Origin of the sequence: Campylobacter sp. W0014 (genome assembly GCF_020135975.1) — a bacterium.
Classification (GTDB): domain Bacteria; phylum Campylobacterota; class Campylobacteria; order Campylobacterales; family Campylobacteraceae; genus Campylobacter_D.
Genome location: NZ_JACHTR010000003.1, coordinates 1 through 110,482 on the forward strand (window position 1 = coordinate 1; position 110,482 = coordinate 110,482).

Below are 110,482 nucleotides of genomic sequence, written 5' to 3' on the forward strand. Positions count from 1 at the left end.
CGAGGATTTCTTGGATTTGCAGTGATTCTTGCAGTTAAATCTCCTTTTTCTACAACTTGAACAGTAGAAACTGATTCTTTTACAGCTTGGTTATCTTGTTCTAAACCTTGTTTAGTCATAAGGATGTTTTCATTGATGGCTTTACTCATTTGTCCTAATTCATCATAACTATCAATTTTTATAGTTTCAATATTTTTAGTTTCGTGATTTAAGAAATGGAAGAAATTTTGTAGATAATGTAAGGTAGAACTAATTCTATTGCTTACCAATTTTCTAACACAAATATAGATAACGCCTAAAACTACTATCAAAAAGATAATAGCAATGATAATGATTGAAAATTGTAATTTATATACAGGAGCTAAAACAGATGAACGAGGCGTTGTTACTAATATACTCCAATGGCTTGAATTATTAAGTGTGCTAAATGATACTACTGAAGCGTAAGACATAAGTCCAGTAGAGGTTAAAAAATCATTCATGAGCAAATCTTTATGACTTTTTATGGCTTCTAAAATTGGTCTAACTGAAGGAGAATGATTATAATCATTGATTTTTTGCAATAAAGCTTTAGGGTTTTCATGTATCACAAACTCTCCTTCGTCTGTCAATAGCAATCTTTGATCGCCGTCGTGAAAATTTAAAGAACGATCTAGTAAGGTTTTAGACATCTCTGAAAATTCTAAAGTGAAACCTACAACTCCCACATATTTTCCATTTTTATTAAATAAGGGCATTCCAAAATTAATACCTATAAATTCACCATCCCCATAATTTAATTTTTTTGGTATTCCAAATTCAATTTTTGGATTATTTATATCACTTTGTTTTTCTGCTTTTGATAAAACAGAAATTTGGTCAAATGCATTTTTTAAATGTGCTATTTTTATCCCTCCAGAATTTCCAGGGGTTGCATCATGAAATACTATAGATAAAGAACCATCTTCGTTTATAAATTTTTCTTTATCATTACTAACTAGTATTGAAGGATCTTTTAAATATAAAAAGGCATATGTGGTATGAATGCTGCCATCTAAAGTATCTTTGATTAAATTTTCTGCAACATTAGAGTAAATTTGTCCATCGTCTTTTATAATATCCTGAATAGCTGAATCTGTTATACTTGATAACACTATAGGCTCATTTAGTGCAGCTTCCATATAGTTTACATATCTTTTTGAGGCTATTTTTAGAGCTTCTTCTGCTTGATTTTCCATATTTGAAGAAACTTGAAAAGAAATAAAAAAGATCATTACTGCTAGTCCTATAATAGTGCTTATAGCAGTACATAATACTAACTTTGTACCAATGCTTAAAGATTTAAACATCTTTTAATCCTTTCGTAAAAATGATTTAAATTTTTTAAAATAGATATAATATCTATATTTATTTTAAAAAAAAATAATTGAAAAATAATAGTAAATACAATTTATTTTAAAAGCATTTAAAAGTATGATAAAATTCTACATTGTTAAAACTTGGCGGAAATGGTACCGAAGCTGAAAAATTTTTGTAAGTATTTCCAGGAAGATTATTTATAATTTCTATAGTATAAGAAACACTCATATTTTTCATTTTAGCGTTTCTAATATTTTTATCGTCAAAAATATCTCCGCTGACATGTTGTTTATTGAATATATTTAACATTAAATAGCATTTTTTAATATTAAATTTAGTTAAATTTTCCACCTTTCCATTGATAATAACGCTTTCATTTCTTAGATCTCTAGTATAAGATAAGTTATCAAGTTTAGCTTGAACCGTGAATTGACTGATTGTCAAAAAGATAGAATAAATTAATAGCGCAGAAAAGATAGTATTGATAGTATAGCCCATTAAGGCGATTTCTTTTTGTTTTATTTTTAAAAAAATTAAAGCACAAATTAAAATAAAACAAACAATTATAATAATAAAAGCGAGTAAGTGATAAAATGTAAGTTGCATTAAAAACACTCTGAAGATAAATGTATAGTGAAATTGTTTTCATATTGGAAATTTTCAAAGGTGACTCTTTGAAATTGGGTTGTATTTTTCTTTAAATTTTTTACTTCGGCACTTTTTTGTCTATAGGGTATCAATTTATCTTTATATCGATTGATAAAATTATCTTTTGGAGAGACATTTTTAAAAATTTTTGTTTTAATTTTGCAGTCTTTAAAATCATGTTTTGAAGTATTGCTTATGTTAAAATCAACAACTAAGTCTCCAGAAGTGTATAGTATTTTTTGAGATATAATTTCAAGAGTTCTACTTCTTGCTTCATAATCTATTATCTTGAATCCAAAGATATAAATTATAAAACAAAAAATTAAATTTAAAGCAATAATAAATAGTGCTATAACTGGTCTATGTCTTAAAAAAACGCATAAAAGCGAAACTCCAGTGAAAAGAAAGAAAATAAACAAAATGAGCATATAATCCACTAAATATAAATGAGTGGAATAAAAAAGCACAATTTCCCTTATTTTTTCTATCACTGTTTTTTCCTAAAAATTATTGAACAGAGCTTTGTTTTTTTGCATCTTTTGTATCAACCCAGATATTAGGCACAGCTCCACCAGGTGTCAAGAAAATTTTAGCATCTTTATTAATTTTTAAAGCTTCATTAAATTCTTTCTGCGTTTCTATTTGTTTTAAAGTCAATAAAGAATTATTTAAACTATTAGCGATTTCTTTATTGGAATAAGCTTGAGCATCAGCTTGAATTTTAACCGCTGTGGCTTTACCTTTAGCACTGATGATAGTTGCATTTGCTTCGCCCTCTGCTAAAGCTGCTTTTTTTAATGCTTCTTGATTGGCTCTTTCAACTTCATATTTTGCTCTTTCTGCCTCTTGTTTAGCGATTTGAACACGTTCTATTTGTTCTTTTACTTTAGAAGGTAAAATGATTTCTCTTAATTGAACTGCGCGAAGTTCAACGGGTTTATTTGGCTGAGCGGATATTGTTTTTCCTATTCCTTCCTCAATTTGAGTTGCTATAGTATTACGATTAGTAGGCAATTCCTCAGCTGTGTATTTTCCTACGACACTTCTTACAACATCACGTACTACAGGATCAATAATTTTATTTTCCCAATTTAATCCCCAAGTGGCAATAGTTTGCGGTACTTGAGAAGGGTTTAAGCGGTATTGAACCGTTACATCTATAAAGACAGGAAGCCCTCTTGAGTCTAAAACGGAAATGCTGTTTTTATTGATAACGCCTGATCCAGAACTTAAATTTTCATTAGCCCCTTCAAAAGATGCATAATTGATTTGTCTTATCCTTGTATCAATAATAGTGATTTTTTGAATAAAAGGCAAGAAAAAATGAAGCCCTGGAGCGATAGGATTAGGATCATATTTACCTGTATTTGATTTGATCCCCATTTCCCCAGAGTTAATTACTACAAAAGGTTTGATCAGTACAATAAATATGATTAATATTGCTATAGTATAGATAAAGGGTGAAATTTTCCCAAAAAAATTAAAATCAGACATCTTAAAATTGAAATTTTTTTGATTATTTTCATTGGAATTTTTATTTTTCTTATTAAAATAATCATTTAAATCGGCTGGCATTTTTTTCCTTAATTTTGATTTTTAAAAATTTAGGACTGAATTTTATCAAAAATAAACTAACAATAAACTTTTAATGAATATTTTAAATTATTTTTTATGTAGTTATGATATAAAATCAGAAAAATAAACTTGATTTTAATATTAACAATTTTTTAAAGTTAATATTTTAAAAATTTTTATATTAAAAATAAGGATTTAAAAAATTAAATTATTTGGTATTGTTTTATTTTATTAAATTTGAAATAATTACAAAAATTCAAAGGAGAAAAAATGCCAATTGTAAATATAAAATTAGCCAAACCTGCATTAAGCAAGGAACAAAAAGCTGAACTTATAGCTGATATTACCCATCTTTTAAGTGTAAAATATAATAAAAATAAAGAAAGAATAGTGGTGATGATAGAAGATATAGAAAATTATGATATAGGGTTTGGCGGAGAGAGTGTAGAGCAAATTAAAGCAAAGGCTGTAAAATGAGTGATTTAAAAATAGGAGATAAAGCTCCAGAATTTGAGCTTTTAAATCAAGATGGAATTAAAATAGCGCTCAAGGATTTTATCGGAAAAAAAGTGATTTTGTATTTTTATCCAAAAGATAATACTCCAGGTTGTACAACAGAAGCTTGCGATTTTAGCGAAAATTACGATCGTTTTAGCGATAAAAATGCTGTAATTTTGGGAATAAGTCCAGATAGCACCTTAAGTCATGAAAAATTTATTTCTAAATTTGATTTAAAACATATTTTATTAAGTGATAGTGAAAAAGAAGTAGCAAAACTTTACGGAGCTTGGGGGCTTAAAAAAAATTACGGCAAAGAATACGAAGGCATTATACGTTCTACTTTTGTGATTGATGAAAATGGGAAAATTATGCAAATTTATAGCAATGTTCGCGTAAAAGATCACGCTTTAAAAGTGCTTGAAAGTCTTTAATGCTTGTACATATTTGTTGTAGTGTAGATAGTCACTATTTTATAGAAGAACTAAGAAAGGCCTACCCTAAAGAAGAAATTATAGGTTATTTTTATGATCCTAATATTCATCCTTTAAGTGAATATGAATTGCGATTTTTAGATGTTAAAAGAAGTTGTGAGAAGCTTAAAATCAAGCTTTATAAAGGTGAATATGAGTATGAGAAATGGCTCAATGCTGTGCGTGGATTTGAATATGAGCCAGAAAAAGGCGCAAGATGTAAAATTTGTTTTGATTTAAGAATGGGATCTAGCGTAGAATTTGCTGCTAAATTGGGACAAAAAAAACTTACCACTACACTTTTAACAAGCCCAAAAAAAGATTTAGAGCAATTAAAAAATGCTTTGCAAAAAGAATGCGAACCTTATGGTATAGAATTTTTAGCTCCAGATTTTCGTAAAAATGGGGGTACGCAAAGACAATTTGCTTTGGCTAAAGAACAAAAACTTTATCATCAAAATTATTGTGGGTGTATTTATGGATTAAAAAAACAAAAGCAGGATAAAAGTTTTATTGATGAATTGATGTCTCCAATTAATCGACAAATTTTGCCTGCAAGTATAGAATCTAGAATAGCTTTTTATAAAAAAATTAAAACTCTTGAAAAAAAAGGAAAAAAATTTGAAATCAAAAGAGATAAATTTTTAAATTATCGACTTTTAAACGCTTTGATAAAATTGGACAAAAAACCAATTAAATCTTACATTTTATTTTATTCTCATTTTAAAAATTCTTATACAAAATTGAGTGTGGAGGGGAATAAAGTCGATTTTTATGTCAGTTTTAAAGATGAAATTAATTTTTGGAGTTTTAAATATTTTAATTCTTTATTAAAAAATAAATTTAAGACTTTTGAAGAATTTTTACATAAGCCTTTAAAAATTAAGCAAGAAATTAATTTACGCCATAAATTATTTAATTCTTATAATCTCTCTCCCGTGATTATTTTAGATCAAATTCATCAAGGTCGTTATGAAATTTGTGCTAAAAGTGAAATTTATTTTGATATAGAAGAAAAAATTCTTTTAATTTAAAAATAATTTTTATGCTTTTATTAGTATTTTTTTTGTAGAATTTTAATTTTGTATTAAAGAAACATGAAGGCTTTAAATGATAAATGTATCGCAAATTCAAGAAATTTTACCGCACCGATATCCTTTTTTATTGGTCGATAGAATTGTTGATTTAAAGAAAAATGAGATAGTTAGAGGATACAAAAATATCAGCATTAGTGATCCTGTTTTTTTAGGTCATTTTCCAGATCATCCTATTTATCCAGGTGTTTTAATTTTAGAAGGAATGGCGCAAACCGGTGGAGTATTGGCTTTTGAAAGTATGGATGATAAGGTAGATCCTAAAAGTAAAGTTGTATACTTTACTGGTATTGATGGTGCAAAATTTAGAAATCCAGTGCGTCCAGGAGATCGACTTGATTATGAAATGAAAGTGATGAAAAATCGTGGTAATATGTGGGTTTTTAAAGGTCAAGCTTTCGTGGATGGAAGTTTAGTTGCAGAAGCTGAACTTAAAGCGATGATTGTGGATAAGTAATGGTAAAAATTCATCCTAGTGCAGTTGTAGAAGAAGGTGCAATCCTCGGTGAAGATGTTATAGTTGAAGCCTATGCATATGTAAGCAAAGAAGCAAAAATAGGAAATAATGTTATTATAAAGCAGGGAGCTAGAATTCTTTCAGATACAACAATAGGGGATCATTCTAGAATTTTTTCTTATGCTATTGTAGGCGATATTCCTCAGGATATTTCTTATAAAGATGAACAAAAAAGTGGCGTTATTATAGGTAAAAATGCAACTATAAGAGAATTTGTAACTATTAATTCAGGTACAATAAAAGGAGATGGCTTTACGCGCATAGGTGATAATGCTTTTATCATGGCTTATTGTCATATTGCACATGATTGCATTTTGGGTCATAATATAATTTTAGCCAATAACGCGACTCTAGCAGGTCATGTAGAGCTTGGGGATTTTTGCGTCGTTGGAGGTTTAACACCCATTCATCAATTTGTAAAAGTAGGAGAAAGTTGTATGATCGCAGGTGCGAGTGCTTTATCTCAAGATATTGTTCCTTTTTGTTTGGCTGAAGGAAATCGCGCTAGTATTAGAAGTTTAAATTTAGTAGGTATACGCCGACGTTTCGATAAAAATGAAGTAGATGTTTTAAGTAAAGCTTTTAAATTTTTATTTAGAAAAGGAAATTTAAAAGATAATGCTCAAGAGCTTTTTCAAAGCACTCAAAGTGAGAATGTTAAAAAAATGTGTGATTTTATTTTGACAACAAAGCGTGGAATTCCAGTATATAAAGGTAAAAATAATGCCTAGAAAATGTAGTTTTTGTAATGAATTTGAAAATTCTCAAAGAAGAATTTTGGAAAATGGCGATCATAATTCTTTTATTTGCGAGTGTTGTGTCGAAGCAGCTTATAATATTATTTTTGGAGAAGAAAAAGAGGCTAAAGAAAGTGAGCAAGGGCACAATATTAATTTTAATGATATGACGCCAAAAATTTTAAAAGAGCATCTTGATCGTTATGTGATCGGACAAGAAAGAGCTAAAAAAGTTTTTAGCGTGAGTGTTTATAATCACTATAAAAGATTATTTAGATCAAAACTTGATGGAGATGATACAGAGCTTTTTAAATCGAATATTTTACTCGTAGGTCCAACTGGAAGTGGCAAAACTTTGCTTGCGCAAACTTTAGCCAAATTTTTAGATGTACCGATAGCAATTTGCGATGCAACGTCTTTAACTGAAGCGGGTTATGTTGGTGAAGATGTTGAAAATATACTTACACGTCTTTTACAGGCTGCTGATGGAGATGTTGAGCGTGCTCAAAAAGGTATTGTTTTTATTGATGAGATTGATAAAATTGCAAGAATGAGTGAAAATCGATCTATAACTAGAGATGTAAGCGGAGAAGGAGTTCAACAAGCCTTACTCAAAATCATAGAAGGTAGCCTTGTAAATATACCGCCAAAAGGTGGAAGAAAACATCCAAACCAAGATTTTATCCAAATAGATACATCAAATATTTTGTTTGTATGTGGTGGAGCTTTTGATGGTTTAGATCTTATATTAAAACGTAAGTTGGGCGATAAAGTTGTAGGTTTTTTTGATGATAATGCTCAAGAAAATAAAGCCTTGCTTGATAAAATTGAACCAGATGATTTGGTTCATTTTGGCCTTATACCTGAATTAATTGGGCGTTTGCATGTTATAGTATCTTTAAATGAACTTAATGAAGATGACATGGTAAGAATTTTGACAGAGCCAAAAAATGCTATTATTAAGCAATATCAAAAACTTTTTGCAATTGATAATGTGAAATTAAAATTTGAAGATGAAGCTTTAAGAGAAATTGCTAAATTGGCTTTAGAAAGAAAAACTGGTGCTAGAGGACTTAGGAGTATTATAGAAGAAATGATGGTAGATTTAATGTTTGAATTACCAGAATATAAAAATTATGATATTATTGTTACAAAAGAAGTTGTAAGAGATAATGCCAAGGCGTTATTGATTAAAAAGAAAATAAGTTAAAAAGGAATGTGATGATTTTAGATCAACTTATAGGATTTTTTTCAAGTGATATGGGTATAGATCTTGGAACGGCTAATACTCTCATTTTGGTTAAAGATAAAGGTATTGTTATCAATGAGCCTTCTGTTGTTGCGGTTGAGCGTGAAAAATACGGTGCTAAAGCTAAAATTTTAGCTGTAGGAAAAGAAGCTAAAGATATGGTGGGTAAAACCCCTGGTAATATAGAAGCAATTCGCCCAATGAAGGATGGAGTGATTGCTGATTTTGATATCACTGAAAAGATGATCCGATATTTTATTGAAAAAACACATAGAAGAAAATCTTTTTTACGTCCTAGAATTATTATTTCAGTTCCTTACGGTTTAACTCAAGTTGAAAGAAAAGCGGTTAGAGAAAGTGCTTTGAGTGCTGGAGCTAGAGAAGTATTTTTAATTGAAGAGCCTATGGCAGCGGCTATAGGAGCAAATTTGCCTATTGATGAGCCTAAGGGAAGTTTAGTTGTAGATATTGGTGGCGGAACGACAGAAATAGGGGTGATTTCTTTAGGCGGACTCGTGATTTCAAAATCAATCAGAACAGCTGGTGATAAATTAGATATGAGTATTGTAAATTATGTTAAAGAAAAATATAATTTGATTATTGGAGAAAGAACTGGTGAAGAAATAAAAATCACAATAGGCTCGGCCATTCAACTTCCAAAAGAGCTTTCTATGGTGGTTAAAGGTCGAGATCAGGTAAGCGGGCTTTTAAGTCGTATAGAGCTTACTAGCGAAGATATAAGAGAAGCAATGAGAGAACAGCTCAAAGAAATAGCGGATGCTTTAAAAATGGTTCTTGAAATGATGCCACCTGATTTGGCAAGTGATATTGTAGAAAATGGAGTTGTTTTAACTGGTGGAGGGGCTTTAATCCGTGGTCTTGATAAATATCTTTCAGAGATTGTTCGTTTGCCAGTATATATTGCCGATGAACCACTTTTAGCTGTAGCCAAAGGAACAGGTAAAGCGTTAGAAGAAATTTCAATTTTGCAACAATTAACTAATGAAGAATAAACTCATTTTTATTCTTATTTTATTTTTTTTAATATTTATATCTTTTTATTATGGAGGATTGATTAAAAAAAATGTTCTTTTTGTGAATGATATAGTTATAGAAAAATTTTATAGAATTGAGGATTTTATAGCTGAAGAATTTTCCAAACATTTTGATCAAGTAGAGCAAATTGAAAAACTAAAAGCCAAAAATCAAGAGTTGGAATATATGGCAGTTTTAACCACAAGCTTTGCTAATCAACTCAACCGAATTTTGGAGGATAAAAATTCTACCAAATATTTACCGCAAGTTTCTTTAACAAGAGCTATTTCTTATGTACGTTTAAATGATTATAAGAGATTGTGGCTTGATTTTGCTAGAGTTCCACCTGATAAAAATAAGGGTTTAATTTATCAAGGATATACAGCTGGTATTGCTATAAACAAAAATGATAGAGCTATGGCAATTTTACAAGGTGATGAGAAATGTGTTTTTGCAGTTTATATAGGAAAAGATAAAATTCCTGGACTTCTTCAAGGTGAAAATGGTAAGGTTGTGGTTAATTTTATTACAAAATCTGCTAAAATAAATATAGGCGATGAAATTTTAACCAGTGGTCTTGATAATATATTTTTTTCAGATGTTCCAGTGGGTAAAGTGATGGAAATTAATAATGGAGAAACTTATAAAAGTGTTGTAGTAAAACCTTATGTTCAAATCAATATCCCCGCTTATCTTTATATTGTTGATAGCGTATAATTAAAGATATTTTTTATTCGACAAATTTAAAAAAATTATATTAAAACTCAAAGTAAAATTTGTTATAATTAAGGCTAAATTACGCTACTTAGGAAGGATTTATGCCAAAAAGAACAGATATAAAAAATATTTTACTTATAGGAAGTGGACCTATTGTAATTGGTCAAGCTTGCGAATTTGATTATTCTGGAACTCAAGCAGCTAAAACTTTAAAAGAATTAGGTTATCGTATAGTACTTATTAATTCCAATCCTGCAACGATTATGACAGATCCAGAATTTGCAGATGCGACTTATATAGAACCCATTACAAAAGAAAATATTTTAAATATTATCAAAAAAGAAAAAATTGATGCCATTTTGCCTACAATGGGTGGACAAGTAGCGCTTAATGTCGCAATGGAAGTTTATGAAAGTGGACTTTTAGGGAATGTGAAATTTTTAGGGGCAAATCCTGAAGCGATTAAAAAAGGTGAGGATCGTCAAGTTTTCAAAGAGTGTATGAAAAGAATTGGTATGGATTTGCCAAAATCAATGTATGCTTATAATTATGATGAGGCTTTAAAAGCTGTTGATGAAATCGGTTTTCCTTTAATGATCCGTGCTTCTTATACTTTAGGTGGTGCTGGAAGTGGCGTTGTTTATAATATGGATGAATTTAAAGAGCTTGCTAATATGGCTTTAGCTTTATCTCCTATACATGAAATTCTTATAGAAGAAAGTTTGCTCGGATGGAAAGAATATGAGATGGAGGTTATACGCGATAAAAATGATAATTGTATTATTGTTTGCAGTATAGAAAATGTTGATCCCATGGGGGTGCATACGGGCGATAGTATCACTGTGGCACCTGCTCTTACTCTAACCGATAAAGAATATCAAGTTATGCGAAATGCTTCCTTTGCTATTTTACGTGAAATTGGAGTCGATACTGGCGGTTCAAATGTGCAATTTGCTGTCAATCCAAAAAATGGTAGAATGATAGTGATAGAAATGAATCCAAGAGTTTCAAGATCGAGCGCTTTGGCAAGTAAGGCAACGGGATATCCTATAGCAAAAGTAGCGACTCTTTTAGCCGTTGGTTTTACTTTAGATGAGATAGAAAATGACATCACAGGAACTCCAGCTAGCTTTGAACCTGTACTTGATTATATTGTTACGAAAATTCCTCGTTTTACTTTTGAAAAATTTCCAAACGCAGATACAACTTTAGGCACAGCAATGAAGAGTGTAGGTGAAGTGATGGCTATAGGTCGCACTTTTAAAGAGAGTATTCAAAAAGCACTTTGTTCTTTAGAGCGATCTTTAAGTGGATTTGATGAGGTTAAATTTGAAGATAAGAATGATCTTATATTTAAAATTCGCAATCCTAATGAAAAAAGATTACTTTATATTGCACAAGCTTTTAGAGAAGGATTTGATATAGAAGAGCTTTATGAGTTAAGCAGTATAGATCCTTGGTTTTTAGCTCAAATTAAAGAAATTGTAGATTTTGAAAAACAAATCGATATGGATATTTTAAATGATAAATTTCTCTTAAGAAAAGCAAAAACTATGGGATTTTCCGATAAGATGATCGCTTTGCAAGTTAATTTAAAAGATAATCTAGAACTCAGTCAAAATGATATTTATTATGCAAGAATGAAACATAAAATCATAGCAGAATTTAGCGAAGTGGATACTTGCGCAGGTGAATTTAAAGCCTTAACTCCTTATTTTTATTCTAGTATCAATGTGAGTGAGTTAACTCAAAGTAAGCAAGAATCAAGAGATAAAAAAGAAAAAAAAGTTATGATTATAGGGGGTGGGCCAAATCGTATAGGGCAAGGGATAGAATTTGATTATGCTTGCGTACATGCTTCTTTTGCCTTAAAAGATATGGGTGTAAAAACCATTATGTATAATTGTAATCCAGAAACTGTTTCAACTGATTATGATACGAGTGATATTTTGTATTTTGAATCTATTGATTTTGAACATTTAAGAGCTGTGATTGAGCGAGAAAAACCTGATGGAATTATTGTACATTTTGGTGGTCAAACCCCATTAAAATTCGCTAAGCGTCTGAGTGCTTTTGGCGCAAAAATTATAGGCACGAGCGCAAGAGTGATCGATATAGCTGAAGATAGGAAAAAATTTGCTGAATTTATTGAAAAAATAGGCATTAATCAGCCTAAAAATTCGACAGCAATTACCGTAGAAGAAGCCGTGTTAAAAGCGAGTGAAATTGGTTATCCGGTTTTAGTTCGCCCAAGTTATGTTTTGGGTGGTAGAGCTATGCGCGTAGTGAGCAATGAATCTGAACTTCGAATTTATATGCAAGAAGCAGTAAGTGTAAGTGATAAAAGTCCAGTTTTAATTGATCAATATTTAGACAATGCTACAGAAATTGATGTAGATGCAATTTGTGATGGAAAAGATGTTTATGTTGCTGGAATTATGGAGCATATCCAAGAAGCAGGAGTTCATTCTGGTGATAGTGCTTGTTCTTTACCGCCTTGCAATATAGATGAAAAAATACAAAATTTTATTGCAGAAAAAACAGCAGATATAGCTTTAAATTTGGGTGTTGTTGGACTTTTAAATATCCAATTTGCTATTTACAATAACGAGCTTTATATCATAGAAGTTAATCCTAGAGCGAGTCGAACTGTACCTTTTGTCAGTAAAGCTACAGGCCTTCCTTTAGCTAAAGTAGCAACGCGTGTGATGTGGCAAGGTGATCTAAAAGAAGCTTTAAAATTTTACGATCGTTTTAAAGTTGTTGATTTTGCACGTAAAATTTTACAACCTAAGGCTTTAAGATATGTTAGCGTAAAAGAAGCAGTTTTTCCATTTGCGAAGCTAAGTGGTAGTGATTTAGAGCTTGGACCTGAAATGCGTTCTACTGGTGAAGTAATGGGGATTAGTAAAGATTTTGCTAATTCTTTTGCAAAAAGTCAAATTGCGTCATTTAATCATTTGCCAGAAAGCGGAGTTGTATTTATTTCTTTAAAAGAAAAAGATAAAAAGTATGCCAAAAAAATGGCTGCAGAATATTCTAAATTAGGCTTTAAGTTAATGGCAACGAGTGGAACTTGTAAAGAAATACAAGCGAATGGCTTTGATTGTGAGCTTGTGCATAAAATTTCTGAAGGTCGCCCAAATGTTGAAGATAAATTAAAAAATGGTGAAATTAATCTAGTGATTAATACAAGTGATAGTCATAGTTTTCAAGGAGATACTAAAAAAATCCGTGAAAATATCATACGCTTTAAAATTCCATATTTTACCAATTTGCGCTCAGCTTTAGCGGGTGCTAAATCGATCAAAGCTATACAAGGAAAAACTTATTTAGAAATAAAAAGCTTACACGAGCATTTAAAAGTTTAAAATATTTATGATCTATTTGGCGCAAACAGATACAACGGCTGGTTTTTTAAGTAAAAATTTAGAAGAAATAAATACCTTAAAAGGCAGGGCTAAAAATAAGCCTTGTCTTATCACTTCGGCAAAATTTAGCGAGTTAAAAAATCTCACAAGAGTGCCAAAGGGTTTTAAAAATTTAGTGCGTCGTGCTAAAAAAACTACTTTTATTTATCCTAATCATCAAGCTATTCGCATTGTTAAAGATTGCAAGCATGCTGAATTTTTATTTCAAAATGGTTTTTTTTACTCGAGTTCTGCCAATAAACATGGAAAGAAATTTGATGAAATTTGGGCTAAAAGCGTAGCTGATGTGATTTTAGATAAAGTTTTTTTTGAAAGCACTCCCTCTAAAATATTAAAAATTAGAGGGAGTAAAAAGTTAAAAATCCGATAAAGCTTTTAAAATTTCTTCAAAAGCTATGCAAAATTGCTCTAAGCCTTCTTGCAATAAAACATCATAAGATTGCTTTAATTCATCTTCTGTGATTATTTGATCAAGTTGTGTTTTAATTTCTGTATTGTTTAGCGGATTTTTAAAATCAAATTTCCAATCAAAAGCTTTAATAGCATCAAGTGGAGCAGTATTTACGCTATTTTCAAAAAGAAGTTCTTTGATATAATAATCTTTTGGTAGGTCATCCCCTTTTACTCCAGTGCTAGCAAAAAGTGCGCGGATATTAGGTTCATTTTGGCTTGCAATGTAATTATAGGCTAAATTTGCATTTAAGATGCCTATGCGATTTTGTTCTTTTGCTTTTGCATTTAAGAGTCTATCAAAACGACTTACAAAGATACTGATTACAGCTTTTGGAGTGTTTAGATTTCCTTTTAAGTGAGCTTGAGATTTTCTAAAATCTATCAAGCCTTGGTTAAGAGCTTCAAAGCATTGTTTATTTTGTTCTTGTGAAAAAATCAGCGTTGCATTGACATTGATACCATTTTTCATGAGTTCATACATGACTTCATAAGAAGCTTTGGTTGCTGGAACTTTAATCATAACATTTTCTTTAGCAATGGCTGTATAAAGTTTTTTTGCTTCTTCTAAACTTAAGGCAGTATTATCATAAAGTCTTGGATCTATTTCTATACTGATAAAACCATCGTTTTTTTGATAAAATAAAGGAGCAAGTTTATCAGCAGCTTTTTTGATATCATAAATAGCAAGTTCTTCATAAATTTCTTTTGCCTTTTTTTCTTTTAATCCAGCGATTTTGCTTTGATAAATTGGAGAATTTAAAATAGCATTTTTAAAAATTACGGGATTGGAAGTTGCACCATTAATCCCAAGAGATAATAGGTTTAAAAAATCATAATCTAAAAAATTATTTTCAATAAAATCACACCATAAAGAAAAATTTTTCATTATATAGCCTTTATTATTTCTTTTAAATCTTTTTTGTTTATGCAAATATCGGCTTTAGATTGCAAAAGTTCATTGGCACAAAATGCAATTTTTAAGCCACTTTCTTCAAACATAGCAATATCATTAAAGCCATCTCCAACGCACATAACCTCTTCATTTTTTAAACGAAGTATTTTTTTGAGTTTTTGAAGCATTAAACCCTTAGAATTTAAAAACATCATTTCTCCACCTACATATCCAGTGAGAATATCGTTTTTATGATGCAAATGATTGGCAAAACCTGCATCAATATTTAATTTTTGCATTGCAGGGTTAATGCCTTCATAAAAACCACCGCTAAAAATAACTAAAAATATGTTTTTAGATTTTAAAAATTCGCAAAGTTCATAAGCTCCATTCATTAGAGGAAGCATTTGTCCTATTTTTAAAACTTCTGTATAAGACATGCCTTTAAGGTAAGATACTTTTTTAACAAGAATTTCAAAAAAATCAAATTGTTTGTCGGAATTAGTATAGGTGATATTTTTTACTTCATCACCTACACCATAAGAATCGGCTAAGATATCTATAGTTTCACCATCCATTAAAGTGGAATCAAAATCAAAAATACAAAGCTTTATCATTAAAATTCACGTTTAAGTAAAGCTTCAACCTTTAGAATAGTTAAAATATTTTCATCTCTTTTGCCTATTCCGTATATCATGCCTTTTTCTTTAAGTAAAGTTTCAGGTGGTGGATCAATGCGGCTTCTATGTATTTTAATAGCCTCTGTTAATCTATCTATAACAAAACCAGCGTTTCCAGACCCATTGCTACCGGCATCAGTCGAACCCCTTAAAACAATATAGCGAGTTTGAGGGGTCATTTTTGAACTACCTAAATGAAAACGTTGCGCTAAATCAATAAGTGGCATAACATTACCACGCATATTAAACACGCCTAGAACATAATCAGGTACACTTGGAACTCTTGTATATTCTATAGGTTTAATGATTTCTTGAATATTAAGGATCGGAATAGCATATTCTTCATCCCCAACCACAAATCCAACAAGTTGGATAATATCATCTTCTTTTTGATCGATATCAGGACCAGCTATCTGAGTTTGCTGTTTTTGCAATATTTGCTCTAATTTTTCATTACTCATATTCTTATCCTAGTTTTAAATTTTTTCTCACCACATTTTCCAAATATTCTGGAGAATAAGGTTTTGTAATATATTCAGTCATACCCACTTCTACTCCTCTTAAACGGTCTGTCTTGCTTGTTCTAGAGGTTACAGCTATAAGTGGCAGGTTGCGATATTTAGAATATTTCCTAATTTCAGCTGCTAAAGTATAACCATCCATTCTCGGCATTTCAATATCTATAAGCATAGCATCGATATCATGTTCGCCAGATTTTACAATATTAAGCGCTTCGGCTCCATTAGTTGCTTCGATTAAGCTTACCCCAAGTGGCTCTAATGCTTTTTGCATTAAAGTTCTATCCATCTTAGAATCATCCACAATTAAAACTTTATAATCACTTGGCTGTTCTTTTGCTTTTTTTGAACTTGCTTCAAGTTGAGCTTTAATGTCAACTTTGATTTCTTTAGCCATATCCATCATAGCACCCACATCAATAATTAATGTTACTCTACCATCGCCACGTATTGTAGCTCCGGCTATACCTTGGATATTTTGTAAATATTCTCCCATAGATTTAATAACAATTTCTTCTTGCCCTACGAGTGTATCTACTATAATACCAAGCTTACTTTCAGCCACACCAATAACTACAACATAGGTTTGATCGCCGCTTTCAAGAACCTGTTTTACGCCAAATACATCAGAAAGCCTTACAAGAGACAAGACCTCATCTCTTAAGCGCAATACATTTTTACCCTCAATGGTGTAAATATCGTTTACAGGCACTCTAACAGTTTCAAGAACGCTTGCTAAAGGAATAGCATAAAATTCTTCTTGGGTTCCTACAAGCAAGGATTGGATAATAGCCAAAGTAAGAGGAATTTTAAGTTTAAAGGTGCTTCCTTTGCCCAATTCGCTATCAATTTCAATTACACCGTTTAGTTTTTCAATATTGGTTTTAACAACATCCATTCCAACACCGCGCCCAGAAACATTGGTAACTTTAGCTGCAGTTGAGAAACCTGGTTTGAAAATAAGTGCAAAAGCTTCTTTATCTGTCATTTGATCCGCTTCTCTTTCTGTGATCAAATTCTTTTCCATAGCTTTTGCTTTTAGAGCATTTGGATCAAGTCCTTTACCATCATCAGTAATTTCAACAACTATGTGGTTTCCTTCATTGTAAGCTTTAAGTTGTACAATACCTTTTTCAGGTTTACCATTAGCTATACGAGTTGCTGGATCTTCTACTCCATGATCACAAGAATTTCTAATCATGTGCATGATTGGATCACCAATTTCTTCGACGATAGATTTATCAAGCTCTGTTTCTTCACCCGAAATTTCAAGTTCTATTTGTTTGCCAAGATCGCGACTTAAATCACGAACAACTCTTGGAAATTTATTGAAAACTTTTGCAATAGGTTGCATTCTAGTTTTCATAACCGCTAATTGAACATCTGTTGTGATTATGCTAAGTTGACTCACAACTTGATTAAGTTCTTCAAGAAATTTTTCACCCTCATAACGTTCTTCGACATCATCATAAATTTTAAGCAAACGGTTTTTGCCAAGAACAAGCTCTCCAATTAGATTCATCAAGTGATCTAATCTTTTAACTTCAACGCGGATAGTTTGATCCATACCACCTCCACTACTTGAAGCAGGAACTTTTTTGTCACTATTTTCTGTTTTTTGAGGAGTTGATGTTGCTAAATTTTGATTTTTTTTTGTACGACGTGCCTGGTCTTCAGCTTTTCTTACTTTTAGTAATCTTTCTATTTCAGCTTCTACTTCGGAATCGCTTAATTGATTAACATCCACTTCTGGTTCTTGCGCAGGTTCTTCTTTAGGAGTTTCTACCGGCTTTTCTTCCACTGGTGTTGAATTTCCAGCTGGGGTTTCTCCTTCGGAAATTGCAGTCAATCTTGTGCAAATTGGTTTTATATCCATACCTATAGCTGTATCATTTCCATTATCACGGATAGAATTAAGCAATGTTTTCATCCTATCGATGGATTCCAAAACTACATCCATAATATCTGGAGTAATTTTTAATTCCCCATGTCTTGCTTTATTTAAAACATCTTCCATGTGATGAGTTAATTTTGTTAAGACATCAAAATTTAAAAAGCTCGATGAACCTTTTACTGTGTGCGCAACACGGAAAATTCTATTAAGCAAATCCAAATCTTCTGGATTTGATTCAAGTTCTACCAAATCATGGTCGATTTGCTCAACTAGCTCAAAAGCTTCAACTAAAAAGTCTTCAAGTATTTCTTGCATATCTTCCATATTTTACCCCTGTTCTTGTGATTGGTGTTTTTTTAAAACTTTAGTTACTTCACTAAAGAAATCGCTAGCATTAAATTTAACTAAATAGCCTTCCCCTCCAGCTTCTTGGACGCCTTTTTCATTCATAAATTCATTGGACAATGATGAGTTAAAGACAATAGGAATATCTTTAAATCTTATATCATTTTTAAGACGTGCTGCAAAATGAAAACCATCCATTTGAGGCATTTCTACATCACTGATTATAATTTTTAAAGTATTGCATAAATTTTCTCCATAAACTTGACTAAGTTCTTCAAGTTTACTTAAACCTTCAATTCCATCTTTTGCTTCTATAACTTGTAAGCCAAGTTGTTGCATCATTTCTTTTACGCGTTTTCTAGCTGTTAAACTATCATCTAAGATAAGTGCTGTTCCGCTAAATTTCTCCAATTTGTAATCAACGTCAATTTTAGGTGAGTAAATTCCTAACTCTTCTATGACACTTTCTAGATCAAGTATTAGCAGTACTTCATCATTTTCTATACGCGTAACTCCAGTAATTTTGCCTTTATCCAGAGCGCCAGAACCTGCTGAAAAGCTTGCTGGTTCTATATCTCTCCAATTGATACGGCGAATCCTTTTAGCTTCATGCACAATAAAACCTATAAGAATATTGCTAAATTCAGTAATAATTACCCTAGGTTTTAGTAAAGTGCTTTCTGGCTCGGTGATTTGCATCCATTTAGCAAGATTAACCACGGGAATAACGATACCGCGAAGATCAAATATCCCTTCGATGTATTCAGGTACTCCTGGGAGTTCTGTAAGGGTTGGAATTTTGATAATTTCTCTAACCTTAGAGACATTTACTCCATAAATTCCTTCATAAATCTTATCTTGTCCTTGCTTAAAGATACGGAAATCGACAAGCTCCATTTCATTTGAACCCGTTTTCACGATATTTTCATCAAACATTTTGACCCCTCAATTTCTGTTCTCGAAATTCAATTTCTTGTTTGTATTCTACTAAAAAAAAACTTTCCTTATGTGCAAAACTATCAGGATTAAAATATTTAATGTCTTTTTTATCGATAATAAAATTTTGATGATAATGCCCTTCACACACCCAAGAGCCTAAATTTCTATATTTTAGATATCTTTCATTGGCTAAATTTTCAAAATTTTTTATCTTATAAAATAGATTTTTTCGATTTTGATTTTTTAAGATTTTTTTTGATATAGCGTTAAAACTGATTTGATTTATCCAGTTTAAAAATACAAGCAAATAATGATTTCTAAGGATTTTGAGTGCAAATTGAAGACATGGAGATAAAAAAATATCACCATGTGCTAAAAAAATATAGAAATTTTCATTTTTAACTTTACTTGTGTGCAATTTAAGTTTCAAAGGTTGTTTTTCTAGGGAAAAAATTTTTACCTTTTCAAAAAAGCAAGCAAGATTAAAATCATGATTTCCTTCAAGGTAGATTATTTCCATCTTTTGTGCTAATTCTTCAAGTAGATAAATATAAGGTTTTGCAAATTCATGAGTGGCAGAAATTTCTCCGATGAGCAGATCAAAAATATCACCCATTAATATGAGTTGAGGTGTGGAAATTTCATTATTTTTTAAAGCCTGTAAAAATTTCCAAAAACCTCTTCGTTGATTATTTTCATGTGCATCGGCAATTAAAATTGCCTTATTTTGTAAGATTAATTCTTGCATTCTTAGAATTTCAAAGGTTCATAGCTAATAGAAACGATCTCAAATTCGCTTTCACCTTTAGGTAAGCGAACTTTAAATTCATCGCCTTCTTTTTTTCCAAGCATAGCTTTTGCTATAGGTGAAGCAATGGAAATGTAACCTTTATCCAAATTTCCTTCACAAATTCCAACAAGAGTGTATTTGCTTTCTTTTTCAGTATCTAAATCCATAATCACAACACTAGATCCAAATTTTACGCTATCGTGTTCATAACTTGCAGGATCTATAACTTGCGCACGAGCTAGCAAATCGCTAAGTTCTGCTATGCGACTTTCGATTAAGGCTTGTTTTTCTCTAGCTGCGTGGTATTCTGCATTTTCTTTTAGATCCCCATGGCTTCTTGCAGTGTCGATTTCTATGACGACTGCTGGGCGTTGATTGTCTTTTAAGTCTTTTAATTCAGCAACTAATTTATCATATCCAAATTGACTCATTGGTTCTTTTTGCATAATTTATCCTTTTAATTTTCATCAAGTATTTTAGCTAAATTTTTTGCACTTCCAAATTTTAAATACTGTTTTAAAAAATTAACTTTAACAAAAAAACTCTTATAATCGTATTTAAGATAAGCTTGATATAAATTTTCTACATTGACTTCATTTTGTAAGAATTCAGGGTTTAACTCTTCTTTTCCTGCAAAATCGCAAAAAATATTTGCAAGGCCGATGTGTTTTAACTTCACAAAAAGCCTTGCTATAAAAATATCAATAGCCTTTGCTTTGTAAGCAAGAACAAAAGGAGTTCCGACCAAAGCTGCCTCCAAAGTTGCTGTGCCACTGCAAATAAAGGCAAAATCTGATTTTTTTAAAACTTTAGGTGTATTACTCTCTATTTTAAATTCGCTAATATCGCCATAAAGATCGAGTTTGTTAAGATTAAAAGGAGGGATACAAAGGATCTTTTCACCTTGAAAATTTTTAGAAAGCTCTTTAAAAATAGGCATTAAGCGTTTGATTTCACTTCTTCTTGATCCAGGTAAAAAAGCAACGATTTTTTCATGTTCTTTTTTTGAAAGTAGAACTTGTGTATCTTTTTCATCTTTAAATTCTTTGATTTCGTCCAAAAGTGGGTGCCCAACGTAAATACTTTTGCTAAAAAACTGATCATCAAAAGGCAAAATAGAGGCTAAAACATCAAAATGACTTTCTATGATAGGAATTCTTCCTTTTTTCCATGCCCAAACTTGAGGTAAGATATAATAAATTCTTTTTATCTTAGAATCGGCTTTTTTGAAAGCTTTTGCAAAAGGGATGTTAAAAGCGGGAGAATCTATACATAAAATCGCATTTATTTTTTGCGTAAAGCTTAAATGGACTAATTCTTTTATCGCGCGTTTTGCTTTAAAGATAAGAGGCAAGATCTCTACAAAACCCATAGCGCTAAATTCGTGTGAGCTATAGAGGGGTTTTGAGTTTAGATTAAATTCATCGCATAAGCTTTCATCATAAATTCCCACTAAATCAAATTCTTTACACTCATCTTTATAGGCTTTTAAAACTTCTTTTAAATGCAAATTTGCTGAAGGTTCTAAGGCGCAAACGAGAAAGGTTTTCATTTTTCCCTCTTTTAAATTTTTAGAAAAAGAATCATAGCTAATTTTCACTTAAAGAATTTGCTTGAAAATTAAAATCATATATTATTAATAATTATTGTCAATAAATAAATTCTTACTTAATATTTTTCTGATATAATCTTTATCATGGAATTTACAATAAATCAAATTTTAGCAGCGATGGTTTTGACTATTTTGGCAGGATTTTCAACAGCTATTGGTTCAGTGATAGCATTTTTCAGCAAAAATGATAATCTTAGAATCCTTTCTTTTGGACTTGGCTTTTCTGCTGGCGTGATGATATATATCTCTTTCATGGAAATTTTACCTTCATCTTTTATGGATTTTAAAAAACATTATAATTCAAATTATGGAGAGCTTTTAGCGCTTTTGTGTTTTTTTGGAGGAATTTTTTTATCGGCTATCATTGACAAATTTATCCCTGAAGATGTTAATCCGCACGAACCAAAAGAAGATTTAAGTGAGCTTAAAATTTGTCCTTTACCTAAGAAAAATGAAAAAGCTCCTGCTTTTCATGCAGGAGAACCTCTTAAAAAAATTAATACAAAGGCTTTAAAAAGAACGGGAATTTTTACCGCGCTTGCTATAGCAATACATAATTTTCCTGAAGGTTTTGCGACTTTTATTTCAAGCATTGATAATCTTAATTTTGGTATAGCTATTGCTGTGGCTGTAGCAATACATAATATCCCAGAAGGAATGGCAGTTTCTTTGCCGATATATCATGCTACAAATGATAAGAAAAAAGCCTTCATTTATTCGGCACTTTCTGGTGTAGCAGAGCCTATAGGAGCATTTGTTGGAGCATTTTTGATTTTACCCATTATGAATGAACTTACTTTGGCTATTACTTTTGCTATGGTGGCTGGGATTATGGTATTTATTTCTTTTGATGAGCTATTACCTGCTGCAAAAACTTATGATAAAGCCCATGATAGTCTTTATGGATTAGTTTTTGGTATGGCTGTGATGGCAATAAGTCTTATTTTATTAAATCCTTAAGTTAAATTAAGGATTTAAAAACATCTCGTTTTAATTTTTTGCTGATTTTTTAATTAAAAGGGTATCAATATCATCATTTTGTGTTCTAACAGGAATTTTGGATATTTTATCCTCAAGATTATCCAAAACAAGTCTTTGCATTTTATCGTTTAGTGCTTTAAACCATTTATAAAATTTATCCAATTCTTCACACTTGATAGAGCTAGGATATTTTTGTATGTCAAAATTATTTTTAACAATTATCTTAACTACCCCATCAACATCTACGAGAATATTTTTCTCTTATATCTCTATGTATAATGCTTTTTTCTTCTATATAAGCAAAGACCTCAATTAGCTGCATAACAATAGAATTTAAATTTTCTAAGTTATTTTCATCATTAAAATATTCTTTAATATTTTTTGCTTGTATATATTCCATTATAATATAAGCTGTATAAATATTTTCATAAGGATAATAATTAAAAATTCTAACAATATTTTTTATGATTTAACTTATATAGAATTTTTATCTCATCTAATTTTCATTAAGATATCTAAATTTAATTTGTCTTTTGTATTGGTAAATGGGTGGTTTTGTAAAAATTTTGCAGACATTGTTTTAAATTATCTTGTTTTTCAAAAATTATTTAATTCCCTGAAGGTTAAAATTATAGTAGCGAAATTTGACCTAAAATGCAGAGAAAATCTCTGCGTAAATTATTTTCTATATCCGTATTTTTTAAATATTTTATAAGCATCATCGCTTTTAAGATAAGTGATAAAATCTTGAATTTGTTTATCTGCATCATTTTTTGCGACTATGTTGAAAGTTCTATATACGACTAATTTTTTTTCGATATTGACAACGTCGCCATAGTCCGGATTTGCCTTAGCCCAATCGATCCAAGTGATCCACGCATCCGCTTTTTTTTCTAAAAATAATTTTTTAGCAGCACCGCTGTTAGGGGTGAAAGCAATGATATTGTTTCTAAAATCTTGAATCATTTTTATATTTTGAGTTCTTCCTATCATATCTTCCCAAACGCCTGTTCCTGAAGTATTGCTTTTTCCTGCACCTTCTGGGACAACGATTTTCACTCCTTTTTTAGCAAGATCTTCTAAGCCTTTGATTTTTAGAGGATTGCCTTTTTGAGTAAGAATGATCGCTTTTCTAAAATACAATGGTTCGATTTTTTTAACATCAAATTTTTTATCAAAATCTGTTGTAATGGCTAAAGCTGATTGATCTGAAGCACCAAATAATATATCCGCATCTTTTTTTGCTTTTTCGATCCAACTAGCTTGAGGACCAAAGGTAAGATTGACTTTTACGCCGGTTTTTTTCTCGTATTTTTTTGCTATTTCTTGTAAAGCAAAGTGAGGGCCACCTGGACCATACATATTAACATCTGCAAAAGCTAAACTTGCAAAAACCGCACAAGCACCAAATAAATTTAATATTTTTTTCATTTTTCATCCTAAAAATTTAATGAAATGCAATTATAATACAAGATGATTAATTCTTTTTCCTGAAATGAAAAATTTAAGGAGTTTTTATGGATATCGCCCAAAGATTTATAAATTATACTAAGATCAATACCACAACCAATAAAGAAAATGGTTTAGCAGGTATTATGCCTTCAAATTCCAATGAAATGCAACTGGCTAGTTTGCTAGAAAAGGAACTTCAAGAGCTTGGATTGAGTCAGATTGTTAAAAGATCAAATTCTATCACAACAGCACTTTTACCTGCAAATGTTTCCAATACACCCCGTATAGCTTTTTTTGCACATTTAGATACTAGTAGTGAGCAAAAAAATGACACTAAAGTACAAATCACGCATTATGAAGGTGGGGATATTTGTCTCAATAAAGAATTAGATCTTTATCTAAGAGAAAGTGAATTTGAAGAGCTTAAAAATTACAAAGGCGATGATATTATCCATACTGATGGAACGAGTTTGCTAGGTGCGGATAACAAAGCTGCCATCGCTGCGATTATGGATATGCTTGAATTTTTGTTAAAAATCCTTCTTTAAAACATGGGGATATCATTGTGGGCTTTTTGCCTGATGAAGAGCAGGGGTTAAGAGGGGCTAAGGCTTTTGACGTGAAAGAAATTAACGCTGATTTTGGGTATTGTTTGGATTGTTGCGGTATAGGTGAGTTTATCTATGAAAATTGGAATGCTGGAGATGCTATAGTAACTTTTCAAGGAGTTTCAGCACACCCTATGAGTGCAAAAGGTAAGCTTGTAAATTCACTGATTTTAGCCCATCAATTTATCTCTATGCTGCCAAGGGGTGAGGCGCCTGAATACACGGAAGGCAAGGAAGAGTATTTTTGGGTGAAAGAAATAAATGGAAATAGCGCAAAAACGATTTTAAAAATAGACATTAGAGAATTTGATGAGGAAAAATATAAGCAAAGAATGCAATTCTTGCAAGATTTATGCGATTCTTGTAAAAAAATGTGGGGTGAGCAAAGGATACAAATTCATTTATCAAATCGTTATAAAAATGTTTTTAATGCCTTAAAAACTACGGATTGTCTCCCTGTAAAACTGGCTTTAAAAGCTTATGAAAATTTAGATATAAAGGCATATTATTCCTATGCGTGGCGGTTATGATGGAGTTGTACTATCTGAAAAAGGGCTTATGTGTCCAAATATCTTTACTGGAGCACATAATTTTCATTCTATTTATGAATACTTGCCACTTAAATCTTTAAAAGCAGCAAGTAAAGTTTTACAAGAAATTATTCTTTTAGCTAGTGAAATTAAAGCATAATAAAAGCGATCTCTAAAAGAGAAATGATCGAGCCTAGCGCAGTTCTTTTTACAATTTCTATGGTATTTATCCCTGCGATACCCACTACAATAATACTTGCCGCCATAATAGGTGAAACAACCCTTCCAAGCACCCCAGCGACTGTAGCTACCATGCCTAATGCTACTTGATCAAAGCCTAAATCTTTAGCGCGTATAGTGATTGACTGATTAAAAGCCATAGTTGGCGCATCGCCTGAACCTGTTACCATAGCCATTAAAAAAGGTATAAAGGTTCCTCCAAATCGGACATAATGCTGCTCATTTTTTAAAAATTCAATCACAGCCTTAGTAGCCCCGCAAGCTTCCAAACCTGCAGCAAAAACACTTGCAGCAACGATAATACCCACAACATTAGCATAAGAACTTCCCATACCATTGAAAAATTCTTGACAAATTTTACTAGGACTACTCATGGTTACAACCATAGCCAAAATAGCACCTAAAAGCATAGCTTCTGCCACTTGAATTTTAGTTGTCCAGTTTAAAATAGGATTTAAAATTTCAATTTTTGGTAAATCACTCGCACCGACGATCAAAATAACAATAGGAACTAAAGGCATCAAAGCATATAAGAAATTTGCTTTTTTAATTCCCTCTTCGGTTTGTGTTTTGCTTTCATAAACTGCTCCTTTTTGATAATCTTTAAAAATAAGAGCCATAATGATTAAACAAATACAAGTAATGATTCCAGAAACAAAAGTAAAATTAAATTGAACACTTAAAACTTGAGACTCATATCAGCGATGATGCCATTATGAGAAGTACCAGGGCTTAAAGCACTTCCTAAAGTTCCACTTACAACCGCAGTCGCTGCCATAGCAGGTTTAATTCCAGAAGCCATCAATAAAGGGATTAAAGTTGCTCCAACAGCCGCAGAACAACCGGCCGCAGAAGGTATAGCAATGGAAATAAAAAAAGTTATGATAAAAGCGATAGGGATTAAGAAAAAACCTAAATTTTTTAAAGGAGCGGTGAGCAATCGAACTAAATGAGCATCACATCGAGTGAATTTCATCACAAAGGCAAAACCCATACTCGCACAAATGGCTTTAAGCAAAGAGGCTTGAGTCATTGAAGAAGTAAAGGCATTTAAGGCATCAATTGGTTTTAAAGAAACCAAACAAAGGATAAAACCAACACCAAATAAAGTTGTTTTTGTTTCTGCTTTTTTAATGAGTAAAATAACAGTTGCTAAAGTTCCTAAAGCTGCTAATATCAAATAAAAATTATGCATTTTAATTCCTTGTTTAATAAGGGTATTCTTGGTTAAGTTCTAAAATTGTGCTTTTCATAAGGTATTCAAATTTAAGCACTGGATTATGCCCTATAATTTTAACTTTATCATCTTTTATTCTAAGAGCTAATCCTTCAGGTATGGCGTAAATTTTTTCTTGAGGATTGGCGATTAAAAATTCTTCTAAGCGTTCTTCTCGACTTTCTCCATTGTGTCCTTGAATTTTACCGCTGATAAAATGAGGATTGTTTTGATGAGGAAAAAGGTTGAGTACATTAAAACTTTGAGGCATGATAATTGGCATATCGTTGGTTGTTTTTATGCTTTTTCCTGCTATATTTGATCCAGCACTCCAGCCGATATAACAAGCTCCTTCTTTGACGCGTTGAACTAGACAATCTAAAAGATCGTATTCATAAAGTTTAGATAAAAGCATAAAAGTATTGCCTCCACCGACTAAAATGACTTTAGCTTTTAAAAATAGCTTCTTTAGAGTGATTATGACGATGTATAGAGACGATATTTTCTTGATTTAAACTTTCTTTTACTTTTGTCTCATATTCATCATTATTTCTTCTTACTCCTGCATAAGGGATAAAAAGTATTTCTTCATTTAACAAATCGCATTCTTTTAAAAAATCTTGTATATGGGTTTTAGCATGAGTTAAATAACCAGTATTTTGATAACTTGAACTGCTTAAAAGCAAAAGATTTAACATAAAAATTTCCTTTTTAAAATAATTTTTTAGCAATTATAGCAAATAAAGCTTGATTTTTTAAAAAATATTTTTTAAACGTTTTTAGTTTATTTATAAAAATTAATAATTAATTTACCTAAAAAGGTAAATTAATTAAGCGGAGTTGCTTCAACGATGGCAGGAGTGAAAAATAGCAATTGAGAAGGATCAATAAAAAAACCAGGACCAATGATACATTTTTTAATACCTATGCGTTTTTCTAAGGCAACTTGTGGATTATAAAAAGTTGAAATACATTCAACTCCACCTAAAACTAAAGAACGAATTTGTACCGCAGAACTTGTTGTCGGCATGATGGAAAAAACAGTTTCTAGTTTTTCATCTTCTAAATCTCCTTTGCAAGATTTAGCCCCAAAAAAACCACTTTCTAAAATGGCCAAACATATATCATCATCGTTTGGATTAACAAATTGAACGTATCCAAAAGGAAGTTTATCAGCGAGTGTATCTTTAGTTTTCAATTTATCGCTTAAAGTGATCTCTCTTAGTATCCAGTTTTGATCTGTTAAATCTTGCGAGGTTTCTCTAAAAACACTGATAGAAATTCCTGTTTCAAGAGATCTTATTGCAAACATAGGTGTATAATCAGGTAAGTCTCCTTTGGGTTCATTTCCGAAAGCTAAGCCCATAAATACAATACATAATACTAAAATTTTTTTCATTTAAAATCTCCTAAAATTTACTGGAAAATGATCAGAAGCTAAAAAACTTCTAATACCCGCTAAAGCTAATACAGCTGTAATTAAAGGAGGTCTATAAGCTGCAGCTTGATTAGAATTTCCTGTAACAGCATAATCAATTGTATTGCCAGAGGTTTGTGTAAAAGAAGGAGGATATACAACATTAATACGTCTTCTCAAATCAGCATCTAATAAAGGAGTTAATTGATCAGGATTGCGATTAAAATCTCCCATAATCATCCAATTAATATCAGGCATATTTCTAAAATGCATATCCACAGCTGTTACTATAGCGCCTGCATCATTTCCACCCCTAGCTAAGGCATGAATGCTGAAAAAAACATCATTACCTATTCTAATTCCTATAATAGGTCTTGAAGCCACAGTTGGAGGAGGTAATACTATAACCTCATCAGCTCTTATTCTACTCACTATTGCCATATTAACGCGGTTAGCTCCAACGTCTACTCTTGAGTAATAAATATAAGCAATATTTGGACGAGATAAAGATCCTAAATTCCATTCATACTCATGTATAGGAATTCCAACACCTACAGGTTGAACTTGTCTTGGAGTCATCGTAGCAGTTGCTGGTAAAACTCCTGCTTCTTGTATGGCGACTATATCTAAAGGATTATCTCCAGTTACAAGTTGTCTTACGCTTATATTCCATTTGCTTTCAGTTGAGGCTGAAGAACCTTGCATATTCCAAGTTCCAGTAGAATAGTTTTCTAGGGCTCCAAAAACAAAACTAATATTAAAAATTAATAGCAAGATTATTTTTTTCATATTTGCTCCTTAAGATAAGGTGAATTTGTTCCATAGCTGGGTGTTGTAATATACCATTGTTTATCTAAGGTTGTTTCACCAGCTTTAGCGCAATCTTGCAAAAAGATTTTGTAAGAACTGAAATCAAATTCATACATAACATTTTTTACTGGAGTTTGTATACATTGTTCTGTGCCGATATTTTTAATCTGATAAGCTCCATTACTCATAGGAATGAGTTTCCAAAATTGTGCTTGATTGCTTTGATCGCAAGGATAATGCACTATACCATTGCCATAAGCATTTAGACAAGTATTGGTTTGAGCATTTTTTATCATAACAATATCGCTGGTAAATTCGATCAATTGCCAAACTCTGGCATCTCCTAATTTTCTGCTATTATATAAACTGTAGCCCCATATCCAATTTCCTGGATTAACACCCCATATAGTAAGCGCTGCTCCATTAGGATTCATAATAGTAATAAAATCACTCGTGTAACTAATACCTCCAACGGCGGAAACATCATTAAATTCACCATTTGATTTTAATCTTGGTCTTGGAATTTCTGTCGAATTAGCATCAGCAGAATCAAAGCGAATAACAGGCGGTACTAAAGGGATGGCTGGAAATTTTTCTCCTTCAACTAAACTAGGAGTACTTTGCTCTGCTGGTTTAGTCGGTTCTTTGCCAATTTTTAAAGGATCGCTATCATACATTTCTCCATAAGAGCGTCCTAAGGGATTAAGTTCTTTAGTTGAACAAGCTGAAAATACTATAGTAAAAACTAAAAAAAATAAACCATATTTGATTTTTTTCATGAGCAGTCCTTAATTTTGATATTTGGTATCATAACATAATTTATAAGAATTTAATTTGAAATTAAATTGTGGATTGAAAAGTAATAAAAATTATTATTTTTTGTATATAATTTTAATTTACTTTTTTTGAAAATAATTTCTTTATTTAAATTACAACAAGGCTGAAAATGAAAGAAATTCTTATTACTAATGATGATGGCTATGAAAGCAAAGGCTTGAAAAAACTTGTTGAGATGCTGAAAAAAGAATTTAAAGCAAAGATAACTGTAGTTGCACCTTCAAATGAAAAATCAGCTTGTTCTCATTCTATTACTTTGATAAGACCTCTTCAGTTTGTTAAGGTTAAAAAAAGATTTTATAAGTTAGACGATGGAACTCCTGCGGATTGTATCTATTTAGCTTTGCATGCCTTTTATAAGAAAAAATTACCCGATCTTGTTATAAGTGGGATCAATAAAGGTGCAAATGTGGGAGAGGATATTACGTATTCTGGGACTTGTGCAGGAGCTATGGAGGCTGTTTTACAAGGAGTCCCAGCTATCGCTTTTTCGCAATTTTATAAAAACAATGAAAAAATAGATTATAAAATCGCTTTAAAAATTATAAAAAAACTTGTGAAAAAAATTTTTAATCAAGGATTTCCTTTAGATAAAAAAGAATTTTTAAATGTGAATTTTCCATCCTCAAAAACCAAATTTAAAGGGATTAAAATCGCTAAAGTTGGAAAAAGAATTTATAATTATAAAGCTCATTGCAATGTTAATCCAAGGGGAAAGAAGTATTTTTGGCTTGCGAGTGCTAATTTGGATTTTGAAGAAGAAAAAAAATCCGATATTGCCCTTTTAAAGAAAGGTTATGCGACTATTACACCTATAATGCTTGATTTAACGGCTTATAAAAAATTAAAACAAACAAAAAAATGGATGAAGGAAAAATAATGAATGATAGATTTACGCGTATAAAATGGTTAATTACAGAAGAAAATTTAGAGAAAATTTCTCAAACTAAAGTTTTAGTTTGTGGTCTTGGAGGAGTTGGTGGAATTTGTGTTGATGCGTTGTTTAGAAGCGGTTTTACAAATCTTACTTTAATCGATGGGGATTGTTTTGAGGTTACAAATCAAAATCGCCAAATTCATAGTGAGCACATAGGCGAGGAAAAAGCAAAAGTTTTTGAAAAAATTTATAAAGCACAGGGCATTGTAGCAAGAATTGATCAAGAATTTCTTGATCAATTTGATTTAAGTTCTTTTGATCTTATCATTGATGCGATTGATGATATCCCTGCTAAAGTGGCGTTGGCTAATAGGATTGATTTTAAAAAGCAAATTTTTATTTCTTCCACAGGTGGAGCAAGAAAGCTTGATCCTACGCGTATTAAAACGACAAGTATTTTTAAAACTTATGGTGATGCTTTGGCGAAAAAATTTCGCTATGAGCTTAGAAAATCGGATTTTAATCAAGATTTTGACGTGGTTTTTTCAGATGAAGCGCCTTGCTGTAAGGATCTTGGTTCTTTTATGGGAGTTACAGCTTCTTTTGGCTTGGCTTTGGCTTCTTTGGCACTTAAAAAAGTTATAGATAAAAAATGATAAGAGTATTTGTTTTATTTTTACTTTTTCAAAATTTTATTTTTGCTAAAAATTTACCAGATTTTTTTAAAGAGCAAAATCTTAGCGGAGTAATGATTGTTTATGATGGTGAAGAGTTTTTGAGTAATGATTTTTTAAAAGCTAAAGAGCGTTTTTCTCCAGCTTCTACTTTTAAAATTTTTAATGCTTTAATCGCTTTAAATTCTCATATACTCAAGGATACAGGTGAAGTTTTTTATCATTATAAAGGCGAAAAAGTCTTTTTAGCTTCTTGGGCACAGGATGCGAATTTAACTTCAGCCATAAAAAGATCTCAAGTACCTGCTTTTAAAGAACTTGCTAGAAAAATAGGCAAAGAAAGAATGCAAGAAAATTTAAACAAGCTTGATTATGGTAATAAAAAAATTTCTAAAATCGATACTTTTTGGCTTGATAATACTTTACAAATTTCAGCCAAAGAACAATCCGCTTTACTTTTTAAACTTGCCAATTTAAAACTTCCTTATTTTAAAAAAATTCAAGAAGAAGTCATTAAAACGATCGAGTTAAGACAAAATGATGATTTTATTCTTTATGGTAAAACAGGCTTTAATGATGGCATTGCTTGGATTGTAGGATTTGTTTATTTGAAAAAATTTCATTCTTATCAGTCTTTTGCGCTTAATGTTAAAATTTCAAATTTTAAAGATTTATATAAAAGAGAAGAAATTTTAAATCAATATTTAAATTATTTATTTAAGGATTTGAAAAAATAAAATATTGACAAATTAAAGGTTTGTTGTGTATGAAATCGTTTATTATAATAATAAAATCACCAAATTTATAAACAATCTTGAGCCAAATTATAAAGAAAAAGCTTATAAAATGATACAAGAATTAGCCATAAACGGCAACAAGCTTGATGAGCAACATAGCAAAACAAGATGTGATGATATTTTTAAGATAAGATTAAAAACTCCAAGACATTCGATCAGAATTTTTTATGCTTTTGAAACGAAATTATTTATTTTGCACGCCTATGCTAAAAAAGACAATGCGACTAAAAATAAAGATCTTGAAATTTGTGTTAAGAGATTAAAAGATATTAAAAGAATGCTTGCTTAGCTATTCTTTTAAATCTTTTTTTATAAATTACATTTTTCCATCAATATAAAGTACAATGCACATCAGGTTCATTTACAAGCTTGTAAGAAACATAGCCTAAAATAGGTTTAAATTTTTCATCTTGTATTTGAAAAAATATAACATAACCATTGTAAGTGATTTCTTTTTGATTGATTTTTTTGGATTTTTCTAAAGTTTTTTCTTTAAATTTCTTATATTCTTTAATATGTTTTTTGCTGAGTTTTTCTAGAACTTCATCTTCTTTTTTTACTAAAAACTCATTATCAAAATAAAAATAATCAAAATCTATATCACTCACAGCAAAAATTTTATTATCAGTTAATGTTTTAGCATTGTTAATAAAAGGATAACGTTCATAAGCCTTATAAAAAGCATACAATATTTTTTTATTTGTTTCATTGGAATATGCTAACCAAGTATCATCTTCACTTGCAAGAACTTTTTTATAAGCATCGATATATTTTTGGGTATTTTTTTCATATTCTTGAGTGAATTTTTTATATTCTTCATTTTTGCTGTCAAATAATTTATTATATATTTGAGAAAAATACTTTTCACGTTTTTTAAAATAAGAAATTTCATGTTTAATCTCGTTTAAAATTTCATTAGTAGTTTTTGAATCTAGATTCAATTGAGATTGACATAAATCTACAAGTTTACAAAAAGAATGCTTTGAATTTTTACTTGTTTTCTTATCAATTTTACTTAAAAGCCACATTGGAGGATAAAGCACTCCAAGAGCAGTAAGTCCTACAGCAGAAACTGCTATTGAGGGTGCAAATGCTATGCTGTAGCCTACTATTTCAGTTGTTTTTTGACTGCATCCACTGATAAATAAAATGCAAATTAAATTTATGATGATTTTTTTCATTTTTATTCCTTCTTGTTTATTTTCCCTACAATGATAGGATTAAAAGCTTTTATTGAAAGTAAAAGCGTATCGCCGATTTTTACATCTTGATAATCTTTTAAAAATTCTTCCTCGCTGAGTGTGATTTTAACGATGTTTTGATTTAAAAGTAGGGTGAAAATGATCAAAATATCGCTTTTTTTAATCTCAAGTAAAGTCGCGCTAAAGCGTAATTTTGCGCTTAAATTTGCTTGTGTAAAAAATTCATTTTTGGGTAAATTTTTAATGATCTTGCCATTTTGAATTTCTATGATTTTATGGCTTAGTTTGTAAATTTCGGCTATATCGTGACTTACAAATAAAGTTGTGATTTTAAAATGATGTAAAATTTTTGCAAGTTCATCTTGCAAATTCATACGCATTTTAAAATCTAAAGCATTTAAAGGTTCATCTAAAAGCAAAATTTTAGGCTCTGTTATTAAGGCTCTTGCTAGAGCAACTCTTTGGGCTTGTCCGCCTGAAAGTTCTTTAGGATATGCTTTGGCTAATTCTTTTAAATTCATAAGCTCTAAAAATTCATTGATTTTTTTTTCATTTTTATTTGCGTAGCTTAAATTTTCTTTGACATTCATATTAGGAAATAAAGCATAATCTTGAAACATAAAGCCTATTTTTCTTTTTTGTATGTTTAGATTGATATTTTTTTTATGATCAAACCAAATTTCATTATCTACTTCTAAGTAGCCGCAATTTGGTTTGATTAACCCCGCTATGATTTTAAGCAAGGTTGTTTTTCCAACCCCACTTTCTCCAAAAATAGCTGTGATTTTGCCTTGATCAATGTGGGTTTTAAATTCAAAATTTTTAGTATTGACTTGATATTTTAGATCTATTTTTAGCATTTAGTTTCCTAAAAATTTAACTTTTTATTGACAAAATATAGGCTTAAAAGTATGGCAAAAGAAAGGATAAAAAGCGCAAAAGCGTATTGGTGTGCTAGGGTGTAATTTAAGGTTTCAAGTTCGTCATAAATTGCGATACTAGCGACTAAAGTTTCGCCTTGTTTGTGTCCGCCTATCATCATAACAACTCCAAATTCACCCATAGTATGGGCAAAACTCATCGCACAAGCTGAAAAGATGCCTGCTTTGCAATTGGGCAAGATGACTTTAAAAAGCGTGGTTGTTTTGCTTTTGCCTAAAGTATAAGAAGCATCTAAGAGATTTTGATTGATCGATGAAAAAGCACTTTGCAAAGGATTGATCATAAAGGGTAGAGAAAAAATGATAGAAGCAAAGACAAGTCCTTCAAAGGTAAAAACCAAAGAAAGGTGAAAATATTTTTGCAAAAAATTCCCTAAAAAAGTATTGGCTGAAAAACTGATCAAAAGATAAAAACCTAAAACACTAGGAGGCAAAACCAAAGGTAAATTGATACAAGTTTGCAATAAAGCTTTAAAAGGAAAATGAGTAAAACTTAAGATATAGGCTAAAAAAACACCTATAAAAAAAAGTATAAAAGTGGTGATAAAAGCTAGTTTAAGAGTTAGAAAGAGAGTTTGCAAAAAGACAGGATCAAGCATTGTTTGTCCTTAAAATAATATCATTTGCTTTGATAAAGCAAAGCCATTTTTGATTTTGACAAAGTTTCAATTCCAAAGCTTTTTCCTTGGTGATCAAGCTAGAAAGTTCTTGATCGTGGAATTTGAAAAATACATGATATAAGAGTTTTCCTTCTTTGATTTTTGAAATTTTTGCTTTAAAGGAATTTTCTACGCTTAAATTAGAATTTAGCGAGGCAAAACAAAGTTCATGTTCTTTAAAAAGCATTTGAAGTTCTTGATCTAATGTGAGTTCTTTAAATGGAGCAAGCATTAAAACCTTAAAAATTTCATTTTCGCAATTTATTTTTACGAGTATCAAATCATCTTGATAATTAACTTCGCAAACTTTGCCTTTTAAAATATTCATGGGGTATCAAATCCATATTTTTTAAAAATCTCTTTTGCTTTGGTTGAACCTATAAAATCGCTAAATTCAAAGGCTAATTTTTTATTTTTAGCGTATTTTGTGATCACAAAGCTTTGCTTTAAAGGGGTAAAATATTTTGGATCGATAATACTTGCGTATCCTTTGGGGCGATTGATAGGAGAAACTAAAGAATAAGCCACGATGCCAAGGTTAGATGCTTTAGAATCAACATATAAAACTGGCTGGGCAATATTATCACCTAGGATAATTTTATTTTTTAAACTTTCACCTAGATCAAGTTTTTCTAAAATTTCTTTAGCGGCAACTCCATAAGGAGCGATTTTTGGATTTGCTATGCTTAGATGATTGATTTTTGTTAAATTTTCTTTGAGATTTTTAAGATGGATTAAATTTGGGTCTAAGCTATATAAGGCTAAAACACCCAAAGCATAAATTTTTGGTTTTTCTAGGGCGTTTTGATCTTTAAAAATTGCCTCAGCGTATTTTTCATCGGCTGAAAAAAATAAATCAAATTTTCGCCCTTGCTTTAAAAGTTGGTAATATTTTCCAGAGGCGCCAAAAATCATTTCTATATTATCATTTGGATGAGTTTTTAAAAATTCATCTTTAATCGCACTCATAGTTTTTGAAGCTGAAGAAGCGACAAAAATGCTAAGATTTTCTGCTTTAAGACATAAAAATAAAAACATACAAAAAAATAATATTTTTTTCATTTGTGATAGTTCCTAAGGAAATTTGCCCAGATTATAACAAAATAATTTTATATTTTTTTTACATAAATAAAAATAGGATGGTAAGTGAGTTTGTTTTGAAATCTTTTTTCATAGTCTTTTAAAAAAGTTTTTGTTAAAGCGTGATAACCTAAAGAATTTACTCCGCTTAATTTTAAGTGTCTAAAAACCTCCAAAGGGCTTTTAAATTCTAAAGTGATAAAATCTTCTTCTATAAAAATTTCAAAAAAATACTCTTGTAGGATTTTTTTTATGTCAAAAAGAGAAAGATAGCTTAAAGAAAATCCTGTACTTTGTGCGATTTGCTCTAAATTTTTTTCACCAAAAGTAGATAAAAGTAAAATGCCTTTTTTGTTAAGCATGTTTTTAAGGGTTGGCAGTATTTTTTTTAGATCAAGCCATTGTAAGGTTGCATTAGAAGCAATAAGATCGAATTTTTGAGTGCTTAAAGGGTGATGAGCAATATCATTCATATCAAAAATTTCAACTTTATCTTGAATTTTGTAATCTAAAATGTCGTTTAAAATGTATTTTTCAAAGATGATTTTCTTTTTTAATTTTTGTGTGAATTCACCTTGTGCGCAACCAAATTCAAAGACTTGATCAAAAATTTCATTTGTAGGGATTTTTTCACAAAGCTTATCTCCCATCCAATCTTGCACTTTTGCAGCTTTTTGATAGCTTGATTTGGCTTTTAAAAAATTCAAAGTTCATCCCAAGAATGAAAATGAAAAAATGCAAAATGAGGTTCATTTAGAAAAATTAAATTTTCAAAGCTTTTTTTTAAAGCATTTTGTGGAAAGATCTCATCTTGATTGCTTGAGTAAATTTTATCCCAAATTAAATTTTCTTTTTGCTCTTTTAAAGCAAATTCAAAAAGCACATTAAGTTCATTTTTTAAGGCATTTTCATCTTTGAAAATAAAATTTTTAGTTTTATCTTTATGATTTTTAAATAAAGAATTTTTAAAATTTTCTAAATTAAATTTTTTTATGGTTTTACTAAAAAGTGTAGGATGGATACCTTTTTCTTTATCTATGCCTAAATTTGTACCATTGAGGGCAATTTTTTGTTTAAAGTCATATTCTTTTAAAAGATAATTGGCAAGGCAAACTCCCATGGAAAAGGCTATTAATTTGATTTTTGAAAAAGCTTTAAAATCAAATTCAAAATCTAAATTTTCAAAATCATAAAACAATACAACATTTTTCTCACTTTTTAAATGCAAAAAATGACTTGGATGGCTTGCAAATCCTCCAAAAACAACAATCAATTCATCACAATTGGGATTTTTACATAAAAATGCATTTTTCATAATAACTCCAAAATCGGATCAAGATCGTTTTGATTAAGTCCTGCGTGCATAGAAAAGCGAATTCTAGCTGTATTTTTAGGCACGGTAGGTTCTTTAATTGCCGGAGCAAATAAGCCACATTTTTCAAGTATTTGAGCTATTTCTAAGGCTTTTTTATTATCCCCTAAGATCAAAGAAATGATATAACAATCCCCTAAAATTTGATATTTTTTTTCTTTGAGTTTGTTTTTAAAATTTTGGCTTAGATGATATAAATTTTCTCTTTTATTTTGAAATTTTGTCATATTTTTAAAAATAAAAAGTGTAAAGGCAATATTGATAGGAGGTAAAGCTGTAGAATAGATAAAAGCACGTGCTTTATTGATGAAAAAATCTTTATATTTTTTAGCACAAATCATACAAGCACCCATTGAAGCAATAGCTTTTCCAAAGGTAAAAACCAAAAAATCAATTTCATTTTCTAAGCCAAGGGATTTTGCAAATCCTAAGCCCTTTTTATCAAAACATCCAACGCTATGGGCTTCATCGATATAGAGTTTTATTTTTGGATAAGTTTTTTTAAGTTCAACAAGGGCTTTTAGATCGCTAAAATCTCCATCCATGCTAAATAAAGCTTCGCTAAGTATGATGATATTTTCATATTTTTCATAATGTTTTTGGATCAAAGATACTAAATGATCTAAATCATTGTGTTTATAGCGGAAAAAATTAGCCCCATTAAGCCTTAATCCATCAATCATGCTCGCATGGATAAATTTATCAGCCAAAAAAAGAGTTTTATCTAAGCTTGAAAGTGCGGCTATACAGGATAAATTTAAATGATATCCGCTGTTAAAATGAAGTATTTCTTTATTTTTAAAATCAGCTTTTAAATAATCTTCCAATTCTTCATAAATTTCAAAATTTCCACTCAAGCTTCTTGAACTTGAGCTTGAAAAAAACAGATTTTCATCTTTTAAAGTGCTTAAAAATTCTTGCTTTAATTCTTTATCATAAGAGAGCGCTAAATAATCATTTGAGGCTAAATTTAAAAGCCTTTTACCTTCTTTATAGACAAATTTTCCTTCATGTTTTAGATGAGGTAGGGATCTAAGATTGTGATTATTTTTTAAATCTTGTAAGATTTTTTCAACGGGCATTTTATTCCTAAAAATTTAGAATTTTAAAGTATTATTTTGCCACATTATTTTTAAAAAAGAAGTTATATGAATGAATTTTTAAAACAGCTTGATTTAAAACATATTTGGCATCCTTGTACTCAAATGAAAGATCATGAGAATGTGCCTTTAATCCCTATAAAAAAAGCTAGAGGGGTTTGGCTTTATGATTTTGACAATAGAAAATATTTAGATTGTATCAGTTCTTGGTGGGTGAATCTTTTTGGGCATTGTAATGAAAAAATCGCAAATGCCATTAAAAAGCAAGTTGATGAGCTTGAGCATGTGATTTTGGCTGGTTTTACGCATGAGCCTATTATCAAACTTTCAGCTAGACTTTGTGAAAAAGTTGGGAGAGATTTTAATAAATGTTTTTATGCGGATAATGGATCAAGTGCTGTAGAAATAGCACTTAAAATGAGTTTTCATTATCATTTAAATCAAGGTTTTAAAAAAAATAAATTTTTATCTCTAAGCAATTCTTATCATGGCGAAACTTTAGGGGCTTTAAGCGTGGGAGATGTCGCACTTTATAAAGATACTTACAATCCTTTGCTTTTAGAATGCCTTAATACTCCTGTTCCAAAAAATAAAGACTATCAAGAAGAACTTTTTGTTTTAAAAGGGATTTTAGAAGAGCATTCTAGTGAAATTTGTGCTTTTATCTTAGAACCTTTAGTGCAGTGTGCTGGAAATATGCATATGTATGAGGCAGGATTTATTGATGAGGCTATAAAGCTTTGTCATGAATTTAATGTGCAAGTTATTTTTGATGAAATTGCTGTGGGATTTGGACGCACAGGGACGCTTTTTGCTTTACATCAATGCAAACAAAGCCCTGATTTTATCTGTCTTTCAAAAGGGATTACGGGTGGGTTTATGCCCCTTTCTGTGGTGCTTACTAAGGATGAAATTTACCAAGCTTTTTACGCACCTTACAAAGAGTATAAAGCTTTTTTGCATTCTCATAGTTATACGGGAAATACTTTAGCGTGTGCTGCTGCTAATGCGGTTTTAGATATATTTGAAAATGAAAATATTTTAGAAAAAAATAAAATTTTAAGTACCTTTATACAGCGAGAGTTTTCAAGACTTAAAAAATTTGATTTTCTTGGTAATTTTAGAACTTGCGGGATGATCAGTGCTTTTGATATTTTAAATGCAAAATACGAAAGAGCTGGGCTTGAGGTTTTTAAAAGAGCTTTAAAAAAAGATTTGCTTTTAAGGCCGCTTGCAAATACAATTTATTTTATGCCCCCTTATGTGATTACAAAGGAGCAAATTTCTTATGTAGTGGATAGTTTAGAGCAAATTTTTAATGATTTTTGAAAGTTTCTCGCAAACCTTTTCATTAAATTCTACAATAGGAATTTGCGTGTATTTTTGTATAAAATCTTTGCTAAAATTATCCTCGCTTTTTAAAACTAAGGCAAGGATAGGTATATCTTTTTGCCTTAAAGTTTCTATGCTTAAAAGCGTATGATTGATACTTCCTAGATAATCTTTTGCGACTAAGATAGTAGGGCGTTTAAATTTTTGCATAAAATCAATCATGGTTTTTTCATCATCAATAGGTGAAAAAAGGCCGCCTGCAAGCTCTATAATGAGTTTATCACTTTGAGGTAAAGCAATATCAAAAGCTTTATAATTTAATCCTTCTAAAGTTCTTCCCTTATGAGGTGATACGGGAGTTTGTAAAAATATACCTTCTTTAAAAATTTTAGTTTTTGGGCTAAATTGAGCTATGGTATCACTATCTTTTGGAGTGCCTGCTTGAATGAGTTTAAAATAATCAAAACCCAATTCTTTACAAATTCTAGCACTTAAATATGTTTTTCCAACATCAGTATGAATGCCACTAATGTAAATTTGCATTTTCACCCTTTTTAAGAAAGTAATTTTAAAGCTATAGTAGAAATTAAAATCACTAAAATGAAAAGGAGTTTTAAGAAATTTTTACTCTCTTTAAATAAAACCACACCTACTACAACGCTGCCTACAGCACCAATACCCGTCCAAATAGCATAAGCAATACTCATAGCAATGCTTTGCATACTTAAACTCAAACTCATAAAAGAACACATGAAGCATAATATGAGAGCTAAAAGATATTTTTTTGCGTGTGTATTTATGTATTTTTTCATGATGATAACACCTATAATTTCACAAATTCCAGCAATGATTAAAAACATCCAAGCCATTAATTCTCTTTAGAACTGAATTTTAAACCTATCACACCGAGCAATAAAAGCAGTATGAAAAAGATTTTTAAAATAGAAAATTTTTCATGAAAAATGGCAATTTCAGCCACTACAATACCAGCGGTTCCAATGCCTACAAAAACACTATAAGCTACGCTGATTTCTATTTTTTTGCATGCTTTTAAAAAACAATTAAAAGAGATAAAAATACCTATAGCGGTTAAAAGATAGTGCCAAATTTCATAGGAATATTTTAAGCCACTCACCCAAAAACATTCTATCAAAGCTCCAAAAATAACCCATAACCAAGCAGTATTTAATTCTTTTTTCAAAAAAATATCCTAAATTATAGTTTTATCGTATATTATATACTTTTTTACTTTTAACTAAGCCAATATTAGATAAAATTAACGCTTATTTTTTTGAAAGGATAAAAAGATGTTAGAAGGTATCGTTAGAGAGAGTATCGGTAGAAAAGCAGCTAAAGCTTTAAAAAGAGATGGTTATCTAATAGCAAACATCTATGGTAAAGGATTGGAAAATATCCACGCTGCTTTTAAGGTTAATGAATTCATTAAAGAAGTTCGTAAAAAAACAACTTTAGCTTTTGATGTTAAAGTAGGTTCTCAAACTTTAAATGTTGTGGTTGTGGATTATCAAAAAGATCCAGTTACAAGTGATCTAAAACACGTAGATTTAAAAGTAGCACAAAAAGGTGTGATTTCTAAATATATGGTTCCAGTTAAAATTACAGGAACAGCTATTGGTCTTAAAAATAAAGGTGTTTTAATCCAATCTAAGAGAAGATTAAAAGTTAAATGTAAAGCTGAAAATTTACCAAATTTCTTTGAACTTGATGTTAGCAAACTTGATGTAGGTGATGCTTTACTTGTTCGTGATGTAGTAGTTCCTGAGGGTGTTACTATTTTAGACGCTGATAGGATAGCGGTTGTTGGCGTAGAAAAAGCTAGATGATCTTAGTCGTAGGGCTTGGCAATATAGGCGAGGAATACAAAAATACTCGCCATAATGTAGGCTTTATGCTCATTGATTTGATTTTAAAAGATCAAAATTTTACAAATCTTAGCAATTCAAAATTCAAAGGAGAGTTATTTAAGATAGGCTCTTCCTTACTTCTTCTTAAACCTAGCACTTATATGAATAATTCAGGTATTAGCGTTAAAGCGGTTAAGGATTTTTATAAATGTGAAAGACTTATAGTTATACATGATGATATCGATATAAATTTAGGGGCTTTGCGTTTTAAAAAAGGCGGTTCAAGCGGCGGACACAATGGACTAAAAAGTATCGATTCTTTATGCGGCAATGATTATGAAAGAGTGCGTATAGGCGTAGGCAAGGGAGAAAATGTTATCTCTCATGTTTTAGGACAATTTAAAGACGAGGAAAAAATAATTTTAGATAAAATCTTAGAACACTCTAAAAAAGCATTATTTGAACTGATTGAAAAAGACTTATCAAGTGTTTCATCTTTGTATAGTTTAAGAGCTTAAAATGTGGATTTTTTTTCGTTTTATTTCAGAAATTTATCTTAAGAATTTTTTCATAATATTTTTATCTTTAATTGGTTTTTATTGTGGTATTGATTTGCTTTTAAATTTTAAAGATTTGCCACAAAGTGTCAATCTTCAGCTACTCTATGTGGTTTTTTTAGCTTGTTCTGCTGTGCCTTATATTTTGCCACTTTCTATAGTTTTTGCATTTATATTATCACTCATTTCAATGATTAGAACCAATGAATTTGTGAGTTTTTATGCTTTAGGAATCAGTAAAAATTTAGTCGTTATCTTCCCTTTTTTATGGGCTTTGTTTTTTTGCTGTGTTTATATTGGTTTAAATTTTACTTCTTTTGCCTATGCAAATGATTATAAAAAAAATATTTTAAAAAATGGAGTTTTAAATAAACAAGGTGGAGAAGTTTTTTTAAAATTCAATAATGATTTTGTTTATATTTCTAAAATAAACAATGGACAAAACAGTGTCCAAAACATCAAAATTTTTGATCTTAACAATTCCACCTTAAATTCTTTTGTTGAAGCTAAAACAGCATCCTTTAAAGAGGGAAATTGGATCTTAAAAGATGTAAATTTAACTACTCTTCCTAAAGAATATATGCTGGGTGCTAAAGGCATTGATGTACAAGATTTTAAAGAATTAAGTGCTTTAGAGGGTTTTAAGCCGAAAATCATTGAAAGCGTTGCGAGCAATAGTAATTATTCTATTTTGGATGCTTGGGAGAGTCTAAGGCTTTTTAAGGATCAAAACATTAGCATAGAAACACTAAAGATTAATCTTTATAAACTTATATTTATGCCGTTTTTTGCTCCTTTTTTAATGCTTATTATGTATTATTATTTTCCTGTTATTTCTAGATTTTTTAATCTTGCTTTTGTTGCTTTTGTTGCTTTTGTGGTGACATTACTATCTTGGGGATTTTTATATTTATTTTCAAGATTAAGTGAAAATGGTGTTATAATCAGTGAAATTGGTATTGTTTTGCCTATTGTATTGTTAGGCTTTTTTGGCCTAATGAAGTTTTATAAAAATCGTTGATTTGATATTAAAATTTAAAGAAGGAAAGTATGGATTATAAAAAACTTAAAGATGAATTTCAAACCCCTTTTTATATTTATAATTTTGATGCGATTAAAGAAAAATTTTTAGAATTAAAAAATGCCTTTAAAGCTAGAAAATCACAAATTTTTTATGCCGTAAAAGCCAATTCAAATTTAAGCCTTTTGCAAATGCTTGTTAAATTAGATAGCGGATTTGATTGTGTGAGTATAGGCGAGGTTAAACGTGCTTTAAAAGTGGGCGCAAAACCTTATAAAATTATTTTTAGTGGAGTAGGTAAAACCAAAGAAGAACTCAAACTCGCTTTAAAATATAATATTTTATATATCAATCTTGAAAGTGAAGCTGAAATGATGCTTTTAGAGCAAGTGGCTAAAGAATTAAACACTAAGGCAAGAATCAGCATAAGGGTTAATCCTAATGTAGATGCAAAAACTCATCCTTATATTTCTACAGGATTAAATGAAAATAAATTTGGGGTTGAAATTGAAAGTGCTAAGAAAATGTATATTTATGCAAAGAATTCTTCTTTTTTAGAGCCTATTGGGATACATTTTCATATAGGATCACAACTTTTAGATTTAAGTCCTATATATGAAGCAGCTAGTATTGTTGCAAAACTCGTTAAAGAATTAAAAGCTTTAAAGATTGATCTTAAATTTTTTGATATTGGTGGAGGGCTTGGCGTAGCTTATGAAAAAACAGATTTAGAACCTAATCTTTATGAGTACGCGCAAGCAATTTTAGCCAGTCTTAATGGGCTTGATGTAACTATAGGAATGGAACCAGGGCGATTTTTGGTAGCCTCAAATGGGGAATTTGTTTGTTCAGTTCTTTATGAAAAACACAATAAAACAAAACGTTTTATTATCGTTGATGGCGCGATGAATGATTTGATACGACCAAGTTTATATGAAGCTTATCATGAAATTTATATGCCTTATAATCAAGGAGAAGAAAGCCCATGTGACGTTGTAGGTGGGGTTTGTGAAAGCGGTGATTTTTTTGCCAAGGAAAGATTATTATCTCATACGCAAAATGGTGATATAATGGTGATTAAAAATGCTGGAGCATATGGCTTTAGTATGAGTAGTAATTACAATACTAGAAATAAAGTTTGCGAATTGGCTTTAGAAAACGGAATGATAAGACTGATTCGCCAAAGAGAAAGCTTTGAAGATCAAATTGCTTTAGAGGAGAAGTTTATAAAGGTTTAAAATGTTTTTTTTAGATGTTCAAGGAACGCTTATTTCAGATGCTGATAAATCTTTAATTTTTGGAGCCAAAGAATTAATTGATTTTTTAAATACAAATAATCTTGCTTATGTGATTATCACAAACAATACCAAAAAACTTGATTTTTTAGAAATTTTAAGACAAAAAGGTTTAAATATAAAAGATAATGCTTATTTGGATCCTTTTTGTATTTTAAAAACTCTTTTTAAGCCTTGCAAAGTTGCTGCTTTTGGGGCCAATGAATTTTTACAAAGTCTTGAAATGCTTGGCTTTAAGTTGGATTTTAAAAATCCAGAATTAGTTCTTATTGCTAGTTTTGATGATTTTAAATTTAATGATTTTGCTAGCATTATAGAAATGATTAAAAATGGAGTTAAAGTTGTGGCTATGCATGAAAGTAGCATTTATAAGAAAGATGATAAATCTTATCCAGGGGTAGGAAGTATAATGGCTATGCTTAAAAATGCAATTCATTTTGAATATGATGTTGTGGGTAAGCCAAGTGTGATTTTTTATAATGAGGCTTTGAAATTATTAAAAATGCAAAATCAAAATGCTCGATTTGAAGATATAAAAATAATCAGTGATGATTTTAAAGGGGATTTATTTAAAGCAAAAGAATTAAATATGAAAACTTATTTAGTTTTAAGTGGAAAACTAAATAACACTAAAGGTATTAATACAAGCTTTCTTGATGGAGTTTATCCAAGCGTTTTTGAAATTTTAAGGGAAGAACAATGCTTGATTTAAAAGAATTAAGAGATAAAATTGATATAGTGGATGATAAAATTTTAGAGCTTTTAAATGAAAGAATGGCTTATGTTAAAATTATAGGAGAGATTAAAAAAAATCATAATAAAGAAATATATTATCCCAAAAGAGAAAAAGCAATTCTTGATCGTTTAAAAAATAAAAATTTAAAAAATTTAGATCATGATGCTATAGAATTGATTTATGGCAAAATTTTTGTCGTCGCAAGAAGTTTAGAAAGATTTTAAAATAAATTTTATATTTTTTTGTCAAAATATAAAATTAAATGTAAATTTTAAAAATTATAAAGTGCTTTTTGCTAAAATGTTTAATAATATAAAAATAATTTATGAGTTTGATAAATAAATTTGGTAAAATTATATTAAAATTTGTTGATTTATTGAAATTTTAAGAATTAAAAATATAAAAATCATTAAGCTGGGGACTGGAAATTAATGGATTTTAAAGAAATGCTACATCAAATCGGACAACTTTTTCAAAAATTAACCCGTAAGCAATTGATTGTTATTGCTGCATCTATAGTGGTTGTTGTAGGTTTTTTAGTATTTTTAGCATTATTTCGTGGTGGTGGAAGCAGTTCAAGTGATGGATATGCGGTTTTAGTAGAAAACGTTAGTCCTAGCTCTTCAGCTGCTATTGTAGCCAAGCTCGAGCAAAACAATATCCCTTACAAACTAGCCAGCGAAAACAAAATTTTGGTTCCTAAAGATCAAGTTTATCGCCAAAGAATGTTTATTGCAAGTGAAGGACTTATTAAAGATAGTCGTATAGGTTTTGAAGCCTTTGATCAACAGCAATTTGGTGCAACCGATCAAGATATCGCTATAAAATATAGAAGAGCCCTTGAAGGGGAATTATCAAGAACGATTGAAACTTTAGAGCCTATTCGTAGTGCAGTCGTGCATATAGCTATTCCAAAAGATTCTGTTTTTACAGAAAGACAAATTCCACCAACCGCTTCAGTGGTGGTTAATGTTAGGGAAGGTTTAAGGCTTACAGCAAAACAAATTGATGGGATTAAAAATATCGTTTCAGCTGCAGTTGCCAATCTTAAAAAAGACAATATTAAAATCAGCGATCAAAGAGGTATTCCTTTAGATGATAAAGATAATAGCGATGATTTAGTTCGAGAGCAGATCAAATACAAAAGCGATCAAGAAAAAGCTTTAGAAGATAAAATTATAGAAAATTTAGCTCCTTTTGCAGGAGGGACAGACAAGGTAAAAGTAAGTGTCAATATAGATTTTGATTTTTCTAAACAAGAATCTCAAAGTGAAATTTATGATCCAAATACTGTTGTAAGAAGTGAGCAAACTCTAAATGAAGAAAGAACTGGAAGAAAAGATCGTGAAGTTCAAGGTGTTCCAGGTGCAGTTACAAATATAGGTCCTGTTGAAGGGCTTGATAATAAAGGAGAAATAGATACCTATAAGAAAAATCAAGTTACAACCAATAATGAAATTTCAAAAACAATTACCAACACAAAAAAACAATTTGCAACTATTATTAGAACTTCGGCAGCTGTTACGATTGATGGAAAATATCAAGATGTTGTTGATGCAAATGGAGATGTTAAAAGTGAATATGTTCCTCTTACAAAACAAGAATTAGCTAGTATAGAAAGTATTGTTAAAAGCACTATTAATTATAATCAAGCCAGAGGCGATAGTGTCGTAGTGCAAAATTTACCATTCCACCGTGAGACTGTTAGAGTTGAAAGCAAGGTTAAAACCTTTTATAATCGTTTTATTGAGCCTTTCATTCCACCTGTTAAGTATTTTATTGCGGCGATTTTGCTTTTTATTTTTTACAAAAAAGTCATTACGCCATTTATGCAAAAAATGCTTGAGGATATGGCCGCCCAAGAAGATGCAAAAGAGGGTGGGGTTAATGCGATTATCGATGAGGCTGAAGATGCATTGGAAAAATTCAATATGGCTAGAAAAAAGGTTGAAGAACAACTTGGCTTTGGAGAAAATTTTAATGAAGATACTATTCAATATGAAGTTTTGCTTGAAAAACTAAGAGGTTTAGTGAGCGATAAGAGTGAAGAAATTGCTGTGCTTTTGCAAAATTTAGTTCAAAATGACACCGAATTTAGTGATAAGGATATATAGATGATCAAGCTTAGCGAAGAACAAAAAATGGTTTATGATGATTTGTCAATGCCTGAAAAGGTAGCAATTTTTCTTATACAGCTTGGCGAAGATGCTACAACTTCTGTTTTTTCACATATGGAAATCGATGTTATTACAGAAATTTCGCGATATATTGCTATGGCAAAAAATGTTGATCGATCTGTAGCAACAGCTGTTTTGGAAGAATTTTATACCTTGCTTCAATCTAATCAATACATTAAAAGCGGTGGTTTAGAATACGCTAAAGAAATTTTATTTCGTACTTTTGGTCCTGAAATTGCCAATAGAATTCTTGAAAAACTTACCAAAAGTATGGAAAATAATCAGAATTTTGCTTATTTGGCGCAAATTAAGCCTCAGCAGCTCGCTGATTTTATCGTAAAAGAGCACCCGCAAACGATTGCCCTTATTTTAGCGCATATGGATTCAATTCATGCTGCAGAAACCTTAGAGTATTTTAGTGATGAATTAAGAGCTGAAGTTGTGATCAGAATGGCAAATCTTGGAGATATTTCTCCAAGTATTATTAAAAGGGTTTCTGCTGTCTTAGAAAGCAAACTTGAAAGCCTTACTTCTTATAAAGTTGAAGTGGGTGGTCCAAGAGCCGTGGCTGAGGTGCTCAATCGCTTAGGTCAAAAGGCTTCTAAATCTACTATTACTTATATCGAGCAAAGCGATGAGAGATTGGCTGAAACTATTAAAGAGCTTATGTTTACTTTTGATGATATACAAAAACTTAGCACTCAAGCAATAAGAGAAATTTTAAAAGTAGTAGATAAAAAAGATCTTATGATAGGTCTTAAAGGGGCCAGTGAAGAGCTAAAGCAAAAATTCTTGGCAAATATGTCTACACGTGCAAGCGAGGCCTTTTTAGAAGAAATGGGATTTTTAGGAGCTGTGCGTGTAAAAGATGTTGAAGATGCACAAAGAAAAGTTGTTGAAGTGGTACAAAAATTAGCAGAGCAAGGCCTAGTTCAAACAGGCGATACTGATGAAATGATAGAGTAGGTAAAAATGGCTAGTCGTAGTAATGTTATTTCAAGTGCAACTTCAGAACAGCATGTTGTTGAAGGTTATCATTTTAAAGTTATTTCTGAATTTGACAATAAAAGAGAGAAAAATAATCAAGAAGATGAAAAATCGGTTTCTTCTCCAGTAGTTTCAGAACCAAAGCAAGAAGAAGTGCCCAATTTAGAATCTGTCCAAAATGAATCTAATACAATGCCTGCTTTTCAACCGAGTTTTGTAGAGGATTTGCTTAAAAAAACTGATGAAATGTCAAGCAATATTATAAAGCTTCAAATGCAAATTGAAAGTCAAGAAAATGAATTTAACAATCGCTTAAATTCTGAACTTGAAAACGCTAAAGAAAAATTTTCAAAAGAAGGATATGAGCAAGCTAAGATAGAATTTCAAAAAGAATTGGATGAATTAAAAGATAAATATCTAAAAAGTGTTTCTAAGCTTGAAGAAGCTTGTGTAAAATTAAACTCTTTTATAGAAAAAAATGAAAAAGAATTAGCTGATACAGCTATAGATATAGCCAAAGAAGTTATTATTAAAGAACTTGAAAATAATTCGAGTAAAATTGCGTACGCTCTAGCTCAAAATTTAGTGAGTGAATTAAAAGGAGCTACTGCAATTGAAATTAAGGTTAATTCTAATGATTATGATTATTTAAAAGAACATTTTAGCGAATTTAAACATATAAAAATAAGCCTTGATGATGCTATCAATAAAGGAAGTGTGATTATCTTAAGTGATGCTGGAAATATAGAGTCTAATTTAAATTCTCGTTTGACTAAAATTAAAAAGATGATCAATAATGAATAAAATTTTTTCCTATAGCCAAGAAGAGTTACAATCTTTAAGTATTAATGAACTTGAAAATTTAGCTCGAAAAGTTAGAGAAGAAATTATAAAAGTTGTCTCTAAAAATGGGGGACATTTAAGCTCTAATTTGGGGGTGGTAGAATTAACAATAGCCATGCATACAGTTTTTGATGCAAAAACTGATCCTTTTATTTTTGATGTTTCTCATCAATCTTATACTCATAAACTTTTAAGCGGAAAAGAAGCAATTTTTCATACCTTAAGACAAGTTGATGGATTAAGCGGTTATACAAAGCCTAGCGAAGGGGACTATTTTGTTGCAGGACATTCTAGCACATCTCTTTCTTTGGCGGTTGGGGCTTGTAAGGCCATAGCTTTAAAGGGTGAAAAGCGTATTCCTGTAGCACTCATAGGAGATGGAGCTTTAAGTGCAGGAATGGCTTACGAGGCTTTAAATGAATTAGGCGATTCTAAATTCCCTTGTGTTGTAATCTTAAATGATAATGAAATGAGTATTTCAAAACCAATAGGTGCGATTTCAAAATATCTTTCTCAAGCAATGGCAACACAGTTTTATCAAAATTTCAAAAAACGAGTTGCAAAAATGTTGGGTGTTTTGCCAGATTCTGCAACCTATATGGCTAAGCGTTTTGAAGAAAGTTTTAAATTGATCACTCCTGGACTTTTGTTTGAAGAATTAGGACTTGAATATATAGGACCTATTAATGGACATAATTTAACGGAAATTATTTCTGCCTTAAAGCAAGCAAAAGCAATGCAAAAACCTTGTGTAGTTCATACTCAAACTTTAAAAGGTAAGGGTTATGCTTTAGCAGAAGGTCAGCATTCTAAATGGCATGGGGTAGGAGCTTTTGATATTGATAGCGGCGAGGCTTTGAAAAAAAATTCTACTAAAAGCGCTACTGAAATTTTTTCTCAAAAATTATTAGAATTGGCTTCAAAATATGAAAATATCGTAGGTGTTACAGCCGCTATGCCTAGTGGAACAGGGCTTGATAAATTGATTGATAAATATCCGCAAAGATTTTGGGATGTTGCTATTGCTGAACAACATGCAGTGACTTCTATGGCAGCTATGGCAAGAGAAGGATTTAAGCCTTTTATAGCTATATACAGCACTTTTTTACAGCGTGCTTATGATCAAGTGATTCATGATTGTGCTATTATGAATTTAAATGTTGTTTTTGCCATGGATAGAGCCGGTATAGTAGGCGAAGATGGAGAAACACACCAAGGCGTTTTTGATCTGAGTTTTTTAGCGCCTTTACCTCATTTAACCCTTGTTGCTCCTAGAGATGAATTGATGATGGAAAATATTATGGAGTATGCTTATTATCATCAAGGTCCTTTAGCCTTTCGTTATCCTAGGGGTAATTTTATCTTAAATCAAGAATTTGCTCCTTCTAAAATAGAATTAGGCAAAGCACAATGGCTAATAAAAAATGAAGAAAGTAAAATCGCTTTTATAGGTTATGGGCAAGGCGTAGGTAAAGCTTGGCAAGTTTTAAATGAAATGCAAGAAAAAATTAATTTAATCGATTTAATTTTTGCTAAACCTTTGGATGAGGTACTTTTAAAAGATTTGGCACAAAAAAGTAAAATTTGGTTTGTATTTAGTGAAAATGTTAAAATTGGCGGAGTGGCAAGTTTATTGCAAACCTTTACTCAAAAATATGATTTAGAAATTAAAATCATTTCTTTTGAATATGAAGATGAATTTATTGAACACGGGAAGACAAGCGAGGTAGAGAAAAAGTTAAAACTCGATGTTAAAAGTATGGTAGAAAAAATAAAAATTTATTTGTAGTGATAAATTTTTATTTTATTAATTGATAAAAAATATTATTTAATATAAACTTCTTTTAATGAAAATTTTATTATCATTCCTTTCATTTAAATTTTTAAGGATTGTTGATAATGGAAATCTTACAAATGCTTAAAAAGCATGATTTAAAAGCTACTCCACAAAGATTGTGCATCTTAAAGATTTTAAAAAGACATGAACATCCAAATATTGAAGAGCTTTATGAAGAAATCAAACAAGAATATCCTTCCATATCGCTTGCTACGGTTTATAAGAATTTAAATACTTTAAGAGAGCAAGGTTTAGTTGTTGAAATCAATGCTTTAAATCAAAAAACTTGTTATGATATCTATGAAGAAGAACATATGCATATTGTTTGTTCTAAATGTGGAAGTATAGAGGATCTTAGTTTTAAGGATGTAAAACTTAAAGAGTATCAAGAATTTCTAGAAAAGAAAATAGGAAGCTTGATTAACTATTTGGCGGTTTGCACTTATATTGATAATTGTAAAAAGTGCCATTAAGGAAAATAAAGTTAAAATAACCTATTAATTTAAAGGTTATTTTAATGGTATATGAAATTCAAAGAAATTTTTTACTTCCCAATGCCACACTTTTAAAAAATCTTCAAGAAGACGGAGTTTTGTTTAAAATTCACGAGCTTGAGATTTTTTATACTAAAATAACCTATTCTCAAAGTATAAAATTTAAGAGTGTTGATGGTTTTTATTATAAAATCATAGAAACTAATGATAAAATTTTAGAGCAAAATCAAGAAGAACAAATATCAAAAAAAGAATTTGAAAAGGCTCGTAAAAAAAGTATAGGAAAGAGTATTAAAAAGAAACGTTATGAGTTTAAATTTTGTTCTTTAAAAAGTTTTATTGAAGTTTATAATAAATCTAAAATTTATATTTTAAAAATTTTTTTTCCAACCTTAGATGAAGCAAATCGTTTTGCTTTGCCATATGAGTTTAAAATTCAAAAGGAATTTGATTATATTTTGGATTCTAAATTTATAACTCTTTATGGTTGTGATTTTGAACAAATCAATATAGAAAAATATTTTAAGAGTATTGAAAAAAATCAGACTTTTGATTTGAAATTTTCAGGTCTAATTAATGCTTTTGAGGGTTATAGAATTTTCTTATTTTATCTTTTTAAAAAGTTAAAATTTTATTGGAATTTAGCTTTAGATAAGAAAAAAAAAGAATATTTTTATGAGTTTATTTCTTATGCTGATAAAATTAATATAGTTTTATTAGATACAGAAGAAATTTTTGATAAGAATTTGAATACAAATTTATCTTTAAGATTTCAAGAAATTGTCGAAAAATGCAATCTTTTTTTTCAAAAAGATGAAAATCTTGAAGAACTACTTTTATTTTTAAGCAGTGAAAATTTGCAAAGTTTGTTTAGTGATTTTGATTTTTTTATAAAAGAAAATTCTTTTTATGAGGGTTTACAAAAGGATAAACTTTTTAAACAAATTTTAGCTAATGAATTTAGAAAAAAGTTGATTTTTTTTAAGAAAAATTTATTGAAAAATTTTGAGAATGAAAAATTCTCAAGGAGTTTTTCAGAATTGTTAATTTTTTTAGAATATTTTTGCAATTTTTTTGATATAAAATCTTTAAATAAGCTCAATGAAAAATTTTTTCTTTTTGGAACTAGAGAAAAAATGATTGCAAAAATGATTAAAAAAAGAGAAAAATTCTTTAAATTAATTTCTCGATCAAATAAAGGATTAAAAATTTACAAAGGGTATTAATGCAAAAACAAGATAAAATTATAGAAATGTTCAATGAAATTGCCCCAAGTTACGACAAGGCTAATAGAATTTTAAGTTTTGGAGTTGATATAGGTTGGCGTAAATTTGCTTGCAAAAAGGTTTTAAAGTTTTACAAACCTGATTTTATCAATATAGTTGATGTTGCTTGTGGAACAGGCGATATGATCGCTATATGGCAAGAAAAAGCTAAAATGCTTTCTAAAAATATTGCAAGCATTAAAGGCATTGATCCAAGCGAAGGTATGTTAGAAATTGCTAAGCAAAAATTTCCAAATATTGATTTTATACAAGCAAAGGCTCAAAATTTACCTTTAGAGAGTCAAAGCGTTGATATTGTAAGCATAAGTTATGGAATTCGCAATGTAGTAGAGAGAAAACAAGCTTTAAATGAATTTTTTAGAGTCTTAAAAAAGGGCGGAATTTTTGTTGTTTTGGAATTTACAAAAAGAGAAAAAGGCGGATTTATAGGGGCTATAAGGGATTTTTATTTGAAAAATATTTTACCAACTTTAGGCGGAATCATCAGTAAAAATAAAAGCGCGTATGAGTATTTGCCTAATTCTATTGATGAATTTTTAAGCAAGGAAGAATTTATAAAAGAATTGAGTGACTCTGGTTTTGAAATGATAGATTTTAAAAGCTTTAGTTTCGGTGTTAGTTCAATGTTTATAGCTAAAAAATTATGACTCCAAGTGAATTAAATTTAAAAGCTAAGACTTTATTAGAAACGCATTTTGTTGATATTGTGCTTAGTGGTGAAATTTCAAAAATCACTATACACGGTTCAGGGCATTGGTATTTTGATTTAAAAGATGAAAAATCTAGCATAGCTTGCGTTATGTTTAAAAATAATAATTTAAAAGTTCATTTTAAGCCTGAAGTAGGGGATTTGCTAGAATTGGTTGGCAATGTTAGTTTGTATCCTGAAAGTGGAAGGTATCAATTTGTTGCTAATAGTATGAAAAAATCTGGATTTGGTGATTTAGAAAGTCAATTTATCGCCCTAAAAGAAAAATTGCAAAAAGAGGGGATGTTTGATAGTATCCATAAAAAAGCTTTGCCTAAATTTCCAAAAAAAGTAGGAATCATCACTTCAAAAACTTCAGCTGCTTTGCAAGATATGTTAAAGCTTATTGATCAAAAAGAATATTTTTTGGCCAAAATTTATATTTTTAATGCTTTAACTCAAGGCAATACAGCGCCAAACTCTTTGATCAATGTTTTAAGAAAAGCTGATGCTATGGATCTTGATGTTCTTATTATAGCTAGAGGAGGTGGCAGTCGAGAAGATCTTTTTTGCTTTAATGATGAAAATTTAGCAAGAGAAATTTTTAAAGCCAAAACCCCTATTATTTCAGCTATTGGGCACGAGATTGATTATGTTATTAGTGATTTTGTTGCTGATTTTAGGGCGCCAACTCCTTCAGCAGCGATAGATTTTTTATTTTATTCTAAATTAGATTTAGAGCAAAATTTGGATAATTTAGAAGAAAATTTTAGAAAAACAATGAATCAAAAAATTCAAAATTGTCAAGATTTGCTTTTAAATTTGTATCAAATTTTTAAAGCTAAATCTTTAAAAAAAACTATAGGGGATAAACAAGATCAAATTTCACTTTTAATGAAACAAATCAAGCTTTTAATTAAAAATAAATTAGAAAAAGCAAATTTAAAATTGGAAAAAATAGAAAATTCTTTTTTTCAGCATGAAATTTTTTTAAAAAAAAGTGAAAATTTAATTTCATTAAGTCAAAATGGTAAAATAGTAAAATTGCAAGATTTAAAAGATGGTGATACCGTACTTTTAAGCTCTCAAACTGTGCAAAAACAAGCAAAAATTTTAGAGGAGTGAAAGATGAGAAAGATTAATTTTAGTGCAGGTCCTTCTACCTTACCTTTGGAAATTTTAGAGCATGCAAGGAATGAATTATGTGATTATCAAGGCAAGGGATATTCTATTATGGAAATTTCACATCGCTCTAAAGTTTTTGAAGAAATACATTTTGGAGCTATGAAAAGAGCAAAAGAAATTTATGGTTTAGATGATGATTATGAAGTTCTCTTTTTGCATGGAGGTGCTAGTTTACAATTTGCAATGATACCGATGAATTTATCTTTGGGTGGAATTTGCGAATATGCCAACACTGGGGTTTGGACAAGTAAGGCTATTAAAGAAGCTCAAATTTTAGGCGTTGATGTTAAAGTGGTTGCTAGCAGTGAAAATGATAAATTTAATTACATTCCAAATATCGATTTTAGCGATCATGCTGATTATGCTTATATTTGCTCTAACAATACTATTTATGGAACGCAGTTTAAAGATTATCCTAAAACAAAAAGTCCTTTGATTGTAGATGCATCAAGTGATTTCTTTTCTAAAAAAGTTGATTTTTCAAATATAGCTCTTTTTTATGGTGGCATACAAAAAAATGCTGGAATTTCTGGCTTGAGTTGTGTTTTTATACGTAAAGATATGATTGAAAGATCACGCCAAAAAAATTTAACCAGTATGCTTAAATACGCCATCCATGTTGAAAATCAATCTTTATATAATACGCCCCCAACTTTTGCTATTTATATTTTTAATTTGGAAACAAAATGGATTTTAAAACAAGGTGGACTTGATCAAATATATGATAGAAATTTAAAAAAAGCTACAATGCTTTATGATTGTATAGACTCAAGTGAAGGATTTTATCAAGGACATGCCCATAAAAAAGATAGATCTTTAATGAATGTTAGCTTTTCAATCAATAAAGACTTAGATCTTATTTTTGTTCAAGAGGCCGAAAAAGAAGGATTAATAGGTTTAAAGGGTCATAGAATTTTAGGTGGAATTAGGGCAAGTATTTATAATGCCATCACTTTAGAACAGGTGCAAATTTTATGTGAATTTATGAAAGAATTTAGAAGGAAATATCAATGATAAAACGTTATGATGAATGTCAAAGAATGTCTCAAGTTGTCGTTTATGATGATTATTTTAAAACAGCAGGACAAGTAGCTTTTGATCCTAAAGGTGATATTAAAAAACAAACCCAAGAAGCTTTGCAAGAAATTGAACTTTTGCTTAAAAAAATAGGTGCTAATAAAAATTCTCTCATGCAAATTCAAATATGGCTTGCTAATATAGATGATTTTGAAGCTATGAATGAAGTCTATGATGAATGGATTAAAGATTATGCTAAACCTGTAAGAGCTTGCGTTCAAAGCATTTTAGCAGAAGGCTATCTTATAGAAATTCAAGCTTTTGGAAAAATAAGCAATAATTAATTATTACTTATAATTTTCTCCACCAAATTTTAATAAAGCAGAACCCCAAGTAAATCCTCCACCAAAGGCGTCAAGCAAGATCAAATTTCCTTTTTTAAGACGTCCTTCTTCGTAGGCATCATTCATAGCCATAGGTATAGATGCTGCTGAAGTATTGCCGTATTTATGGACTGTAATAACACACTTTTCATCACTTAAATTTAGTCTTTCTTGAACAGCTTTGATTATGCGTAAATTAGCTTGATGAGGGATAAAAAGATCTATATCTTTAGAATCAATATTGTTTTTTGCTAAAATATCAACAACATCATTACTAAGCGTTTGCACTGCTACTTTAAAAACTTCATTTCCTTTCATTTGCATCATTAAAGGATGACAAATACTAGATTTTTGAGCTCTTTGAGTCATTAAAAGATTTCCAAAATTACCATTGCTTGCTGTATGGACATCAAGGATGGTATTTTGCTCATCAAGACTGACAATACCGGCTCCCGCACCATCTCCAAAAAGGATACATATGCTTCTATCACTATAATCAATAATAGAGCTAGTTTTTTCTGTTCCTATAATAAGAACATTTTTTTTAAGACCACTTTCTACAAAAGCTTTAGCTTGCTCTAGTAGATAGATAAATCCAGTGCAAGCAGCCGAAACGTCAAAAGCTGTAACATCTTTAAGCCCTAAATTTGCAGCAATTTTACAAGCTGTAGATGGCATAGTAAAATAATCAGGGCTTAAGGTCGCAACGAGCAAAGCGTCAATGTCTTCAATTTTTAAATTTGCTCTTTCAATGGCTTTTATAGCTGCTTTTGTTCCCAAATCACTGGTTTGCTCATTATCATTGGCAATTCTGCGTTCTTTAATTCCAGTGCGTTTAATAATCCATTCATCGGTTGTATTCACCATTTTTTCAAGATCGAAATTATTTAAAATTTTATCAGGTATGTAAGAAGCTATACTTTTTAAACTTGCTTTAGACATTGTATTTCTTTAATTCATTTTCTATCAAAGTGTTAATATTGGATTTTTCAAAATTAATGGCTTGAAAAATAGCATTTTTAATTGCTCTAGCATCACTTTTTCCATGACTGATGATCACACAACCATTAACCCCTAATAAAGGTGCTCCTCCATATTCTTGCCAATCGATATGTTTTTTAAGTTTTTTAAAACAAGGTTTCATCATTAAAGCACCTATTTTTGCAAAAATTGATTGTCGAACTTCTCTTTTTAAAATTTGAAAAATAGCGGTTGCTACACCTTCGCATGCTTTTAAGATCACATTGCCATTAAAACCATCACAAATTAAAATATCAATTTCTCCATTGAAAATATCTCTACCTTCAGCATTTCCAATAAAATTTGGAATTTTTTTCATCATTTGATGTGCTTCTTTAGTTAGTTCATTTCCTTTACATTCTTCTTCCCCGTTGGATAGTAATGCTAAGCGAGGTTTGGAAATTTCCATCAATTCTTTAGCGTAGATATCTCCCATAACGGCAAATTGAAATAAATGTTCTGCTTTACAGTCTGTATTTGCACCAACATCTAAAAAAAGAGTTTTGCTGACTACATTCGGCATTAAAGTAGCGATTGCAGGTCTTAAAATTCCTTTTAATCTTCCAAGCCTTAAAGTGGCTAAAGACATGCTTGCTCCACTGTGACCAGCTGAAACAATAGCTTTAGCTTTACCATTTTTGACTAATTCTATAGCTTTATAAATTGTAGTATTTTTGCGTTTTAAAGCATCAGTTGCATTTTCATCCATAGAAAAAACTTCATGAGCCTCTTCGTATTGGACATATTGTTCAAAATCTTTTGGAATTAGGGGTTTTAAAATTTTAGAATTACCTACAAGTATAGCATTAAAAGGTTTTTCCTTTAATGCTTCAATAACGCCTTCTATAATAGGCTTTTCTCCAAAATCTCCCCCCATTGCATCAATAGCAATGCTTATCATTGATTTTAATATTCCTTAGTATTTGGGTTTGCACGATGTGGCATTTTATAGCTGCCATCTTTATCTTTTATAGGCATAGGAAGGCTAACTTTATAGTGAGTTCTTCTCTTTGCTGCACGAGTTTTACTTACTCTTCTCTTAGGTACTGCCATTTTATCTCCTTTTTAATTTAATTAATTTTTATTTTTACAGTGATTGCAATAAAAATAATCACTCAAATAAGCCTCGAGCTCACTAATTGCAACTTCTATAAGATCTATTTGTCCATCGAAAAATTCTATAGTATTACTTAATTCATTATTTTCATCTTTAAAAATACCATCGCTTGCAAAAAGCTCTAGATTTTCATGAACGCAAAGTTCCAATTCTTCACCACAGCTATCACAAGGTCTATAAACAAAACCTTGCATTATTGCATCTATTTTAACAAGTTTTGTATTTATTTTTGCTAAATTTCCTTCAAAAATTATATTTTCAAGATTAAGTTTAAAAGGATAGTTTGTATTATTAATCTTTGAAAAACCAATTTTCATTTAGCAAATTTCGTTTGATTTAAAGAAAAACTCAATTTCGTTTTTCGCATTTTCTAAGCTATCACTTCCATGAACAGCGTTTGCATCGATACTTTCTGCAAAATCTGCTCTAATGGTACCTGATTTAGCTTCTTTTGGATTAGTTGCTCCCATTAATTCTCTGTTTTTTAAGACAGCATTTTCACCTTCTAATACAGAAATAACAACAGGGCCGCTGATCATAAAATTCACTAAATCTTTAAAAAAAGGTCTTTCTTTATGAATAGCATAAAAATTTTCTGCTTGTTCGCTTGTAAGTTGAATTTTTTTTAATGCAATTATTTTAAGCCCATTGCTTTCAAAACGATCTAAAATTTTACCAATCAGATTCTTTTTAACAGCATCTGGTTTAATAATTGATAAAGTTCTTTCCATAATAAACTTACTCCTAAAAAATAATACCGAAATAATAAGATTTGTTTTTTGTTATGTTAAGCAAAGTTGAAATTATACTGGATTTTTTTTAAAAAAAATTAAAGAAAAGCTAGTAAAACTAGCTTTTTTATAGATTAAGCAAAAACAGGAGTATCACCATTTCTCATATCTGCACCGATATTATCGCGACTTGGTTGTCCTGAAGCAACTTCACTCCATACTATACATCCATCAGTTGGGCAAGCGCTTGCACAGGCTGGTTGATCATTGTGACCTACACACTCAACGCATTTATCTGCATAAACATAGTATCTATCCTCTCCTTCTGGGTTGCTAGCGTCATCAACGATAGCACTAACAGGACACTCATCAATACAAGAACCACAAGCAATACAAATATCTGTAATTTTTACAGCCATCTTTTTTCCTTTTCATTTGAGATTTGAAAAAAAATTGTATCATACTATTCTTAAAAAAACTAAAATTTTGATAATCAAAAAACTAAAATTTTGATAATAATATTTCAAAAATTCATATATCAAAAAAGTAAAATTTAATAAAATATAGTAACTATCTTAATTTTAAAAATTTTTAAAGATTTAAATGATATAATTTTGTTACTAATAAAATTTATTATTTAGGAGAAAATTATGATCGTTACAAAAAAAGCTTTAGATTTTACTGCGCCTGCAGTACTAGGAAATAATGAAATAGTTCAAGATTTTAATCTTTATAAAAATATAGGATCAAAAGGTGCTGTGGTATTTTTCTATCCAAAAGATTTTACTTTTGTATGTCCTTCAGAAATTATCGCTTTTGATAAAAGATATCAAGAATTTAAAGACCGTGGTATCGAGGTAATCGGAATTTCAGGAGATAATGAGTTTTCACATTTTGCTTGGAAAAACACTCCAGTTAATCAAGGTGGTATCGGCCAAGTTAAATTTCCACTTGTAGCTGATTTAACAAAACAAATTGCTAGAAATTTTGATGTTCTCTATGCTGAAGCAGTAGCACTTAGAGGTTCTTTCTTATTAGATGCTGATGGAACAGTTCGTCATGCAGTTATTAATGATTTACCATTGGGTAGAAATATCGATGAAATGATTAGAATGGTTGATACTATGCTTTTCACAAACGAACACGGTGAGGTTTGCCCTGCAGGTTGGAATAAGGGTGATGAAGGTATGAAAGCTGATCCTAAAGGTGTTGCTGAATATCTTAACAAAAACGAAAGCAAACTATAAATTAAAAAAATGCCTCTTTAAAGAGGCATTCCTCTTTAAAACTTCTTAAATTTATTGAATTTCATCTTTTTTCATTATATAATTTTCTTATCATTATTAATCAGGATTGCTAATGCCAGGTGAAGATCAAGAAAAAACTGAAGAACCCACGTCCAAAAAAATAGAAGATGCTCGCAATGAAGGTAATGTTCCAAAATCCCAAGATGCTGCAGCGATAGTAACCTTAATAATAGGCTTAGCTGTTACTTTATTTACTATGGGTTTTATAGGTCAAAGAATTACAAATTTATACAGATATTATCAAAGTTTTATTGGTGCGGAATTAGATTTGCGTATAGTTCAAGGTATTATGATTAAAAGTATTTTGGAAGTTTTAATTATGCTTGCACCAATAGTTTTAAGTATTATGGTGGCCGGAATTTTGGGAAATATTATGCAGTTTGGTTTTATTTTTACTACCAAACCTATTATGCCAAATTTAGGGAAAATCAATCCTTTAAAAGGAATTAAAAATTTAATTTCTTTAAAAAAGATTCTAGATACTTTTAAAATTCTTTTAAAAGTAGGAGTGGTTTTTAGTATAGCTTTTGTTGTTCTTTTGAAATTTATGAATGAATTACCTCTTCTTGAACGCTATAATTTAGTCGAGCAGCTTAATTGGCTTAGAGATAAGGTAATTATTTTGGCTTCTATTGTAATCATTGCTTTTTTAGTGATTGCTGTTTTAGATGTTTTTTTAGTGCGATTTCAATATTTTAAAAGTTTGCGAATGAGTAAACAAGAAATAAAAGATGAATATAAGCAAATGGAAGGAGATCCACAAGTTAAAGGTAGAATTAGACGTTTACAAATGGAAGCTGCAAGGCGTCGTATGGTGCAAGATGTTGCTGGTGCTGATGTGGTAATTACAAACCCTACGCATTATGCAGTCGCGATACGTTATGATACTACAAAAGAGCAAGCACCTCGCGTGGTTGCAAAAGGAGTAGATTTTCTTGCTTTACGTATTAAACAAGTTGCTTATGATAATAATGTGGTGGTTTATGAAAACCCTCCTTTGGCAAGAGAGCTTTATAAGGTTTGCGATGTTGATGATTTAATTCCTAGGGAATTATTTAAAGCGGTTGCAGAGGTACTAGGCTTTGTTTATAATACTAATAATAAAGGGCGTTTAGCAGGGCAAGTTAAGAAAAACAATAGCTAAAGAGTAAAATTATTTACTCTTTTCTATAAGATCTAATACAGATTGTTTAGCATCTTTATCTTGCGTATCGACTTTAAAATAAATTTCCACTCTATTATTTTCTAGGGCTTGAGGATTTCCATTTAAAGGATTGTTAAGTCCATAGCTTTTTAAGGTAATATTTTTAGTATTAATTCCACCTTTCATAAGATATTCTAGAACGCTTTGGGCTCTAGCATATCCTAATTCATAGCTTTTAATAGAGGAATCGCTATTATCTGTATATCCTCTGATTTCAATTTTTACTTGAGGTGGTAGATATGAAATCAGTTGCGCTATGCGTTTTAAATAATCTTGAATGTCAGCAGACACAATTTCAGAGCTATCTTTTTCAAATTCAACCTTGGATGGAAGATTCAGTATTTCTTGATTGTCGGATTGATCAAGTGCGGCTTGAAGTTTTTTAATGACTTCTTGTTGATTAAGAGTCATTTTTTTTAATTTATTTAATTCATCGTCTTTTTCTTCCTGAGAACCTTTAAATTTATGAGTATCTTGGTTTTCTTGTTGTAAGGTTTGAGTTGCAGTATAATCAAAAATTTTTACAAATTCGGTTTTTAAGGCTTCTACTTTGGCTGGATTAGATTTTGAAATAGCCCAAAGAGCAATAAAAAGTGCTAAAAGTAAAGATAAAAAATCTGCATAAGGAACAGCCCATTTTTCACCAGCTGGACATTCTGGACATTTTACTTTTTTAGCCATTTTTTAACCTTTGTCAAATTGTGAGATTCTAACATCATCATGACTTAAGAAATTAAAGAGCTTAGCTTCCAAATCTCTAGGATTTGCTCCTTCTGCTATGCCTTTAACAGCTTCTGTGATGACAATTTGTTCTTTAACAAAATCCATGCCATTAGCTTTCATTTTTCTACCCCATGGAGTATATAGAGCATATGCTCCAAAGATTCCAGTAACCGTAGCTGTAAATGCACCAGAAATACCTGCTGCCATTGCTTGAGGGTTATCTAAAAGTTTAAGAGCCAAAATTAAACCAAAAACTGCTCCGACGAGCCCCATAGTCGGACAAGTTTCCCCAAAGACTATCCAGTATTCAGCACATTCTTTATAATGTTCTTCTAATTGCTCAGTTTGAATTTCCATGCTTTCATGAATTTCTTCAAAACTTTTACCATCAACAAGCATCATCATAGCATTTCTTAAAAATTCATTTTCAATTTCATTAGTTCTTGATTCAAGGGCTAAGAGCCCATCTCTACGTGCTATAACTGCAAATTCAATCAATTGGGCTATTCTTTCTGGTAAATTAACCCCTGAACCTTTAAAAACGATTTTTAATTCCTTATAAGCTGCTTTAACAATCTTTTTATGAGTTGAAGTCATAGCGCAAAAAGCAGCAGTTGGCATCACAATAAGAAAAGAAGAAAGGTGAATAACATGTAAAGGATTTCCCCCTTCTAATATATCCCCTACAGAAATACTAGTTACCGCAAGAACCATCCCTAGTATGGTTGAAAGATCCATTATTTCTCCTTATTTGCTTAAATCGCCCCATTTTTTGGCGATGCTAGAACTTGTTTGTAATTTTACTTTTAATTTTACTATATTTTCCATAATATCACTAGCTTTTTTAACAAAATTTACACATAAATCATCTTTAACTTCAAAAATTAATTCATCGTGAATTTGCAAAATGAGTTTTTTGTTTTTATCCAAATCTTTTGAAATTTCTATCATGGCTAATTTGATGATATCTGCAGCAGAACCTTGTAAGATAGAATTAATACTTTCTCTTTCATACATAGCCAGTTGCATAGGTTTTGCATTTTCAAAATCAAAATAACGTTTGCGTCCTAGCAGAGTTGAGATAAAACCATTTTGTTTTGCTTCTTTTTTAACTTTTTCAAAATAATTTTTAATACTGGTAAAATTTTCAAAATATTTTTCTATATAAGATTTTGCAAGATTGGTTTCAATTTTTAAATTTTTGCTCAAGGTTTTATAGCCCATTCCATAAATCAGACCAAAATTAATGCTTTTTGCAACACTTCTTGTTTGGTAGTTGTTTTCTCCAAAAATCATTAAAGCTGTTTTAGCATGAATGTCTTCATTGTTTTCAAAAGCATTTAAGAGTTTTTCATCTTCGCTAAAATGTGCGAGCATTCTAAGTTCAATTTGAGAATAATCAAGACTAATAAAACTAAAACCATCTTGAGCGATAAAACATGATTTATAATCTTTAGCATATTGTCCATGCGCAGGGATATTTTGCAAATTTGGATCTTTTGAAGAAAGACGTCCTGTAGCCGTTCCAGTTTGTAAAAAACTTGAATAAATACGTGAATTTTTATCTTTTAAAGCTAGTTTTATCAAAGGTTCGCAATAGGTAGAATAAAGTTTTGCAAGTTCTCTATAATCTAGAATTTTAGCTACAACTGGATGTTGATCAATGATTTCATTTAAAACTTTTTCATCTGTAGAATAACCTGTTTTGGTTTTTTTGCCGCTAGGAAGTTTTAATTTTTCAAAGAGTATATCACCCACTTGTTTTGGTGAATTAAGATTGAATTTATCCTGGCATAGTGTGTAAATTTCTTCACTTAAGTTTTTAATTTCACCTTCAAATTTTTTCATTAAACTTTCAAGCGCTTGAGTATTAAGCTTAATTCCATTTTCTTCCATCATCATAATGATTTTTATAAAATTAAATTCATGATTTTTAGCAATTTCTAATAAGCTAGGATCAAGATTTTTTATAAAATAAAGATAAAATTTTAAGGTAATGTAAGCATCTTCAGCTGCGTATTGGCAAGCTTTTTCAAGTTCTACATTTGCAAAATTTTCACCTTTTTTTACAAGATTTTCAAAATGTAAGGTTTCATAATCAAAAAGTCTAAGGGCTAAATCATCCATATTAACTTTTAAAGATGGATTAAAAAGCCAAGCTAAAATCATAGTATCTGCGTAATTTTTTGGAGGATTTAAAGCAAAATTGTTTTGAATTATTTGAAAATCGTATTTTAGATTGTGTCCTATTACGAAATGTCTAAAAATTAATTCTATTGCTTTTTTGGCACTTGAAAGTGAAATTTGTTCTTTTACTCCTAAATAGCTATGTGTTAAAGGCACATAAAAAGCTTCATTTTCACTAATGCAAAAGCTAAATCCTACAATTTTAGCTTCTTTAATATCAAGTCCTGTAGTTTCTGTATCAAAGGCAACAATGCTTTCTTGATTGAGCGAATTTAAAATTTCAAAAAGTTTATCTTCATCTAAAATTAAATTAGCTTTAAAATCTAATTTTTTATCGTTATTTTCAGAATTGTTATGTAATTTTTTTAGCAAGGAATTAAGCTCATAATGTTTTAAAATTTCAAGCACATTTAAAAGAGGCTCGCCTTTAGGAAATACAGCTTTTTCGAGTAAATTTTCAAATTTTAAATCTTCATATAAGGAAGTGAGTTTTTTACTCAAAAAAGCATTCTCTTTTCCTTCTAAAAGCAAAGAACGAGTTCTTTCATTGCGGATCAATGTTAGATTTTCATATATATTTTCAATATTTTCAAATTCATCAAGTAGTTTTTTAGCTCCTTTAGCTCCTATACCTTTAACTCCTGGAATATTATCTGAAGTATCCCCACAAAGTGCTAAAAAATCTCTAATTTGACAAGGTTTAACACCATATTTTTCCAAACAAGCTTCTTCGTTGTATTCATTTTTTGAAATAGGACTATAAATGCTTGTTTTTCCATTTTTTATAAGCTGATAAAGATCCTTATCTTGAGTGATGATACGGATAAAAACATCTTCATTTTTAAAAGTTTTTACCACAGAAGCGATGATATCATCAGCTTCATATCCTTCGCAAGAAATATTCATAAACCCCATTTTTTCTATCATGTCAATACAGATTGGAATTTGTTCTAATAATTCAGGAGGCGGAGGAGTTCTATTTTGTTTATAATTTGGATCGATATCACTTCTAAAAGTTTTTCCTTTAGAATCTAGTGCAAAGATAATATAATCGCTTTGATATTCATTTTTTAAACTATAAATGAAATTAGCAAAGCCACTAATCATTCCACTAGCTTGTCCTTGGGAATTTTTAAAACCTTTTAAAGCATAAAAAAGTCTGAAAAAAAAGCCAAAAGTATCTATAATTGTTAAAGTTTTCAAAATCTTTCTCTTAATTTTTGGATTAAAATTTTTTATATTATGTCAATTTTTATATTAAAAACTTATGATTTTAAAAATAACTTGATAAAAAAATGATAAAAAAATAACGGCTAAATTTTCCAAGCAAAATAAAAAAGGTACTTTTTAAGAAAGGATATTTAGCAAAACCTAGTCCAAGTGCAAAAATATCACCAACCAAAGGTAAAAAAGTAAAAAAAGCAAAAAAGGCACCAAATTTAAAAAAATTTGTATCCCATTTTTCAAGTTTTTTTAAAGATTTTTTAAAATATTTTTCCAAAATATTTTTTTTACCCAAAAAAGCTAAGCCGTAGGTGCTTAAACTTCCTAAAGTATTACCTAAAGTAGCTATTATCAGCACAAGTGTTGGGTTGAAATTGAGTTTTATAAAACCTAAAACAAAAGCTTCGCTTGCTAAAGGCAAAAGAGTACTTGAGAGAAAGCATACTAAAAAAAGCCCTAAATAGCTTATATCACTATATAAAAAATCAAACATTTTAATCCGCCAAATAAAATAAATATTATATTTTAAATTGTTTAAAATGTCTATATTTTTATAAAATATTAATTTTATATTAAAAAATTATAATTTTTATTTAATTTTTATTTTTATATAATTTATAATCTTCAAAATCAAGGAGTCAGTTTATGGAATTTACTATACTTGTTTTATTAGCAATTTCTATATTGCTTATATTGATAAAACCAGAAAGAGAAAGATTGATTTTTGGAATTTTTCTTATAGGCGCGTGTTTAAATTATTTTATGTATTTAATAGCTAGTTTTGATTCTGTTATTCCAAGTGGTAATTGGTAAGGAGTGAAACAATGAATGCTTATTTAAATAAAAATGATCAGTATTTTTATCTGTTTATGACAACTGCGGTATTACTTATACTCGCTGTGTCGGTTGGATTTGCTAATATATATTTAGGATATTTTCACAATGAATCACCTTGCACTCTTTGTTGGTTTGAACGCATAGGAATGGTGATTATAGGTGTTTTAGGGATGCTTATTTTACGTTATGGACCACAGGTAAAATATATTGTTTGTGTTTTTTTATTTGCATCTTATGGAATTTATATGGGAATTCGCCATACTGCTAGTTGGTGGCAAAGAGATGTGGGTATGGGACTTGGAGATAAGCTTGTAGGAGCTCATACTTATACTTGGGCTGTTGTGGTTTATTGGTGTGTTGTAGTAGTAATGAGCTTAGCTCTTCTTTTTATACGTAAAAAAAGTTCTATGATGCGAGATTTAGCGAGTGAAAAAATGAAACCAAAGCCTTTAAGTCTATATTCAAAAATTGTATTTACGCTTTCTTTTATAGTGGTTTGCTCTAATGCTTTTCAAGCTTTAATTGTCAATGGAATTCCTCCATTTACTGGAAAATCTAATCCTGATCGTTTGACTTTTGATATGTCAATTATGACAAAAACTTGGACAACTGAAGTTTGGAGTAGATTAGTTAAATTTAATCTTTTAGGTAAAAATGTTCCAGAAAGTGTATTTATCAAAGATTTAAATGAACCAAAAAATTTAACTTTTGAAAGAGATAGTTCTAAAGGTGCCTTTGAAATCAATAAGAGTATTATATCTCTTAATCGCAGTTATGAAATTACTATTCCAGAATTAAATCAATTTAAATCGATTAATGCTATAGCTTATAATAAAAATAGCGACGAGTTTGCTTTAATAACCAATGAAATGGCTGTGGTTTATACTAAAGATTTTAACAGATCAAATGGTTTCGTTTTATTTGATAAAACCAATGGTAATGATATGAAGTATATAGTTGGCGCTACTTTTGTTGGTGATAAATTGATTATAGGGGCTTTTAATAAAACTTTTAGTGGGACTCAAAAAGTTTCTAAAGAAGTGAAAATTGATCCTATGCTTGAATGGCAAGCATTTAAACAAACTAGTGGATCTATTGTGCCAGCATTTTTTTCTCACAAAGAAGGATGGTATGAGCCTTCAAGAAAATATATTTTAACTATAAGATCTAAGCAAAATTATGTTCATTCTTATACTAACGATGGTAATTTTTTATATCTTATTACGGTTCCAAATCAATTTAGTCCTAAACTTATATTATCTTATGCAAGTACAAAAGATTATCTTTTAAGTGGAGAATCTGTCTTAAGCGTAGATAAAAATTTAAAGCTTAAAAAAGATAGAAATATTAATGATTATTATATTATTGCAGCCGATATAATTGGAGATAAAATGCTGGCTTTAAGTTTGCGTTATAGCACTATGCTTGTGATTGATTATAAGAATGCTAAAATTATAGATGTATATACAATAAATGGGCTTGAAAATCCAAAATCTATGGCCGTAAAAAATGATATTATTTATATTTTAGATCGCACAAATGATCATAAAGATATTATTAAAACCTATAAGAATCCTTTATAGGTTTTATCTTGCCGTTAAATTTTAATAGCAAGATAATTAATAAAATGAAGAAAATAAAAAATGTATTTTTATTACTATAAAAATAAAAGTAAAAGCTATATAAAGGCAAGAAAAAGCCATATGAACATACCACTAATATAAAGAAATTCGCTAGAAACTTCAGTTAAACTTTGCACTCCTTCATAAGAAAACACATAAATAAAATTAAATAAAGCGCAAAAATATATAAAAACTTAGTTTTTTAATCTTAAAAAATACTATTTTTTTGCGCTTGTGTCATTTTAATTTTTTAGTATTTTTAAGTTCTAAATCTAGATAATATCCAGTATAAGATCCTGTTTTTTTATGATCTTTAGCTACTTTTTCTACACTTCCTGTGCTGATAATTTTTCCACCTTTTATCCCTCCTTCTGGGCCCATATCAATAATATAATCAGCATTTTTAATAACATCTAAATTATGTTCTATGACAAAAACAGAATTTTTAAGATCGACTAAATGTTGTAATACAGAAATAAGTTTATTAACATCTTCAAAATGAAGTCCAGTGGTAGGTTCATCAAGGATATAAAGTGTTTTTCCAGTATCACTTCTACTTAATTCTTTGGCTAGTTTGATTCTTTGAGCTTCTCCACCACTTAAAGTTGTGGCATTTTGCCCCAAGGTAAGATAATCAAGTCCTACCTTAACCAAAGTTTCTAATTTTTGGCGAATCTTTGGTACTGAAGCAAAAAATTCATTTGCCTCTAAAACACTCATATTTAATATTTCGCTTATATTTTTGCCTTTGTATTTAATTTCTAGAGTGGCATCATTATAGCGTTTTCCATGACAAGTATCGCAAACCACCATAACATCAGGTAAAAAATGCATTTCTATTTTAATTTCTCCATCGCCGCTGCATTTTTCACAACGCCCCCCTTTAACATTAAAAGAGAAACGTCCTGCTTTATAGCCTCGCATTTTTGCTTCTTTAGTAGCTGCAAAAAGATTTCTTATTTCATCCATAGCGCCAGTATAGGTAGCAGGATTAGAACGCGGAGTTCTTCCTATAGGACTTTGATCAAGATAAATAACCTTATCTAATTTATCAAGTCCTTCGATTTCTACACCACCAAGTTTTTTAACTTTTTTAGCACGATTTAATTCTTCTTGCGCAAAAGGTAAAAGGGTTTGAAGTATAAGAGAACTTTTTCCTGATCCTGAAACACCGGTAATGGCAACTAAATTTTGTAAAGGAAACTTAACACTTAAATTTTTGATATTGTTAATATTAACATTTTTAAGCCCTAGCCATTCTTCTTGTTTTCTATTGTGAAGTTGTGAAATTTGTTTTTTACCATTCATATAAAGCGCAGTTTCACTTTTGCTTTTTAAAAGCTCTTTATAAGTTCCACAAAATACAACTTCCCCTCCAAATTTTCCAGCTTTTGGGCCAATATCGACTATAAAATCTGCTTCTTCTATAGTCATTTTATCATGCTCTACGACGATTAAGGTGTTGCCTTTTTGTTGTAAATTTCTTAAAGTTTTAATGAGTTTTGCTGTATCTCTTTCATGAAGTCCAATACTTGGTTCATCTAAAACATACATAACCCCGCTTAATCCGCTTCCAATTTGGGAGGCAATGCGAATTCTTTGTGCCTCCCCTCCGCTAATAGTTCTTGCATCACGCCCTAAAGAAAGATAACCAAGGCCTACATCATATAAAAAGAAAAGTCTTTCATTGATTTCTTTTAAAATAGGCTTTGCGATAAGTTTTTGTTGTTTGCTTAAATAGGAGAAATTTTTTTCATTGGAAAAAAAAGTCGTGCTGTCTTCTATACTCATATCTAAAATTTCACCCAAATCTTTTTTGGCAACACGAACAGCTAAACTTTCAGGCTTTAAACGGTGTCCTTGACAATCTTTGCAGATTTTTTCACTCATGTATTCGCCTAAATCTTTTTCATCTTTTAGCATTTCATAAGCCATTTTAACAACGCCTTCAAAAGTTCTTTTTAAGCGATTTCTTTTCCAAAAAAATTCTATAGTTTTTGCGTTGCCGTACAATATAAGACGTTTTTCTTCTTCGCTAAGTTCTAAAAAAGGTTTTTTGATGGAAATTTCATTTTGTTCGCAAAAGGCGATTAAAAATTTATAATAATAACTTTTGTTAAAGCCATACATGATTTTTACAGCGCCATTTTCTATACTTAAATTTTCATCAATGATTTTTTTCATATCCAAAGTATAACGAATGCCTAGGCCATCGCAAGATTGACAAGCGCCTTTTGGGGAATTAAATGAAAAGCTTAAGGGTTCTAAAGGGACAAAAGAAATTTTACAATTAAAACAAGCTGAATGCTCACTATAATGATAGTGTTTATTGATGCCTACTTCTTCGTGATTTAAAACTTCGATTTCAATCTCTCCAAAACTTTCTTCTAAGCCTTTTTCGATATCGCTTGCAAGTCTTGAAAGCAAATCTTCACTAATTTCAAGGCGATCAATGACTAATTTTATCGTGTGTTTTTTTGTTTTTGCGAGTTCTATTTCTTCATCAAGTCTAACTAAAACTCCATCAATTTGTGCTCTAACATAGCCTTTATTGCGTAAATTTTCAAGCAAATCAGTATAGGTTCCCTTTTTTTCTCTTATTAAAGGTGCATAAATAATAATCTTTGCCCCTTTAGGAAATTTTAAAATTTCATTGACTATGTCATTAGCACTCATAGATGAAATTTCTTGACCGCATTGATGGCAATGTTGAATACCTATTCTTGCGTATAAAAGTCTTAGATAGTCATAAATTTCAGTGATGGTCCCGACGGTAGAGCGGGGATTTTTAGAGGTGGTTTTTTGATCGATGGCAATGGCTGGAGTTAAGCCTTCTATTTTATCTACATCGGGTTTGCCCACTTTATCTAAAAATTGTCTCGCATAAGCACTTAAGCTTTCTATGTAGCGGCGTTGTCCTTCGGCATAGAGTGTCCCAAAAGCAAGTGTTGATTTTCCGCTACCGCTAAGTCCTGTAAAGACTATAAGTTTATTTTTTGGAATTTCAAGATCAATATTTTTTAAATTATTCTCTTTGGCACCAATAATTTTAATTTTATCATTCATCACTTTTCCTAAAAATTTATACTTAAATAAATTAAAATTTTAACACAATTTTACTAAAAGCTTATGATTGCAAGTTTTTTAAGTAAGGAATGTGTTGTTCCAAGTATGGATAAGGCATAAATACAAAGTAAAATTTTTCTATGAGAAGAAATTTGCATTTTTTCAATGATTTTTATACCAATGAAAACTCCTACCATGGAGGCAATGCCCACAATAACACCTTTGTGAATTACTACATGATCAATAACTCCTGAAGTTGATAGAGATAAAACTCCAGAAATAGAAGCAAAAATGATAAAAAATAAAGATAAAGAAACTACTTTTTTACTATCATATCCTAAAAAATAAGCCAGAATTGGAGCGATCAAAAGTCCTCCGCCTATACCTAAAGAAATCGCAAAAATTCCAGTAAAAGAGCCAGCTATAAATAAAATAATATTTTTTTGAAAAGCACTTCTTTCACTTTTAACAGCATTTTCTTTAATACCAAAAGCATATTTTATGAAAAAAACACAACTGACACATAAAAAGATTGTTGTTAAGCTAATATCATTTAAAAATTTTAAAAGCAGTCCACTAAAACTTGCACCTAGAAGTCCACCAAGTCCTATAACGATGCCATCTTTAATATTTAAATTTTTCTTTTTGTAATTGATATAAGATCCAAAAATTGCAGCAAAAATCATTTGTAAGACAGAAATTCCAATCGCATGATGAGAGCTTTCATTTAAAACGAGCATTGCAGGAACAATAACCATACCTCCGCCTATACCAAAAAGACCCGAAGTTATACCTGAAAATATGCCTATTAATAAATAAGGTAGATCTGAAAAATCCATATTTTTTCCTAATAAAATGTTATTTTTAAGTTAAACATTTTATCTTATTAAGCTAAGTATTATCTTATGTTTAATGGTGGATGGAGTTTTAATATTTATAATTTTTATATAATTTATCTAGCTTATAAATAGTTTATAAGCAAAATTATTTTATTATGTTCTATAATAATTATAGGGTTTTAATTTAAAGGCGGTTAATGGATTATGTTAAAAACTCTTGAATACTCTACAACACATTTTTTTGAGCACATTCTAGGGGTTCATATGAAACCTATTAAGGAATTAAAAGGTGAATTTTATGGCTCTAGTATTTGCGTGGTGAAAAAAAGTGGCAGGGAATATAATTTTTATTTATTTTTTTCGACAGAATTTTTGCATTTAGTTTCAACCATTTTCATTGGAGAAGATATTCAAGAAGATGACAGATGCGATCTTTCTAAAGAGTGTGCCAATCAGATTGTAGGATATGCAAAAAAATTGCTCAATGATGCTAAAGGCGTTGATGATGAGTATAGTCTTGGTATTCCAGAATATTTAGGAAGGGTACATAATCCAAATATTATTTTAGACCAGTCATTAACTTATGGTTTTAAAGATTATCGTTTTAGAATAGGATATTGTCAATAATGGGTAATGAAGTAGAATTTGAAGCTCATGGGCTTTTGCAATCTTACGAAGATATTTTAGATATCAGTGTGGATTTTGTTAGCGAGCTTGGAACGACAAATATGAGTGTGGCAGATCTTTTAAGATTGGAAGTGGGTTCTGTGATTGATCTTGAAAAACCTGCCGGTGAAAGTGTGGAACTTTACATCAATAAGCGTATTTTTGGTAAGGGTGAAGTGATGGTTTATGAAAAAAATCTAGCAATAAGAATAAATGAAATTTTAGATTCTAAAACTGTGCTTCAATACTTTAAAAAAGAAATATAAATGAAATTTTTCTTATTGTGCTTTTTAGTTTTGCCTTTGTTTGCAGTTAAATTAGTCGATTATAATATTTATGATAGAAATGATCGAGTAGATTTGATGCTTTCTTTTGATAATGCTTATAATGGAAAAATTTCTCAAACAAAAGATAAAAATTTCATTCTTTTAACTTTTAGCAAATTAACATATTCTAAAGACGAGTTAAAAAATTTAAATTCTAAACTTGTCGATAGGGTTAGCATTAGCTCGAAAAATAATGATACTTATATTATGTTAAAAAATAAACAAAATATTTCACTTAATGTGAGTTCTATTAATGATAAATTTGGAGTAAGAATTCGAGTTACACAGCAAAATAAACAAGAAAAATTAAATCAAGATTCTATTTTAAAATCAAATCAAGAAAAAGAAACTCCATTTGAATTTAAGGATGCAAATTTGGTTAAATATGATTATACAAACTATATTTTAGTTATGGTGATTTTAATAATTTTGCTTGCAATACTTTGGTGGCTTAAAAATTCTTTGATTTCAAAAAAAAGCGGTATTTCAAGAGATTTTCGTATGGTTTTTCAAAGATTTTTAGATAAAAATAATCAATTAGTCGTTTTTGAATATGCCCATAAAAGATATACCATGATAATAGGCAATTCCAATATTGTTTTAGAGAGCGCAGAAGCAGAGCAGGGACAAATTGATTTAGAAAAAAAAGAAAAGAATTTTGATTCTTTTTTTGAGGAAAATAAAAAACGCATACAAAATCTTATAGAACAGCGTCAGAAAAAATAGCTTTAAGGCTTTTGATTAAGACTTAAAGCAATTGATGCAGGTTTTGCAATTTTTTTCAATTCTTCTTTTGGTAAATTTAATTCTTTAAATTCGTTAAAAATATAAAGCGTATTATCTAAAACAGTAAAATTAATTTTGTTTTCATTGGTATTATTTAGAGTTTTTGCTAGATTAAGTATGAAATTTAGCCAAGAAAGAATATGAAAATTAGGCAAAAGTTGTTTATGGGGTTCTAGATTATAAGGATTAATTTTTTTTCCATTCAGCTTAATAATATTTGCGATTAAAACTTTTTCTTTGTGCGAAAAACCATAGTTTAATCCACCTAAAATAAAATGTGCAGAGTGTTCATTTGAAAAATAAAAATTTAAATATTCTCCTATATGACATAGTTTAGCCGCGGCTAGTAAGCTTTGTTTGTAATGATCATGAATTTTGTGAATACTTTTTAAGACATTAAATAATTGCATTGCGAATTTAGCTGTATGATTATTTTTATCTTCTTGTAAAAATCTATCTTGTAAAGATTTTAAACTAGGATTAAAATTCACAGGAAAACGATTATTTGGACGTAATAAATCTTTTAAATATATTCCTTCTCTAATTCCTACTCCACTTGTTATAATATGTTTTGCATTAAGTTTTTGGGCAATTTTTAAAAATATAAAAATTCCTTTTTTGATAGTATCAAAACGATCTTTTTTAATACCAAAATTTGCCAAAGAATCAATCTTAGCTTCAAGGATTTTTTCAATATGTTCTTTTTCATCTTCTAAATCGTAGCGAAAATCATGTAAATTTTTCAAAGGATAAGAATTTTTTTGCATAATAGAATTTGAAATAGCTCTTAAGCTTCCACCTATGGCTATAAGATTGTGATTACAAAATTCTTTAGGGATTTGTTTTAAAATTGGATCGATAAATTGATCTAAAGATTTGGCGGTTTTTCCTTTATCAAAAAACAATTCTTTTAATCTGACTGTTCCTATATCTAAAGAAATACAAGAAATTATTTTATTATTTTTAATCAAGCAAAGTTCACTTGATCCTCCGCCTATATCAAGAGTAGTGGCATCTTTAAAAGGGCTTAAAAGATTTAAAGCGGCTAAGCCACCCAGATAACTTTCTTCTTTCCCATCAATACATCGAATATTTAAATTGAGGTTATTTTTAATTCTTTTTATAAATTCTTTAGAATTTGGAGCATCTCTTAAAGCCGAAGTTCCTATGATAAAAATTTTCTTACATTTATGTTTTAAAGAGCATTGTTTGAAAAATTTTAAAGCATTTTCAGCTTTTTGCATGGCTTCTTCTTGAAGAATTTTACCATTGTTGTAAGAATTTTCTCCTAGTCTTACTTTACGTTTGTATTCACAAGTTGTATAAAAACCATATCTTGAAGTTTTTTCAAAAATCACCATTCTAATTGAATTTGATCCTAAATCAACAACAGCGGTTTTTTTTGCCATTATAAATCTCTATTACGATTTTTTAATTTTAACTCTTCTATGCTTTCTATGTTATCAGGATCTGGAATGATGCATTCATAAGGACAGGCTACTATGCAAGCAGGTTCTGAAAAATCATTCACACATTCAGAGCAAAGATCAGCATCAATAACATAAATTGGACTATGTTCATAAATAGCCTCATCAGGACATTCTTCTCTACAAGCGTCACAACATACGCAATCTTTTGTTATTAAAAGAGCCATTATAACCTTTCTAAGCTAATAATATTTGTCTAGTTTATACAATAATCAAACTTAAAGATAATATAAAATTTAGGCAAAAAAGATAAATTTTTACACCATTTGTGGTGTAAAAATTTTATTAAGATTTTTTAGGAAAGCAGAAACGATATCCTCTTCTGCGAACCGTTTCAATAGTAGAAATGTTTAAAGGTTTATCCATTTTTTGACGAATTTGATTAATGGCTACTTCGATAACATTTGGGGTTACAAGCTCAGGTTCTTCCCAAATAGCATCTAAAAGTTGTTCTTTAGATACGATTTGATCTGAATGTCTAGCTAAATGAGTTAAAACTTCAAAAGGTTTTCCTTTAAGTTCTATATCTTGATCTTTATAGGTGATTTTCTCTTCATCTGGATCAATGATAAGATCTTCAATTTTAATCACATTTGTTCCACCAAGTCTTAATCTTGCTTCAATTCTTGCTAATAAAACATCAAAATCTAAAGGTTTTTTTATGAAATCATCAGCACCTGCTTTAAGGGCTTTTATTTCTGTTTCTTTATCGATTTTTGAAGATATGATAACTATTGAAGTTCTAGGAGATTTTTGTTTTATGATATTGATAAGTTCTACACCATCACCATCGGATAAATTCCAGCTTGCTAATACCAAATCATAATGTCTTATTCCAATATAATATTCCCCATCTTTAAAATTTTCCGATGAATCAGTTTGATAGCCGAAATCATTAAGTTTATCTATAATAGACTTATTAAGGCTAATTTCATCTTCTATAACTAAAATTCTCATTTTTTATCCTTCGTAATAAGAAAATTTTAAAAAATTATAACACAGTTTAAGTAAATGTTTAGATATCTTTAAAAAAATTTTAATATCTTTTTTTTAATTTTACTCCAACTTTGCTATTTTTTATTATTTTGGGTTTAAAAGTTGCTATTTTTAAATAAGAGATTTGAGGAAATTTAGAATGAAGTTTTTCGCTTACAAATTCTAAAGATTCTTCTAGGGTAAAAAATTTTTCTTTTTTATATATTTTTTTGATTTTTTTGGAAACCTTTGCATAGTCTAAAAAATCATTTGCTTTAGCTTTTAATTTAACGCAAATTTTTTGTTTTTTTTTGCGTTCAAAGTCTAAAATTCCGATAATACATTTAAAATGGATTTTTACACTTATATAACTTTGCATTCTTTTTTGAAAATCAATCTATAAATATTTGGAATATGTTTATAAAAAATTAGAAAAGCTATGATAAACACAGGTGCGTGAGTATTGATAATTTCCATATTATAATTAAAAATAAAAGAACTTCCAATGAAAGTTGCCAAAGCCAACAAAGATGCTAAAGAAGAAATTTTAAAAATTTTACCTACGATAAACCAAACAATAAAAGCTGTTATAACTTCTAAAGGTAAAAGTACAATCATCGCTCCAGCACCTGTAGCAACGCCTTTTCCTCCTTCAAATAATAAATAAATAGAATAACAATGTCCAAATACGGCTAATACGGCAACACTCCAAAGCACATTTAAATCATAATTTAAAAATTTTAATATAAGTAAAGGCAATGCTGCTTTTGTAAAGTCTAAAGTCACTGTTGCAATAGCAAGTTTTTTAGCTAAAGCAGGATTGTATTCTTTTACAACCCTTAAAACATTGGTTGCTCCTATATTTTTTGATCCTTGGTTTTTAATGTTTATATTTGCAAATTTTTTTGCCAAAATTAAGCCAAAAGGAATTGCGCCTAGACAATAAGCTATGGCATAAATGATTAAATTTTCCACTGTTATAAACCTCATAATATTATTTTTAGGTTGTTTGCAAAAAAATATTATAGATAAAAAAAATAAATAAGTCTAGCTAAGAATAAAAAATATGTATTAATATTTTTTATTCTTATTTAAGTATTAAAAGAATATTATTGATTCATAATTTATTAAAATAAATTAATAAATTTAAATTTTTAATTCCATAAAGGAGTAAAGATGAGAACTTTATTGTTTACAGCAATCTTTGTTGCTTCAAGTCTAAGTGCAATGAATCTAATCGATGAAGCCAAAAATTCCGGTTTAAAACCTTTGCCAAAGGATCAAAAAGGCGTTGAGGAAATTTTAAAATCAAATGGGGTAAAAGCAAGTCAATTTGATCTTAGAAAAGTTGAACTTGGTAAAAAACTTTATTTTGAACCTAGACTTTCAAAAAGTGGTATTATTTCATGTAATACTTGTCATAATTTAGGTTTAGGAGGTGCAGATGGGGTTTCAACTGCTATAGGAAATAGATGGAAAGAGAATCCTCATCATTTAAATTCCCCAACTGTTTATAATGCATTTTTAAATAATGTGCAATTTTGGGACGGTCGTGCAAAAAATTTAGCAGATCAAGCTAAAGGCCCTATACAATCAGAACCGGAAATGGCTACTCCTGCAAAATTAGCTGTTGAAAAAATTTCATCTTTACCTGAATATGTGAAAGAATTTAAAGAAATTTATGGCAAAAGTGGTGTTAGTTTTGATAATATAGCTGATGCGATAGCAAATTTTGAAAGAACTTTGATCACTCCATCACGTTTCGACGCTTTCTTAAATGGCGATGAAAAAGCTTTGAGTAGTGATGAGAAAAAAGGTTTAAGACTTTTTATAGATAAAGGATGTGTAGCTTGTCATAATGGAGTGAATTTGGGTGGAAATATGCAACCTTTTCAAGTGGCTGGAAAATATAAATTTTCTAATTTAGGTGATTTTAAAGGGGATGCAAATGGAATGGTTAAAACTCCAACTTTAAGAAATGTAGCCGAAACAGCCCCTTATTTTCACAATGGTGCGATTTGGAAGCTAACTGATGCTATTAAAGAAATGGGAAGTGTGCAACTTGGAATTAATATTTCTAATAAAGATGCGAAAAGCATTGAAACATTTTTAAAATCTTTAACAGGTGTTAAACCTAAAATAGTTTATCCTCAGCTTCCAGCTTCTACTGAAAAAACACCGCTACCTCAATTCTAATTCTAAACTAATAGATTTTTTTAAGTCTATTAGTTTTTCAGACTTTATTTTTTGTTATAATTTAAAGCAATACTATCAAAAAAGGACGCAAATGAAACTTTTTGGAACAGATGGCGTAAGAGCAAAAGCTGGAGAATTTTTAGATAGTTTTTTAGCGATGCGTTTAGCTATGGCTGCTGGAATTTATTTTAAAGATAAAAGTATTACAAATAATATTTTAGTAGGTAAAGATACTAGACGAAGTGGCTATATGATAGAAAATGCTATTGTGTCAGGTTTGACTTCCATAGGATATAATGTCATTGAAATAGGACCTATGCCAACCCCTGCTATTGCTTTTTTGACAGAAGATATGCGTTGTGATGCGGGTATAATGATCTCAGCTTCTCATAATCCTTATTATGATAATGGTATTAAATTTTTTGACGCGCATGGAAATAAGCTTAATGAAGATGTTGAAAGAAAAATCGAAGAAATTTATTTTAATGACAAGCTTATACAAGATTCTAAAGTGAGTATGGATCAAATAGGACAAGCTAAAAGAATCGATGATGTTATAGGACGTTATATTGTTTCAATTAAAAATTCTTTCCCTAAAGATTTAACTTTAAAATCATTACGTGTTGTTTTAGATGTGGCGCATGGAGCTTCTTATAAGGTAGCACCAACTGTATTTAGAGAGCTTGGGGCAGAAGTTATTGTGATCAATGATCAACCAAATGGACTTAATATCAATGAAAATTGCGGAGCTTTACACCCTTCAAATTTAGCATCTGAAGTGATAAAATTTCGTGCAGATGTTGGTTTTGCTTTCGATGGAGATGCTGATCGTTTGGTGGTAGTGAATGAAAAAGGTGAAGTGGCGCATGGTGATAGTTTATTAGGTGTTTTAGCTCTTTATTTAAAAGAGCAAGGCAAGTTAAAATCAAGCGTTGTTGCAACTATTATGAGTAATGGAGCGTTGAAAGAATTTTTAAATAAGCATGAAATTTCACTTGAAACTTGCAATGTTGGGGATAAATATGTACTTGAAAAACTAAAAGCCATCAGTGGAAATTTTGGTGGAGAACAAAGCGGGCATATTATTTTTGGTGATTATGCTAAAACAGGAGATGGACTTATAGCCGCCTTGCAATTTAGTGCATTAATGCTTTCAAAGAAAAAAAGTGCGAGTGCTATTTTAAGTCAAATTAAGCCTTATCCACAACTTTTAACGAATTTGAAAATTTCTGAAAAAAAAGATTTAGAAAAAATTAAAGGTTTAAAAGAATTAAAAAAAGATTTGAAAAATAAAAATATCAATTATTTATTTCGTTATTCTGGAACTGAAAATTTAATCAGACTTTTGCTAGAAAATAAAGACAATAAAGTTTTAGAAAAAGAAATGAATAATGTTGTTAATTTTTTCAAGAAAGCTTTAAATGAATAAAAATTTAAAATTTATCTCTTGTTTTATAGCAGTATTTGTCCTAGATCAATGGATTAAGCAATTGACCTTAGGAGGGATGAGGTGGCAAAGTGAATATTTTGATTTAACTTTTACTTTAAATACTGGTATTGCATTTTCAATGCTTAGTTTTTTAGATCATTATTTAAAATATTTTCATTTGGCATTTATATTGATACTTGTAATTTATCTTTTTTGGCAAAAAAAATTTTTAAAAGAACATGTTATAGCTTTTGGAATAATGTTAGGTTCTGGGTGTTCAAATCTTTTAGATCGTTTCGTGCATGGTGGAGTTGTGGATATGTTTTTTTGGCATAAATGGTTTAATTTTGCTATTTTTAATGTAGCAGATATTATGATAAATATTAGTGTTGCATTGATTTTTATACAAGAAATTTTTATAAAAAGAAGGAGTAAAAATGACAGAATGGATTAATGAGTATTATTTTTGGATCAAATGGGTGCATTATCTAGCTTTTGTTTCTTGGATGGCTGGACTTTTTTATTTGCCAAGGCTTTTTGTATATCATGTGGAACATAAAGAAAATAAAGGTTTTACTGATGTGGTAAAAATTCAAGAGAGAAAACTCTATTTTGCCATACAAAATCCTGCAATGATTGTGACTTTAATTACTGGAAGTTTAATGCTGCATGCTCATAAAGAAATTTTAATGGAGGGAGCGGCTTATATGCATGTAAAACTTACCTGTGTAACGCTTTTAATCCTTTTTCATATACATAATTATTTTTGTTTAAAAGCCTTATCTAAAGATATTTATACAAAAAGTGGAAAATACTTTAGAGTTTATAATGAATTTCCTACAATTATGTTTATTATCATTGCTTTAATGATAGTCGTTCGCCCATTTTAATTTTTTTAATTCGCTTTGATCTCCATACTAGCAGGCTCAAGCGGATTAACATCTTCTTTCATAATATCAATAAAGTTTCTATTTTTAATGCGTTTATTGTCTCTAAAGACCGCACGAACAAGATCCATTCCAGTGTAAAAATCTTTCATCAAAACAACAAAAAGATATTGACCAAATTTACTTGTAGTTAAAAAATCACCTTCTTTTTTGATAGCCCCACTCATTTTAAGACCTAAAAGTTCAACAAAAAGCTCTTTTTCAAGATCACAATTAAGAGTTTTATTGAAGCGTTTAATATCAATCTTTCCTGCGAAAATTTCAGTTAAAAAGACATATTTTATGATCTCTTTTTTACTAAAATTAGCCTTTGCGATATTTGCATTTTGTTTTTCTTTTATAAGTTTAGAATAATCATTTAAGTCAAAAGCATTGATTAAAAGCTCTCCGTCTAAAAAGCTAAAAGCACCGCTGCCAACTCCTAAATATTCATGATGCGAGCTTACATATTCATCATTGAATGTATTTTTTTCTAAAGAAAAACTCCAGCCGTTATTTTGCTGATAATCTTTAAAAAAGTCTCGTATAATTTGATAAAATTTAAATTCATTATCTTGAGCGCTTACACCTAAGCTTCTAGCTATATTATCTTTGGTTAATCCTGATTTCATTAAAGGATAGGTTGTAATTTGCTGAGGAGTTAAACTTTTGGCTATTGTTAAATCATTTAAGAGTTGTTCTGTTGTTTGTCCTGGGAGATTAAAGATTAAATCTATACTAAAAATAGGTAAAATATTCATAGCTTTTGAAATTTTTTCTTGAAGCATTTGAGAAGAGCCAAATTTGTTATATCTTGCTACTTTTTTCAAAATATCATCATTAAAGCTTTGAACTCCACAGCTTAATCTATCGATTACACCTTTAAACATGGAAAGTTTTTCGGGCTTTATATGATTTGGATCTGTTTCGCAAGAAATTTCTTTAATATCAAAAATTTTTTTACAAAGTTCCAAGGTTTTTAATAATTCTTCTTCATGGATAAGGGTTGTACCGCCACCAACATACATAGAGGTAAAATTAAACCCTTTTTCTTTAATTAAGAGTATTTCTTTTTTCAGATTTTCAAAATAAATTTTAGCCAATTCTTCATCATAATAATATTTATGAAAACTGCAATAAGGACAAAAAGTATGACAAAAAGGTATATGAGCGTAAAGCATATAAGTTTTATCATTTTTCGGGATCTTTTCTTTTGGTTCTTTTAAAAGCTCAACATTAAAACCTTTTTCTAAAGACTTTTCCATCATCATATGAGAATATTTTAAAGCTAAATTTTGAAACAAATTCATCGAATAAACCTAAATATTAAAGTAAGAGGAAAAAGTTTATCAAATTTTTACTAAATTAATGGTAAATTCTTTATATTTTAATAAAATAATTTTAAAAGGATATTATATTATGGAAAAATCAGAAATTATCGAGAATTTAAATGCTTTATTTAAAAAAAGATCGGAATTTTATTCTTTTTTTGATGAAAATATTGACAAATTGAAAAATACTGAAGTTTTTGACTTTAAAAACGCAAAAGATTTAAATGCCCAAGAGATGTATAAACGATTTTATCATTATGATTACGCAATAAGGAAAATATTGCCAGCTATTTACAAGGCTTATAAAATCACAAGTGCTGATTTAGAAAAAGATTTCTAAATCATGCATTTTTATTTTAAAGAATTTTCTAAATTTTGAAACTCTTCTTTTTGGGCATTTTCCCAAGAATTTTCATCTTGTTGATCAAATCCACCACCAAAGGCTTTGATAACATCTACGATAGAGTTAGCATAAGAGTATTTTGTATTGTTAAAATTGATTTGAGAGTTGAGCCAATTTTTTCGAGCTTCCAAATAATCTTGTAAAGACATTTCTCCTATATCATAACGCTCTTTAGCAATTTCATAAATTCTTTTATAGGCTTGTTCACTTGATAAAGCATTATCGTATTGTAAGCGTATATTTTTTCTAGAAATTAAAGCGTATCGAATTTCTCCAAATGCTGTTTTTAGAGTATTTTCATAGTTTATAAAGGCTTCATCTTTGTTTAATTTGGCTAAATTAACATTTTCATTTATTTCACCCCAGTGAAAAATAGGCATTAGGAAACTTCCACCTATATTCCAAGTTTTAGAGCCATTTTTTACCAAAGTATCTAAATCGTTACTTTCAAAACCTAAAAGTCCAGTTAAAGAAAGGCTAGGTAAAAAAGCTGAACGAGCAACTCCTATAAGGTAATTTTTTTGCATGAGTTTTTCCAAAGAAGAACTAATATCAGGACGTTGCAATAAAATTTCACTAGTGATTCCAGTTGGAATATCGAACTCTTTAAGATTAAAAGTTTGATATTCTTGATCTTGATAAAGTATATTGTTTAAATCATTAGAGGTTAATATTTTTAAAGCTTTAAGATAGTTTTCTTTGTTAAGCTTTGCTTGATTGTATTGTAAAGAAATACTTTCAAGATTAGCTTTAGCCTGAGATAATTCATATTCTCCAGTAGTTCCTGCTAAAAATTTTTCATTATTGATGCGATAAATTTCTTGTGCTGCTTCATAAGCTTGTTTTAAAGCATTTTCATTTTCATAAGCATTTACGAGATTAAAGTAAGTTTGAACTGTATTTGAAATAATAGAAAGTCTTGCTGCTTCATAATCATATTTACTTGCTCGAAAAGAAGCTTTACTTGCCCTATAAGAATCTCGGTACTTACCCCAAAGATCAATTTCATAGCTTAAATTTAACCCCATTTTAAAGTCATTGCCATAATTAAATTGACCGCTTTTATTTGTTGGTGCATTTATTGGAGTTTTACTTCTTGAGGCATTTGCGCTTGCATCAAATTTTGGTAACAAATCACTAAAATCGATCCCTAATTGTGCGCTAGCTTGTTTTAAATGTATATAAGCAATTTTTAAATCGGAATTGTTTTTAAGGGCTAAATCAACAAGCTTATTTAAATATTCATCTTGAAATTCTTCCCACCATTTTTGATCAATGCTGTTATTATTTTCTTGTTTGTTATCAATAAAGGTATAATTTGCTTCGGGAGTATTTAAATTTGGGCTTAAAGAGCAGGCTGAAATCAATAATCCAAGACTTGTAATAATACTTATTGAAATAATCTTATTCATGGATCTTACCTCTTTTTTTATTAATCCAAATACTTAGATTTTCTAAAAGATAGAAAAATAATGGAACAAAGAAAATCGCTAAAGTTGAAGCAGCGATCATTCCACCTATAAGACCTGTTCCTAAAGCATGACGAGCAGCGCTTCCTGCTCCATGGGCAAAAATCATTGGTAAAACACCAAAGGTAAAGGCTAATGAAGTCATAACAATAGGTCTAAATCTTAATTTTGCAGCACTAATAGCAGCATCAAAAACACTTTTTCCTTTTTTAAGATGTTCTTCCATGGCAAATTCAATAATTAAAATTGCATTTTTTGCAGAAAGTCCAATTAAAAGCAAAAGTCCAGTTTGAAAATATATATCGTTTTCAAATCCTGAAAGAGCTATCAAAAGAAAAGAGCCAAATGCTGCAAAAGGAACAGCAGTAACAACAGCAAGTGGAATAAGCCATCTTTCATATTGAGCTGCTAGGATTAAAAATACAAAAACCATTCCTAAAATAAAAGCATATAATCCAGTTCCTTTAGAATTAACTTCTTGATAAGCTGATCCCGACCAAGCAATTGAATAATCACTCCCTAAAGTTTCTTTAGCAACAGCTGAGATCGCTTCAATGGCTTGCCCAGAAGAATAACCCGATGCAGGATCTCCTTGTATAAGAGCAGCTGGAAAAAGATTAAATCTTTTAACGTCATCAGGTCCAGCACTTCTAGAAAGGGTTAAAAATGAGTTAAGAGGTATCATTTTTCCATCACTTGATCTTACAAAGATATTTCTTAATGCATCTTGGGTATTTCTAAAATCTCCTAAAGCTCGGATATTAACTTGAAAATTTTTTCCCAACATAGGAAAATCATTAACGTAATATGTCCCTATTGTTGCATTAATCGTATTAAAAACATCTTGCATATTGAGATTGAAATATTTCATTTTATCTCGATCAATAATAAGTTTATATTGTGGAAAATTAGTATCAAGTGTTGTTCTTACATTAGATAATTCTTTTCTTTTTCTTGCTACTTCTAATAATTTATTAACATCTTGTTGAATTTGATCATAAGTTTTTCCGCTTTTATTTTGAACATACATCTCAAAGCCACCTGTTAAGCTAAGTCCAGGAATTGCAGGAAGATTAAGGAAATAACTTTGAGCATTTCTATCATTTGCATATTTTCCAAATAACATACCAATGATTTGATCAGAATTTAATTTTCTTTCACTCCAATCTTTTAATTTTAAAAATGTTGCTGCAGCATTTTCTTTTAGAGAACTTGTGAAAAGATCAAAACCTACAAGAGAAACAGCTGATTCTACATCATCTATTTTATAGATGTCTTTATTCATATTTTCTACTTCTTGTATAGTTTTATGTATAGGAGATCCAGCAGGTAAATTGATAATACTCATAATAACACCTTGATCTTCACTTGGAACAAGAGAACTTGGTACAATTTTATATAAATAAAAAATCGCTCCTAACATAATACAAAAAATAAGAACAAAACGAATAGTGCGTTTTAGCATATAAGCTACACCAGCACTAAATACAGAAGTGCTCCAGTCAAAAAAATCATTAAATTTTTGAACAAAATAGAAAGGTTTTGATTCATTTCTTGTTAAAAAAATTGCAGATAATGAAGGAGTTAGTGTGAGTGCAACAAATCCTGAAATAGTAACAGAAGCGGCCAAGGTTAGGGCAAATTGTTTTTGAATTTCTCCTACGAATCCTGAAATAAATGATACAGGAATAAAAACAGCACATAAAACAAGAACGATAGAAATAACTGGAGAACTTACTTCACGCATGGCTTGAATGGCTGCATCTTTGATCGAAATATCAGGATTAGAATGTATAATTCTATCAATATTTTCAACCACTATAATCGCATCATCAACGACAATACCTATAGCCAAAACAAGGGCAAAAAGAGTTAAAAGATTGATACTAAAACCAAGTAAATAAAGCACAGCAAAAGTTCCCAATAGTGAAACAGGAACAGCAATCATTGGAATAAGGGTTGATTTGAAATTTTTCAAGAAAAGATACATAACAATAAGAACTAAAATTAAAGCTTCGGCAAAAGTTTTTATTACTTCTTTAATAGAAGCTTTGACGAAAATTGTTGTATCAAAAGGAACTTTATATTTTAAACCTTGAGGAAAATTTTTGGAAAGTTCTTCAAGTCTTTGATTAATTAATTTTGCAGTGTTAACCGCATTAGCACCTGATTGTAAATTAATCATAATTGGAACGGCTGGTTTGACACCTAAACGTCCGGTTGAGCTATATTCTTGAGACCCTATTTCCACATTTGCTACATCTTTAATTCTTAAGAAAGATCCATCTTTATTGGTTCTTAAAATGATATTTTCAAATTCTTTAGGAGTAGAAAGTCTTCCTTGCATCGTTATAGAAAGAACTTGAGCAGATTTATTAACAACAGGCTCTTCGCCAATTTTTCCTGTTGCGTATTGAGCATTTTGCTCATTAATAGCATTAATAACATCATTGGCAGTTATGTTAAATTTGTTTAATAAATCAGGCTTTAGCCAAATTCTCATAGAATAATTTTTACCACCTATAGCGCTAGCGTCTCCAACTCCAGGAATTCTTTTTAATTCATCTAAAATGTTTAAAGTGGTATAGTTAAAAATATCCACATCGCTCATTGAATTATCATCTGAATAAATAGAAATAACTTCAAGGATTGAAGAAGAAGATTTTCTAACGGTTACCCCAAGTTTTTTAACTGCTTCTGGGAGTTTCGCAGTTGCTGCTGAAATTCTATTATTTACATTTACAGTTGCTTGATCAGGGTCGGTTCCTATATCAAAATAAACGGTGAGTTTCATTTGACCCGTAGAACTCGTAGAATCCATATAAATCATATTGTCAACACCATTGATTGCATCTTCAATAGGGGTTGCAACAGTTGAGGCTATTGTTTGAGCGTCTGCACCGGTATAGCTTGCCGTTACTTGAACTGTAGGAGGAGTTAATGCTGGGTATTGTTCTACGGGTAAATTAATTAAACCTATGACTCCAGAAATTGAAATGATAATAGCAACAACAGAGGCAAATATTGGTCTTTCTATAAAAAATTTAGAAAACATTATTTACTCCCAATTTCTTGAACTTCAGAACCAAGGTGAATTTTTTTGAAATTATCTAAAATAATTTTATCATCATTTTTAAGTCCAGAGTCGATAATAGCGTATTCATTGTTTTGATAGCTGATGTGAATTGGATTTTTTGTAACCTTGTTATTGACTATGGTATAAACATACACTTCATTTTGGTCTTGCTTAATCGCACTTTGTGGCACTTTAAAGCCATTTTTTTGAATAAATCCTTCAGAAGTGATTGTAGCAAAGGCTCCTGGTAAAAGGCTAGAATTGTTGTTATCAAAAATAGCTTTAGCTTTAACAGTCCCGCTATCTGCATTTATCACTGAATCAATAAAATAAAGCCTTCCTTTGACTTGATCTCCGTTTAAATTTAAAGTAGCGTAGATATTTTCAAGATCCCATTTTCCGCTTTGAGTATTTCGCATAATATTTAGTTTATCTGTATCAGAAATATAAAATTCTGCATAAATTGGATTAAGGTTTATAACGCGGACTAATTCTGTACTTGCAGAATTAACATAATCTCCCACATTGACTAAAGCATCGCTAACAATTCCGTCAAATGGTGCAAGAATTTCGGTATGGTTAAGATCAATTTTAGCGTTTTGTAAATCAGCTTTTGAGCTTTCAAGTTCTGCTTTTGCACTATTAAAATTTGCTAAAGAAGTATCGTATTCTTTTTTTGAAATAGCTTTTTTTGAAAACAAAATTTTATTTCTTTCATAATCTTTCGAAGCATTGTCAAAATTAGCTTTTGCCATTAAGAATTTTCCTTGTGCAGAATTAACATTTGCTTCAAATTTATCAGGTTCAATAAGAAATAATTTCTGACCTTCTTTAACTCTGTCGCCTGCTTGAAAATATTTTTTTAATATTACTCCACTTACTTGAGGCTTTAACACTACATCATAGTCACTTACAAGTTTTGCTGGATAAGTGAAACTAAGAGGTAAATTTTCAGATTTTGCTTTCATGATGCTCACAGGTATTGGTCCTTGTTGCATTTTAGGTACTTCTTTTTTTTCACAAGCACAAATTAAAAATGCAATACTTGCTAGAAAAATATTTTTTATAATTAGTTTCATCATCTTTTGCCTTATTTTTGTATTTTTAATTATTAAAATATTTGAACATGATATTCTAATTAAATTTTATTAATTAAAATTAAATTTAATATTTTTCAGGTTTTAACTGTAATGCCATTTAAAAAAAGATCAACCACAAATTCTATATGTTTTTTTTGTTCTTTTTTATTCATAAGAGGAGATTCTACTAGAACATTTAAAGTATAATAAGGCTCTTTTAACATATTGCAAAAAGTAATAGCTAATTTTGAAGCGTTATCACATATAAATTTATTTTTTTGTTTGGAAAAAAGATTTGCTAAAATATTATAGGCAAAAAATTTTTCATTATCTTGTAACCAATTTTGAAGATAGTCTGTATTGTAGACTTGAGAAAAAATAATTTTTCCTAAAGAGATTATTGAAGGTGTATTATACATATTAACAAAAGCTTTGGCAAAAGAAATTAAATTATCTTGTAAATCTTTGCTTTCTGAAATATGAATTTGAGAGGCGATTAACTTAAAATGTTTTTTACAAATATCATCTAAAATTTCAAAAAATAAACCTTCCTTGCTTTGAAAACAATCATAAATATTAGAGTAGGAGCCCCCAGAAATTTTAATAATATCACTTAAACTGGTTTCTTGAAATCCTCGCTCTAAAAATAACTCACGAGCAACTTTTTTTATTTTATTTTTTCGAGCTAAATTTTTCTTAGAAAGCATTTTATTTGAATTCATTTAACCTCCTTAAAAATTGAAATTTTAGGATAAACAAAAATTGTTTCTCTAAAAATAACGATTTTATCATCATCTTTAGCGTAAGCTTTAATATAAAGTGGGAAAATAATATCTTGTTGATTGTCGTTAGCAAGTTTTTTTATAGCTTTAATAATAACAATTTTTTTGCTTTGTTCTCCAGCTTCAAGTTTAAAAGGTTTAATTGGACGAGTAATTTCAATGCCATTATCAATATCTTTTAATTTGGCTTCAAAATAATACTCATGATCTTTGGTGTCTGTATTTTGAAATAAAAATGTATATGCGTTTGAAACTTCTATGTTATCGCCCACATGTGAAATTTGATATAGTTCGCTACTTCGGTTGATATTTAAAAGCATATGTTCTTTTTTGCTACCCATAACGAATAAGGCAGTTAAGACAATTGTAATAACAACCAAATAGCCAATAGTTCGAAAGCGGAAATATTTAATTTTTTTATTTGTTTCTATTGATTTGATGCTTGTCCAATTGATTAAACTTGGACGATTAAATTTATTTTGAATTTTAGAACAAGCATCGGCACATTCTAAACAATTGATACATTCAAGTTGCATTCCGGCTCTAATATCAATATGTGTTGGACATACACTTACGCAAGCTTCGCATCCTATACATTCTCCTTGAGGAGGTTTTTTATGAAGTTTAAATTTACCATCAAAAATCACCCCACCACGCTTTTCATTGTAAATAACTTGCATGGTATCACGATCAAACATAACTGATTGTATTCTAGCGTATGGGCAAACATAAACACAGAATTTTTCTGCTAGATAAGTAACATCAAGAGTAAAAAGCAAGCTCGCAAAAAATAAAATTCCTATTAAAAGCAAATGTTCATTAGGATTTTGTATATATTCAAAATACTCTTCAGGTGGAACAAAATACCAAAGTAAATTGCTTATAGCAATCAAAGAGACAAGATAAAATAAAACAACGGCGATTGTTTTTTTAAAATATTGACCAGGATATTCTTTTTGTTTATTATTAATATTTTTTCTAATTCTTAAAATTTTAGTTTGGATTAAATCTCTGTAAATAACCCTAAAAATAGTTTGTGGACAACTCCAAGCACACCAAATTCTACCCCCTAATGTCGTTATAAAAAATATAAATAGAAAAAGAAGTATAAGGACAAAAGGCATGAGATAAAATTCTTGAGTAGAAAAAGAGACAAAGATTAAATCTAATTTACTATGGATAAAACTTAGAAGAAAAAAATGATTTCCGTTAATTTTTATAAATGGTAAGCTCAATGCAATAATACTAATAATACCATAAAGAACATAACGCTTTTTCGTATAATTAGTAATAAAATTTTGCATTTAATCCCTTTTTTTGTTATAGTTTTACACATATTATAATTTATAAAAACTAAAATAATTTTTAAATGTTTTCTAAGTTACCTTTAATAAGAAATATTTAATGATAAATATTTTATAATCTTTATCTTGACAAGATTTTGTTAAGATAAATTAAATTACGAAAGGTGGTGAGGATAGTGCCAGGAATTAAGGTGCATCCTAACGAGTCTTTTGATGAAGCATATCGTAAATTCAAAAAACAAGTTGATAGAAATCTTGTTGTAACTGAAGTTAGAGCAAGAAGATTTTTTGAGCCTATGACTGAAATTCGCAAAAAGCAAAAAATTTCAGCTCGCAAAAAAATGCTTAAAAGACTTTATATGCTTAGACGATACGAATCAAGACTGTAATATCAAAAGCCTTTTAGGGCTTTTGATAAATTTATTAATCTTCTTAGATCTAAAAAACTTTTTAAACTTTACATATAAAGAATGAATTTATTATTTTTTGTTAGAATTAATCATTAATTTTTGATTATAAATAGGAATGTCAATTTATGAAAAGGGTTAAAAAAATTATTCAAATTGGGATGATAAGTGGTTTAGCAGCTGTAGCAGGAGGTGCTTTGGTTGCTTGTAGCAGCGATAACTCAGATACTTCGAGTCAAATTTCAAATATGAAAGGTGCCTTTGTTATCATAGAAGAAGTTGCGCCGGGTCAATATAAAATAAAAGATCAATTTCCTAGCGATGAAACTAGAGTGGTTTTAAAAGATTTAAATGGTACAGAGCGAGTTTTAAGCAAGGAGGAAATGGATGCACTCATAAAACAAGAGGCAGAAAAAATAGATAATGGAACCTCTAATCTAACTCAAAGCAATCATCAAATGAGTAGTGGTGGATTGAGTTTAGGTGAAACTTTGCTTGCAAGTGCTGCTGGAGCTATTATAGGAAGTTGGATCGGTTCAAAGCTTTTTGGCAATCAAAATTTTATCAATCAGCAACGTGGAGCTTTTACAAATCAAAGTGCTTATCAAAGAAGTGTGAATAGTTTTAATAAAGCAAGCACAAGCAAAACTTCTAGTTCCTCAAGATCAGGCTTTTTTAAAGGCGGATCTAAAACAAGTTCTGGATTTGGTTTTGGTTCTTAAGGAAGATATATGAGATTATTAAAAGTTAATAAGCTTAAAAAGGATTATTTAGAAAGCATAGGTTTTTCTTGGCATACTGATGAAGATGGTAGTGATTATATCAGTGATACTTTAGTTTGTGTTAAAGAAAATGAGGCAAATGCTTATTATGAAGCGGCTAATGAGCTTTACGATATGTTTATAGCAGCCGCACAAAATGTGATCGATAATAATCGTTTTGATGAACTAGGCATTCCTTTTAATCTTGTAGATGCCATTAAAATGAGTTGGGAAAATGATGTTCATTGGCATTTATATGGAAGATTTGATTTTGCTGGAGGATTGGATGGAAAACCTATTAAGCTCTTAGAGTTTAATGCAGATACTCCAACATCTCTTTTTGAGAGTGCAATTTTAGAATGGGCGATTTTAAAACAAAATAATATGGATGAAAGCCATCAATTTAATAATATCTATGAATCTTTGATGGAAAATTTTAAAAGATTAATTACTCTTAATGATGATACTAGTTTGTTTGAAAATTACTATCAAGGTTGGAAAATTCTTTTTTCAAGTATTGCTGGAAACAAAGAAGAGGAAATCACAACGAAATTATTAGCTCATATCGCTAATGAAGTGGGTTTTGAAACTAATTTTTCTTATGTGGATGAGGTGGAATTTAGTGATGAGGGTATTTTTAAAGATGGAATTAACTATGAATATTGGTTTAAATTGATACCTTGGGAAGACATAGCGATTGAAGAAGGAGATCTTGCCATGCTTTTAACGCAGATCATGCGTAATCAAAAGGCCATCATTTTAAATCCTGCTTATACTTTGATATTTCAATCAAAAGGCATTATGAAAATTTTGTGTGAACTTTATCCTAATCATCCATTACTTTTAGAAACAAAAGATCAGCCCTTAATTGGAAAAATTTATGTCAAAAAGCCAGTTTTTGGTAGGGAAGGGGCTAATGTAAGTATTATTAAAGATGAGCAAATTTTAAAGGAAAATGAAGGACCTTATGAAAATAACAAATTCATTTATCAAGAGTACGTAGAATTAAATTCACATGAAAATGAGTTTTATCAAGCAGGAGTATTTTTTGCTTATGAAGGATGTGGTTTGGGTTTTAGAAAAGGTGGAATGATACTTGATAATTCTTCAAAATTTGTTGGGCATATTATTAAGGAGTGAAAGATGAAAATAGTATGTTTAGATGTGGCAACTTTAGGAAATTATAATTTTAGTGTTTTTGAAAAATTCGGTGAAATTAAACTGTATGATACAACTAAGGATAAAGAACAGACAATTGAGCGTTTAAAAGATGCTGATATTGCAATGACCAATAAAGTCGTGATTGATAAAGAGATTATCGATACTTGTTCTAATCTTAAGCTTATACTAGAAACTGCTACGGGATTAAATAATATTGATGTTGATTATGCCAAGGAAAGAAATATTGTGGTAAAAAATGTTGCAGGATATTCTACAATGAGTGTTGTGCAACATACTTTTGCTTTGATTTTTGCTTTTTTAAATCATATTCCTTATTATGATCGATGGGTTAAAAATGAAAAATGGTGTAAAAGTCCTGTTTTTACTGATTTTAGTAGAATTTTAACCAGTATGGAAGGCAAAAAACATGGTATTATAGGACTTGGTTCTATAGGAAAAGAAGTTGCTAAAATTTCAAAGGCCTTTGGGGCTAAAATTTATTATTACTCTACAAGTGGAGCAAATGCAAATCTAGAATTTGAACGTTTAGAATTAGATGAACTTTTAAAGATTTGTGATATTGTAAGTATTCATGCTCCATTAAATAACAAAACGATGAATTTATTAAATTTAGAAAAATTGGAATTATTAAAAAATGATGCGGTTTTGATTAATGTTGGTAGAGGCGGCATTATAAATGAGTTAGATTTGGCAAAGGTGATGGATAAAAAAAATATCAAGGTTGGGCTTGATGTATTGGAAAAAGAACCTATGTTGGAAAATCATCCACTTTTAAACATTAAAAATAAAGATCACCTTATCATCACTCCTCATGTTGCATGGGCATCCAAAGAGGCTATTGAAACTTTAATGAGTAGAGTTTATGAAAATCTTGAAGAATGGATAAAAAATGGCAAGTGAACACAGTTTTGATATTTCTGCAGCAATAGACAAACAAGAGCTTAAAAATGCTTTTGAGCAAGCAAAAAAAGAATTAGATTCAAGATATGATTTAAAGGGTATTAAAACTGAAATTCAGTTTAACGAAAAAGATAGTATTTTTAAACTTAGCTCCTCAAGTGAGTCAAAACTTGATGTTTTAAAAGACATTGTTATCTCTAAGCTTATCAAAAGAGGAATTAATTCTAGTGCTATTAAGGAGCTTTCTCGTGAAAATGGAGCTATGTTTCATTTAAATTTAAAAGCAAATGATTTCATAGATAGTGAAAATGCTAAAAAAATTAACAAGGCTATAAAAGAGAGTAAATTAAAGGTGAATTCTTCAATCAGAGGAGATGAAATTCGTGTTGTAGCAAAACAAATTGATGATTTGCAAGCTGTGATGAAAATTATTCGCGAGCTTGATCTTGAGTTAAATATCAGTTTTAAAAATTTAAAATAAGGTTTAGAATTTTGAAAAAAATATTTTTTTTCTTTTTGATAATATTCTTTTTTAATGCGTGTGCCGTAAAAAATCAAAATAATCTCACTCAAAGCATAGCGATAACCATAAATTCACCTTTTCTTAAAATGAGTGATTTTGGATTTTTAATAAAAGAAAATCAAACCTTAAATTTAGAGGTTTATCATTTAGGTCAAGCTTTTTTTAATTTGAAAATTAAAGATAAAATTTGTTTAAATGCTGCATGTTATGATAAAAAAGTTTTTAATAAAAAATTTTTTAAAAATGAATATTATGATGATATCTTAAGTGATATTTTAAATGCAAAACCTTTATGGCAAGGAAAAAATTTGCAAAAAACAGCTAGCGGATTTAAACAAAAATTAAAAGCAAAAAATTATGAAATTTTTTATGAAGTTTCTAAAAATAAAATCAGTTTTTTTGATGCAGCTTCACGTATAAAAATTATTTTAAGTTACCAAGGATAAAATTTTGAAATTTTTTTTATTTTTATTTTTTGCTACCAGCTTACTTTTTTCTAAAAATTATAAAGGCGAAGCGTATTTTTATGATCTAAAAGACAAGCAAATTTTTGCCATAATCTATGAAGATGCGCCTTTTATACCTGTATTTGATAAAGATATAAATCAAACAAGCCCTAGCTTTATAGTCTTAAGCGATCTTAATATAAGTAAAGAAATTCCTATTTTTAAAATTTCAAAGGTTTGGAAAGACCAAGATAATATCTATACAATCAATGAAGCAAAAGAATTAATACTAGATAATAAAAAAATCAAAGCACAAAAATTAGGTCTTACAAATTTATATCTTTTTGAAGATCAAAATAATATTAAAATTAAGAGTTGTTTGGATTTTTTAAAGAATGATGAATTTAAAAAATTTCATCAACTAAGCAATAAAGATTTTGATTTTGAACAAATTATTCAAAAACCTATATTTTTAAAAGATGGAAAATTAAGCTTTCAAGAACAATATTATTTTTATAAAGATGAAATGGAACGTCCGATTTTAGAGCTTAATAATTTCGTTTATGATATTAAAAAAAATACTTTTATTCATTTAGATCAATTGTATGATATAAAAAATCATCAGTTTTTAGATCTTTTGCATGAAAAACTTAAAAAAATCTGTGCAGAATGTTTTGAAGATGTTGAAAAAATGAATTTTAATGATAATTTTTTATTGACTCCTTATGGGGTTAAAATGTGTTATTTGCCTTTTGAAAATCATTTTTTAGATGAAAATATTTGTATTGATTTTTTTAATAATGAAATAGAGGAATTTAAGAAATAATGCTAAAACTCAAAGAATTTTTAAATTTAAAAACTATAGAAAAAACTCAAATTTATAAAGAACTAAAATGTTCTAAAAATGAAGCTTTGATTTTAAGAGAACTTTGTAAGCATTATGTTATTTCGGTTGCTTCTGTAAATGCATTTACTTTGTTATCTAGTATTTTTGGCATAGAAAAATATGCATATTTGGATGTTTTAGGGGATTTAAAAAAACTAATAGAAAGAGGTTTTGTTAATCAAAATTCTAGTTTTTTTAAAAATATTGAAAGCAATAAAAATCAGACTTTAAGTTTGAATTTATTACAGTGTGAACTAAGCTTAAGCGAATATTTTTTAGAATTTCTAGAATCAAAATCTAATAATTTAGATTTTAGTAAAAAAGAAGCTTATACCGATTATTTAGAATATCTTAAAGATGAATTTGTGCGCGTTGAACTTTATGAAAGATTGAGTTTTATTAGAAAAAGCGCTTACAATAGTGAATTAAAAGAGCAAATTAAACTTTGCGAAAATTACATTAAAGAGCGTTTGAAAAAAAGTAAATTTTATAATGTTTTATCTGATATTTTTAAGGAATTTAATCTCAATCAAAAAGAGCAAATTATTTTTTTAACACTTTTAAGAGAAGAATATTTATTAAGCAATGAAAATTCGACCTTTAGAGAAATGAATTTTTTATTGTCTCTTGTTAGTGAAGATGAGCTTGACAAGCATAAAAATAAAAGATTATTGCAAGAAAATTCTCCGCTTTTAAATTTAATAGAATATGATGAGTATTTAAATTCTTTTGGAGATATTTCAAAAAGCTTTTTTATCACAGATGAAATTTTACAAAGGGTGATTAATTTTGAGCCAAAACAAAGTAAAAAAATTAAAATTGAAAATGTTTTAAAAGACCAAGATATTTTTGAACTTATAGAACCAAGGGTTAATATTAATGATATTATTATGCCTGAAAATACCAAAGAGCTTTTAGAAAGCATTCTTAAGCAACAAGATAAAAAAGTACTTGAAAGATTAAATTTATGGGGTATAAAAAATAATAAAAACATAGAAGCTAAAATTATTTTTTATGGGCCAGCTGGAACTGGAAAAACTATGTCGGCTTTAGCTATGGCTAAGTCGATGAAAAAATCAGTTCTTAGTTTCGATTGTTCTAAAATTCTTAGCAAATGGGTAGGAGAAAGCGAACAAAATGTTAGGAAAATTTTTGATACTTATAAAAATATAGTACAAACTTGCAAACAAAGTCCTATTTTATTGTTAAATGAGGCGGATCAATTTTTAAGCACAAGGGTTGAAAGCAGTGCAGGAAGTGATAAGATGCATAATCAAATGCAAAATATCTTTTTAGAGCAGATTGAGCGGTTTAGTGGAGTGATGATTGCAACTACGAATTTTTTAGAGAGCTTAGATATGGCATTTTCAAGAAGATTCGATTATAAAATAGAATTTAAAAAGCCTGATTTTAAAGATAGGTTAAAAATGTGGGAAAAATTTTTACCTAAAAAAGCTGAATTTGATAAAAAAATTGATATTAATATCTTAGCTAATTATGAATTAAGCGGGGCGCAAATTTTAATGATCATAAAAAATACAGCCTTAAAAGTTGCAATTTCCAAAGAAGGAATTTTTCACATGCAAGATTTCCTAGAAAGCATACAAAAAGAACTTAATTCTAGTTTTGATAAAAGCAAAATCGTAGGTTTTTAATATAGCGTAAAATAAAATAAATCATTGCTATAATTAAAGCACTCCATTCCCAAAACATAGGAATTTTAGGACTTAAAAAATAATGATAGCTTGCAATAACTAAGCATAAATATCCTAATTTTCTTATTTTGTGTATTTTCTTAAAGTAATTAAAAGAACTTAAAAACATCAAGCAAATGATAACAAAAGCTATAAATCCAGTTGTTTCTAGAAAATGGAATAAAATATCATTTAAAAGTCTTGAAATCTGAGCATTTCTATCAAAAATAAAATAGTTTAAAAAATGAATAACACTCCAAAAAGTTGCAAAAAATCCTAAAATTTTAGGATAATTTTTAGTTGATTTGAATTTAAATAAAGAAAAAAATAAACTTAAATTTAAAAATATTAAAGCAAAAATTCCTGTATTAAAATAAATTTCTTTTACAAAATCAAAGGATTTTATAATATTATAGAAAGAATAAATCAAACTTGCTAAGAAAAATATGAAAGCAAAAAAATTAAAATATTTACCCATTAAAAATTAACCTTTAAATCCATGCCTTCATAAAGTTTTGCAACCTCTTTCTCATAGCCATTAAACATTAAAGTAGGTTTTGTGAAAAAATCACCCAAGGCTCTTTCATTTGCTTGAGACCATCTTGGATGAGATACATTTGGATTAACATTGGCATAAAAACCATATTCATTTGGAGCATAATTTTGCCAAGTTGTAAGGGGCTGTTTTTCTACAAATTCAATTTTTACAATTGATTTTATACTTTTAAAACCATATTTCCAAGGAACAACTAAGCGTATAGGAGCTCCATTTTGTGGTTTTAAAGGTTTTTTATACATTCCCACAGCAAGCAAAGTGAGCGGATGCATTGCTTCATCCATTCTAAGCCCTTCAACATAAGGATAGTCTATAGATGGAAAAAGTGCATCTTGATCAGGAAATTGATTTTTGTCAAAAAGTGTTGTAAATTTAATAAATTTAGCCTTTTGAGTAGGTTTTACCTTTGCTATTAGATGACGCAATTCAAATCCAATCCAAGGAACTACCATAGACCAAGTTTCAACGCAACGAAATCGATAAATTCTTTCCTCTAAAGGAAACTTTAAAATATCTTCCATGTTAAGAGTTATGGGCTTTTCAATTTCTCCGCTGATTTCAATTTTCCAATTTTGAGTGTTAAAATTTTGAGCTAAGACTACAGCTCTTTTTTTATCGGTGGAAAATTCATAAAAATTGACATAATTTGTAGCTAATTCTTCATCGCTTATTTTTAAATTATTAGAGTTTTTATCTTTGATGAAGTTAAAAGCGGAAAGTTTAGAACTAATTAAAGTAGAACTTACGAGTGCTCCAACACCTAATTTTAAAAATTTTCTTCTTTTTTGATATAAGTATTCAGGCGTAATATGCATATTTTTCCTTGTTAAAATTCTTATTATTAAAGCATATTAGAGCTAATATAAGATTATTTTTGGGTTATTTTTTCAAGTTCTAAATTGTAAAGAATTTCCCCGCATAGTTCTTTGTAATTGTTTGATAGCTTTAATTTTGAAATTTCTTGCATAAGAATTTGGACTTCTAATTCTTTAAGTTTGGCAAGTTCTTGTTTAAAATTTTGATCTTTTGGATACAATAAAGAATATTCTTTTAAGATGATCTCATAAATATTAAAAGAGCCATCAATAAGATAATTAATCGCCTTATCAAGATGTTGATTATAATCTTTTAGATTAAGGGGATTAAGGATCATAATGCAAAGATGAATCATTGCTAGGTGAAAATTATTAAGGCATCTTTCTGGAAGGGTTAAAATATCACTTTTTTTAAAATGATCTAAATTTTGAAAATTTTCTATTGAAAATTTATATCCAAAGCTTTCATCAATGCTAGATATAATGATTTGGAGTTTTTGATCTTCATTGAGTTTTTGTCTAAAAGCGACAAAATATCCCAAAGCTTTATAAAACATTTCAAAAAAATCAATATGTTTATTTTCTCTTAAACAAGAAAGATTAAGACTTTTTGGTATTATGGAATATTGCTGCATATATTTTTGAACTTTTAGGGCGATTTTATTTCTTATGCCTGTTAAGTAATTAAAATCTTTTTGTTTTAAAATTTGATGATAAAAAAATACAAAATCCTTGATTAAAATTCGATTATTTTTTTCAAAAGAAATAGTAGAATCGACGCTAATAAATTGATTATAAAGATTAAAATAATCACATTCTAATTGCTGATAGTTCAATACTTTATCCCACACTTTTGATAAAATTCTTTTAAAGCTTTTTCTTTATCAGGTTGAGTTTTAATCCATTCTTCAAAATTTTTGCAAATATCCCATTCTTTTTTTTGATTGTTTTCATAAATTTGATCTATATTTTCTTCATTTATTTTTTCTTTATTCATATAAGCTCCAAAATTTTCTCACAGATTGATTTAGGATCTTTATTTTTATATATAGGGCGTCCTACGACTATAAAATCACTTTTATTTTCTTTAGCCGTTTCTAAATTAGCAACTCGTTTTTGATCGTCATTATTCTCTCCAAAAGGACGAATACCTGGTGTTAATGTTAAAAAATTTTGGTGAGTATTGTTTTTGATATTTTTGCTTTCAAAAACAGAGCATACCATACCATCAAGCCCATTTTGATAAGACATTTTGGCAAAATTAATCACAGCTTCATCAATGCTTTGTTTATAAATATTGAAAAAATGTTCTTCATCAAAACTAGTTAGAGCAGAAACGGCCAAAACTAAGGGGCGCCTGGAAAGTTTATTAAGCCTATTCATCACTTCCTGCATCGCTATATTTCCAACACTTGCATGGATATTGATCATATCAACTCCAAGTTTGGAAATTTCTTCACACGCATCCGCAGTTGTATTAGGAATGTCATGAATTTTTAAATCTAAAAAGATTTTAAAATGATCTATTTTTTTTAATTCTTCTATAAATTTAAAACCATCTCTTAGATAAGCCCTTAGGCCTATTTTAAGCCAAAGATCCAAGCCTTTTAATTCTTTGGCTATATTAAGACATTCTTCTTTGGTGGCAAGATCTAATGCAACGCATAATTTCATTTTTTAGCCTTAATTAGTGAGTCTAAGACTCCATTGATAAATTTAGGAGAACTATCATTAGCTAATTCTTTAGCTAATTCTATCGCTTCATTGATAATAATTGCACTCGGTGTGTCTGTAAAAAGCAACTCATAAGCTCCAAGTCTTAATATAGCTCTTTCAATATATCCTAATTTTTCAATTTTGTTTTCATTCAGATGAGTATTTAATTTTTCATCAATATTACAAAGATTATGAATAATACCTTGATATAAATTTAAAGTAAAATTCTTTTGCTCATTGCGAATTTTTTTTTCATTTAAATAATCATCAATAAAATTTTCATTTTTTTCATTCATTTCTAAAGCATAAAGCAAAGAAACAACACTTTGTCTGACTTGATGACGTGTTGCCATTAAATTTCCTTGCTTAAATTAAGCATTTCTATAACCGTAACCATAGCTTCAAAACCTTTATTTCCAGCTTTGCTTCCTGCTCTTTCTATGGCTTGTTCTATAGTATCAGTGGTGAGTACGCCAAAACTTACAGGAATATTATGATTTAAACTTATATTAGCAATGCCTTTTGTGGTTTCTGCTGCAACATAATCAAAATGCGGAGTTGAACCCCTAATAACAGCACCTATACAACAAATAGCGTCAAATTTTTGACTTTCTATAGCTTTTTTTAAAATAAAAGGAAGTTCAAAAGCCCCTGGAACAAGAATAAGGCTTAAATTTTCTTCTTTACCCCCATGTCTTAAAAAGGCATCTTTCGCACCTTCAACAAGACGATCAGTGATGATGTGATTAAATCTTGCATTGATAATTGCAATTTTTTCATTAGAATTAAGATTTAGTTTTCCTTCGATAATTTTCATTAAATATCCTTTATAATATTTTGTATTTTTAAAAGTGTTTCAACGCAATTTTTAAGACGTGAAATATCTAGCATATTTGGTCCATCGCATAGAGCTTCACAAGGATTGATATGGGTTTCAAAGAAAAATCCATCCACGCCAACCGCTGCTGCTGCTCTTGCTAAAGGTTCTACAAATTCACTTTTCCCTCCACTTTTCCCTCCTGCAGCTCCTGGCATTTGAACACTATGAGTCGCATCAAATACAACGGGTGCAAATTCACGCATAATAACTAAAGATCTCATATCTACAACTAAATTTCCATATCCAAAGCTAGCACCTCTTTCAGCAACAAAAATTCCATTTTGTTTCGCTACTTCATAGCCTTCTTCATTGATACCTCTAGTTTGAAGAATTTTTTTAACGCTATATTTAATATCGCTTGGGTTTAGAAATTGGCCTTTTTTGATATTGACTTTTGATTTGGTTTTAGCAGCCTCAATAAGCAAATCAGTTTGACGACACAAAAATGCTGGAATTTGAAGCACATCAACGACTTCACTCGCAATTGATGCTTGAGTGCTTTCATGAATATCGGTTAAAATTTTCATGTTAAATTCATTTTTAACACTTTGTAAAATTTTAAGTCCTTCTTCGATTCCAGGTCCACGAAAAGAATCAATACTTGTGCGATTAGCTTTATCAAAACTGGATTTAAAATAAAATTCTATATTTTCATTTTCATTAAAAAATTTAAGTTGTTCAGCGATTTTAAATACTAAATCTTTGCTTTCTATGACGCAAGGACCAGCGATTAATATCATTTTTTTCATTTTTTTCATTTTTTTCCTTTTTTTCCTTTTACGACTAAGATTAATCCTCCACAAATTATCCCTATTATACCTAAAAAAACCATAGCGCTTGGTAAATTATCGCCCAAAATTAATCCAACAATTAAACTAAAAATCACATCAAAATAACTTACACCCGCGACAATGCCAGCTTGTTTGGCTATCCCATAGGCTTTGGTGACATGAATTTGATAAATGGTGCCTAAAATTCCCATGATTAAAATAATGATCCATGATTGTAAACTAGGCATTACAAATGGAGCCAAAATAAAATCCATATGCAAAGAATGAAAATCTTTAGATTGAAAAAATTCAGCTCCTATCATTGAAAGTAAAGGCATAAGTGTGCCAAGAAATATAAATGAAAATGCGATTTGTTCTGTGGTGTAAGATTTTCTAAGTTTTCTCACGCTTGTAAGAGCTAATGCAGCTAGAAAGCCACTTGAAATTCCTATGATGGAATTTTTTAAATCAAAACCCGAGTGATAGGCTTTATCGGCCCAAGGTTGAGTGATTAAAAGCATGCCTAAAAAAGCGATAAAAATTCCTATCCAAGCCTTTTTTTCTAGTTTTTCTTTAAAAACAAAAAAAGCAATAAGGGTGATAAAAATAGGTGCTGTTTTTTGAAAAGCAAAGGCTCCACCTAAGGTGATGTTTGAGATATTATAAAAAAACATATAAAGTGAAAGTGTGCCCGCAACGCCTCTAAAAACTAAAAGCCAAAAATGCCCACCTTCTTTGTGAACTTTTGATTTTTTCAACAACCAAAGTAAAAATACAACTCCTATAATATTTCTAAAAAACATAATTTCAATAGAGCTTATTTCTTTGCTTAAAATTTTAGCACAAGCTCCCATAAGTGTAAAATCCAAACACGCTAAAAGCATAAAATAAATTCCAAGGTTGTGTCTGATAAGTTTTCGCATTTTTATTCCTTGAGGATTAACTTGAAAAATGGATTAATTCTAGTCTTTTTTTGCTTAATATTAAGGCAAATTTTATATAATTTTTCTTAAAAAAATTTTATTTTAAAAAATAGGAAAAAAATGCAAAGCATTATATTGATAGGAAAGCCTAATGTTGGAAAATCAAGCCTCTTTAATAGGATGGCAAAAAGAAGAATAGCAATCACAAGTGAAATTTCTGGCACAACAAGAGATACCAATAAAACTGAGGCTTGCATTGGTTCTAAGAGCGCTTTTATTATTGATAGTGGTGGACTTGATGAGAGTGATGAGCTTTTTAAAAATGTTAAAAAAAATACTTTAAAAGTTGCCAAAGAAAGCGATATTATTCTTTATTTGGTTGATGGAAAATTAGCTCCAGATGAAGAAGATAGGCGTTTTTTTTATTCTTTAAAAAAATTAAATAAACCACTAGCCTTGGTTATTAATAAAGTAGACAATAAAAAAGATGAAGAAAGAGCGTGGGAATTTGCAAATTTTGGTGTAAAAGAAATTTTTAATATTTCAGTGACTCATAATGTGGGGCTTGATGAGCTTTATGCTTGGCTAGAACAATTTTTAAATGAAGCTAGCTTGATTCCTGATGAAGAACAAGATTTAGAGGATTTTTTAGAGCATTATGACGAAAATAAACAAGAATTGCAATTTAAAGAGATAGATCAAAATCATATTAGAGTAGGGATTGTAGGTCGTGTTAATGTTGGAAAATCAAGCCTTTTAAATGCTTTAGTCAAACAAGAACGTAGCGTGGTTAGTAGTATAGCTGGAACCACAATTGATCCTGTAAATGAAGCTATAACTCATCAAGATAAAACAATAGAATTTGTAGATACTGCAGGTATTAGAAAACGTGGAAAAATTCAAGGGTTAGAAAGATTTGCCTTAAATCGTACTGAAAAAATTTTGCAAAATTCTCAAATCGCACTTTTGGTTTTAGATGCAGATGAAGGTTTTAATGAGCTTGATGAAAGAATAGCAGGACTTATCGCAAAATATTATTTAGGTGTTATCATAGTTTTAAATAAATGGGATAAAAGTGAGCTTGATTTTGATAAAACGGTTAAAGAATTAAAACTTGATCGTTTTAAATTTTTAGCCCATGCACCTATTGTTAGTGTTTCAGCTTTAAGTGGTAAGAGAGTGCATGTAATACTTGATAAAATTTTAAAAGTTTTTGAAAATTTCATACAAAAAATCCCAACTTCAAAACTTAATAATTTGATCGAAAGCGCAACCAAAGCACATCCATTGCCACATGATTATGGAAAATTAGTTAAAATTTATTATGCTGTGCAATATGATGTTGCTCCTCCAAAAATCGCTTTAATTATGAATCGTCCCAAAGTCTTACATTTTAGTTATAAGCGTTATTTGCAAAATAAAATAAGAAAAGAATTTGATTTTGAGGGAGTTCCTTTAATCATTGCTTCACGCAAAAAAGGAAGCAAGGAAAATGATGAGAATGGATAATATTATTTTCATCGGTTTCATGGGATGTGGAAAAAGCACTATGGCTAGAGCATTGGCTGTAGAGTTAGACCGAATTTTTTTAGACAGTGATTTATTGATTGAGACGAAATTTAAGCAAAGCATTAATGAAATTTTTGAAAATAAAGGAGAGTATTTTTTTAGAGAGCAAGAGCAAAAATTAGCCGATTTTTTTATTTTTTGTCAAAATGCTTGTATTGCAAGTGGTGGCGGTTTTGTTAATGTGAAAAATTTAGAAAAAATCGGATTGAGTGTTTATTTAAGGGCTGACTTTGAGTATTTAAAAAAGCATTTAAATAAAGATGAAATTGCTAAAAGACCTTTATTTTTTGATGAAATTAAAGCAAAAAAGTTATATAATGAAAGAATAAAAATTTATGAAGATAAGGCTAATGTGATATTAGATATTGAAAATAAAAGTATTGATGAGCTTATAAGTGAATTAAAAAAGGCAGTTAAATGAGAGTATTAACCGGAATTCAACCTAGTGGAGATTTGCATATCGGAAATTATTTTGGCGCGATTAAACAAATGATAGATACGCAAAATACAAGTGAAATGTTTATATTTATTGCTAATTATCATGCTATGACTTCTTTGCAGAACGGGGAAAAATTGAAAGAAAATTCAATAAAAGCAGCCGCAGCTTTTTTGAGTTTTGGTATAGATCCGCAAAAAAGTGTTTTTTGGTTACAAAGCGATGTGAAAGAAGTGATGGAGCTTTATTGGATTTTATCACAATTTACCCCTATAGGTTTATTAGAGCGTGCGCATAGCTATAAAGATAAAATTGCTAAAGGACTAAGTGCTTCTCATGGACTTTTTTCTTATCCTGTTTTAATGGCAGCAGATATTTTACTTTTTGATACTCAGCTTGTTCCTGTAGGCAAAGATCAAATTCAACACGTAGAAATCGCACGTGATATCGCTTTAAAAGTAAATAACGAATGGGGAGAAATTTTTATCTTACCTGAAGCTAAAATCAACGAAGATCTTGCTGTTATTGTAGGGACAGATGGGGCTAAAATGAGTAAATCTTATAAAAATACTATAGATATTTTTAATGATGATAAAACTTTAAAAAAGCAAATTTCATCGATAGTAACAGATAGTACTGCTTTAGAAGATCCTAAAAATCCTGAAGAATGCAATGTTTTTAAAATAGCAAAATTATTTTTAGATAATGAAGGACAAGAAAATTTGAGAAATCGTTATTTAAAGGGAGGCGAGGGATATGGACATTTTAAAATGTATTTAAATGAGTTAATGATTGATTATTTCAAAGAAATAAGAGAGAAATATAATGAGCTTTTAAATAAACCTTCTTATTTGAAAGAGGTTTTGGATTTTGGTGCGAGTAAAGCAAGAAAAATTGCTCAAGAAAAGATGCAAAAAATTTATACTAAAATAGGCTTATAAGGGGTATAAGATGCTTGATTTAAAAAAATTACAAAATCAATTTGATGAGGTGAGTCAAAAATTAAAACATAAAAAAGTTGATGAGGAAACATTAAAAAAATTAGCTGATTTATTTGCATTATTGAAAAAAGAAAGGACAATTTTAGAAGAGCTTCAAGCCTTTCAAAATAAATTCAGTAAAGAACTTGCAAGTGCGCAAGATAAAGAAGAATTGAAAGTAAAATTGAGTGAAAATAAAATTAAAATTAACGAGCAAAGCCAAAAGGTAAGTGCTTTAGAAAGTGAACTTGAAAATATTGCCCATGCTATTCCAAATATTCCAGATGATATTGTTCCTGTTGGTGAGGATGAAGATGAAAATGTGGAAATAAAAAAAGTCCTTACTCCACCAAGTTTTGATTTTGAGCCAAAAGAACATCATGATTTGGGTGAAAGTTTAGATTGGCTTGATTTTGTAAGAGGGGTTAAAATTTCTGGAAGTCGTTTTTGTGTGCTTAAAAACGAAGGTGCTTTATTGAGCCGAGCTTTGGTTAATTATATGATTGATTTTAATAGAAGTCGAGGTTTTAATTTTGTCAATGTGCCTTATTTGGTTAATAGTGCTACAATGTTTGGAACTGGACAATTGCCGAAATTTAAAGATGATATGTATAAAGTTGATGATGAAGATTTATATCTTATTTCAACTTCTGAAATTCCAGTAACTAATCTTTATAGTGGGGAAATTTTAACCAGTGAAAGTTTGCCGATAAAAATGACTTGTTATAGCGCTTGTTTTAGAAAAGAAGCTGGTAGTGCAGGGCGTGATACAAGAGGAATCATTCGTCAGCATCAGTTTGAAAAAGTGGAACTTGTAAGTATTACTAAACCTGAACAAAGTGATAGTGTATTTAATGAAATGGTGGAGTGTGCGAGTGATTTATTAAGCTCTTTAGGTTTGGCTCATAGGCATTTGATGCTTTGTACAGGAGATTTGGGTTTTAGTGCTGCAAAGACTATTGATCTTGAAGTTTGGATTCCTTCTCAAAATAAGTACCGAGAAATTAGCTCCGTATCTAATTGTCGTGATTTTCAAGCAAGACGTGCCAAAATTCGCTATAAAAATGAGCAAGGTAAAAATGAATTAGTCCATACCTTAAATGGTTCTTCATTAGCTGTAGGTAGAACTTTGGTTGCTATTATGGAAAATTATCAAGATAAAGAAGGAAAAATCGCTATTCCTGATGTCTTAAGAAAATATTTTTAAAGAAAATAAATGGCAGAAAAAGAAGATATAGTATTAGAAGAAGATAATTTAAACGACAATAAAGAAAGACTTGATGAGAGTTTAGGGGAATTTAAAGGACAAGAGGGCCAAGTTCCTGATGATGAAGAATTTGTATCTTTATCTGAAAATTTCAGTGAAGATGATGTAGGTTTTAGTTTTACAAGAGAGAGTGCGCCTGAAGAATTTTCTTCTTTTGAGAAAACTCAAAATCAAGAATCGCTCCCTTGGTATAAAGATAGAAAATTTATGTCTCTTGTCGGTGCTTCTTTAGTTATTATTTGTATTTTGGTTTTTACTTTAACTTATTTGATTTTTAGTGAAGGAAATATTAAAGCAGATATTATCGCTTCAAAGCCAGTTGAAAAATCTGAAATTGTTCCGGATGAATCTTATAAATATGAAGATATGGCTAAAGTGGATGCTATGATACAAAAAGCTAATGCGCTATATCTTAAAGGAGAAATTCGACAATCTTTAAAATTATATAAACAAATTGCAATTTATAATGAATCTTTGTCTAATTATAATTTAGGCGTTTCTCAAATGAATGAAGGAAAATTTCAAGAAGCTTTTGAAAGTTTTAAAAAAGCTATAGCTAGCGGTGAAAATCAAACTGTATCCGCTATTAATGCTGCTGTATGTGCTTTAAAGCTTAATGATGAGGAAAAATTTAAATATTACATTGATTTAGCGCAAGTTTATCTTCCTAAAGAAGGAAAATCAAAGCTATATAATTATTATTTAGCTTTGATAGATTATTATAAAGGGTATTATCCAGAAGCTTTACAAATGTTTCAGCAAGTAAATATCGATCCTTATAATGATATTTCTAAATATTTATCAGCTAAAATTTATGCTAAGATGGATTTTGACGTTAAGGCAGTGCAGCAGCTAAATTCTCAAGGAAATTTTGAACCCAGTCTTTCTTTGGGTCTTTTGTATGCTAGATTAGGAGAATATGATAAAGCTAAAACGTCTTTAAGTACTGCCATGAAAATCGATAGAGATTTTAATCAAAGTTTAGCAGCTTTAAGTTTAGTTGATATTAAAACGGGTGATTATCAAGATATGCTTATGCGTTTGCAAAATGCTTATAAAAAAGAAGAAGATCAATATAAAATTTTAGATCGTTATAAAATCAAAGTGCGACTAAATAATGATTTGTTCAATATCGCCATTGCGCAGAGTCATTTTTCTAAGGATTTATTGAAAAATTTAAAAAATCAATTTGACTTGCTTTTTTATTATGCTCCTTATCAAGTTTTTGACTCTAGGCAAGCATCGTTATATATAGAAAAGGCTAATGTTACAAATTTTGTGGATGATAGTACGGATTCAGGGGAGTATTTAACAACAAGTAATGTTTTATCTTCTACAAATGTAAAAATTGCCAGTATTATCAATCACGCTTTAAATCAGCAATTAAGACTTGCTAATGAAGAATTTCAGCAATTGCTGAAAAATTATCCAGAGCATAGTATTTTACAGTATAATTTAGCTTTATCTTATGCCCAGATGCAAGATTATGAATTAGCTTACAAATACTTTTTTAGTTCTTATCATTTAAATCCTAAAAATTATTTAGCAGGAGTTTTTGCTTTATTCTGTGCTAAAATAAATGATTTGGATACAACTAAACTTTATAACGAAATTGTTGAAAATATGAGTGCCGATGCGAATTTTAAAGCAAATATGCAAAAAAGTATGCTGTTTTTGACTAAAAATGATTATGTCTCAATGCTTCCATATTTAGATGAAAAAAATTCTGATACGCCTTTAAGTTCAATGCTTAAAGCAATTATTGCCAAAAATAATAATCTTAGCAATCGTATGGATGTTGAATTAGCTAAATTAAGATCACAATTACCAGAAGATATTATTGCAAATATTTTATATTTTAATTCTTTAAATTCTAATTTTAATATTAAAGAATATGCTCAAAATGCGCAAATTCATTTTAAAAATTTAAAACTTGATTATCGCAGTGTTTTTGGTGGACCTAGCATAGCTAGAGAATTTTATGTTGATTTGATGCATGTATCTGGACTTTTAAATTTGGAAAGAAATAAATTTAAAGAATTGATGAATACTTCTAAATTTGAAAGTGAAAGCATTATACAGACTTTAGCGTATTTGGATATTTTCGCTAAACAATTTGAAGAGGCTTATGCGCTTTATAATATTTTGATTGATGATTATAAAATTAAAGATACTAGAACTTTATTTTTAGCCGCAGTTGCAGCTATAGGGGCAAATAATCCAAACTCAGCTATAGCCTTATTACAACTTTCAAAATTAACCGATAAAAACAATAAAGAAAGCAAAGCGGCTTTAGGTTTGCTTTATCAAGAAGTAAAAAATTACGAAGCGGCTATTAACCAATACAAAACACTACCGAATGATTTTAAGAGTAAATTTTTTACTTTCGATATTAAAAATTAAAGATGTTTAAAATTATTTAAACATCTTTATGGATTAAGCTTGGAGATCTAGAGTTTTTCCTCCAAGTTCATCAATGCGATCAGTAACTTTTTTAATTGCTGCATCCATTGTATCTTGGCTGATTTGAGGAAGCTTTCCACCCCACATTTTTTCTGCTTGCTCAAATCCTTTTTTTATCCCATCAAGCCCCTCTTTAAGTTTATCGACATCGTTTCCAGCTCCGTTGATTACGAAATCAGCGATACGATTTGCTGTATTGTCAACGCCAAAAAATCCATCTTCGCTTACAAGCTGTTTTAATTCATCAGCGTCCATTGAAAGTGGATTTTTACCACTATAACCTAAAGATGCGAAATCAATGCTAGAAAGAATAGATTTTGCGGTATCTAAATTTCCTCCATTTAAAAGACCTTCAATTCCAGCTTGAGTATTGCTTGTACCAAAAACTGTATTCATGGTTTGTTGCTGAAATTGAACCATATAGAGTTGAGTAATACCTTTTCCTCCAAGTGAGCTTAGTTTTTCAAGAGCATCTTTGTTGATATCTTTACTTGAACTAGCACTTTGAAGGTTTGCATCTTTGGTATTTTTTTTAGCATCCTCATCTACCTTCTTATTGCTAACTTGGGTTTGAGTCATGCTAGCGATATTTGAATAAGTATTCACTTGCATTTTTGCTCCTTAATAGTGAGGTTATATTTATATCGGCTTTTTTAATAAAATTTTTTATATTATTAAAAAACTATTTTAAATAATAAGATATTTGATCTTTTTCAAGTATTCTAATAAGATTACTCGTTCCTTCTACTCCCGTTGGAAAACCTGCTGTTAATATATAGCATTGATTTTCATTAATAAAATCTTTTTCTACACCTAATTTAACTGTATTTTTTAATAATTCTGTTAAATGTTCGCTTTTATTAACTAAAATAGCCGGATTAACTCCCCATACTATACTTAATAGATTAAGAGTTTTTTCTGAATGAGCTACGGCTATAATGTCTGTGTTAGGTCTATATCTAGAAATTTTCATGGCTGATTTTCCGCTACTTGTAAGAGAAAAAATCGCATCAGCATTTAAATCTTTAGATAAATTCGCACTTGAACGCATGATTTTATCTGTATTGTCTAAATTTTCAAAATCATTAAATTTATTATAGGGGTAGTTTTTTTCTGTTTCTATGATTGTCTGACACATGATATCAACAGCATTGGCAGGATCTATACCCACAGCACTTTCTTCGCTAAGCATTACAGCATCACTACCATCTAATACTGCATTTGCTACATCTGAAATTTCAGCTCTCGTGGCGGTTTTGCTTTTT

At 29.7% G+C, this 110,482-nt stretch carries 115 protein-coding genes and 7 pseudogenes; 58 read left to right on the top strand and 64 right to left on the bottom strand.

Features of this window, described 5'->3' with window-relative positions; translation table 11 throughout:
• From H2277_RS01305 to H2277_RS01320, 4 genes and pseudogenes are all read right to left on the bottom strand, one after another.
• Positions 1 to 1,328, bottom strand: a pseudogene (locus H2277_RS01305) (methyl-accepting chemotaxis protein); the annotation flags it as partial.
• 106 nt (positions 1,329 to 1,434) lie between these two features.
• The gene (locus H2277_RS01310; protein WP_337200609.1) at positions 1,435 to 1,944 is read right to left on the bottom strand and encodes a DUF2393 family protein; all 510 of its coding nucleotides are present in this window, start codon (positions 1,942 to 1,944) and stop codon (positions 1,435 to 1,437) included.
• Positions 1,944 to 2,474, bottom strand: a complete 531-nt coding sequence (locus tag H2277_RS01315) for a DUF2393 family protein (RefSeq protein ID WP_337200715.1) — start codon at positions 2,472 to 2,474, stop codon at positions 1,944 to 1,946. Before H2277_RS01315 ends, H2277_RS01310 begins: the two co-directional genes overlap by 1 nt.
• A gap of 19 nt (positions 2,475 to 2,493) precedes the next feature.
• Positions 2,494 to 3,561 carry an SPFH domain-containing protein gene (locus H2277_RS01320; protein WP_337200610.1) on the bottom strand — a complete coding sequence of 356 codons (1,068 nt, stop codon included), beginning with the start codon at positions 3,559 to 3,561 and terminating at the stop codon, positions 2,494 to 2,496.
• Between the two features lie 270 nt (positions 3,562 to 3,831).
• Here H2277_RS01320 and H2277_RS01325 point away from each other — a divergent pair, with 270 nt between their 5' ends.
• The 10 genes from H2277_RS01325 (at position 3,832) to H2277_RS01370 (ending at position 13,682) form a co-directional block, all read left to right on the top strand.
• A complete protein-coding gene (locus H2277_RS01325) occupies positions 3,832 to 4,038 on the top strand; it encodes a 4-oxalocrotonate tautomerase family protein (protein ID WP_337200611.1) in 207 nt (68 codons plus the stop codon).
• Positions 4,035 to 4,493, top strand: a complete 459-nt coding sequence (gene bcp, locus H2277_RS01330; protein ID WP_337200612.1) for a thioredoxin-dependent thiol peroxidase — start codon at positions 4,035 to 4,037, stop codon at positions 4,491 to 4,493. The genes H2277_RS01325 and bcp overlap by 4 nt, the downstream gene beginning before the upstream one ends.
• Positions 4,493 to 5,566 carry an epoxyqueuosine reductase QueH gene (locus H2277_RS01335; RefSeq protein ID WP_337200613.1) on the top strand — a complete coding sequence of 358 codons (1,074 nt, stop codon included), beginning with the start codon at positions 4,493 to 4,495 and terminating at the stop codon, positions 5,564 to 5,566. Before bcp ends, H2277_RS01335 begins: the two co-directional genes overlap by 1 nt.
• 76 nt (positions 5,567 to 5,642) lie before the next feature.
• Positions 5,643 to 6,083, top strand: coding sequence for a 3-hydroxyacyl-ACP dehydratase FabZ (fabZ, locus tag H2277_RS01340; RefSeq protein ID WP_337200614.1), 441 nt, complete (start codon positions 5,643 to 5,645; stop codon positions 6,081 to 6,083).
• Positions 6,083 to 6,874, top strand: coding sequence for an acyl-ACP--UDP-N-acetylglucosamine O-acyltransferase (gene lpxA / locus H2277_RS01345; protein WP_337200615.1), 792 nt, complete (start codon positions 6,083 to 6,085; stop codon positions 6,872 to 6,874). The genes fabZ and lpxA overlap by 1 nt, the downstream gene beginning before the upstream one ends.
• Positions 6,867 to 8,090: an ATP-dependent Clp protease ATP-binding subunit ClpX gene (gene clpX, locus H2277_RS01350; RefSeq protein WP_337200616.1), complete on the top strand. Its 1,224-nt coding sequence runs from the start codon at positions 6,867 to 6,869 to the stop codon at positions 8,088 to 8,090. Before lpxA ends, clpX begins: the two co-directional genes overlap by 8 nt.
• 11 nt (positions 8,091 to 8,101) lie before the next feature.
• Positions 8,102 to 9,142, top strand: a complete 1,041-nt coding sequence (locus H2277_RS01355) for a rod shape-determining protein (RefSeq protein WP_137623335.1) — start codon at positions 8,102 to 8,104, stop codon at positions 9,140 to 9,142.
• A complete protein-coding gene (mreC, locus tag H2277_RS01360) occupies positions 9,132 to 9,881 on the top strand; it encodes a rod shape-determining protein MreC (RefSeq protein WP_337200617.1) in 750 nt (249 codons plus the stop codon). The genes H2277_RS01355 and mreC overlap by 11 nt, the downstream gene beginning before the upstream one ends.
• A gap of 101 nt (positions 9,882 to 9,982) precedes the next feature.
• Positions 9,983 to 13,252 carry a carbamoyl-phosphate synthase large subunit gene (carB, locus tag H2277_RS01365; RefSeq protein WP_337200618.1) on the top strand — a complete coding sequence of 1,090 codons (3,270 nt, stop codon included), beginning with the start codon at positions 9,983 to 9,985 and terminating at the stop codon, positions 13,250 to 13,252.
• 7 nt (positions 13,253 to 13,259) lie between these two features.
• Entirely contained in the window at positions 13,260 to 13,682 is a 423-nt protein-coding gene (locus H2277_RS01370; protein WP_337200619.1) for a Sua5 YciO YrdC YwlC family protein, read from the top strand.
• On the opposite strand, the gene H2277_RS01375 is transcribed toward H2277_RS01370, so the two are convergent.
• From H2277_RS01375 to lpxB, 8 genes are read right to left on the bottom strand one after another with little or no spacing between them, the layout of a single operon-like run.
• A complete protein-coding gene (locus H2277_RS01375; RefSeq protein WP_337200620.1) occupies positions 13,668 to 14,651 on the bottom strand; it encodes a transaldolase in 984 nt (327 codons plus the stop codon). The two genes, H2277_RS01370 and H2277_RS01375, sit on opposite strands and share 15 nt — an antisense overlap.
• Positions 14,651 to 15,274 carry a phosphoserine phosphatase SerB gene (gene serB / locus H2277_RS01380; protein WP_337200621.1) on the bottom strand — a complete coding sequence of 208 codons (624 nt, stop codon included), beginning with the start codon at positions 15,272 to 15,274 and terminating at the stop codon, positions 14,651 to 14,653. The genes H2277_RS01375 and serB overlap by 1 nt, the downstream gene beginning before the upstream one ends.
• Positions 15,274 to 15,798: a chemotaxis protein CheW gene (locus H2277_RS01385; protein WP_337200622.1), complete on the bottom strand. Its 525-nt coding sequence runs from the start codon at positions 15,796 to 15,798 to the stop codon at positions 15,274 to 15,276. Before H2277_RS01385 ends, serB begins: the two co-directional genes overlap by 1 nt.
• Before the next feature lie 4 nt (positions 15,799 to 15,802).
• On the bottom strand, positions 15,803 to 18,073 hold the full coding sequence (locus H2277_RS01390; protein WP_337200623.1) for a chemotaxis protein CheW: 2,271 nt from the start codon (positions 18,071 to 18,073) through the stop codon (positions 15,803 to 15,805).
• Positions 18,074 to 18,076: 3 nt separating this feature from the next.
• Positions 18,077 to 19,030 carry a chemotaxis protein gene (locus H2277_RS01395; RefSeq protein ID WP_337200624.1) on the bottom strand — a complete coding sequence of 318 codons (954 nt, stop codon included), beginning with the start codon at positions 19,028 to 19,030 and terminating at the stop codon, positions 18,077 to 18,079.
• Positions 19,023 to 19,781, bottom strand: a complete 759-nt coding sequence (locus H2277_RS01400; protein WP_337200625.1) for a metallophosphoesterase — start codon at positions 19,779 to 19,781, stop codon at positions 19,023 to 19,025. The genes H2277_RS01395 and H2277_RS01400 overlap by 8 nt, the downstream gene beginning before the upstream one ends.
• 2 nt (positions 19,782 to 19,783) lie before the next feature.
• A complete protein-coding gene (gene greA / locus H2277_RS01405; RefSeq protein ID WP_137621905.1) occupies positions 19,784 to 20,269 on the bottom strand; it encodes a transcription elongation factor GreA in 486 nt (161 codons plus the stop codon).
• Between the two features lie 11 nt (positions 20,270 to 20,280).
• The gene (gene lpxB, locus H2277_RS01410) at positions 20,281 to 21,375 is read right to left on the bottom strand and encodes a lipid-A-disaccharide synthase (protein WP_337200626.1); all 1,095 of its coding nucleotides are present in this window, start codon (positions 21,373 to 21,375) and stop codon (positions 20,281 to 20,283) included.
• A gap of 144 nt (positions 21,376 to 21,519) precedes the next feature.
• On the opposite strand from lpxB, the gene zupT reads away from it, so the two are divergent.
• On the top strand, positions 21,520 to 22,395 hold the full coding sequence (gene zupT, locus H2277_RS01415) for a zinc transporter ZupT (RefSeq protein ID WP_337200627.1): 876 nt from the start codon (positions 21,520 to 21,522) through the stop codon (positions 22,393 to 22,395).
• A 256-nt stretch (positions 22,396 to 22,651) separates the two neighbouring features.
• On the opposite strand, the gene H2277_RS01420 is transcribed toward zupT, so the two are convergent.
• Positions 22,652 to 22,885 carry a protein kinase gene (locus H2277_RS01420; protein WP_337200716.1) on the bottom strand — a complete coding sequence of 78 codons (234 nt, stop codon included), beginning with the start codon at positions 22,883 to 22,885 and terminating at the stop codon, positions 22,652 to 22,654.
• 209 nt (positions 22,886 to 23,094) lie between these two features.
• Positions 23,095 to 23,847, bottom strand: coding sequence for an extracellular solute-binding protein (locus H2277_RS01425; protein WP_337200628.1), 753 nt, complete (start codon positions 23,845 to 23,847; stop codon positions 23,095 to 23,097).
• Between the two features lie 86 nt (positions 23,848 to 23,933).
• On the opposite strand from H2277_RS01425, the pseudogene pepT reads away from it, so the two are divergent.
• Positions 23,934 to 25,166: pseudogene (gene pepT / locus H2277_RS01430) on the top strand (peptidase T).
• On the opposite strand, the pseudogene dcuC reads toward pepT, so the two are convergent.
• The 5 genes and pseudogenes from dcuC to H2277_RS01460 all read right to left on the bottom strand — a co-directional run bounded on the left by dcuC (position 25,156) and on the right by H2277_RS01460 (position 29,468).
• Positions 25,156 to 26,441 (bottom strand): annotated as a pseudogene (dcuC, locus tag H2277_RS01435) (C4-dicarboxylate transporter DcuC). The pseudogenes pepT and dcuC overlap by 11 nt on opposite strands.
• 13 nt (positions 26,442 to 26,454) lie before the next feature.
• A pseudogene (gene pepE, locus H2277_RS09265) lies at positions 26,455 to 27,160 on the bottom strand (dipeptidase PepE).
• A 128-nt stretch (positions 27,161 to 27,288) separates the two neighbouring features.
• Complete coding sequence (locus H2277_RS01450) at positions 27,289 to 27,861, bottom strand: cytolethal distending toxin subunit A (protein WP_337200631.1); 573 nt, start codon at positions 27,859 to 27,861, stop codon at positions 27,289 to 27,291.
• The gene (locus H2277_RS01455; protein WP_337200633.1) at positions 27,862 to 28,668 is read right to left on the bottom strand and encodes a cytolethal distending toxin subunit B family protein; all 807 of its coding nucleotides are present in this window, start codon (positions 28,666 to 28,668) and stop codon (positions 27,862 to 27,864) included.
• Positions 28,665 to 29,468, bottom strand: a complete 804-nt coding sequence (locus H2277_RS01460; protein ID WP_337200634.1) for an RICIN domain-containing protein — start codon at positions 29,466 to 29,468, stop codon at positions 28,665 to 28,667. The genes H2277_RS01455 and H2277_RS01460 overlap by 4 nt, the downstream gene beginning before the upstream one ends.
• Positions 29,469 to 29,635: 167 nt before the next feature.
• On the opposite strand from H2277_RS01460, the gene surE reads away from it, so the two are divergent.
• From surE to H2277_RS01480, 4 genes are read left to right on the top strand one after another with little or no spacing between them, the layout of a single operon-like run.
• Positions 29,636 to 30,406 carry a 5'/3'-nucleotidase SurE gene (gene surE, locus H2277_RS01465; RefSeq protein WP_337200635.1) on the top strand — a complete coding sequence of 257 codons (771 nt, stop codon included), beginning with the start codon at positions 29,636 to 29,638 and terminating at the stop codon, positions 30,404 to 30,406.
• Positions 30,403 to 31,059 carry a ThiF family adenylyltransferase gene (locus tag H2277_RS01470; protein WP_337200717.1) on the top strand — a complete coding sequence of 219 codons (657 nt, stop codon included), beginning with the start codon at positions 30,403 to 30,405 and terminating at the stop codon, positions 31,057 to 31,059. Before surE ends, H2277_RS01470 begins: the two co-directional genes overlap by 4 nt.
• On the top strand, positions 31,056 to 31,814 hold the full coding sequence (gene blaOXA / locus H2277_RS01475; protein WP_337200636.1) for a class D beta-lactamase: 759 nt from the start codon (positions 31,056 to 31,058) through the stop codon (positions 31,812 to 31,814). Before H2277_RS01470 ends, blaOXA begins: the two co-directional genes overlap by 4 nt.
• Positions 31,815 to 31,839: 25 nt before the next feature.
• The gene (locus H2277_RS01480) at positions 31,840 to 32,163 is read left to right on the top strand and encodes a type II toxin-antitoxin system RelE/ParE family toxin (protein ID WP_337200637.1); all 324 of its coding nucleotides are present in this window, start codon (positions 31,840 to 31,842) and stop codon (positions 32,161 to 32,163) included.
• A 40-nt stretch (positions 32,164 to 32,203) separates the two neighbouring features.
• Here H2277_RS01480 and H2277_RS01485 read toward each other — a convergent pair whose 3' ends face one another.
• The 8 genes from H2277_RS01485 to H2277_RS01520 are packed head-to-tail and all read right to left on the bottom strand — an operon-like array spanning position 32,204 to position 38,210.
• A complete protein-coding gene (locus H2277_RS01485) occupies positions 32,204 to 33,055 on the bottom strand; it encodes a hypothetical protein (protein ID WP_337200638.1) in 852 nt (283 codons plus the stop codon).
• Positions 33,056 to 33,057: 2 nt separating this feature from the next.
• Positions 33,058 to 33,936 (bottom strand): sulfate/molybdate ABC transporter ATP-binding protein, encoded by an 879-nt coding sequence (locus H2277_RS01490; RefSeq protein WP_337200639.1) that lies wholly within the window; start codon positions 33,934 to 33,936, stop codon positions 33,058 to 33,060.
• Positions 33,937 to 33,944: 8 nt separating this feature from the next.
• Positions 33,945 to 34,616, bottom strand: a complete 672-nt coding sequence (modB, locus tag H2277_RS01495) for a molybdate ABC transporter permease subunit (protein ID WP_337200640.1) — start codon at positions 34,614 to 34,616, stop codon at positions 33,945 to 33,947.
• The gene (locus H2277_RS01500) at positions 34,609 to 35,004 is read right to left on the bottom strand and encodes a TOBE domain-containing protein (protein ID WP_337200641.1); all 396 of its coding nucleotides are present in this window, start codon (positions 35,002 to 35,004) and stop codon (positions 34,609 to 34,611) included. Before H2277_RS01500 ends, modB begins: the two co-directional genes overlap by 8 nt.
• Positions 35,001 to 35,738, bottom strand: coding sequence for a molybdate ABC transporter substrate-binding protein (gene modA / locus H2277_RS01505; protein ID WP_337200642.1), 738 nt, complete (start codon positions 35,736 to 35,738; stop codon positions 35,001 to 35,003). The genes H2277_RS01500 and modA overlap by 4 nt, the downstream gene beginning before the upstream one ends.
• Positions 35,739 to 35,785: 47 nt before the next feature.
• Positions 35,786 to 36,463, bottom strand: a complete 678-nt coding sequence (bioC, locus tag H2277_RS01510) for a malonyl-ACP O-methyltransferase BioC (RefSeq protein WP_337200643.1) — start codon at positions 36,461 to 36,463, stop codon at positions 35,786 to 35,788.
• A complete protein-coding gene (locus H2277_RS01515; RefSeq protein ID WP_337200644.1) occupies positions 36,460 to 37,071 on the bottom strand; it encodes a pimeloyl-ACP methyl esterase BioG family protein in 612 nt (203 codons plus the stop codon). Before H2277_RS01515 ends, bioC begins: the two co-directional genes overlap by 4 nt.
• Positions 37,068 to 38,210 (bottom strand): pyridoxal phosphate-dependent aminotransferase family protein, encoded by a 1,143-nt coding sequence (locus tag H2277_RS01520; protein ID WP_337200645.1) that lies wholly within the window; start codon positions 38,208 to 38,210, stop codon positions 37,068 to 37,070. The genes H2277_RS01515 and H2277_RS01520 overlap by 4 nt, the downstream gene beginning before the upstream one ends.
• Before the next feature lie 66 nt (positions 38,211 to 38,276).
• Here H2277_RS01520 and H2277_RS01525 point away from each other — a divergent pair, with 66 nt between their 5' ends.
• The gene (locus tag H2277_RS01525) at positions 38,277 to 39,557 is read left to right on the top strand and encodes an adenosylmethionine--8-amino-7-oxononanoate transaminase (RefSeq protein WP_337200646.1); all 1,281 of its coding nucleotides are present in this window, start codon (positions 38,277 to 38,279) and stop codon (positions 39,555 to 39,557) included.
• Here the strand turns inward: H2277_RS01525 and bioD are convergent.
• The 3 genes from bioD to H2277_RS01540 are packed head-to-tail and all read right to left on the bottom strand — an operon-like array spanning position 39,531 to position 40,761.
• Positions 39,531 to 40,103: a dethiobiotin synthase gene (gene bioD, locus H2277_RS01530; RefSeq protein ID WP_337200647.1), complete on the bottom strand. Its 573-nt coding sequence runs from the start codon at positions 40,101 to 40,103 to the stop codon at positions 39,531 to 39,533. The two genes, H2277_RS01525 and bioD, sit on opposite strands and share 27 nt — an antisense overlap.
• Before the next feature lie 11 nt (positions 40,104 to 40,114).
• A complete protein-coding gene (locus tag H2277_RS01535; protein WP_337200648.1) occupies positions 40,115 to 40,429 on the bottom strand; it encodes an SMR family transporter in 315 nt (104 codons plus the stop codon).
• Entirely contained in the window at positions 40,429 to 40,761 is a 333-nt protein-coding gene (locus tag H2277_RS01540) for an SMR family transporter (protein WP_337200649.1), read from the bottom strand. Before H2277_RS01540 ends, H2277_RS01535 begins: the two co-directional genes overlap by 1 nt.
• Before the next feature lie 106 nt (positions 40,762 to 40,867).
• Here H2277_RS01540 and H2277_RS01545 point away from each other — a divergent pair, with 106 nt between their 5' ends.
• The 16 genes and pseudogenes from H2277_RS01545 (at position 40,868) to H2277_RS01620 (ending at position 55,892) form a co-directional block, all read left to right on the top strand.
• Complete coding sequence (locus H2277_RS01545) at positions 40,868 to 41,404, top strand: 50S ribosomal protein L25/general stress protein Ctc (protein WP_137623301.1); 537 nt, start codon at positions 40,868 to 40,870, stop codon at positions 41,402 to 41,404.
• Positions 41,401 to 41,943 (top strand): aminoacyl-tRNA hydrolase, encoded by a 543-nt coding sequence (gene pth, locus H2277_RS01550; RefSeq protein WP_337195207.1) that lies wholly within the window; start codon positions 41,401 to 41,403, stop codon positions 41,941 to 41,943. Before H2277_RS01545 ends, pth begins: the two co-directional genes overlap by 4 nt.
• A 1-nt stretch (position 41,944) precedes the next feature.
• Positions 41,945 to 43,003 carry an LptF/LptG family permease gene (locus H2277_RS01555; RefSeq protein WP_337200650.1) on the top strand — a complete coding sequence of 353 codons (1,059 nt, stop codon included), beginning with the start codon at positions 41,945 to 41,947 and terminating at the stop codon, positions 43,001 to 43,003.
• A gap of 29 nt (positions 43,004 to 43,032) precedes the next feature.
• Complete coding sequence (gene lysA / locus H2277_RS01560; RefSeq protein ID WP_337200651.1) at positions 43,033 to 44,241, top strand: diaminopimelate decarboxylase; 1,209 nt, start codon at positions 43,033 to 43,035, stop codon at positions 44,239 to 44,241.
• Position 44,242: 1 nt separating this feature from the next.
• Complete coding sequence (locus H2277_RS01565) at positions 44,243 to 45,010, top strand: HAD-IIA family hydrolase (RefSeq protein ID WP_337200652.1); 768 nt, start codon at positions 44,243 to 44,245, stop codon at positions 45,008 to 45,010.
• Positions 44,998 to 45,249 (top strand): annotated as a pseudogene (gene pheA / locus H2277_RS01570) (chorismate mutase); the annotation flags it as partial. The gene H2277_RS01565 and the pseudogene pheA, both read left to right, overlap by 13 nt.
• 216 nt (positions 45,250 to 45,465) lie before the next feature.
• Positions 45,466 to 47,148 (top strand): flagellar basal-body MS-ring/collar protein FliF, encoded by a 1,683-nt coding sequence (gene fliF / locus H2277_RS01575; RefSeq protein ID WP_337200653.1) that lies wholly within the window; start codon positions 45,466 to 45,468, stop codon positions 47,146 to 47,148.
• On the top strand, positions 47,149 to 48,177 hold the full coding sequence (fliG, locus tag H2277_RS01580; RefSeq protein ID WP_337200654.1) for a flagellar motor switch protein FliG: 1,029 nt from the start codon (positions 47,149 to 47,151) through the stop codon (positions 48,175 to 48,177). It begins immediately after the preceding gene.
• Between the two features lie 6 nt (positions 48,178 to 48,183).
• Positions 48,184 to 49,002: a flagellar assembly protein FliH gene (fliH, locus tag H2277_RS01585; RefSeq protein ID WP_337200655.1), complete on the top strand. Its 819-nt coding sequence runs from the start codon at positions 48,184 to 48,186 to the stop codon at positions 49,000 to 49,002.
• A complete protein-coding gene (dxs, locus tag H2277_RS01590) occupies positions 48,995 to 50,830 on the top strand; it encodes a 1-deoxy-D-xylulose-5-phosphate synthase (protein WP_337200656.1) in 1,836 nt (611 codons plus the stop codon). The genes fliH and dxs overlap by 8 nt, the downstream gene beginning before the upstream one ends.
• A 110-nt stretch (positions 50,831 to 50,940) precedes the next feature.
• Positions 50,941 to 51,351 carry a peroxide-responsive transcriptional repressor PerR gene (gene perR, locus H2277_RS01595; RefSeq protein ID WP_337200657.1) on the top strand — a complete coding sequence of 137 codons (411 nt, stop codon included), beginning with the start codon at positions 50,941 to 50,943 and terminating at the stop codon, positions 51,349 to 51,351.
• A 44-nt stretch (positions 51,352 to 51,395) separates the two neighbouring features.
• Positions 51,396 to 52,598 carry a hypothetical protein gene (locus H2277_RS01600; protein ID WP_337200658.1) on the top strand — a complete coding sequence of 401 codons (1,203 nt, stop codon included), beginning with the start codon at positions 51,396 to 51,398 and terminating at the stop codon, positions 52,596 to 52,598.
• The gene (gene ubiE, locus H2277_RS01605; RefSeq protein ID WP_337200659.1) at positions 52,598 to 53,305 is read left to right on the top strand and encodes a bifunctional demethylmenaquinone methyltransferase/2-methoxy-6-polyprenyl-1,4-benzoquinol methylase UbiE; all 708 of its coding nucleotides are present in this window, start codon (positions 52,598 to 52,600) and stop codon (positions 53,303 to 53,305) included. Before H2277_RS01600 ends, ubiE begins: the two co-directional genes overlap by 1 nt.
• On the top strand, positions 53,302 to 54,471 hold the full coding sequence (gene xseA, locus H2277_RS01610) for an exodeoxyribonuclease VII large subunit (protein ID WP_337200660.1): 1,170 nt from the start codon (positions 53,302 to 53,304) through the stop codon (positions 54,469 to 54,471). Before ubiE ends, xseA begins: the two co-directional genes overlap by 4 nt.
• 3 nt (positions 54,472 to 54,474) lie before the next feature.
• A complete protein-coding gene (gene serC / locus H2277_RS01615) occupies positions 54,475 to 55,545 on the top strand; it encodes a phosphoserine transaminase (protein WP_337200661.1) in 1,071 nt (356 codons plus the stop codon).
• Positions 55,542 to 55,892: a RidA family protein gene (locus H2277_RS01620; protein ID WP_337200662.1), complete on the top strand. Its 351-nt coding sequence runs from the start codon at positions 55,542 to 55,544 to the stop codon at positions 55,890 to 55,892. The genes serC and H2277_RS01620 overlap by 4 nt, the downstream gene beginning before the upstream one ends.
• A 3-nt stretch (positions 55,893 to 55,895) precedes the next feature.
• Here the strand turns inward: H2277_RS01620 and H2277_RS01625 are convergent, their stop codons facing one another.
• From H2277_RS01625 to H2277_RS01650, 6 genes are all read right to left on the bottom strand, one after another.
• Positions 55,896 to 56,873, bottom strand: a complete 978-nt coding sequence (locus H2277_RS01625; RefSeq protein ID WP_337200663.1) for a beta-ketoacyl-ACP synthase III — start codon at positions 56,871 to 56,873, stop codon at positions 55,896 to 55,898.
• Complete coding sequence (gene plsX, locus H2277_RS01630) at positions 56,866 to 57,852, bottom strand: phosphate acyltransferase PlsX (RefSeq protein ID WP_337200664.1); 987 nt, start codon at positions 57,850 to 57,852, stop codon at positions 56,866 to 56,868. Before plsX ends, H2277_RS01625 begins: the two co-directional genes overlap by 8 nt.
• Before the next feature lie 5 nt (positions 57,853 to 57,857).
• The gene (gene rpmF / locus H2277_RS01635) at positions 57,858 to 58,004 is read right to left on the bottom strand and encodes a 50S ribosomal protein L32 (protein ID WP_002778205.1); all 147 of its coding nucleotides are present in this window, start codon (positions 58,002 to 58,004) and stop codon (positions 57,858 to 57,860) included.
• 21 nt (positions 58,005 to 58,025) lie between these two features.
• Positions 58,026 to 58,385, bottom strand: a complete 360-nt coding sequence (locus H2277_RS01640; RefSeq protein ID WP_337200665.1) for a hypothetical protein — start codon at positions 58,383 to 58,385, stop codon at positions 58,026 to 58,028.
• Positions 58,386 to 58,799 (bottom strand): nucleoside-diphosphate kinase, encoded by a 414-nt coding sequence (ndk, locus tag H2277_RS01645; RefSeq protein ID WP_337200666.1) that lies wholly within the window; start codon positions 58,797 to 58,799, stop codon positions 58,386 to 58,388.
• 134 nt (positions 58,800 to 58,933) lie between these two features.
• Positions 58,934 to 59,218, bottom strand: coding sequence for a 4Fe-4S dicluster domain-containing protein (locus H2277_RS01650; protein WP_337200667.1), 285 nt, complete (start codon positions 59,216 to 59,218; stop codon positions 58,934 to 58,936).
• 231 nt (positions 59,219 to 59,449) lie between these two features.
• On the opposite strand from H2277_RS01650, the gene H2277_RS01655 reads away from it, so the two are divergent.
• Positions 59,450 to 60,046, top strand: a complete 597-nt coding sequence (locus H2277_RS01655; RefSeq protein WP_337200668.1) for a peroxiredoxin — start codon at positions 59,450 to 59,452, stop codon at positions 60,044 to 60,046.
• 112 nt (positions 60,047 to 60,158) lie between these two features.
• Entirely contained in the window at positions 60,159 to 61,250 is a 1,092-nt protein-coding gene (gene flhB / locus H2277_RS01660; protein WP_337200669.1) for a flagellar biosynthesis protein FlhB, read from the top strand.
• Positions 61,251 to 61,259: 9 nt separating this feature from the next.
• Here the strand turns inward: flhB and motB are convergent, their stop codons facing one another.
• The 4 genes from motB to H2277_RS01680 form a co-directional block, all read right to left on the bottom strand.
• A complete protein-coding gene (gene motB / locus H2277_RS01665; protein WP_337200670.1) occupies positions 61,260 to 61,991 on the bottom strand; it encodes a flagellar motor protein MotB in 732 nt (243 codons plus the stop codon).
• Between the two features lie 3 nt (positions 61,992 to 61,994).
• Entirely contained in the window at positions 61,995 to 62,771 is a 777-nt protein-coding gene (gene motA, locus H2277_RS01670; RefSeq protein WP_337200671.1) for a flagellar motor stator protein MotA, read from the bottom strand.
• Between the two features lie 9 nt (positions 62,772 to 62,780).
• Entirely contained in the window at positions 62,781 to 65,423 is a 2,643-nt protein-coding gene (gene polA / locus H2277_RS01675; protein ID WP_337200672.1) for a DNA polymerase I, read from the bottom strand.
• A gap of 70 nt (positions 65,424 to 65,493) precedes the next feature.
• Positions 65,494 to 65,937, bottom strand: coding sequence for a YqaA family protein (locus H2277_RS01680; RefSeq protein WP_337200674.1), 444 nt, complete (start codon positions 65,935 to 65,937; stop codon positions 65,494 to 65,496).
• Positions 65,938 to 66,089: 152 nt separating this feature from the next.
• Here H2277_RS01680 and H2277_RS01685 point away from each other — a divergent pair, with 152 nt between their 5' ends.
• Entirely contained in the window at positions 66,090 to 66,257 is a 168-nt protein-coding gene (locus tag H2277_RS01685) for a hypothetical protein (RefSeq protein ID WP_171000065.1), read from the top strand.
• An 11-nt stretch (positions 66,258 to 66,268) separates the two neighbouring features.
• The gene (locus tag H2277_RS01690) at positions 66,269 to 67,864 is read left to right on the top strand and encodes a disulfide bond formation protein B (protein ID WP_337200676.1); all 1,596 of its coding nucleotides are present in this window, start codon (positions 66,269 to 66,271) and stop codon (positions 67,862 to 67,864) included.
• Positions 67,865 to 67,909: 45 nt separating this feature from the next.
• Here the strand turns inward: H2277_RS01690 and H2277_RS01695 are convergent.
• The 3 genes and pseudogenes from H2277_RS01695 to H2277_RS01705 all read right to left on the bottom strand — a co-directional run.
• Positions 67,910 to 68,125, bottom strand: a pseudogene (locus tag H2277_RS01695) (hypothetical protein); the annotation flags it as partial.
• 15 nt (positions 68,126 to 68,140) lie between these two features.
• Positions 68,141 to 70,969, bottom strand: coding sequence for an excinuclease ABC subunit UvrA (uvrA, locus tag H2277_RS01700; RefSeq protein ID WP_337200677.1), 2,829 nt, complete (start codon positions 70,967 to 70,969; stop codon positions 68,141 to 68,143).
• 53 nt (positions 70,970 to 71,022) lie between these two features.
• Positions 71,023 to 71,808, bottom strand: coding sequence for a sulfite exporter TauE/SafE family protein (locus tag H2277_RS01705; protein WP_337200678.1), 786 nt, complete (start codon positions 71,806 to 71,808; stop codon positions 71,023 to 71,025).
• Between the two features lie 204 nt (positions 71,809 to 72,012).
• On the opposite strand from H2277_RS01705, the gene H2277_RS01710 reads away from it, so the two are divergent.
• From H2277_RS01710 to H2277_RS01720, 3 genes are read left to right on the top strand one after another with little or no spacing between them, the layout of a single operon-like run.
• Positions 72,013 to 72,435: a hypothetical protein gene (locus H2277_RS01710; protein WP_337200679.1), complete on the top strand. Its 423-nt coding sequence runs from the start codon at positions 72,013 to 72,015 to the stop codon at positions 72,433 to 72,435.
• The gene (gene fliN / locus H2277_RS01715; protein WP_337200680.1) at positions 72,435 to 72,740 is read left to right on the top strand and encodes a flagellar motor switch protein FliN; all 306 of its coding nucleotides are present in this window, start codon (positions 72,435 to 72,437) and stop codon (positions 72,738 to 72,740) included. The genes H2277_RS01710 and fliN overlap by 1 nt, the downstream gene beginning before the upstream one ends.
• Complete coding sequence (locus H2277_RS01720) at positions 72,741 to 73,526, top strand: hypothetical protein (protein WP_337200681.1); 786 nt, start codon at positions 72,741 to 72,743, stop codon at positions 73,524 to 73,526.
• A gap of 2 nt (positions 73,527 to 73,528) precedes the next feature.
• On the opposite strand, the gene H2277_RS01725 is transcribed toward H2277_RS01720, so the two are convergent.
• The 5 genes from H2277_RS01725 to plsY all read right to left on the bottom strand — a co-directional run bounded on the left by H2277_RS01725 (position 73,529) and on the right by plsY (position 77,023).
• Positions 73,529 to 74,995: a Ppx/GppA phosphatase family protein gene (locus tag H2277_RS01725; protein ID WP_337200682.1), complete on the bottom strand. Its 1,467-nt coding sequence runs from the start codon at positions 74,993 to 74,995 to the stop codon at positions 73,529 to 73,531.
• Positions 74,995 to 75,240, bottom strand: coding sequence for a YfhL family 4Fe-4S dicluster ferredoxin (locus H2277_RS01730; RefSeq protein ID WP_137623267.1), 246 nt, complete (start codon positions 75,238 to 75,240; stop codon positions 74,995 to 74,997). Before H2277_RS01730 ends, H2277_RS01725 begins: the two co-directional genes overlap by 1 nt.
• A 118-nt stretch (positions 75,241 to 75,358) precedes the next feature.
• Entirely contained in the window at positions 75,359 to 76,030 is a 672-nt protein-coding gene (gene hsrA, locus H2277_RS01735; protein WP_337200683.1) for a homeostatic response regulator transcription factor HsrA, read from the bottom strand.
• A 79-nt stretch (positions 76,031 to 76,109) separates the two neighbouring features.
• Positions 76,110 to 76,427: a dihydroneopterin aldolase gene (locus tag H2277_RS01740; protein ID WP_337200684.1), complete on the bottom strand. Its 318-nt coding sequence runs from the start codon at positions 76,425 to 76,427 to the stop codon at positions 76,110 to 76,112.
• Complete coding sequence (gene plsY, locus H2277_RS01745) at positions 76,412 to 77,023, bottom strand: glycerol-3-phosphate 1-O-acyltransferase PlsY (protein ID WP_337200685.1); 612 nt, start codon at positions 77,021 to 77,023, stop codon at positions 76,412 to 76,414. The genes H2277_RS01740 and plsY overlap by 16 nt, the downstream gene beginning before the upstream one ends.
• A gap of 201 nt (positions 77,024 to 77,224) precedes the next feature.
• Between plsY and H2277_RS01750 the strand changes: the two genes are divergently transcribed.
• The 4 genes from H2277_RS01750 to hemJ all read left to right on the top strand — a co-directional run bounded on the left by H2277_RS01750 (position 77,225) and on the right by hemJ (position 80,563).
• Entirely contained in the window at positions 77,225 to 78,244 is a 1,020-nt protein-coding gene (locus H2277_RS01750) for a cytochrome-c peroxidase (RefSeq protein WP_337200686.1), read from the top strand.
• A 91-nt stretch (positions 78,245 to 78,335) separates the two neighbouring features.
• A complete protein-coding gene (gene glmM, locus H2277_RS01755; protein ID WP_337200687.1) occupies positions 78,336 to 79,673 on the top strand; it encodes a phosphoglucosamine mutase in 1,338 nt (445 codons plus the stop codon).
• Positions 79,666 to 80,127: a signal peptidase II gene (lspA, locus tag H2277_RS01760; protein ID WP_337200688.1), complete on the top strand. Its 462-nt coding sequence runs from the start codon at positions 79,666 to 79,668 to the stop codon at positions 80,125 to 80,127. The genes glmM and lspA overlap by 8 nt, the downstream gene beginning before the upstream one ends.
• The gene (gene hemJ / locus H2277_RS01765; RefSeq protein ID WP_337200689.1) at positions 80,111 to 80,563 is read left to right on the top strand and encodes a protoporphyrinogen oxidase HemJ; all 453 of its coding nucleotides are present in this window, start codon (positions 80,111 to 80,113) and stop codon (positions 80,561 to 80,563) included. The genes lspA and hemJ overlap by 17 nt, the downstream gene beginning before the upstream one ends.
• 5 nt (positions 80,564 to 80,568) lie before the next feature.
• Here the strand turns inward: hemJ and H2277_RS01770 are convergent, their stop codons facing one another.
• Positions 80,569 to 81,909: a coproporphyrinogen III oxidase family protein gene (locus H2277_RS01770; RefSeq protein WP_337200690.1), complete on the bottom strand. Its 1,341-nt coding sequence runs from the start codon at positions 81,907 to 81,909 to the stop codon at positions 80,569 to 80,571.
• 109 nt (positions 81,910 to 82,018) lie between these two features.
• On the opposite strand from H2277_RS01770, the gene cmeU reads away from it, so the two are divergent.
• Positions 82,019 to 82,270 (top strand): CmeU family protein, encoded by a 252-nt coding sequence (cmeU, locus tag H2277_RS01775; protein ID WP_337200691.1) that lies wholly within the window; start codon positions 82,019 to 82,021, stop codon positions 82,268 to 82,270.
• An 11-nt stretch (positions 82,271 to 82,281) separates the two neighbouring features.
• On the opposite strand, the gene H2277_RS01780 is transcribed toward cmeU, so the two are convergent.
• From H2277_RS01780 to ccoG, 5 genes are all read right to left on the bottom strand, one after another.
• Complete coding sequence (locus H2277_RS01780) at positions 82,282 to 83,745, bottom strand: TolC family protein (protein ID WP_337200692.1); 1,464 nt, start codon at positions 83,743 to 83,745, stop codon at positions 82,282 to 82,284.
• Positions 83,738 to 86,857: a multidrug efflux RND transporter permease subunit gene (locus tag H2277_RS01785; RefSeq protein ID WP_337200693.1), complete on the bottom strand. Its 3,120-nt coding sequence runs from the start codon at positions 86,855 to 86,857 to the stop codon at positions 83,738 to 83,740. The genes H2277_RS01780 and H2277_RS01785 overlap by 8 nt, the downstream gene beginning before the upstream one ends.
• Positions 86,857 to 87,957, bottom strand: coding sequence for an efflux RND transporter periplasmic adaptor subunit (locus H2277_RS01790; protein ID WP_337200694.1), 1,101 nt, complete (start codon positions 87,955 to 87,957; stop codon positions 86,857 to 86,859). Before H2277_RS01790 ends, H2277_RS01785 begins: the two co-directional genes overlap by 1 nt.
• A gap of 95 nt (positions 87,958 to 88,052) precedes the next feature.
• Positions 88,053 to 88,679, bottom strand: coding sequence for a TetR/AcrR family transcriptional regulator (locus tag H2277_RS01795; protein WP_337200695.1), 627 nt, complete (start codon positions 88,677 to 88,679; stop codon positions 88,053 to 88,055).
• Positions 88,676 to 90,043 carry a cytochrome c oxidase accessory protein CcoG gene (ccoG, locus tag H2277_RS01800; protein WP_337200696.1) on the bottom strand — a complete coding sequence of 456 codons (1,368 nt, stop codon included), beginning with the start codon at positions 90,041 to 90,043 and terminating at the stop codon, positions 88,676 to 88,678. The genes H2277_RS01795 and ccoG overlap by 4 nt, the downstream gene beginning before the upstream one ends.
• A gap of 176 nt (positions 90,044 to 90,219) precedes the next feature.
• Between ccoG and rpsU the strand changes: the two genes are divergently transcribed.
• The 8 genes from rpsU (at position 90,220) to H2277_RS01840 (ending at position 96,803) form a co-directional block, all read left to right on the top strand.
• Complete coding sequence (gene rpsU, locus H2277_RS01805) at positions 90,220 to 90,432, top strand: 30S ribosomal protein S21 (RefSeq protein WP_002780697.1); 213 nt, start codon at positions 90,220 to 90,222, stop codon at positions 90,430 to 90,432.
• Positions 90,433 to 90,578: 146 nt separating this feature from the next.
• Positions 90,579 to 91,172 (top strand): UPF0323 family lipoprotein, encoded by a 594-nt coding sequence (locus H2277_RS01810; protein WP_337200697.1) that lies wholly within the window; start codon positions 90,579 to 90,581, stop codon positions 91,170 to 91,172.
• A gap of 9 nt (positions 91,173 to 91,181) precedes the next feature.
• Positions 91,182 to 92,351: a glutathionylspermidine synthase family protein gene (locus H2277_RS01815; RefSeq protein ID WP_337200698.1), complete on the top strand. Its 1,170-nt coding sequence runs from the start codon at positions 91,182 to 91,184 to the stop codon at positions 92,349 to 92,351.
• A gap of 3 nt (positions 92,352 to 92,354) precedes the next feature.
• Complete coding sequence (locus H2277_RS01820; protein ID WP_337200699.1) at positions 92,355 to 93,293, top strand: D-2-hydroxyacid dehydrogenase; 939 nt, start codon at positions 92,355 to 92,357, stop codon at positions 93,291 to 93,293.
• On the top strand, positions 93,283 to 93,774 hold the full coding sequence (locus tag H2277_RS01825) for a YajQ family cyclic di-GMP-binding protein (RefSeq protein ID WP_337200700.1): 492 nt from the start codon (positions 93,283 to 93,285) through the stop codon (positions 93,772 to 93,774). The genes H2277_RS01820 and H2277_RS01825 overlap by 11 nt, the downstream gene beginning before the upstream one ends.
• Before the next feature lie 11 nt (positions 93,775 to 93,785).
• Positions 93,786 to 94,262, top strand: coding sequence for a hypothetical protein (locus H2277_RS01830; RefSeq protein WP_337200701.1), 477 nt, complete (start codon positions 93,786 to 93,788; stop codon positions 94,260 to 94,262).
• Positions 94,263 to 94,266: 4 nt separating this feature from the next.
• Positions 94,267 to 95,088, top strand: coding sequence for a hypothetical protein (locus tag H2277_RS01835; RefSeq protein ID WP_337200702.1), 822 nt, complete (start codon positions 94,267 to 94,269; stop codon positions 95,086 to 95,088).
• Positions 95,088 to 96,803, top strand: coding sequence for an ATP-binding protein (locus tag H2277_RS01840; RefSeq protein ID WP_337200703.1), 1,716 nt, complete (start codon positions 95,088 to 95,090; stop codon positions 96,801 to 96,803). Before H2277_RS01835 ends, H2277_RS01840 begins: the two co-directional genes overlap by 1 nt.
• On the opposite strand, the gene H2277_RS01845 is transcribed toward H2277_RS01840, so the two are convergent.
• The 8 genes and pseudogenes from H2277_RS01845 to H2277_RS01880 form a co-directional block, all read right to left on the bottom strand.
• Positions 96,769 to 97,320 carry a ferric reductase-like transmembrane domain-containing protein gene (locus tag H2277_RS01845; protein ID WP_337200704.1) on the bottom strand — a complete coding sequence of 184 codons (552 nt, stop codon included), beginning with the start codon at positions 97,318 to 97,320 and terminating at the stop codon, positions 96,769 to 96,771. The genes H2277_RS01840 and H2277_RS01845 overlap by 35 nt on opposite strands.
• Positions 97,320 to 98,213, bottom strand: coding sequence for a protein-methionine-sulfoxide reductase catalytic subunit MsrP (msrP, locus tag H2277_RS01850; RefSeq protein ID WP_337200705.1), 894 nt, complete (start codon positions 98,211 to 98,213; stop codon positions 97,320 to 97,322). Before msrP ends, H2277_RS01845 begins: the two co-directional genes overlap by 1 nt.
• 53 nt (positions 98,214 to 98,266) lie before the next feature.
• Positions 98,267 to 99,049, bottom strand: coding sequence for a hypothetical protein (locus tag H2277_RS01855; protein WP_337200706.1), 783 nt, complete (start codon positions 99,047 to 99,049; stop codon positions 98,267 to 98,269).
• Positions 99,046 to 99,887, bottom strand: a pseudogene (gene pyrF / locus H2277_RS01860) (orotidine-5'-phosphate decarboxylase). Before pyrF ends, H2277_RS01855 begins: the two are co-directional and overlap by 4 nt.
• A complete protein-coding gene (nusB, locus tag H2277_RS01865) occupies positions 99,884 to 100,282 on the bottom strand; it encodes a transcription antitermination factor NusB (RefSeq protein ID WP_337200707.1) in 399 nt (132 codons plus the stop codon). Before nusB ends, pyrF begins: the two are co-directional and overlap by 4 nt.
• A complete protein-coding gene (gene ribE, locus H2277_RS01870; RefSeq protein WP_200282614.1) occupies positions 100,282 to 100,746 on the bottom strand; it encodes a 6,7-dimethyl-8-ribityllumazine synthase in 465 nt (154 codons plus the stop codon). The genes nusB and ribE overlap by 1 nt, the downstream gene beginning before the upstream one ends.
• Positions 100,746 to 101,558 (bottom strand): 3-deoxy-8-phosphooctulonate synthase, encoded by an 813-nt coding sequence (gene kdsA, locus H2277_RS01875; protein WP_337200718.1) that lies wholly within the window; start codon positions 101,556 to 101,558, stop codon positions 100,746 to 100,748. Before kdsA ends, ribE begins: the two co-directional genes overlap by 1 nt.
• A 5-nt stretch (positions 101,559 to 101,563) precedes the next feature.
• Positions 101,564 to 102,502, bottom strand: coding sequence for a DMT family transporter (locus H2277_RS01880; protein WP_337200708.1), 939 nt, complete (start codon positions 102,500 to 102,502; stop codon positions 101,564 to 101,566).
• Positions 102,503 to 102,622: 120 nt separating this feature from the next.
• Here H2277_RS01880 and der point away from each other — a divergent pair, with 120 nt between their 5' ends.
• From der to H2277_RS01905, 5 genes are read left to right on the top strand one after another with little or no spacing between them, the layout of a single operon-like run.
• A complete protein-coding gene (gene der / locus H2277_RS01885; RefSeq protein WP_337200709.1) occupies positions 102,623 to 104,011 on the top strand; it encodes a ribosome biogenesis GTPase Der in 1,389 nt (462 codons plus the stop codon).
• Entirely contained in the window at positions 103,998 to 104,492 is a 495-nt protein-coding gene (locus tag H2277_RS01890; protein ID WP_337200719.1) for a shikimate kinase, read from the top strand. Before der ends, H2277_RS01890 begins: the two co-directional genes overlap by 14 nt.
• Positions 104,489 to 105,448 (top strand): tryptophan--tRNA ligase, encoded by a 960-nt coding sequence (trpS, locus tag H2277_RS01895; protein WP_337200710.1) that lies wholly within the window; start codon positions 104,489 to 104,491, stop codon positions 105,446 to 105,448. Before H2277_RS01890 ends, trpS begins: the two co-directional genes overlap by 4 nt.
• A 10-nt stretch (positions 105,449 to 105,458) precedes the next feature.
• Positions 105,459 to 106,694: a serine--tRNA ligase gene (serS, locus tag H2277_RS01900; protein ID WP_337200711.1), complete on the top strand. Its 1,236-nt coding sequence runs from the start codon at positions 105,459 to 105,461 to the stop codon at positions 106,692 to 106,694.
• 9 nt (positions 106,695 to 106,703) lie between these two features.
• Positions 106,704 to 109,157, top strand: a complete 2,454-nt coding sequence (locus H2277_RS01905) for a tetratricopeptide repeat protein (RefSeq protein WP_337200712.1) — start codon at positions 106,704 to 106,706, stop codon at positions 109,155 to 109,157.
• A 33-nt stretch (positions 109,158 to 109,190) separates the two neighbouring features.
• Here H2277_RS01905 and H2277_RS01910 read toward each other — a convergent pair whose 3' ends face one another.
• Positions 109,191 to 109,829, bottom strand: a complete 639-nt coding sequence (locus H2277_RS01910) for a hypothetical protein (RefSeq protein ID WP_337200713.1) — start codon at positions 109,827 to 109,829, stop codon at positions 109,191 to 109,193.
• Positions 109,830 to 109,899: 70 nt separating this feature from the next.
• Positions 109,900 to 110,482 (bottom strand): pyruvate kinase (locus H2277_RS01915; protein WP_337200714.1); only part of this gene is annotated, 583 nt, incomplete at its 5' end.

Bases quoted from the DNA above. Each gene is read 5' to 3' on its own strand.
- H2277_RS01625 (WP_337200663.1), bottom strand. From the start codon at position 56,873: ATGTCTAAAGCAAGTTTAAAAAGTATAGCTTCTTACATACCTGATAAA.
- H2277_RS01690 (WP_337200676.1), top strand. From the start codon at position 66,269: ATGAATGCTTATTTAAATAAAAATGATCAGTATTTTTATCTGTTTATG.
- ccoG (WP_337200696.1), bottom strand. From the start codon at position 90,043: ATGCAAAATTTTATTACTAATTATACGAAAAAGCGTTATGTTCTTTAT.
- H2277_RS01730 (WP_137623267.1), bottom strand. From the start codon at position 75,240: ATGGCTCTTTTAATAACAAAAGATTGCGTATGTTGTGACGCTTGTAGA.
- plsX (WP_337200664.1), bottom strand. From the start codon at position 57,852: ATGATAAGCATTGCTATTGATGCAATGGGGGGAGATTTTGGAGAAAAG.
- trpS (WP_337200710.1), top strand. From the start codon at position 104,489: ATGAGAGTATTAACCGGAATTCAACCTAGTGGAGATTTGCATATCGGA.
- kdsA (WP_337200718.1), bottom strand. From the start codon at position 101,558: ATGAAAAAAATGATATTAATCGCTGGTCCTTGCGTCATAGAAAGCAAA.
- H2277_RS01655 (WP_337200668.1), top strand. From the start codon at position 59,450: ATGATCGTTACAAAAAAAGCTTTAGATTTTACTGCGCCTGCAGTACTA.
- H2277_RS01520 (WP_337200645.1), bottom strand. From the start codon at position 38,210: ATGCCCGTTGAAAAAATCTTACAAGATTTAAAAAATAATCACAATCTT.
- H2277_RS01795 (WP_337200695.1), bottom strand. From the start codon at position 88,679: ATGAATTCAAATAAAATGCTTTCTAAGAAAAATTTAGCTCGAAAAAAT.
- flhB (WP_337200669.1), top strand. From the start codon at position 60,159: ATGCCAGGTGAAGATCAAGAAAAAACTGAAGAACCCACGTCCAAAAAA.
- hemJ (WP_337200689.1), top strand. From the start codon at position 80,111: ATGACAGAATGGATTAATGAGTATTATTTTTGGATCAAATGGGTGCAT.
- modA (WP_337200642.1), bottom strand. From the start codon at position 35,738: ATGAAAAAAATATTATTTTTTTGTATGTTTTTATTTTTATGTCTTAAA.
- H2277_RS01450 (WP_337200631.1), bottom strand. From the start codon at position 27,861: ATGAAAAAAATTTTAGTATTATGTATTGTATTTATGGGCTTAGCTTTC.
- H2277_RS01525 (WP_337200646.1), top strand. From the start codon at position 38,277: ATGAATGAATTTTTAAAACAGCTTGATTTAAAACATATTTGGCATCCT.
- H2277_RS01720 (WP_337200681.1), top strand. From the start codon at position 72,741: ATGAAATTTTTCTTATTGTGCTTTTTAGTTTTGCCTTTGTTTGCAGTT.
- fabZ (WP_337200614.1), top strand. From the start codon at position 5,643: ATGATAAATGTATCGCAAATTCAAGAAATTTTACCGCACCGATATCCT.
- H2277_RS01455 (WP_337200633.1), bottom strand. From the start codon at position 28,668: ATGAAAAAAATAATCTTGCTATTAATTTTTAATATTAGTTTTGTTTTT.
- mreC (WP_337200617.1), top strand. From the start codon at position 9,132: ATGAAGAATAAACTCATTTTTATTCTTATTTTATTTTTTTTAATATTT.
- H2277_RS01880 (WP_337200708.1), bottom strand. From the start codon at position 102,502: ATGCGAAAACTTATCAGACACAACCTTGGAATTTATTTTATGCTTTTA.
- H2277_RS01620 (WP_337200662.1), top strand. From the start codon at position 55,542: ATGATAAAACGTTATGATGAATGTCAAAGAATGTCTCAAGTTGTCGTT.
- hsrA (WP_337200683.1), bottom strand. From the start codon at position 76,030: ATGAGAATTTTAGTTATAGAAGATGAAATTAGCCTTAATAAGTCTATT.
- serS (WP_337200711.1), top strand. From the start codon at position 105,459: ATGCTTGATTTAAAAAAATTACAAAATCAATTTGATGAGGTGAGTCAA.
- fliN (WP_337200680.1), top strand. From the start codon at position 72,435: ATGGGTAATGAAGTAGAATTTGAAGCTCATGGGCTTTTGCAATCTTAC.
- H2277_RS01820 (WP_337200699.1), top strand. From the start codon at position 92,355: ATGAAAATAGTATGTTTAGATGTGGCAACTTTAGGAAATTATAATTTT.
- H2277_RS01725 (WP_337200682.1), bottom strand. From the start codon at position 74,995: ATGGCAAAAAAAACCGCTGTTGTTGATTTAGGATCAAATTCAATTAGA.
- H2277_RS01545 (WP_137623301.1), top strand. From the start codon at position 40,868: ATGTTAGAAGGTATCGTTAGAGAGAGTATCGGTAGAAAAGCAGCTAAA.
- dxs (WP_337200656.1), top strand. From the start codon at position 48,995: ATGAATAAAATTTTTTCCTATAGCCAAGAAGAGTTACAATCTTTAAGT.
- H2277_RS01815 (WP_337200698.1), top strand. From the start codon at position 91,182: ATGAGATTATTAAAAGTTAATAAGCTTAAAAAGGATTATTTAGAAAGC.
- H2277_RS01750 (WP_337200686.1), top strand. From the start codon at position 77,225: ATGAGAACTTTATTGTTTACAGCAATCTTTGTTGCTTCAAGTCTAAGT.
- H2277_RS01565 (WP_337200652.1), top strand. From the start codon at position 44,243: ATGTTTTTTTTAGATGTTCAAGGAACGCTTATTTCAGATGCTGATAAA.
- H2277_RS01840 (WP_337200703.1), top strand. From the start codon at position 95,088: ATGCTAAAACTCAAAGAATTTTTAAATTTAAAAACTATAGAAAAAACT.
- greA (WP_137621905.1), bottom strand. From the start codon at position 20,269: ATGCAAAAAGAACCAATGAGTCAATTTGGATATGATAAATTAGTTGCT.
- lspA (WP_337200688.1), top strand. From the start codon at position 79,666: ATGAATAAAAATTTAAAATTTATCTCTTGTTTTATAGCAGTATTTGTC.
- motB (WP_337200670.1), bottom strand. From the start codon at position 61,991: ATGGCTAAAAAAGTAAAATGTCCAGAATGTCCAGCTGGTGAAAAATGG.
- ubiE (WP_337200659.1), top strand. From the start codon at position 52,598: ATGCAAAAACAAGATAAAATTATAGAAATGTTCAATGAAATTGCCCCA.
- H2277_RS01825 (WP_337200700.1), top strand. From the start codon at position 93,283: ATGGCAAGTGAACACAGTTTTGATATTTCTGCAGCAATAGACAAACAA.
- H2277_RS01320 (WP_337200610.1), bottom strand. From the start codon at position 3,561: ATGCCAGCCGATTTAAATGATTATTTTAATAAGAAAAATAAAAATTCC.
- H2277_RS01910 (WP_337200713.1), bottom strand. From the start codon at position 109,829: ATGCAAGTGAATACTTATTCAAATATCGCTAGCATGACTCAAACCCAA.
- lysA (WP_337200651.1), top strand. From the start codon at position 43,033: ATGGATTATAAAAAACTTAAAGATGAATTTCAAACCCCTTTTTATATT.
- H2277_RS01680 (WP_337200674.1), bottom strand. From the start codon at position 65,937: ATGTTTGATTTTTTATATAGTGATATAAGCTATTTAGGGCTTTTTTTA.
- H2277_RS01555 (WP_337200650.1), top strand. From the start codon at position 41,945: ATGTGGATTTTTTTTCGTTTTATTTCAGAAATTTATCTTAAGAATTTT.
- H2277_RS01490 (WP_337200639.1), bottom strand. From the start codon at position 33,936: ATGCTAAAAATAGATCTAAAATATCAAGTCAATACTAAAAATTTTGAA.
- fliG (WP_337200654.1), top strand. From the start codon at position 47,149: ATGATCAAGCTTAGCGAAGAACAAAAAATGGTTTATGATGATTTGTCA.
- H2277_RS01355 (WP_137623335.1), top strand. From the start codon at position 8,102: ATGATTTTAGATCAACTTATAGGATTTTTTTCAAGTGATATGGGTATA.
- lpxA (WP_337200615.1), top strand. From the start codon at position 6,083: ATGGTAAAAATTCATCCTAGTGCAGTTGTAGAAGAAGGTGCAATCCTC.
- perR (WP_337200657.1), top strand. From the start codon at position 50,941: ATGGAAATCTTACAAATGCTTAAAAAGCATGATTTAAAAGCTACTCCA.
- xseA (WP_337200660.1), top strand. From the start codon at position 53,302: ATGACTCCAAGTGAATTAAATTTAAAAGCTAAGACTTTATTAGAAACG.
- fliH (WP_337200655.1), top strand. From the start codon at position 48,184: ATGGCTAGTCGTAGTAATGTTATTTCAAGTGCAACTTCAGAACAGCAT.
- ndk (WP_337200666.1), bottom strand. From the start codon at position 58,799: ATGGAAAGAACTTTATCAATTATTAAACCAGATGCTGTTAAAAAGAAT.
- H2277_RS01890 (WP_337200719.1), top strand. From the start codon at position 103,998: ATGAGAATGGATAATATTATTTTCATCGGTTTCATGGGATGTGGAAAA.
- fliF (WP_337200653.1), top strand. From the start codon at position 45,466: ATGGATTTTAAAGAAATGCTACATCAAATCGGACAACTTTTTCAAAAA.
- lpxB (WP_337200626.1), bottom strand. From the start codon at position 21,375: ATGAAAACCTTTCTCGTTTGCGCCTTAGAACCTTCAGCAAATTTGCAT.
- msrP (WP_337200705.1), bottom strand. From the start codon at position 98,213: ATGCATATTACGCCTGAATACTTATATCAAAAAAGAAGAAAATTTTTA.
- carB (WP_337200618.1), top strand. From the start codon at position 9,983: ATGCCAAAAAGAACAGATATAAAAAATATTTTACTTATAGGAAGTGGA.
- H2277_RS01650 (WP_337200667.1), bottom strand. From the start codon at position 59,218: ATGGCTGTAAAAATTACAGATATTTGTATTGCTTGTGGTTCTTGTATT.
- surE (WP_337200635.1), top strand. From the start codon at position 29,636: ATGAAAGAAATTCTTATTACTAATGATGATGGCTATGAAAGCAAAGGC.
- motA (WP_337200671.1), bottom strand. From the start codon at position 62,771: ATGGATCTTTCAACCATACTAGGGATGGTTCTTGCGGTAACTAGTATT.
- H2277_RS01325 (WP_337200611.1), top strand. From the start codon at position 3,832: ATGCCAATTGTAAATATAAAATTAGCCAAACCTGCATTAAGCAAGGAA.
- H2277_RS01600 (WP_337200658.1), top strand. From the start codon at position 51,396: ATGGTATATGAAATTCAAAGAAATTTTTTACTTCCCAATGCCACACTT.
- H2277_RS01395 (WP_337200624.1), bottom strand. From the start codon at position 19,030: ATGTTTGATGAAAATATCGTGAAAACGGGTTCAAATGAAATGGAGCTT.
- serC (WP_337200661.1), top strand. From the start codon at position 54,475: ATGAGAAAGATTAATTTTAGTGCAGGTCCTTCTACCTTACCTTTGGAA.
- H2277_RS01425 (WP_337200628.1), bottom strand. From the start codon at position 23,847: ATGAAAAAAATATTAAATTTATTTGGTGCTTGTGCGGTTTTTGCAAGT.
- H2277_RS01785 (WP_337200693.1), bottom strand. From the start codon at position 86,857: ATGTTTTCTAAATTTTTTATAGAAAGACCAATATTTGCCTCTGTTGTT.
- H2277_RS01740 (WP_337200684.1), bottom strand. From the start codon at position 76,427: ATGCAAAGTTATATAAGTGTAAAAATCCATTTTAAATGTATTATCGGA.
- H2277_RS01770 (WP_337200690.1), bottom strand. From the start codon at position 81,909: ATGAATTTGTTTCAAAATTTAGCTTTAAAATATTCTCATATGATGATG.
- ribE (WP_200282614.1), bottom strand. From the start codon at position 100,746: ATGAAAATTATCGAAGGAAAACTAAATCTTAATTCTAATGAAAAAATT.
- bcp (WP_337200612.1), top strand. From the start codon at position 4,035: ATGAGTGATTTAAAAATAGGAGATAAAGCTCCAGAATTTGAGCTTTTA.
- H2277_RS01810 (WP_337200697.1), top strand. From the start codon at position 90,579: ATGAAAAGGGTTAAAAAAATTATTCAAATTGGGATGATAAGTGGTTTA.
- H2277_RS01640 (WP_337200665.1), bottom strand. From the start codon at position 58,385: ATGAAAATTGGTTTTTCAAAGATTAATAATACAAACTATCCTTTTAAA.
- zupT (WP_337200627.1), top strand. From the start codon at position 21,520: ATGGAATTTACAATAAATCAAATTTTAGCAGCGATGGTTTTGACTATT.
- H2277_RS01535 (WP_337200648.1), bottom strand. From the start codon at position 40,429: ATGGCTTGGATGTTTTTAATCATTGCTGGAATTTGTGAAATTATAGGT.
- H2277_RS01905 (WP_337200712.1), top strand. From the start codon at position 106,704: ATGGCAGAAAAAGAAGATATAGTATTAGAAGAAGATAATTTAAACGAC.
- H2277_RS01485 (WP_337200638.1), bottom strand. From the start codon at position 33,055: ATGAAAAAAATCATCATAAATTTAATTTGCATTTTATTTATCAGTGGA.
- H2277_RS01400 (WP_337200625.1), bottom strand. From the start codon at position 19,781: ATGCAAGAATTAATCTTACAAAATAAGGCAATTTTAATTGCCGATGCA.
- clpX (WP_337200616.1), top strand. From the start codon at position 6,867: ATGCCTAGAAAATGTAGTTTTTGTAATGAATTTGAAAATTCTCAAAGA.
- blaOXA (WP_337200636.1), top strand. From the start codon at position 31,056: ATGATAAGAGTATTTGTTTTATTTTTACTTTTTCAAAATTTTATTTTT.
- rpmF (WP_002778205.1), bottom strand. From the start codon at position 58,004: ATGGCAGTACCTAAGAGAAGAGTAAGTAAAACTCGTGCAGCAAAGAGA.
- H2277_RS01790 (WP_337200694.1), bottom strand. From the start codon at position 87,957: ATGAAACTAATTATAAAAAATATTTTTCTAGCAAGTATTGCATTTTTA.
- H2277_RS01500 (WP_337200641.1), bottom strand. From the start codon at position 35,004: ATGAATATTTTAAAAGGCAAAGTTTGCGAAGTTAATTATCAAGATGAT.
- bioD (WP_337200647.1), bottom strand. From the start codon at position 40,103: ATGCAAATTTACATTAGTGGCATTCATACTGATGTTGGAAAAACATAT.
- der (WP_337200709.1), top strand. From the start codon at position 102,623: ATGCAAAGCATTATATTGATAGGAAAGCCTAATGTTGGAAAATCAAGC.
- serB (WP_337200621.1), bottom strand. From the start codon at position 15,274: ATGATAAAGCTTTGTATTTTTGATTTTGATTCCACTTTAATGGATGGT.
- nusB (WP_337200707.1), bottom strand. From the start codon at position 100,282: ATGGCAACACGTCATCAAGTCAGACAAAGTGTTGTTTCTTTGCTTTAT.
- H2277_RS01375 (WP_337200620.1), bottom strand. From the start codon at position 14,651: ATGAAAAATTTTTCTTTATGGTGTGATTTTATTGAAAATAATTTTTTA.
- H2277_RS01310 (WP_337200609.1), bottom strand. From the start codon at position 1,944: ATGCAACTTACATTTTATCACTTACTCGCTTTTATTATTATAATTGTT.
- H2277_RS01385 (WP_337200622.1), bottom strand. From the start codon at position 15,798: ATGAGTAATGAAAAATTAGAGCAAATATTGCAAAAACAGCAAACTCAG.
- H2277_RS01370 (WP_337200619.1), top strand. From the start codon at position 13,260: ATGATCTATTTGGCGCAAACAGATACAACGGCTGGTTTTTTAAGTAAA.
- H2277_RS01845 (WP_337200704.1), bottom strand. From the start codon at position 97,320: ATGGGTAAATATTTTAATTTTTTTGCTTTCATATTTTTCTTAGCAAGT.
- pth (WP_337195207.1), top strand. From the start codon at position 41,401: ATGATCTTAGTCGTAGGGCTTGGCAATATAGGCGAGGAATACAAAAAT.
- H2277_RS01685 (WP_171000065.1), top strand. From the start codon at position 66,090: ATGGAATTTACTATACTTGTTTTATTAGCAATTTCTATATTGCTTATA.
- glmM (WP_337200687.1), top strand. From the start codon at position 78,336: ATGAAACTTTTTGGAACAGATGGCGTAAGAGCAAAAGCTGGAGAATTT.
- H2277_RS01705 (WP_337200678.1), bottom strand. From the start codon at position 71,808: ATGGATTTTTCAGATCTACCTTATTTATTAATAGGCATATTTTCAGGT.
- H2277_RS01335 (WP_337200613.1), top strand. From the start codon at position 4,493: ATGCTTGTACATATTTGTTGTAGTGTAGATAGTCACTATTTTATAGAA.
- H2277_RS01515 (WP_337200644.1), bottom strand. From the start codon at position 37,071: ATGAAAAATGCATTTTTATGTAAAAATCCCAATTGTGATGAATTGATT.
- H2277_RS01710 (WP_337200679.1), top strand. From the start codon at position 72,013: ATGTTAAAAACTCTTGAATACTCTACAACACATTTTTTTGAGCACATT.
- H2277_RS01780 (WP_337200692.1), bottom strand. From the start codon at position 83,745: ATGAATAAGATTATTTCAATAAGTATTATTACAAGTCTTGGATTATTG.
- H2277_RS01390 (WP_337200623.1), bottom strand. From the start codon at position 18,073: ATGGAAGATATGCAAGAAATACTTGAAGACTTTTTAGTTGAAGCTTTT.
- cmeU (WP_337200691.1), top strand. From the start codon at position 82,019: ATGGAAAAATCAGAAATTATCGAGAATTTAAATGCTTTATTTAAAAAA.
- H2277_RS01460 (WP_337200634.1), bottom strand. From the start codon at position 29,468: ATGAAAAAAATCAAATATGGTTTATTTTTTTTAGTTTTTACTATAGTA.
- modB (WP_337200640.1), bottom strand. From the start codon at position 34,616: ATGCTTGATCCTGTCTTTTTGCAAACTCTCTTTCTAACTCTTAAACTA.
- uvrA (WP_337200677.1), bottom strand. From the start codon at position 70,969: ATGAATGATAAAATTAAAATTATTGGTGCCAAAGAGAATAATTTAAAA.